Origin of the sequence: Microbacterium sp. USTB-Y (assembly GCF_023703415.1) — a bacterium.
Lineage (GTDB): Bacteria > Actinomycetota > Actinomycetes > Actinomycetales > Microbacteriaceae > Microbacterium.
Map to the genome: position 1 here is coordinate 227,425 of NZ_JAGMTU010000002.1, position 110,079 is coordinate 337,503.

The following is a 110,079-nucleotide window of genomic DNA, read 5'->3' on the forward strand; positions in this document are numbered from 1 at the left end:
GCGTCTTCGGGGTCGAGCCCGACGAGGTCACGCCCGCGATGCGCACCAAGGTGAAGGCGATGTCCTATGGCCTGGTCTACGGCTTGAGCGCCTTCGGCCTGTCCAAGCAGCTGCGCATCGAGCAGTCCGAGGCGAAGCAGCTCATGATGGAGTACTTCGCCCGCTTCGGCGCCGTGCGCGACTATCTGCGCGCCTCGGTGATCGCGGCGAAGGAGGTCGGCTACACGGAGACCATCTTCGGCCGTCGCCGCCCGTTCCCGGACCTGGTGAGCCCGAACCGCGTCCTCCGCGAGAACGCCGAGCGCGCGGCGCTCAACGCCCCGATCCAGGGGAGCGCGGCCGACATCATGAAGATCGCGCTGTTCCGCATCCACGCCGACCTGCACGATCAGGGTCTCGCATCCCGCGTCCTGCTGCAGATCCACGACGAGCTCGTGGTCGAGGTCGCGCCGGGCGAGTGGGACCCGACCGAGCGCATCGTGCGCGATCGCATGGCCGGCGCGGCGGATCTGTCGGTGCCGCTGGACGTGCAGGTCGGTCGCGGCGCCGATTGGAACGAAGCGGCGCACTGAGCCGCGCAGCCTGACTCCGGGGAATGACGCGGCCGCCCTGACGCGTCGTTCCCTGGGGCAGGGCGCCTTCCGCGGATAGGCTCGGGGGATGACCGCAGAGCAGCCCACGACGCGCACGCCCTCCGCCATCGATCAGATCGCCGAGGGCTGGGTCGACACCCTCACCGACCTCTCTCCGATCCTCGGCACCTACATCGGGCGCAACGAGGTCAACCACCGACTCGACGACTACAGCCCGTCCGGTCATGAGCGATCGGTCGCAGAGACGCGGCGGGTGCTCGCCGAGCTCGACGCGCAGGAGCCCGTCGATGAGATCGACCGTGTCACCAAGACCGACCTCTCCGCCGAACTGCGGCTGTCGCTGGAGCAGAGCGAGGCGCAGTGGCATCTCCGCGACCTGAACGTGATCGCCTCGGCGGCGCAGGACATCCGTCAGTCCTTCGACCTCATGCCGACCGGCACCGCCGAGGACTGGCGCGTGATCTCCGAGCGGCTCGGCGCGGTCCCGGCCGCCCTCGAGGGCTATGTCGCGACGCTGCGCGAGGGCATCGACAAGGGGGTCGTGCCCGCCCGCCGTCAGGTGGTGGAGGTCGCGACCCAGATCGCCCGCTACACGGCCGACGACGGCTTCTTCGCCTCGTTCGTCGCCGACGCCGCCACGGAGGAGGGGCAGCTCCCGGCGAGCCTGGCCCGCGACCTCGCCGACCGCTCCGCCGCGGCCAGGGTGGCCTATGACGAGCTGCGCACCTTCCTCAGCGCGGAGCTCGCGCCCGCCGCCGGTCAGCAGGATGCGGTCGGACGAGACCTGTACGCTCTCGCATCGCGGCGCTTCCTGGGCGCCACCATCGATCTCGACGAGACCTACGAATGGGGCCGTGAGGAGCTCGCCAGGATGGTCGCCGAGCAGACGGCCATCGCGAACGAGATCCTGCCCGGTGCCACCGTCGAAGAGGCCGTGGCGCATCTCGAAGCGGATCCCGCCCGCAAGCTCCACGGGACAGACGCGCTGCAGCGCTGGATGCAGGAGACCAGCGACCGTGCGATCGCCGAGCTGGGCGCGACGCACTTCGACATCCCCGAGCAGATCCGCGAGCTCGAGTGCATGATCGCGCCGACCCAGGAGGGCGGGATCTACTACACCGGCCCGACCGACGACTTCTCCCGTCCCGGCCGGATGTGGTGGTCGGTGCCCGAGGGCGTGACGGAGTTCGACACCTGGCGCGAGCTCACGACCGTCTACCACGAGGGCGTGCCGGGGCATCACCTGCAGATCGCGCAGGCCACCTACAACCGCGCCGAATTGAACACCTGGCGGCGCGTGCTCGCCGGCACCTCGGGCCACGCCGAGGGATGGGCCCTCTACGCCGAGCGCCTCATGGAACAGCTCGGCTATCTCGACGACCCCGCGGACCGGCTCGGCATGCTGGACGGCCAGCGCATGCGCGCGCTGCGCGTGGTGCTCGACATCGGCGTTCACCTCGGGAAGCCCCGCCTCGACGGCGACGGCGTCTGGGATCACGACTACGCGCTCGACATGATGCGCCGCAACGTCAACATGTCGGATGAGTTCCGTCAGTTCGAGGTCAACCGCTATCTCGGCTGGCCGGGGCAGGCGCCGTCGTACAAGGTCGGACAGCGCATCTGGGAGCAGGTGCGTGACGCCGTCAAGGAGCGCGAGGGCGACGCCTTCGACATCAAGACGTTCCACAAGCGCGCCCTCGACATGGGCGGTGTCGGTCTGGACACGCTGCGCAGCGTGTTCCAGGTCGGCTGAGCGCCTTCTCGTTCTGGGAAGGGGTCGCGGGAATGTCCGCGACCCCTTTCGCCTTTATTCAGGTGAATAGAAAGGGACTCAGCATGGAGATCGAGTTCGGACTGGACACGTTCGGCGACATCACCGTCGACGCGGACGGCAACACTCTCAGCGCAGCGCAGACCATCCGCAACATCGTGGAGCAGGCGGCCCTGGCCGATCGGGTCGGCGTCGACTTCTTCGGGGTGGGGGAGCACCACCGGCGCGACTTCGCCGTGTCGAGCCCGGAGATGGTGCTGGCGGCGATCGCCTCGCGCACGGAGCGTCTCCGCCTGGGTACCGCCGTGACGGTGCTGAGCTCGGACGACCCCGTGCGCGTCTTCGAGCGCTTCGCAACCCTCGACGCGCTGTCCGGCGGTCGCGCCGAGGTCGTGCTGGGTCGCGGATCCTTCACGGAGTCCTTCCCGCTGTTCGGCTTCGATCTGCGCGACTACGACCGGCTCTTCGAGGAGAAACTGGAGCTGTTCGTCGAGCTGCTCAAGGAAGAGCCAGTGAACTGGCAGGGGACGGTCCGCCCGCCGCTCGAGAACGCCGATGTCTTCCCGAAGACAGAGAAGGGCATGCGGACTTGGGTGGGCGTCGGCGGGTCTCCCGAATCGGTCGTGCGCGTCGCACGGCACGGGCTCGGGCTCATGCTCGCCATCATCGGCGGACCGGCGGCGCGCTTCCGCCCGTTCGTCGACCTGTACCACCGGTCCGTCGACGCCTTCGGGAACCCGGCGCTCCCCGTCGCGGTGCACTCGCCGGGACATATCGCCGACACCGACGACGAGGCGTGGTCCACCGCCTACCCGGGCTTCGAGACGATGCGCAACACGATCGGCGCCGAGCGCGGCTGGGGCACGGGCTACAGCCGCGCCCAGTTCCAGAACGAGGTGGGACCCGAGGGGGCCGTCTACGCCGGCTCCCCGGAGCGCGTCGCCGCCAAGATCGCCGACACCGTGCGCACGCTCGGCATCGGCCGCTTCGACCTCAAGTACGCCACCGGCACGACGTCGCACGAGGCTCTCATGCGCAGCATCGAGCTCTACGGCACCGAAGTCATCCCGCGGGTGCGGAAGCTGCTCGCCGCCGACTGATCTCGGCTCGACGGGGCCGCACGGACGCACGTCCGCGCGGCCCCGTCGTCGTAGGCTGAGAGGATGAGCGCTGTTCGATTCGTCGCCATCGGAGACTCCTTCAGCGAGGGGGTCGGCGACGAGCTTCCCGACGGCACCGTGCGCGGCTGGGCCGACCTCGCGGCGCTGGGCTGGGCGGAGGCGCTCGGCGAACCGATCTCCTACGCCAACCTCGCGATCCGCGGACGCCTTGCATGGCCCGTGGTCGAGGAGCAGCTGGAGCCCGCGCTGGCGCTGAACCCGACGCACCTGTCCTTCAACGCCGGGGGCAACGACATGCTGCGCCCGAAAGCCGACATCGAGCACATCGCCGACGCGTTCACGCGCGTGCTCCGGCGGTGCGACGAGGCCGGCGCCACGCTCATCGTCCTCTCCGGAGCGAACCCGTCCGCCCAGCTCCCGCTGACCTCGCTCATCCAGCGCCGAGGCGACGAGCTCTCCGCCGCCGTGCTGCGCCGGATCCAGGACCGCCCCGATGTGGTGCAGGCCCTGAACTGGCCGGACCGCGAGCTCAGCAGGCCCGAGTACTGGGCGGAGGACCGGCTGCACATGAACGCGAACGGGCACCACCGCGTCGCCGCGCGGGTGCTCGACGCCGTCGGCGCCGGAGCGCCCGAGGAGTGGTGGCATGCCCATGAGGTGCCGGAGGAGGAGCCGCTCAGCACGGCCGCCTACTACCGCCGACACGTCGGCCCGTGGATCAAACGCCGCGTGACGCGGCGTTCCTCGGGTGACGGCCGTCGACCCAAGTTCGCCGACTGGACCGAGATCCGCCCGTCGTCTGCGGGCTGAGCGCGATCGGAACCGCCGCAGCCCGCGGCGCGGGTCAGCGCGTCACGCGGGAGAGGAACTCCGCCGTGGCGGGGTGCTGAGGAGCGTCGAAGATCTGCGCGGGCGGCCCCTGCTCGACGAGCACTCCGTCCTTGAGGAACACGACGCGATCGGCGACCTCGCGCGCGAAGGACATCTCGTGCGTCGCCATGAGGATCGTCGTGCCGCGCCCCTTGAGCTCCCGGACGAGATCGAGCACCTCGCCCACGAGCTGCGGGTCGAGTGCGCTCGTGATCTCGTCGAGGAGCAGCAGCTCCGGATCCGTGAGGATCGCGCGCACGATCGCCACACGCTGCTGCTGCCCGCCGGAAAGACGGTCGGGGTAGGCATCGGCCTTGTCGCCCAGCCCCAGTGTCGTCAGCAGCTCGCGGCCGCGCCGGGCGGCCTCCGCCTTCGGCAGGCGGTGCACGCGGCGCGCTGCGAGCGTGACGTTGTCGAGCACGGTGAGATGCGGGAACAGGTTGAAGTGCTGGAAGACGACCCCGATCCGTGCGCGGATCGCGTCCGCGTCGATCCGCGGATCCGTGATGTCGGTTCCCGACAGCAGGATCTGCCCGTCGTCGACGCGCTCGATGAGGTTCATCGTGCGCAGCAGCGTGGACTTCCCGGATCCGGACGCCCCGATCAGCACGACGACCTCGTGCGCGTCGACGGCGAGGTCGATGCCGCGGAGCACGTCATGATCGCCGAAGCGCTTGCGGACGCCGACCGCTTCGATCACGGGCGCGGTCATACGATTCCTCCGGCCTGCTCGCGCTTGTTCAGTCGTGCGGTGACGACGTCGGTGAACCGGATCATCGGCCAGCTCAGGATCACGAAGAAGAGCCCGGCGACGATGTACGGCGTGAAGTTGAAGGTCTCGGCCACCTGCAGCTGTGCCGCGCGGACCGCGTCGATCGCACCGAGCACGGAGATGAGACCGACGTCCTTCTGCATCGACACGAAGTCGTTCATGAGCGCAGGGACGACTTTGCGCACGCCCTGGGGGATGACCACGATCCGCAGGGTCTGGCCGTGCGTGAGACCGAGCGATCGGGCGGCCACCCGCTGCGACGGATGCACCGCCTCCATGCCCGCCCGCAGCACCTCAGCCACGTACGCGGAGTAGCTGATCACGAGGGCGATCGTGCCCCAGAACATCGCGGGCATCCGGGGGAAGATCATGAGCGCGGGGATGCCGAAGCCCACCAGGTACAGCACGATGAGCAGCGGCACGCCCCGGAAGAAGTCGGTGTACGCCGCGGCGAGCAGTCGCAGCGGGAAGAACACCGGGCCGCGCAGGGAGCGCAGGACGGCGAGCAGGGTACCGAGCAGCGCCACGCAGACGGCTGCGATCACCAGGACCAGGAGGTTGACGAGCAGGCCCTGGAAGATCGGCCCGACGCTCTCGAGGGCGACCTTCGGGTCGAAGAAGGTCTCGCGGACCACCTTCCACCCCGGGGTGTTGGCGAGGACGACGATGATCACCGCCGCGACCGCGAGGCTGCTCAGCAGCGCGATCAGGACGGAGCGCGTCGTCGCCCGGCGACGGAGATCGCGGCGGGACAGCTCGAGCGCGCTCGGCTGCCACGCCGCATCGACCAGGGGAGAGGTCACTTCAGGACGGGGACGTTCACGGCCTCGCTGAGCCACTTCTTCTGCAGCTCCGCGATCGTTCCGTCCTTCTGCAGCGCGTCGACCGCCTTGGTGACGGCCGGGGTGAGCGGGGAGTTCTTCGGGAGGACGAACGCGAACTGGTCGCCGCCCTTGTCGTCGGCGAACTGCCCGACGACGGTGCCGTTCTCGAACTGCGACGCCGTCACGTAGAACGCACCGGGCAGGTCGGTGATCATCGCATCGATCTGGCCGCCCTTGAGGGCCTGCACCACATCGTCGACCGAGTTGAAGACGCTGAGGTCGCCCGTGCCGAGCTGCGCCTTCGCGACGGTGTAGCTCGTCGTGCCGGTCGCCACGCCGACCTTGGCCTTCTTCAGGTCCGCGACGCTCGTGGCCGACGCGGCAGGGCTGCCCTTCGCCGCTACGACCGCCTGCGTGGTCGTGTAGTACGAGGAGGAGAAGTCGACGGCCTTCTTGCGGTCGTCCGAGATCGAGAACTGCTGGATGTTGAGGTCCCAGTCCTTGGGGCCGGGGGCGATCGCGGCGTCGAAGCCGGTGCGCGTCCAGACGATCTGCTTGTCGGAGAAACCGAGCTCGGCAGCGACGGCGTGGGCGACCGCGCCCTCGAAGCCCTTCCCGTTGGACGGGTCGTTGTCGATGAACCAGGGCTCGTAGTCGGGGTCGCCGGTCGCGATCGTGAGCTTTCCCGCGGTCACGGTCTGCAGCGCCGCGCCGGTGGCGTCGGCTCCGGCCGAGGGCGCGGACGCGGAGGAGCCGCTGCAGGCGGCGAGCGACAGGGCGGCGGCGGCGATCGTCGAGACGAGTGCGACGCGACGCAGAGCGGGTGCGAGGGACACGGGAACTCCTGAGATGCGGGTGCGGGGGCGGACGGGTGGGACTGCGGGCGCAGGTGCCCCGTTCATACCGTAGAGGAATCGGCGAGCCGCCAGTCGGCGAAGTCGAAACCCGGCGACACGAAACAGGAGACCAGCACCTCCTCTGCGTCGAGCGGACGCGCCGCCTGCCACACGCCGGCCGGGACCAGCGCCTGCGCGGCGGCGCCGTGCCCGAGCACGATCGTCTCGGCCGCTCCCGGTGCGGCATCGGATCCGCCGAGGCTGAGCTCGAGGCGGCCGGGACCGTGCCAGAGCCAGAGCTCATCGCTGGAGACGACATGCCAGGCGCTGGATTCGTCCGGCGTCAGCAGGTAGTGGATGCAGGTGGCTGCGGGGCGCGTGCCCCCGGGCGTCTCGATCGGGTTCGGGCTCGTCCAGGTGCGGCGGAACCAGCCCCCCTCGGGGTGCGGCTCGAGACCGAGGCGGATCGCGGTCGAAGGAAGGGGCTCAGTCATGGGTGTCTCCTGGACGGGTCAGGGAGTCTCGAAGGCGGTCGTCGAGTGGCGGAGCTCGCCGGTGATGACGGTGGCGGCCGAACGCCCGGCTCCCGATTCCACGAGCTCCACGACGGCGTCCGCCCCGGGCGCGACGTCGAAGAAGGCGAGGTCCGCGAGCGCACCGACGGCGAGATATCCGGTGCGGTCAGGGCCGACGTCGATGCCCATGGAATGCGCGCCTCCCAGGGTCGCGGCGTTCAGCAGGCGCGCGTGCAGGTCGCGATCGGTGTACCCCTGGGAACGGGCGATGCGGGCCAGCTCGGCGACGTCGGCGAGCAGATCCAGAGAAGGACTGGAGGAGAGCGAGTCGGTTCCCACGGCGATGGCGTTGCCCTCGCGCAGGTACGCGGCGATCGGCGGTTCCTCCAGGCCGATGACCGCGTTCGAGCGCGGGCACAGCGCGACGCTCGTGTGCCGCTCCCGCAGGATCGCGCGATCGCGTGCGCTCATGTACACGCCGTGCGCGATGTGACAGTCGGGTCCCAGGACGCCGAGCTGGTCCACGAACTCGGTCGCGCTCGTGCCGAAGCCCGCGTCGCGCAGCTCCTGGAAGCTCGCGAGCCCTGCGGTATGCCAGGCGTGGGCCTGATCGTGGGCGAACTCGCTCTCGAAAGCCGCCTCGCCGAGATGGATGTGGATCCGCGTTCCACGCTCACGGACGATGTCCGGGATCTCCAGGAGGGGCTCGATCTCGAGCGAGTACGGCGCATGGGGAGACAGCCCGGTGCCGGGGGGAGTGGGAAGAGCGTCCAGGGCGTCCTCGACCTGACGTCGCCCCGTGCGCGCCCAGTCGGCGTTGGTCCAGCTCATCACCTCCCAGTAGGTGATGCCGTGCAGGCGCGCATCGTGCAGCGCAGACGCCGCGGACCGGTCCGTCACGACGTCCGCGGCGGCGGTCGTGCCGGTGCGGATCAGCCGGGCGGCGCCATCGGCGGCATCAGCGGCCCAGTCCTTCCCCTGCTCGTAGACGGGGTCGAAGGCCGTCGCCCAGTCCTCGAAACCCTGGTATCGTCCCCGACCCACCTCGGCCATCCCCGTGTACTGCAGGTGGGTGTGGGCGTTCACGAGACCGGGGATCAGCACGCCCGGCCAGTGCACCTCTGTGGACGCGAGGCCACGGTCGTCGAGAGAGCGACGCACCCAGGCGCGTTCGCCCACGTGCAGGATCCGCCCGTTCTGCACGGCCACCGCGCCGTCGACGATGGGGGGAGCGGTGATGGGGAACACCTGTCCGGCGGAGTACAGGGTGACGTCGCTCACGCCGTCGCCTCCCGGTATCGCGGAGAACGCCAATCGTCCTGGGCGAGCCGCTGGGCATCACTGCGGACGTCGAGCTGTTCGCCTCGCGCCGCGAGGGCCGCACGGGCGACCGCCTGATCGGCCTCGGCGGGGAACGGATGCACGCCGGCCGGAAGCTGCGCCCCGAGCAGCTGCGCCACCGCCGACAGCTGCACCGCGAAGGACAGATCCATGATCTCGATCGGATTGCCCTCCGCGGCGGCGAGGTTGACGCATCCGCCCCGCGCCAGGAGAAGCGCGCCGTCCTCGGTGCGATCGAGATGGGGGAGAGGGGCGCCGGCCCGCTCCTCGGGCCGCAGCACCGCGACATCGACTTCGCCCGGCACACCCCCGGCGACCGCCACGATCCTCGCGACGCGCAGCGTCTCGGCGTCGACCGTATGCGGCGCGCCGGTCGCGGAGACCACGAGGGCGCCCGGAGCGAGGTCTCGGAGTCTTCCCGTCGCGTAGCCGTCGTGCGCCGCGCGGAGCGCGCGCACCGGATCCGTCTCCGTCACACCGACGATCGTCCCGAGCGCGCGCAGGTGCGCGGCGACGCCCTCGCCGACGGGGCCGTAGCCGACGACCACCGCATGCTGGTCGCGCAGTCCGATGCCGGCAGCATCCAGCACATCGGCGATCGCGAAGACGCAGGACTGGCCGGTGCCGTAGCGGTTGTCGAACGCCGTCTTCATGGGCGCGTCGTTGACGGCGATCACCGGGATGCGCAGCGCGCCCTGCGCGGCCATCCGCCGGAGAGGCGTCAGGCCGCTGGTCGTCTCCTCGGCGGCGCCCCGCAGCGTGCCCAGCTCATCCTGCTCGTGGGCGAGCCGGATGAGATGCGACCCGTCGTCCAGCAGCAGGTCGAGACCTCGACGAAGGAAGGCGACTGCGGCATCGCGCTCGGCGCTCCCCGACAGCGCAGGATCCCCGTCGACCGGGATGCCGCGCCCGCGCAGCGCGGCGGCGACCGCAGGATCGATCTCATCGGGGTGCGCGTACACGGCGACTTCGGCGCCGGCGCTGCGGAGCAGGAGCGCGAGCTGCGCGGTCTTCGGCTCGAGCACCATGGCGATGCCGATCCGGACGCCGCGCACGACGCCGTTCTCGCGCAGCGCGTCGGCGATCCCGCGGGACACGGGCATGTGCGTGCCGGCGAAGTCGATGCGCTCGTCGGCGGTCGCCCGGGGCGGCAGCGCGGCTCCGTCCAGCAGGATCTCCGGCGTTGCTCCCGGTTCGAAGAGGACCGAGCCCTCGCCGAGACGTGCACCCAGCCGCACGAGGAGAGCACGCAGTTCATCGGCCGTCTCTCCGTCTCCGACGACATCGAAGGTGCGGCCTGCCACGAGCAGGTTGGTCGAGCGGGCGAACCGGCGCACGAGTCGTTCGGCGGTCAGGAGGGCGTCGGGCACGTGCTTCAGCGTAGACGTTCCGTCCGCTTCGCCGGCGCCGTAAGGCGACGAACCGCTAGACGCCGCGGGCGGCTCGCGGCAGCCGGTAGGTGAGCTCCGCAAAGGGGCCTGCCCGGCGGGCGCCCACGAGCTCGAGCTGTGTGTGATCGAGGTCGCGGGGGAGCAGCGGCTTGCCCGCGGCGAGGGTCGCCGGAGCGAAGGTGATGACGATCTCATCGAGCAGGTTCGCATCGACGAACTGGCCCACGAGCTCTCCGCCGCCGACGATCCACACGTCCTTGCCCGCGGCCGCCGCCACGATGTCCGGCCAGTGCTCGATCACGGATCCCTGCACGAACCGGATATCCGCCCCGGGCACGGGCTCCGGCTCGCGTCGCGTGAAGACGAACGTCGGACGATCGCCGTAGAACTGCTGCCAGCGCTCGGGATGCGCCATCAGATCCTCATGGTTCCGCACCCACTCGTACGTCGCGGAGCCCTCGACCAGGACCCCGATGCCTTCGCTGAACGCGGCGATATCGGCCGTCGCCTCGTCCTGCGGGATGGTCAGGAGCCAGTCGAGGGAATCCTGCGGATCTGCGAGGAACCCGTTCAGAGTGGAGGCGGTGTAGAAGATCGCGCGCGTCATGGGGGAGAGGTTACGAGGGGCCGCCGACATCCGTTGCGGCCCGGCAGCGGTCGCGTGATCGATGCGAGCGACGGTCTCCTAGACTTCCGTGGGATGAGCGAGATCGAGATGCGGGCATTGCCCGGGGGCACCGTCGGATTGCACGACGCGCGCTCGAAGCGTCGCTGGCAGGTGTCCTTGCAGCCCTTCGAGATCGGCGTCTACGCGGTCACGGAGGAGCAGGTCGCCGAACTGCTCGGCATCGCGGCCGAACATCCCGATCGCCCCGCGGTGGACGTGTCCTGGCAGCGCGCCGTACGCTTCTGCAACGCCGCATCCGAGTGGGAGGGACTGGATCCGGTATATCGGTTCGACGGTACGGACGTGCACTGGGACGTCTCCGCCGACGGGTTCCGGCTTCCGACCGAGGCGGAGTGGGAGTACGCCTGCCGCGCAGGCTCCACGACCCCGCACTACGGCCCCCTTCCGGACATCGCGTGGACGTCCGCCGACGGCGTGCGGCACCCGCAGCGCGTGGGGGAGCGGATGCCGAATCTGAACGGACTGTTCGACACTCTCGGCAACGTGTGGGAGTGGTGCTGGGACCTCCTGGATCCGGCCCGCTACGGCGAGTACCGGGTGTTCCGCGGCGGTGGTTTCGCCGACGACGCCTGGAACGTGCGCGCCTCGGTACGCCGGGGAGGGGATCCGCGGACGGCCCAGGACGACCTCGGGTTCCGCGTGGCGCGCGGCGGCTTCGACGGCCACGACGCCGCTCAGGGCTGGTCGCTCGCCGCGGACGAGGAACGAGCGCTGCTCTCCGGCCCGCTGCCCACGGGGTGGACCCCACGACGCTGACGGACACGCGTCGGGTCAGCGATCAGCCGCCCGGGCAATCGCAGGGCTCGCCGCTCGAGCATTGGCACGGCGCAGCCGGATAGTCGCTCTCATCGACGTGATGCCGGACGCCCAGGTCATCGAACGGCATGATCTTCGCCTCGGCCAGCCCTTCGGGGAATCGGCCCGCGGCGAGGCGCTCGGCGCAGTCTGCGGAGGCGGTGTCCACCCGCGAGCCCTCCGGCGCCACCAGCAGCGTCCAGCACGTGCGCAGCGTGGCCTGCTGGAAGAACAGGCCACCGCCGGCCTCTCCGCTGGCTGATGCTGTCAGCGTCAAGGCTGTGCCGGAAGCGTCCTGGCGGAGGTCGGTCAGCAACCAGGTGCCCTCCGCGCTCCCGCGGCGGACGTCCGCCAGCCCGGGGATGGTCGCCACTGCTGCTTCGGGATCCTGAGTCAGTGCCACTCGGGATTCCCAGATCCGGTCCTGGGACTCCTCGACCAAGGAGGCGAGTCCTTGCCGGGCGCCGTGCTCGGCGTCTGCCTCCGGCGACCAGGCGATGCAACCCGACAGGGGCACGACGCTTGCACCCAGCATCAGCGCACCGAAGATCCGGGTCGTCCTCGACCTGTCCATGTCGCCATCGTGGCACGAGACGCATGCCTCTGCGGGGATGGGCCCGGTCCGTCGCTGGGGGAGCGCGTTCCGTTCACCCCCGTCGTGCCGGGACACCGGGACACCGTCGATGGCAGGATGGGCCCATGCCCGACGACCCTCGCACCGCGATGCTCACGACGGATCGTCTGGTGCTGAGGCCGCAACGGGAGGCGGACGCAGAGGTGTTCCGGCAGCTGTGGACCGAGCGCGACGAGCGCGTGCCTTCGCACCGCAGGCTCTCCGCGGACGGACGTCCGACGGTCGCGGAGATCGCGGAGGGGATCCGCCAGGACCGCGCCCCGGAACAGCCCGGTCTGCTTACCGTCGTGCTCCGCGATACCGACGAGGTGATCGGATACTGCGGGGTGGTGTTCGACGGAGATGGCGAACGGCCCGAGCTGGCCTTCGAACTGCTGCAGGCGGCGCACAATCGCGGCTACGCGACGGAGGCGGGCCGGATCGTCATCGGCTGGGCTCGAGACCACGGGTATCCGCTGCTATGGGCGACCGTATGGGAATGGAACCTCGCCTCACGCCGCGTCCTGACGAAGCTGGAGTTCGTCGACACCGGCGTCGTGACGAAGGAGAGCCCGCACGGGCGTTCGCTGCTCATGATGCGGGACGTCCCCGCCTGATCGGGATCGCCTCGGAGACCGCGTTCGCGTACGCAGCCTGGACGTTCTCACTGACGCGTCGAGTCATTCCCTACGTTCGAATCGGACGTCTCGTCAGGGAGCGCGGAGAGTACGAAGCGAAGGGCTGCGGGGAGCCGGGGGAGAGGGGCGACAACCCGTCCAGTGCAAGAGGAGGCACCGCAGGAGAACCGGACAAGCCCGGCGACGAGATTCGCAGTGAAGACCGGCGAGCGTGGCCCAACCACTAGACCTCTCGGCTAGGCGCAACTCAGAGAAGCGGGGGATCACCGTGATTCGCCGCTTCTTCACCGCCTCCTGCACCTCATTGCAGAGAGCCTCTCCTTCGGCGATCCAGGCTTGCCCCATCTCAGTAGACGGCCAGCGGATCTCGATACAGGGTCAAGTGCTTCCTGCCACACCCGAACCCACTCGGCAAGTCGCCGCTCTAGATCTGTGGACAGCCCAAGGTGCTCGGGGCGTAGAGCAACCGGTCCCCAGAGTGGCCACTTGTGTCCCCAGTCGGGGAAGAAGGCGATCTGGTTCGAAGGCTCCATCGGTTTCATAGCTTCCCATGTTTCGAACGTGTTCAATACTTAGTAGTCTGAAGGCATGTCAGATCTTGACGAGATTCCGGTTGGTGCGAGCGCTCGTTGCCCCGCGTGGTGGCCGAGTCTCAGAGTGGGGATCTGGGTCGTCGTCATCGTCTTGGCCGCGCCGGTGATCTTCATCGACGGCATAGTCGTGACCCTCGTCACCTTGCGCAACGCGACGTACACGACGAACGTCACGATCTCGCTGAGCTATCTCAACGATGCCGGGCGAACGTATTCCTGCACGTACGACTACAGCACTCCGAATGATGCGCCGATGCCTCCCGCGATCGCAAGGCAGATGAACAACCAGGACTGGTCCGCGACTGGTCAGCAGATGTACGAGTGGTCCAAAACACATCGCGCCGCGGAGGGCTCAACCTGGGGCCTGGCGATGGAGGAGTTCGTCAAGTTCCCGGGCTGGCAGGTCGACACGCCCACAGGGTCCACGCACGAGCTCTGGTGGGAGGAGCGCCCCGGGAGCAACTGCGAAGACGGCCTACGATGAGGCAGCATCCGCGCGCCCATCGCGCCCGGCAGGCTTTGATCGCCATCGCCGCCTCACGCCGGCGGGTGCCGACCAGCCGGACCCCGCCGCCGGCGGCCTCGGCGGGGGAGATCTCGAACATGCCGACAATCCTCCGACTAGTGGTGTAGGTGCGTATTCCTGAGCGGCGTATTCAATGACGATCGATGCTCCTGGAGCGGGCGGCCGCGCAGGAGGGATCCTTGTGCGCGTGGTCGGCTCGCCAGTTGTCTGATTCGACGCACGACGAGTCGATCAGCGTGCGGATCCTTTCTGTCTTGCGAGTGATTCGCTCGAAGTGCTGTTGTCGCTGGGCGGTCGGTCGTCGCGGGCAAGCGTTCCGGGCATTTGCGGATCGAGCAAGGCGCGCAGTTGTTGGCGAGCGTGTTGGTAGCGACCGCGATCGGTGGAGGCGGGAATGCCTAGCAGGGTGGTGCATTCGACCAGGGTGAGGCGTCCCCGGTGCACCAACCGGACAATCTCCGCAAGCTCAGGCGGAAGACGCTCGATGGCGTCCCGAACATCCACACCAGCAGAAGGCACCCGAAGGGCCAGGTTTGGGGTGAGTCACGAACTCGGTAGAAACGGCCAACGCCAACCCTGCCAGCCAATCCCAGATCAGCCGACCCGAGTCTCACAGTGTTGGTGGGTGTTCTGACGGGGTGGCTCGCGCGATCTCCTGGAGTTCGAGGATCATCGTAAGTTGTTCGCGATTGATCTCGAGCAGGAGTTCGATGTCCTTCCTTGCTGCGATGTTGGTGTCGAAGTCGTGTTTGGCGAGTGCAGCTGCGATTGCGTCTTGCCGCTTCGCGGCGATGAGAAGGATCGCACCTTGCATGCCGGCGAGCATGCTGAGGAAGAGGTTGAGCAGAATGAATGGGTACGGGTCCCAGATCATGCCGCGTACCGAGTTGATGATCCACCATGCGGTCATGAATGCGATGAAGGAGCCAACGAACGTCCAACTACCCATCACGTTACGCAATCGGTCCGCTGAACGCTCGCCGACGCTGAGTCTCGCGTATGCCTGCTGGTGCCAGGTGCGAGTTGGTGCAGGACGGGCGCTCCGAGCCGGGAAGCTCGCGAGAATCGCGTCGTGGTCATCGATTTTCATCGGTTCTCCTGGTTGGCCAAGGCATGTCCCGGAGCTGTCGTAGGTGCTTTGAGCTTGTGGTGTTGGCGTCCGATTTGTCCCGGCTCCGCCTGACAGCTCCTGGAGAAACCTCTTGACCGGTGTCGCGATTCGCTGGAGTAGCGAGAGGGTGGGCGGGAAGTCGCTGAGCGGGTCGTCAGGGTCTCTGTTTGCGGTTGATCACTTGCCGGGTGATGCCGATGGTCAGTGTGCCCACGAGGAGGACGATGCCGACGATGGCCAGCCACAGGAGGCCCTTGAACGCGAATCCGACGATCGTGAGGACTGCCCAGATCACGACGAGGAGGATGATGAGGATCATATGCTTTGTCTCATTTCCAAGAGTGGGCAGGCGAATGGGTCGCGTTCGCCCAGACCTACCCGGTTGATGTAGCGCAGGACGATCCCGTACGACGCCCAGAGGCCTGTCTGCGTGTACGGCACGTTGTGATCGGCGCAGTAGGCGGCGATCATCGGTGCGGCATGCTTCAGGTACGGCCGTGCCATCGAGGGGAACAGGTGGTGCTCGATCTGGTAATTGAGCCCGCCCATTGCGGTATCGAGGAACCAGCTGCCACGGATGTCGCGGCTCATCATGACTTGACGACGCAGGAAGTCGAGACGCATGTCGTGTGGCACGAGCGGCATGCCCTTGTGGTTCGGGGCGAACGACACGCCCATGTAGAACCCGAAGACGCCGAGTTGCACGGCGAGGAACACAGCGGCTTTGTCCGGCGAGAGAACGAGGAATACGAGTGCGAGGTATCCGAGGAAGCGCGTCAGCAGAAAGCCGATCTCGATTGGGCGGTGTGCGAGCGGGTCGCGATGGAACACGCGGTAGAGGCTCGACGCATGCAACGAGATTCCTTGCAGCAACAGAATGGGATAGAAGAAGACGCCCTGGTGAGCGAGGAACCACCGCGCCAGCGGCGGCCGGTCCCTCGCCGCTTGCTCAGGGGTGAATGCGATCACTGGCAGGTCAATGTCGGGGTCGGAACCGATCATGTTCGGATGAGCGTGATGCCGCGTGTGCTTGTGCTGCCACCACCCATAGCTCATCCCGACGAACAGATCGCCGAGGATGAGGCTGACCCAGTCGTTCCAGCGTCCCGACCGGAAGATCTGGCGGTGCGCGGCATCATGACCGAGGAACGCGATCTGCGTGAAGACGACGGCGAAAAGCACACCAGTGAACATCTGCCACCAGGTGTCCCCGATCACGATAAAGAAGATGGTCGCGGCTGCGACGACAACGGGTACGCAGATGAGCTTCGTCCAGTAGTACCCGTATCGGCGGTGCATCAGCCCGGCGGACTTCACCATCTGCGCCAGATCGGTGTAGTCGCTGTTGCCGGCTTGCCGCACCGGTCCCAGGCTGGATACCCCCGGACGGGTTTTCTTGACAGTCATGATCCCGCTCCTCTCGGCGTTCTCGCGCCGGGGTCTCGAGCGGATCTAACTCCAGGTTACGCCCGTTTGCGCCTGGGCGATATGGTCAGCTCCGAGACCGGGAGGGAGCGGTTCGTGATCGCCTCCGCGAGGGCATGGAGCGTGAGGTTGCGGTCTCGGGCGTAGCGCCGCAACAGTGCGAACGACTCGTCCATGGATGTGCCGCTGGCCTGCGCGACCGCTCCCTTGGCCTGCTCGATGAGGACCCGGCTGTCAAGGGCTCTCTGCAGTTGTTCTGCGACGACCTGCGCGTGCGCCGAGACACGCTGTTGCAGGATGCTGATGGTCGCGACATCGGCGAGTGCCTGGGCTGCGCTCGCGTCACGGTCGCTCAAGGCACCGATCGATGTGCCGAAGAGGTTCATCGTCCCGATCGTGTCTCCCCGCAACCGCAGGGGGATCGCATGCGTGGAATGGAAGCCGCGCCGCAAAGCCTCTTCCCGGAACGCCGGCCATCGGGTGGTGGCTGAGACGTCGGGCACCGAGACCTGCTCGCCCATTGCGAAGCAGTCCAGACACGGGCCGACCCCGGCCGCGAGCTGCAGGACTTCGACGAGTTCGGCGCTCTCGGTGGTCGAAGCGACCACCTGGAGATTCCCGTCCGCATCGAGGAGCATGAGCCCGCCCGCCTGCACCTTCACGATCTCCGTGCATTCGCTCACGAGCGTGTGGAGCAGCTCGACGACGTCATAGTCATCCGTGAGCGTATCGGCGACCATCACGAACGCGGCGTTGAGACGGTCCTCTCTGGATGTGCTGGCCATGTGCACCCTTCCTGTCTGACATGTTATGCCGGGATCAACCGGGCAGATCACGGAAGTCGAGAGTCCGCTCGACGACATCGAGCGCAACATCCTCGAGCGGACGCCCCGTCGAGAATGCGTAGGCCCGCAGGAGATCGAGCGCTTCCGCCGTGGTCACGTTGAGCTGCACGAAGACCATCCCGACCGCCTGGTGCACTTCGCGGCGGAGGCCGTGCCGCGTCGCCTCCGGGATCTCTCCCTCGGATGCGGCGTACATCGCCGCCCGCACCGCCGGGGCCGCGACCTTCCTTGCGAGGGAGAACGCGCGAGCCGTTGCCTCACGATCGAACGGACCCGGCGTCCGCCGATACAAGTCGACCACTCCCAGCAGCACTGGTCCGGCGAGAATCGGGAAGGCGAACAACGCTCCGATGCCGAGCGTCGTGAGGTCCGCGCCGAAGACCGGCCAATCCGGGTGGCCGTCCTGAGCGACGTCCGCGCTGATCGACGCCTTGCCGGTGCGCGCCACGACCCAGCGCGGTCCCTCGCCGAGGGCGAACTGCATCGCGTCGAGACGTCGCGCAAGAGGATCGCTCGCGCACACGGTCGTCGCGTCGCCGTCACGGCGGAACACGGAGATCGAAGCGCCCGACACAGGCAGCAGCTCGACGAAGGGCGCGCAGAGGTCGGCGCCCCACTCCCAACCGGGGACGCCCGCCAGGGGAGCACCGCTCCCCACTTGGGACGCTTCTGCCATGAACCAGTCGCCGCCGCTCTCGACGGGGGCCGGCGCGCAGACCGCATGCCGACAGGACGCGCAGCGTCCGCTACGCATGTCCTCACCCTACTCGGCGCCACTCACATGGCGTGAGCTGCTCTTGACAGAAATCTCAGCACGGGCATACTTTGACGGTGTTGCTCCAGTCCCTGGCAGCGGTCAATCAACCCTGCACTCGGAGAACCCGATGGACGTTTCCCAACTCCCTCAACCTGGCGTGATCTATGCCGCCACCATCCGCCCCGCGGATCTAGCGCTCCCCGCGAGCCACCCCGTCGACATCAGCCACCTCCTCCGCCCTTCAGCGCGTGGCCCGGCTTATGTCTTGACCTCAGAGGTCTGAATATCCGCGATTCCTTACCGCACCTCCGAGGGCGCAAGCACCGGGTCGTGAGGCGCTTCGAGGTCAGCGGGCGCGGGTCTGGCGGGCAGTACGGAAGCGGCAAGCCAAGAGTGTTCGTCGCGGGCTGCCGTCAGAGTTCCGAACCAGTTTCCGGCAATCTGTGCGTCGGGTGTGGCGCTGCGCCTGCCTCGATCCGCCCGACTCTCCTCGATGTTCGAGCCGCTGACGTCCTCGACGATGCAGAACGTCACGCCCGGACCCAGGCCCAGGCGCCCTGCAGCATCCGGGCAACGAAAGGGACGCGCGTCGATTGCGTTCCTGACACGACGGATCCATCACTCTTCTCCCATGGGTGAGTGCGAACGGCTGGTGTTCTTGCGGTTCTCTCTGACGAGATCAATACGCTCGACGACTCCCGCGGCGCGCCGAGCAGGCGTACCCTGAGGACAACAGCGGCGAACGAGGCACACCACGTGGGCCGCTGACCGGGTCGCGGATCGCGATTCCACGGGAGGTGCCATTCGGCAGACGTCTCGCCAGTGGCTGGTGCTGCGACGCCAGCCAGAGCGGAAGGCGTCCCGGATGACGCGATACGGATTCGTCAGTACTTTCCCGCCAACCCGATGCGGGCTGGCGACCTTTACCGCCGCGTTGGCCGGGGTTCTCGCCGCCCGTCCCGGAGACGAGTCGGTGATCGTCCGCGTCGACGACGGCGTCCCAGCCGGCCCTTCCCTGCCCCGCTCGCGACTGCGGATCGCGGGCATCCTGCACCCGGGGGATCTGCCCAGCAGGATTCGAGCCGCCGTGGCACTGAACCGCTGCGACGTCGTGGTCGTCCAGCACGAGTACGGCATCTACGGCGGAACCGATGGTGAGGAAGTCATCGATCTGCTGGATCGCATCCGCCGCCCGGTCGTCACCGTCATGCACACCGTACTTGCCACGCCCCGACCGCATCAGCGGACCGTCACCGTGGCAGTCGCCGACCGGAGCGACGCGGTCGTCGCCATGACTGCCACGGGATCGCAACTGCTCGTCGACGAGTTCGGCATCCCCTCTTCGCGATTGCGCCTCATCCCGCACGGCGTGGACCAGTGGAGCCTGTCCATGCCGGCCGGCGCGCCGCACCCGCCGACGGTCCTGACCTGGGGGCTACTCGGACCGGGCAAGGGCATCGAATGGGGCATCAGGGCGGTCGCCTTGATGAAGGCGACCGGATCCGCTCCGGTGTACCGGGTGCTCGGGCAGACGCACCCGAAGGTCATCCTGGAGAGCGGTCAGCGGTACCGCAGGGCGCTGTGGGCGCTTGCTGATGAGTTGGGAGTGGGAGAGCTCGTCGAGATCGATGGACGATATCGTGAGCCTGAAGAGCTCGCCCTTGACGTCGCGGCGACCGATGTGATCCTGCTTCCTTACGATTCCCGGGAACAGACCACTTCCGGGGTGCTCGTCGAGGCGGTGGCTGCCGGCCGGCCGGTGATCGCGACGAGGTTCCCGCATGCCGTGGAACTGCTGTCCGAAGGCGCGGGGCTGCTGGTCGACCAGAAGAATCCGGCACAGATCGCGGAAGCCATCACATCGACCTTGCGCAAGGTCGCCACGGCGCCGGCCGCGAGGCGACAGATCGTGCATGAGCCGCTTGTCAACGGATGGTCGTCTGTGGGTGCTCAGTACCGGGCACTCGCCGCCGATCTGATGCATGCCCTGCAGGTCGCCGGATGAACGTCGACGCCGTCGCGGTGGACCGGTCGCACTCGACCGGAGTGCTGCCGCTGGGTCATCTGATTGCTCTCACCGGACCGTATGGCGTGTACGAGCATGCCCGAGGCGAAACGCCCCGCATCGAGCATGGATACTGTACGGACGATGCGGCCCGGGTGCTCGCGGTGATCGCCCGGGAAAGGGTGCCGCGCGGGTTCGCGGCCAGCGCCCGGTTGCGATACCTGACCAACCTGGCGCTGTCGTTCCTGGAGCAGGCTGTCGCGCCCGACGGCGCCGTCCGCAACAGAATGTCTGCGGACGGTGCGTGGACCGACGCCCCGAGCATCGGCGATTGGTGGGGACGCGCCGTCTGCGGACTCGGATCCGCCGTTCGCCACTCGCCCGACCCAGGTATCCGCGCGCGGGCTCTTCGCGTCTTCCTGCGCGCGGCTCGGCGCAGCTCGCCCGACGTGCGCGCCTCCGCGTTCGCAGCCATCGGCGCGGCCGACATCCTCGAGGCCCTCCCCGGGACGGTGGCCGCTCGTGCGCTGCTCACCGACAGCCTGCGTAGGATCCCGCGTCCGCACGGCATGGATCAGAGCTGGCCAGAGCAGCGATTGCGCTACGCGAACGGCGCGCTCTGCGAAGCGCTCATCGCGGGTGGTCAGGCGTTGCAGCAGCCAGGCATGATCGACACCGGACTCATGATGCTGCAGACGCTCCTGCGCCTCGAGACGAGGCCCTCCGGGGTCATGTCTTTCGTGGGCGCCGGGGGGCGTGATCGTTCGGATTCGGAGCGATCGGGCGACCAGCAGCCGATCGAGCCCGCCACGATCGCCGAGGCGTGCATGCGAGCGGCGGCGATCACCCGGGACGAGAAGTGGTCTCGCGCGGCGTTGCGGACATGGGCCTGGTTCACCGGGGAGAACGACGCCGGCATCGCTATGTTCGACCCCGAAACAGGTGCAGGATACGACGGGCTCGAACCTGGAGGGCGCAACGAGAACCGGGGTGCGGAGTCAACCCTTGCTGCGCTCAGCGCCTACCAATGCGCGCGCTACGCGCGAGGCGCGCGAACATGACGTTCCTGACCGTGGACGCCGGGGTCGAGCTGAGCGCGCGCGCCGACAGGGTCGTCGCGCGGTTCTTCCTCCCCGGAGAGGGCACACCGGGCGGCAGCTCCCGCACGCAGGCGGTCCTCGACCGGGTGCTGGCCCTCCCGCCCGAAGCGCTGGCTGCCGCCGCCCGACGAATCCGCGATCGCCTCGTGGACCCGTCGCCTATGGCCGATGTGCTTCAGAACGCCGCAATGGTCCGCCTCCCCGATGCGCCGCACCTCGGCGCGGACGCGACGGTGGTGATCGGAGCCGCCTTCACCGCGGAGTACTCGATCGAGGGGGTGTCGCTGTGCAACCCGAGCACGGTTGAGCATCCGGATCAGACCGGGCTAATGCCGGGGCAGCTGCGGGTGTTGCTCTCGCTGCGCTCGATCGGCGAAGGGCACCTCTCCTCGATCCAGTTCTGCACTGCGGTGATCGGGCCGGGACTCACCTGGGAGTTCCTGCGGCGACAGGCGCCCCCTTGCCTTCCTGCCGTGCGCCACGGTGAGTGGACGAGGGATCACTTCCTCCGCGCTCTCGAACACAACGGTGGCACCGACGAGCTCGTTGACGCCATCGGACAGACGCTGCCGAATAGGTTCCGAGGTCAGGTGATCGAGCAGGCCATTCAGGCGCTCCGCGCGCCGTTGCTGCAGCGACGTGGTGCTCGGGCTCAGCTTGACGCGATGCGGATAGTCGCCGATTCCGCCTACGACGTGATCTTCCCCAAAGAGAGCGAACTCAGTACGCGTGTGCTTCTCCCGGTCGCCGACGAAGAACGGCAGGGGATCGAGGATCTCCGCCTCGTCCAAGGCCTGCAGGCCGACGGAGCACGCTACGGCGGTACGTTCACGGCGTACGACGGTCACGCCATCTCCTCACGCCTGCTGACGACGACTGACTTCCGGGAATTCGCGGTGCACCGGCTCACGGGACCGCCGGCCCAGACGAAGGGAATGGCGTTGTTCCCCCGGCAGATCGGAGGGGAGCATCTGGCCCTGAGCAGAGGCGACGGGGAATCGCTCGCACTGACTCGTTCCTTGGACGGTCTGGTGTGGGGTGCCGAGACGATCCTGCGGACTCCCACCGCCGCCTGGGAGATCGTTCAGATCGGAAACTGCGGTTCCCCGATCGAGACGCCTCAGGGCTGGATCGTCCTCACCCACGGCGTCGGGCCGTTGCGCGTCTACAGCATCGGAGCGCTGCTCCTGGATCTGGAGGACCCCTCGCGAGTGATCGGCGTTCTCCCCGAGCCGCTGATCGAGCCTCCCCAAGACTCCGGCGGCTATGTTCCGAACGTCGTCTACAGCTGCGGAGGGCTACTTCACGACGGAATCCTGTGGATCCCGTACGGCGTGGACGACCAGCGCATACGGGTCGCGCACGTCAATGTCCAGCGCCTGCTGTCCGCGATGACTGCACCAGAGGATGCCGGAGCCCGCCGAACGTGACCCGTGAGGCGCCCAGCCGACGGCGATGACCACAGCTCGCAAACGCGCGAACACCCCGCGCCGACGAAGGAATCGTCCTGCGGCGACAGACATCGGTGCTCACGGCGCACCGGTCGGTGCCCATCCGTTCAGGTTGATCCAGGTGCCGCACCGGCCGACACCTGCTGGGGCCGGAATAGTCCTGATCTAAGCAGTATCCGAGCGCTCGACGCCTCTGGTCGGGGGAGGGCGGACCTGCAAACCTTGCGGAACCATCAGTAACTAGTGGTGTGGGTGCGTATTCCTGGAGCGGCGCATCGCTAGGCAGTTGGCGGGTGGCGTCCGTGGAAGCCACCCGCCAGGTCATGCTCAGCCGTTGAACGCCGGGCTTGACGTCGGAGTGATGTCATATCTTGCGGTCAGGATTGGGGCGATACCGGCGCAGATCGAGTTGTGGGCGCCCCGCTCGACGGCTATGGCGTGTCCGGCAAGATTGCCGCCTCCAAGCGGTGACGGAATGGATTGTCAGATACGCCCTGGGTCAGTCGTGGTCGTCGCTCCCGGCGACGTGACGGATCTTCTCGCCTGCAGCCTGTGCAGCTCCTTCGACGGCCTCGGTGACATCGTCAACCTTGTTCTCCACCGCGTCTACGACGCGTTTGGTGAGGTTCGATGCGTTCTCGGATGCGGACTTGATGTGATCTCCGACAGACATGTGTTGCTCCCTTCAGCTTTTCGCCCTCCGACGATCGGACGGCGACACGCGCGTACCGGGGTTACGCCTTGCGACGACCCCGCACAATCCCGAAGACGATGGTGCCCACGAACAGGATGATGCCGATGATGGCCAGCCAGAGCAGTCCTTTGATCGCGAAGCCGACGACGGCGAGCACTGCCCAGACGACAAGGAGGACGATCAGAGTGAGCCACATGTTCCTCACCGTACGCGCGTCGACACCCAATAGATACGGCCCTTCAGATCTATTGGGTGTCGCGACGGCTCCGCGATCAGACTTGCCGTCTCGGGGATGTTCGCCTCGCGCGCTAGCGTGTCGTCCACTTCGATCTCGGTCACGCCGTCTCGACGAGCGATCGTGTCCTCGGCCGTCATAGGCGACGGATACACTGACCTCGGATGACTGAGCGGCCTGCCGATGCTGTGCACGGTGCCGATGCCTTGCCTGAGCGCGAGGGCGGTGCCCCCGTGGCGAGGCCGCAAAGGCGAGTGGGGCGCCTGCTGAAGATTCTGGGGCCCGGGCTCGTGACAGGGGCCGCAGACGATGATCCCTCGGGCATCGCGACGTATTCGCAAGCTGGAGCACAGTTCGGATTCGCGACCCTGTGGACGATGCTGCTCACGTTCCCGCTCATGGTTGCCGTGCAGGACGCGTGCATGCGGATCGGCGCGGTCACGGGAAAAGGGCTCGCCGCCGTCGTGCGCGATCAGTACCCGAAACGGGTGCTGTATCCGGTCGTCGCGCTCCTCGTCTCGGCGAACACGTTCAACATCGGGTCCGATATCGGAGCGATGGCCGCGAGCACCCAACTCCTCATGCCCGGGATCCCGATCGCAGCGATCGCCATCGCCTTCGTTGTCCTGATCATCGGCCTCGAGGTCTTCATCTCCTACAAGGTGTACATCCGTATCCTCAAATGGCTCGCGCTCGCACTGTTCGCCTACGTGGTCACCGCCTTTCTCATCACCGTGCCATGGAACAAAGCGCTGCTTGTGACGGTGATCCCGCACGTTCAGTTGGACCGGAGCTTCCTGTACATCGTCGTCGGCATCTTCGGCACCACCATCTCTCCCTACCTGTTCTTCTGGCAGACGAGCAACACGGTCGAAGACGAGATCGCGGAACGTCGGGAGGACGTGGGCGGCAGCGTTCCCCGGATCAGCAAGAACTATGTACGCAGGCTTCGCATCGACACGACGATCGGCATGTTCTTCTCCAACCTGATCGCCTGGTTCATCATCCTCGTCGGCGCCGTCGTGCTGAACACGGCAGGCGTCACCAACATCACCACCGCAGCGGATGCAGCGAAGGCACTCCAGCCGCTGGTCAACAGCTTCCCGAACTCCGGCTACATCGCACAGCTCATCTTCGCCATCGGTGTCATCGGCATCGGACTGATGAGCATCCCCGTCCTCGCAGGCTCCAGCGCCTACGCCGTCGCCGAAGCCTTCCGATGGCACGAGGGACTCTCGCGCCGTTTCACGCAAGCGCGGGGCTTCTACGCCGTCATCATCGCCGGCACACTCATCGGCCTCCTCCTGAACTTCGTCGGTCTCGACCCCCTGCAAGCGCTGGTGCTCACCGCCGTCATCAACGGCATCGTCGCCGTGCCACTGATCTTCCTGATCATCCGCCTGTCCAGCCGCCATGGCCTCATGGGCGAGCACAGAAGCGGACCCTGGTCACGCGTCGGGCTCTGGACCGCTTTCGCTGTCATGGCAGCCGCGGCGATCGCCCTTCTCCTCACCACAATCTAACGCCCGCACGGCGCGCGACCAGCCACGGTGCGCCTCCCATACGTTCGCTGCTCAGCGCTGACGTAACGGTGCTGCTGCGCTGTCCATTGGCGCGCACGCGACGATACCTTCCGAGTTCGTCTCGACCCGATAGGACCAACGGCCTTTGTGAGCCTCGCCGGTTGATGCATGCTGTGAGCGTCCCCGCGTCGATGGAGCATGACCATGAGCATCGACATCCATGTGATCGAGCATCAGGGGGCGGACACCGCGGTGGTTCGTGAGACTGTTGGGCTCGAGGAGATGTCTGCGTTCTTCTTACGAGCGTTCGGCGCAACCATGCAGGTGCTCACTGCGCAGGGCGTTCATCCCATCGGCCCGCCGTTCGGTAAGTACTACGGTATGCCCGGAGCCGTCGTTGACGTAGAGGCCGGGTTCCCGATCCAGCGACCTGTTCAGGCCTCTGGAGATGTCTCCCCAGGATCGCTGCCGGCAGGCTTGATCGTCGAGGCTATGCACGTGGGGCCTTACACGAGCATCGGCCAGACGTATGCCGAGATTGAGCGGTTCATCGCGGGCCATGACCTGATCCCAGGGGCGGTTATGTGGGAGAGCTATTCGAGTGACCTTCCGTCGGTCTCGATTCCTCGCAATGGCGCACGCTTGTACAGTGGCCGGTCGCTGATCGCGGTAGGGCGGATGTCGGGCCGGCAGCGGACGGATCCGATAACTGACTCGTGCAGAAGTAGGAGTCCGTCAAGGCATACAGCACCCGACCATATGAGAACCCCAAGATCAACCTCTAGATCCAACAGGGTGGGAACCGTCACCAGATTCTTCACGATTGCGAGAAGCGCGGGTAGTGTCGATTTTGGTGGTGTGGGTGCGTAGTCCTGAGCGGCGAATTCGTCAGGCAGCTGGCGAGTGGACGTCGGGGCAGTCTGCGAGGCAGCAGCCGCAGATCGGGTGCTCTGGGGTGCCCATGTCGGCTTCGTTGACGCAGGAGCAGGTCGAGCATGCGCATGCGCTGCCGGGTGCGGGGTGGCCCAATCGCTCACGGTCCTGATCGGAGAGATCAGCACTGAAGAGGACACGATGGTGCTGGCCATCGACGGTGAGGAAGACGTCTTCTGATTTAGGCATAACAGAGCAGAATAGCGCCTCTGGCTGGGCCTAGCGGCTGCTGACGTGTGCGGTGCAGGGCTCGAGCGGCGACCGCGGTTCTCATCCGTCCAGCCACGCATGAACGATAGGTTGTCCGGCGATCGCAGCACCGCTCGCGCGGGCCAAGATCTGCCTGGAGTGAATCAGCATCCGCGCTCCCATCGAGCACGGACGCGCGACGCGTGCGGCTAAAATGCCAGGAGCCGCCACCGTGCCTTCACGTTATCCACCAAGATGGGCTACATGCAGCCCGATGACGACAACGTGGTTCTGTCCCCCGATAGTTGGCTGGAGGACGACTCTCCGCAAGAAGTTGACGCACAGATCGACGAGTATGACCTGACCTCGAGTCCGAACGACTTCAACGTGGCTACGATTGTCGACTTCATCGGCTCCGGCGCGGTGGTTATCCCGGGGTTCCAGCGGCACTTCGTGTGGGACATCAAACGCGCGAGCAAACTGATCGAGAGCCTGATCATCGGTCTACCTGTCCCGCAGGTCTTCCTGTACGAGGAGGCAAGGAACAAGTTCCTCGTCATCGATGGCCAGCAACGGTTGATGTCGATCTACTACTTCGTTAACGGTAGGTTTCCTCGTAAAGATCGCCGCGTCGAACTGCGTCGCATCGTAGATGAGCTCGGCACGATCCCGGAGAGTGTGTTGGGCGACGACGAGTTCTTCGACAACTTCAACCTTCAGCTTCCAAAAATAAGCCCTCATCAGGCGAATCGGTTCCACGGGCTCAACTTCAACACTCTTGGGGACTACCAGACGTCGTTCAAACTGCGCACGATCCGAAACGTAATTGTGAAGCAGGTGAAGCCGACGGACGATGACTCATCCATCTATGAGATGTTTAATCGACTCAACACGGGCGGAGTTCTCCTCACACCACAAGAGATTCGGGCGAGTCTCTATCACTCGCACTTCTACGAAGCACTTCACCGCTTGAATCTTTCGGCGGGGTGGCGTGCACTCTTGGGCCGGCCGGAACCAGAGTTGCACATGCGCGACACGGAGGTTCTGTTGCGAGCGATCGCTCTTTGGCGGTCGTCCGACACATACGCACCCTCAATGGTTCGCTTCCTCAACGAGTTTTCCAAGCATGCTCGCGACATGGACTCCTCCGAGGTCGCGTACATCGGGGGGATGGTCGATAAATTCCTCGCGGCCGTTCAAGACGTTCCGCGAACACCCTTCCTGAGCAGGCAGAAGAGGTTCAGCGTTCCTCTCTTTGAGTCGGTCTTCGTTGCCGCGATGGAGAAGCTCGAGGCCAATGCGTCGTGGGCGCTCACCGAAAAGGACGTGTCCGACATCGCAAACGACCCGGACTTCTCGAAGCACTCGCAGGAACAGACCACGGACACGGCGAACGTGCGAGGGAGGATTCAAGCCGCACGAAAGGTCCTCGCATGATGGCCACCGCTGAGTCCGAACTCAAGCAAGACCTCGATGAGGTTCTCGACTTCCTGCTCACCAATGAACCGTCTCTCGCAACCCGTGCAAGTGCCGCGCTTGTGAAGGCTCTGGTTCTAGCTGGGGCCAGCGAGATCGAGGTCGACTTCCAGCAGCACATCATAGACTATTACGTCGAGCTCAGTGGCGATGCCGTGCACGCTGCTGCCTTCGTCGAAAAGAAGGCCGTCAAACGTCAATACCATACCTATTTTTCCTGGGATAGAAAGAACGCCAATCAGTTCTTCGGATTGTTTGGTGCGACCTTTGCGGCAGCGATAGCGAAGAAGGTGAGTGACGATCCCACTCTTGATGATGCAATCAAGGCATTCCTAGAGCTCGGGAACCTTCGAAACGAGTTGGTGCATGAAAACTTTGCCGCATACTCACTTACCAAAACAGCTCAGGAGGTGCACGAACTGTGCGTGCGCGCGCGCGGCTTTGTTGACATGTTGCCAACGCTTCTTCGGACGAGCTACTGAGGAACGCGACTACAGAATTTCGTCGACGAGCGCGCATACGCGGGCGCGGATCTCATCGCGGATGGATCGGACGGCCTCGAGGCCTTGCCCGGCGGTGTCTTCGAGTTCCGAGTCCTCGTAGCGCTTTTCAGGGAAGGGTCTGCCGAGTGGCATCAGGGGTCGATGCGTTTGGTGAGGTAGTCGATGAACTGGCCGCCCGCGTTGCGGCGGTGTTGGTCGGTGACCTTGTAACTGTAGTCGAACGAGTCCGCGACGATCGGTGCGGGCATCTGGAGCACGAGTTCGCGGAGTGAAGCGTTTTTGGCGCCTCGGAGGTCGATGCCGGCGTCGCGGAGCAGAACCATCAGCGTGTTCTGATGGATGGGTTGGCCGGGGCTCCCGCCGGGGAAGAGCCAGTCGTTGTCGCGGTGCGCTGAGGTGTTCAGGTTGGGCAGGTCGTTGAGGTGAGCGCGGACAACGCTCGCGAAAGGCTTGGGGACGCGGAGGCCCTCGTTGGTGAACCGTACGGTGACTTCGTCGTCAACGACGAGGACCTGATTGAGTCGCATGCGAGCGATCCGCGCCAGTGGTTGCCCATAGAGCAGGAGCAGGAGCGCCGCGGTTCGTTCGAGGGGCCGCAAAGTCGACCCCGAGGCAACCAGCTGCTGGATGTGCGCGAGGCGTTGCCGCTGGGTAATCACGGGCGTGGTCTTGGCGACCCGGTAAGGGATCTCGATCGGGGCGAGGTGGCCGTGCTTCATGGCCCAGCGGATGAATCCGCGGGCGAGACTGCGTGTCGTGGGGCCGCCGCTGAGCCAGTCATCGATGTCGGCTTGCCTGCATTCTCCTGGCGCAGTGTGCCGGCCACGGAGGAAGGTGAGGAACTCGAGCGCGACGGTCGTGGACTGTTTCGCCGAGAGGAACGTGCCTTTCTTCAGCTGGCCGATCTCTGCGAGGTGGTGCATGCGGTTGAGATGGACCCAGCGCCCGTATTGGATGATCATCCGGGCATCGTCCGGGTGCGCGAGTGCCGCCTTTGCAGCGAGCCAGGTCTGGAAGCGTTCGATGTCGAGATGGACGGGGGAGAGGAGCCCATGCTCGATGCAGAGCTCGCGCAGGAACGTGACGTGGCGCGGGCTCGGATGCTCGATGAACGTGGCGTGCTCGAGCGCCGCTTCGCCGCGGGCAAGAGCTTGGATCAGGGTAGTGGCTTCGGAGTTGATGATGAGCCAGATCTTCGCGCTGCGGGCGTGCTTCTGAGTCGTCAAAGCCTGGAACAACGGACGTAGATGCGGAGCGATCTCGCCGCTGCCGTTATCGAAGAGAACAGTGAGGTCATCGACAAGGCAACAGTGGGCGCAGAGCCCGGTTCGGACGGGTTCGTCCTCTCGGCCGCAGCGGGTGCAGTGGAAGTCTTTCGGGATTCCCGCGCAATCGGTGCAGGCGGGAGCGTCGTCCAGCAGCCCGGGCAGGAGACGGTGGGTGCCGCAACCCGGACACGTGCCGTGGAGGCGTGTGGCCCGTTGGTAGCAGCGCCGACAGATGCGGCCCTCCGGCCAGGTGGTCGCGAATCGAACCCCGGTCCGGCCGCAGCGTGTGCAACCGGCCTCCGCGTGGCGGGCGTTCAACTGGGTCGATGGATCCGTGCCCGGGCGGGCCGGATCGCGTCGGTGCGGGGGAGAGCCGCGGCGTCGGTGGTTCCTGTCGCGCGAGTGCGAGACGCCGTCGCGGTGACCGTCACCGGGACGAGATCCTCGAACGTGCAGTCGAGCGCGTCCAGGATCGCGCCGAGCAGGGTGAGGTTGATCCGCTCAGGCGTGCCAGAAAGGAGCCGGTAGAGCTGCGAGTCGGAGAGCGTGATGCCGCGGTCGGCGAGGTGGGGGATCAGGTCGGAGATGGTCGTCATTCCGCGGGCTGCCATGAGCTCCCGCAGCCGCCAGCCGTGGTCAACGCGTCGAATCATGAGGGATCACTCCTTTGTCGTGAGGGCTTGCGCGGCCATGCGGGCGATCGCGTCGTCGACGACGCGGGCCCGGTAGTCGGGGGAGAGGCCGGTGTAGATGGACGTGGTCGACGCGTGCTCGTGGCCAACCTGCTGCTGAATGAAGAACGCGTCATAGCCTTCCTCGACCAAGTGCGTGACGTAGGAGCGGCGCAGCGAGTGGAAATCGAGCTCGTCGGTCAGACCAGCCTCGCGTTTGACCTCGGCGAACATCCGACTGATCTGCCCGGCGGTGATGATCTGATTGCCGCGTTCGCTCGGCCAAAGGCTCGTAGACCCGGGCAGGGCGTAGAGCGGGCGGATCTCGTCACGCCATTGCTGTAGGCACTCGACCGCCCAGGAGAACTCCGGCAAAGTCAGCACCGTGCGCCGTTTCGGGGGAGAGCCCTTCATCGCCTTCCCGAAACGGACGTAGATGATCCCCGCGTCGCCGAACTGCCGCGCCCGAGGATTGGACGCGAGGTCAACCAAATCCAGTTGGCGGACCTCGTTGCGGCGAAGACCCCACGCGTAGGCGACCTTCATCAGCGTTGCGATCCGGAACGCCGGCACCCACCCCTTCACCCCAGCACGACGGATCCGCAGCACACGCTCATCCGCGCAATCGAAGAGATCCTCCAGCTCGTCCCGCGTGTAGGGGCGCTTTCCTGGCTCCGCAATCGACTCCGCCGCGTGCCGCGCCGTATTCCACTCGTGGAACACCTGAGCCGGATGATCGCCAAACCGCTCCCAACACTGCTCGCTCCACCCGTATGCCGGATCAGTGAGGTACTCCAGGAACATCCGCAGCGCGTTCTGATAGCCCAGCACCGTCGAACGCGACGCACCACGAACCCCGCGCAGCTCCATGAAGAACTCGTCCACCAGTCCCACCGTCCAAGACCACGGATACGACTCCGCAAACCCACGAAACCGCAGCACGATCGAACGACGAGCATCCACCGTCGAGGGAGCCAGATTCCGAGCGAACTGCTGCGCACGCCATCCATCCAGCATCGCCAGCCAGACGTTCTCGGCCTCGTTCAGGACCGCGGAACCGGACAGCAAATAGGCGGGAACCGCGCCTGGAACAGGCCCTTCAGATGCTCGCATAATACGCGAAAGTCTCGCACTAACTGCGAATAGTCCGCAAGCATGACTGCGAAATCCCAGGTCAGGGACGATTCGTAACGCCCGCACGAAGATCCCAACCTCCAGCCAGAAGGTTCCACGCGCCGCTACGCAACCTCGTTGTTCCGGACCGGACCAGGGAAGTCGTACCAGGTGTCGTATTCGCATCTAGCGAGAACAGGCCATCTTCGAATTGACATAATGTGCATTATCAGCGATATCACATGCGGTCCGGGGCGAAGCGAAACCACCTCGTTTCCGCTCCACAGTCCACAACGGGCGCCGCATGATCCACTCTTTGCATGGTCACGGCACCTCGAGTCGCCCGAGCGCGACGCCACATCGTCACAGCGCGCATGATCGACCTACGACGCAGCGCGTCGGCTCGTCGGGATGCTCACGCTCCCGTTCGATCCTTGACGGAGCGCTGCCCCATTGACCTGGGGCGCCCGCTCCGAAGCTGACATAACAATCGCGTGCGGGCGTGCCCTCATGAGAGCCCGCCGCGCCGGTCGACGGGGCGCGCCGCGCGCTGCCTCGCCGCCTCGTACAGCATGAGCGTCGCGGCGTTCGACGCGTTGAGCGAACTCGCCGCACCGACCATAGGCACCCGCACCATCACATCCGCGGCCTCGCGCCAGCCCCGCGCCAGACCGCCCGTCTCGTTCCCGATCAGCACCAGCGACGGCTGGGTGAAGTCGTAGTCCCAGACGTCGACGTCGCCGTGCTCGTCCGTCGCGACCAGCGTCAGCGGGATGCCCCTCGCGCGGATGTCGCGCACCCAGTCGAACACCGGTCCACCCGAAGCCGTGCGGACGACGGGCGTCGCGAACAGGGATCCCGTCGAGGCGCGGACCGACTTCGGGTCGTACGGGTCCGCCGCATGACCCGACACGATCAGCCCTTGGCCGCCGAGGGCGTCCATCGAGCGGAGGATCGCTCCGATGTTTCCCGGCTGCGTTGGGCGGTCGAAGACCATCCCGAGGAAGTCAGCGGGCACCGGGATCCTCGAGAGTTCGTCCTCCGGCATCGCGACCACGGCAAGGATCTCCGTGGCGCCCTCGTCCTTCTCGGCGAGCTCCGCGAGCAGGGCCGAGCTCATCGAGATGGTCTCCGGCGCCTGCTTCAGCACGTCGCGCGCCCAAGAGGACAGCGACCGCTCCGCATCGTGGATCACCGTGAGGAGGGTCCATCCGTGCTCGATCGCCTGCGAGATCGGGCGAACCCCCTGTACGACGAACCGATGCTCTCGCAGGCGATGGTTGCGATTGCGCGTCAGCGCCTCGAGCAGCTGGAATCGTGAGTTGCGCGTGCTGATCTTGAGATCCGCCATGGAAGCCGTCACGCCCCCACGTAGGCCGCGAGGTGCTCCCCCGTGACCGTCGACTTCGCCGCGACGAGGTCCGCAGGCGTGCCCTCGTAGACGACTCTGCCGCCGTCGTGGCCCGCTCCGGGGCCGACGTCGATGATCCAGTCCGCATGCGCCATGACCGCCTGGTGATGCTCGATCACGATCACCGACTTGCCGGAATCGACGAGCCGATCCAGCAGACCGAGGAGATTCTGCACGTCGGCGAGGTGCAGTCCCGTCGTCGGCTCATCCAGCACATACGTCTCGGCGCCGTCCGCCATCTGGGTCGCGAGCTTGATCCGCTGCCGTTCCCCTCCGGAGAGCGTCGACAAGGGCTGACCGAGCGACAGGTACCCGAGCCCCACGTCCTCGAGCCTGCTCAGGATCGCGACGGCGGCGGGGATCTTCGCCTCTCCCCCGCGGAAGAACTCATGAGCTTCGGCGACGGGCATGTCGAGCACCTCGGTGATGTCCTTGCCCGCGAGTTTGTACTCCAGGACCGCCGCCTGAAAGCGCTTTCCGCCGCAGTCCTCGCAGGGGCTCTCCACCGTGTCCATGAACCCGAGCTCGGTCACGATCACGCCGGCGCCCTTGCACGTGGGGCAGGCGCCCTCGGAGTTCGCACTGAAGAGCGCGGGCTTCACCCCGTTCACTTTGGCGAACGCCTTCCGGATCGGATCCAGCAGGCCGGTGTAGGTGGCGGGATTGCTGCGGCGCGAGCCCTTGATCGCCGTCTGGTCGATCGACACCACCCCCTCGCCCTTCGCCACGGAGCCGTGGATCAGCGAGCTCTTGCCCGAGCCGGCGACCCCCGTGACCACGGTGAGCACCCCGAGCGGGACATCGACGTCCACGTCGCGGAGGTTGTTCGCGCTCGCACCCCGGACGGCGATCGCGCCACTGCGCGCACGCACCGAGGCCTTGAGCTCCGCTCGGTCGTCGAGGTGGCGACCCGTCAAGGTGCCGCTGGCGCGCAGTCCTTCGACGGTTCCCTCGAAGCAGATCTCGCCGCCGGCGCTTCCCGCGCCCGGCCCGAGGTCGACCACGTGGTCGGCGATGGCGATCGTCTCGGGCTTGTGCTCGACCACGAGCACGGTGTTGCCCTTGTCGCGCAGCCGCTCGAGGAGTCCGTTCATCCGCTGGATGTCATGCGGATGCAGCCCGATCGTGGGTTCGTCGAACACGTAGGTCACATCGGTGAGCGAGGAGCCGAGATGCCGGAGCATCTTGATCCGCTGCGCCTCTCCCCCGCTCAGCGTGCCGCTCGGCCGCTCGAGGGAGAGGTAGCCGAGTCCGAGCGTCACGAAGGCGTCGAGGTTCGCCCGGAGCGCCTCGAGGAGCGGACCGGCGCCCGGCAGATCCAGACCGCGCACCCACGCGGCGAGATCCGTCACCTGCATCCGGCAGGCGTCGGCGATGCTGATCCCGTCGATCTTCGACGAGCGCGCCCCCTCCGTCAGGCGCGTGCCATCGCACTCCGGGCACACCGCGAACGTGGCGACCCGCTCCACGAACGCACGGATGTGCGGCTGAAGCGCATCGATGTCCTTCGACAGCATCGACTTCGTGATCTTGGGGATGAGCCCCTCGTAGGTGATGTTGATCCCGTTGATCTTGACCTTGGTCACCTCGCCGTAGAGGAAGAGGTGCCGCTGCTTCTCCGTGAATCCCGCGACCGGTTTGTCCGCGGGATAGAAGCCGGACTCCGCGAACTGTCGCACCATCCACCCGTCGGCGGTGTAGCCGGGCACCATGATCGCGCCGTCGTTCAGCGACTTCGTCTCGTCGACGATCTGGGTCAGGTCGAGATCGGACACCGCTCCCCTGCCTTCGCAGCGCGGGCACATGCCGCCGAGATAGATCGCGTCCTTCACGATCTTCTTCTCGCCGCCAGGCCCGGTCATCACGCCGCTGGCCTTCTGCGTGGGGATGTTGAAGGAGAACACCGTCGGGCCGCCGATGTAGGGGCTACCGAGCTTCGAGAACAGGATGCGCAGCATCGCGTTCGCATCGGTGACCGTCCCCACGGTGGATCGGGGGTTGGCGCCGAGCCGCTCCTGGTCCACGAGGATCGCGGTCGTCAGCCCCTCCAGGACGTCGACGTCGGGGCGCGGCACCGACGGCATGAAGCCCTGGACGAACGCGCTGTAGGTCTCGTCGATCATGCGGCGGGACTCCGCCGCGATCGTGTCGAACACCAGAGAGCTCTTCCCGGATCCGGAGACCCCGGTGAAGACGGTCAGGCGCCGCTTCGGGAGGTCGATGGAGACGTCTTTGAGGTTGTTCTCCCTGGCTCCCTGCACCCTGATCATGTCGTGGGTGTCGGCGACGTGGGCCTCGGTCATCGGCGGGATCCTCCTCATCGGCGGACGGAAAGGGGCGGGTCACACACTAGCGGTGCCCGCCGACGCTCCGGCGGGCACCGCGGCGGTCACGCGACCTGCTGGAGGCGGATCATGTTGCCGGCGGGGTCGCGGAACGCGCAGTCCCGGATCCCGTACGGCTGGTCGATGGGCTCCTGCACGACGTCTCCCCCGCGCGACTCGATCTCCGCGAACGCCGCGTCCACGTTCTGGGTGGCGAGCACGACACCCCCGAAGCTGCCCTTCGCCATGAGTTCCAGGATGGTGCGCCGCTCATCCTCGCTGATACCGGGGTCCACCGCCGGAGGCGTGAGCACGATGGAGGTGTCGGGCTGATTCGCCGGTCCGACCGTGAGCCAGCGCATCTGCTGGTAGCCGACGTCCTTGCGCAGCTCCCAGCCGAGCACGTCTCTGTAGAAGCGGAGGGACTCCTCGGCATCGGTGTGCGGGAGGAAGCTGGCGTTGATCGTGATGTCCATGCCGCTCACGCTACGCGGGCGGATCGGCGGACGCTTCTCGATTCCTGATCGGTCGCGTCGCCTGCTTCTCGATCCAGGAGGGGATCCCCGGTCCCAGTCCCGGGTCGGCGCGATAGCGGCTCGGCGAGACCCCGACGAGCTCGCTGAACCGGGTGCTGAACGTGCCGAGGGACTGGAATCCGACGGCGAAGCACGCCTCGGTGACCGTGACGTCTCCGCGCCGCAGCAGCGCCATCGCCCGCTCAATCCGCCGGGTCATGAGATAGGAATACGGGGGCTCTCCGTAGACCAGCTTGAACTGACGGCTCAGGTGGCCTGCCGACATGTGCACCCCGGCAGCGAGGGCCTCCACGTCGAGAGGACGCGCGTACTCGCGGTCGATGCGGTCCCGGACCGAGCGGAGCGCGGCGAGGTCGCGCAGGCGATCCTCGTCGGCGGTCGGGCTCATCCCCCGATCCTCGCACGACGGCGCGGGTTCACCGACCGCTCCCCCGGGCCACGGTACAGTGAGGCCATCCCCGATTCCCAGGGATTACTCAGAAAGGGTCCCCTCATGTCCGAAGCAGTTGCCGAAGCGAAGAGCCTGGTGAAGTCACTTCGCGTCTTCCTCGCCGTGTCCGGTGTGATCGCGCTGATCGCGGGCATCGTCATGCTGGTGTGGCCGGTCAAGACCGCCTTCGTCCTCACCGGAATCATCGCCGCCTACCTGATCGTCGCCGGTGTCGTGTACATCGGGCTCGGCATCTTCAGTGCCGGCAAGTCCGGATGGGCGCGCGTCGGTCACATCGTGCTCGGCCTCCTCTACATCGTCGCCGGCGTCATCGCGTTCACGAACATCCAGACGGCAGCGATCGCGTTCGCGCTCGTGACCGTGATCTTCATCGGAGTCAGCTGGATCTTCGATGGCGTCGTCTCCCTGACCCTCATGGGTCAGGACGGCTCCAAGACCTGGACGCTCATCTACTCCCTGCTCAGCATCGTCGCCGGCATCGCGGTGATCAGCCTCGGGCTCGCCGCCGTCCCGTTCTTCTGGCTGTTCCTCGCCATCTCGCTCGTCGTGCTCGGCATCGCGCAGATCGTGCGTGCGATCACGATCGCCAAGGACGCGAAGGCCGTCGCGGAGGCCGCCGGCCTCTGACCGGATACGAGAAGGGGCCCGGCGCGCAAGCGTCCGGGCCCCTTCTGCGTCTGCGGGCTACTCCGCTCCGAAGCCGCTGACGTCGCCGATGAGGCGGGTGTGGTCCGCCGGGACCGGGTCGATCGCCGCCTGCGCCACCTCGGCGGCGAACTCCGACACGTTGTAGAGACGCCCCGCCGACTCGCGGCGCTGCGAGATCGCGCCGGGGTTCGCACGCTCGAGAAGGGTCGCCGTGATGGTGCCCTCGATCATGTCGCCCGACACGACCACGAACTCGAGGCCCTTCGCCTCGATCGCGGGGATCAGCTCGCGCAGGGCGTCCTCTCCGGCGCGCTTCGACAGAGCGACCGGCTCGTACTCCGGCATCGTCGGCGTGGTCCGGATGAAATGCGCCTGGTGGCTCGTGACGAAGACGATGCGTCCGCCCTCGCGGAGCACCGGGAGCGCCGTCTCCAGCACGTTGACCTGCGCATCGCGGTTCAGGCGCAGGGCGTAGTCCTCGCCCATGTTGGCCTCCATGCCGCCGGACGCGTTGAGGACGAGGACGTCCAGACCGCCGAACTCCGCCTGCACCGCCGCGAACATCTCCGCGACCGAGTCGGGATCGGTCAGATCGGCGCCGACGACGAGGGCGCGACGGCCGAGGGCGCGGACCTCCGCCGCGAGCTTCTCGGCGCGGGGGGCCTTGTTGCGGAAGTTGATGACGACGTCGGCCCCGGCCTCGGCGAAGTAGCGGATCGTGTCGGCGCCGATGCCGCGCGAGGATCCGGTGACGAGGGCGACCTTGCCGGTCAGCGAATCGGCGGGAAGGGTCTGAGACACGGGAACTCCTCGGAGGGCGTGCGCCGGGGCGCGCGGATGGGACGGAATCACCCTACCAATCCGCATGATTCCGCGGCGCGGGACACGGATGCGCCCTTCGGGCTCCGTGATAGGTTGGCAAAAAGAAGGGGCGGTATGGACACGATCCTGCAGATGTTCCAGGACTGGGCGTGGATCGGCTGGCTGGTCCTCATGGTCCTGTTCTTCGTCATCGAGATCTTCACGCTCGACATGACCTTCCTCATGCTCGGACTGGGCTCGGCCGTCGGCCTGCTCTCGACCCTCACGGGCTGGCCCGTGTGGGTGCAGGTGATCATCGCGGCCCTCGCCGCGGTGCTGCTCATCTTCCTGCTCCGCCCGCCGCTGCTGCGCCGCCTGCATCGCGGTGAGGATCAGACCCGTTCCAATGTGGATGCGCTGATCGGCCTGCACGGCACGGTGCTGCTGGAGGTGACCTCCCTCATGGGGCAGGTCAAGCTCAGCAACGGCGACACGTGGACCGCGCGACTCGCGTCCGACTCGCCCGTGCTCGCTCCCCTCTCCCCCGGCGCACCGGTGCGGGTCGAGCGGATCGAGGGCGCCACCGCATACGTCCGTTCCGCCCACGACTAGGAGAAACAGGAGCAGCCCTTCATGGACAGCGCATCCTTCATCCCCACCGCCATCGGCTGGATCCTGGCGATCGCCGTCATCATCTTCGTGCTGGTGACCATCGCGCGATCGGTCAGGATCATCCCGCAGGCCACGGCCGGCGTCGTCGAACGCCTCGGCAGGTACCACAAGACCCTCATGCCGGGTCTGAACCTGCTGGTGCCGTTCATCGACCGCCTGCGCCCGCTCATCGACATGCGCGAGCAGGTCGTCTCCTTCCCGCCGCAGCCGGTGATCACCGAGGACAACCTCGTGGTCTCCATCGACACCGTCGTCTACTTCCAGGTGACCGATGCGCGGGCCGCGACCTACGAGATCGCGAACTACCTCGGCGCCGTCGAGCAGCTCACCACCACCACGCTGCGCAACGTCGTCGGCGGTCTGAACCTCGAGGAGGCGCTGACCAGCCGCGACAACATCAACGGCCAGCTGCGCATCGTGCTCGACGAGGCCACCGGGAAGTGGGGAATCCGCGTCGGCCGGGTCGAGCTCAAGGCCATCGACCCGCCCGTCTCGATCCAGGACTCGATGGAGAAGCAGATGCGCGCCGAGCGCGATCGTCGCGCCGCGATCCTCACCGCGGAGGGCACGAAGCAGTCTCAGATCCTCGAGGCCGAGGGTCAGCGGCAGGCGGACATCCTGCGCGCCGAGGGCGAGAAGCAGGCCGCGGTGCTGCGCGCCGAGGGTGAGGCCGAGGCGATCCAGAACGTCTTCAACGCCATCCACCAGGGGCAGCCCGACGACAAGCTGCTCGCCTACCAGTACCTGCAGATGCTCCCGAAGATCAGCGAGAGCGCGTCGAGCAAGCTGTGGATCATCCCCAGCGAGTTCACGGAGGCTCTGAAGAACTTCGGCGGGGCGTTCACGCCGGGATCGGGCGGATCCACGCCGTTCACCCCGGCCTCTCCCGCCGTCCCGACGACGCGGGCCGCCGCGTCCGCCGCCGTGCCCCCGGCCTCCGACGGCGTCGCGTGACACACCCCTATTTCCAGGGCGCACCCGTGCCCCGAGTCCTCGCTCACCGCGGTCTGGTGGGCGAGGACTCGTCTGTGTTCGACAACTCCGCCCTGGCGCTCGCCGCCGCGGATGCGGCCGGAGCCGTGTACGTGGAGACCGACTGCCGGGCGACGGCCGACGGCGATGCGGTGCTGTTCCACGACGAGACACTGCAGAGACTGCTCGGGGATCCGCGCCCGGTCGCCGAGGTCACCACGAAGGAGCTCGCCGCGCTCTTCGCCGCGCACGGCGGCCTGCTCACCCTCCGCGAGGCGCTCGAGGCCTTTCCGGGCCTGCGCTTCAACGTGGACGTGAAGGCGCGGGCCGCGGCCGCGGATGTCGGACGCGCTGTGGCCGCCGACGCGCACCGCGTGCTGCTGACCAGCTTCGACGATCGCAACCGTCTCGCGGCACTGGACGCGGTCCGTGCGACGGGTGCCGAGCTGCTCCCGGCCTCCTCGGGAGGTCGCGCCGCGATCACCCGGTTGCGCCTCGCTTCGACGGCAGGGGCGACCCGGTGGTCCCGGCGGATCCTGCGCGGCCTCGACGCGGTGCAGATCCCCGAGAGGTTCGGCGCGCTGCGGGTCTTCACCCCGGGCCTCGTCCGCGCCGTGCACGATGCGGGGGCTGAAGTGCACATCTGGACGATCAACGACCCGGAGCGGATGCGGTCCCTGATCGCCGCCGGCGCCGACGGCATCGTGACGGATCGCGCCGATCTCGCGATCAGGACGCTACGTCCGAGCTGACACGCGGTCCCGCATTCTTGCGTACCCGGTGCCAGGCAGCACGCCCTCCGGGCGCGGGGCTGGGTATCGACTGTGAAAGCGTTCATGGTTTGCTCCCTTCGCATCTTCTGCACAGCCCGGGCCGCTATACCTGAGGGCGACGAGAGGACCACACAATGGCAGATCGCAGCCTTCGAGGAATCCGACTCGGCGCCCAGAGCCTTCAGAGCGAAGAGGGCGTCGTCTTCATGGAACGCCAGCAGACCGCATACACCTGCGACTCCTGCGGCCACGTGACGACCCTGATGTTCGCGGCCGACGCCGAGCCGCCCACGACGTGGGAGTGCCGTGCGTGCGGCGCAGAGGCACGCCTGCAGGTCGACGGCAAGTCCGTCGAGGTCGAGGACAACGGCGACAAGGGCGGCCGCACCCACTGGGACATGCTGCTGGAGCGCCGCACCCGTGCCGAGCTCGAGGAGCTCCTGGAGGAGCGCCTCGCCTTCATCCGCGCCCGCCGCGGCGCGGGTGAGGATCCCACCCGCGAGCGGATCGGCGCCTAAGTCCTGTCCCGCCGCCGGCTCCCGATGCCGGCGACCACGACGACGAGCAGTCCGCCCCAGAGCAGGACCTGTTCGATCCAGGGCCCGAGCACGACACCCGCCGTCGCCCCGGTGCGCAGTTCGACGTCTTCGAGCAGCGCACCGGGGCGATCCTCGTTCAGCGATGCCTGCGTGGATCCGTCGGCGCGGATGACCTGGCTGGTTCCCACCGTCGAGATGTTCACGACCGAGCGACCCGTCTCGACCGCCCGCATGCGGGCGATGGCGAGCTGTTGCAGGTTCTCGACCGTGCCGCGGAAGTCCGCGTTGTTCGTCTGGAACACCAGTACCTGCGCGCCCCCCTGGATGCCCTCGGCGATCAGCTCGTCGTAGATGACGTCGAAGCAGATCGCGAGGCCCACCGGCGTGCTCCCGACGCGCACGACGGGTGCATCGCTGCCCGGCGTGTACTCCCGGCCGATGAGACCGATCAGATCGGGCACGATCGCATTGAAGAACTCGCGGTCGGGCACGTACTCGCCGAACGGCACCGGGTGCCGTTTCGCATGCGTCTGGACATCGTCGCGCGCGAGCGGGGGGTGGGATCCCTGAGGCCACAGGAACGAGGTGTTGTAGAACAGCTCGCCCTTCTGCGTGGCTGCGTTCGCCAGGACGGGGGCGCCCACGCGGGCGGCGACCTCGTCGAGTCCGGCCGCGAGCTCGGGGTACTGGAACGGGTCTCCGTCCAGCCCGCCCTCGGGCCACACCAGCAGGTCCATGCCCTTGCCGTAGAGCGGTGCCGTCGCCTCGGTCTGGGCGTTCAGCACCGACAGCGGCTCACGCTGGTCGAAGTACCCGGTCGGGCCGTTCCCCTGCACGGCGCCGATGCGCATCGAGCCGTTCGCCGTGGTGGGGAACGCCGGCAGCGCCACGAGGACGATCCCGAGGATGACCGGCGCGACGAAGCCGAGCGCACGCGGCCGAGAGCCCGCACGCGCGAGCTCCACGACGAGAGCGACCAGCAGCACCATGAGGAACCCCAGTCCGCTGATGCCGATCCAGCTGCTCACACGAGCAGCGGCCGTGTCGGCGAGGGTGTACGCGATCCGCGCCCAGGGGAAACCGCCGTACGGCCAGTTCCCGACGAAGAGCTCCCGTCCGATCCAGAGCGCGGCCACGGTCACCGCGAGAAGCGCCGTGCGGGCGTACGACGGCAGCGGCAGCCTCGGGATCCAGCGATAGGCCAGCGTGATCGGCACCAGCGCCGCAGCGGTCAGAGCGGCCTCCAGCAGGGCGAGGGCGAGCCATGGGATCGGCCCCAGATACCTCGCGGTCCACGACACCAGGATGAGGAAGAACACCGCACCGTAGACGAGGCCCACCAGCAGCGCCGACCACGCGCGGCGGCCGATGAGCGAGACCAGCAGCAGACCGACGGCGGGGAACGCGGCGAACCAGAGCGAGATCGCGGGGAATGCCAGGGTCAGCAGTCCGCCCGCCGCGGCGGCCGAGATCAGTGCGGCCCAGAGCGGCAGGACAGGCGCGGTGCGGACGGCGCGCAGCGGAACGGAGCGATCGGTCATGCGGGTGCGGTCGCCGGTCACATCGAGGAGTAGGCGACGATGCCGCGGCGCACGCTGTCGAGAGCGGTCCGTGCGGTGCGGGCCGTCTCGGCGTTCGGCGCGACGATGGACAGCTGATCCAGCAGATCGATGGTCTGCTTCGCCCAGCGCACGAAGTCGCCGGCGGCCATGTCGGCGTCCTCCAGCACCGCGTCGAGCGAGCTTCCCCGGGCCCAGGAGTGCATCGCCCCGGCGAGGCCTGCGGAGGGGCGGTCGGATCCGGGCAGCCGGTGCTCATGCTCGAGATCGTCGAGCTCGGCCCACAGCTCCTGCGTGCGCTCCCACGCGATGCGGAATCGTCCGCGCGGCAGATCGCGCGGATCGACGGAGCCGTCGTCGCGCCGCGGCTCGTAGACGAGGGCGCAGGCCATCGCCGCGAGCGACGGCGCGTCCAGGCCGTCCCAGAGGCCTCGCCGCAGCGACTCCGCCACGAGGAGGTCGCGTTCGCCGTAGATCCGCTGCATCGTGCGCCCGGCGTCCGTGAGGGTCAGGGCGTCGCCGCGCCCCTCCACGTATCCCACCTCGGCGAGCACGTCGAGGACACGATCGAACACGCGCGCGACCGTGCCGGTGCGATTCTCGATCTGCCTGCGGATGCGGTCGGTCTCGCGCTTGAGCTTCCAGTAGCGCTCCGCCCAGCGCGCGTGCATCTCGCGGTCCGGGCAGCGGTGGCACGCGTGCCGCTGCATCGCGCGGCGGAGGCCCTCGATCTGCCGCAGACGCTTCTCGCGCACGGCACGCGGCGCCTGCTGGTCGGCGCGGTTCTTCTTCTCCAGATCGCTGAGCTCGCGACGGATGCCGGAGTACTCCGCGAAGTCGCCGCGATCGCAGGTCATGGAAGAGAGGTAACCCGCGAGCGATGTCTCGGCCTCGCGCACGTTGCGGGCGAGCCCCACGACTGCGCGGTCCGCCTGGAACTGGGCGAAGGACGATTCCAGCACCTCGCGGGACCTGTCCCGCCCGAACCGGTCGAGCAGGTTGACCGCCATGTTGTAGGTGGGGCGGAAGCTCGAGTTCAGCGGGTAGGTGCGCCGGGAGGCGAGGGCGGCGACCGCCTGCGGATCCATCCCCTCCGTCCACTGCACGACCGCGTGTCCCTCGACGTCGATCCCCCGCCGGCCCGCGCGACCGGTCAGCTGGGTGTACTCGCCGGAGGTGATCGCGACCCGCGCCTCGCCGTTGAACTTCTCCATGCGCTCCAGCACGACGGTGCGCGCCGGCATGTTGATCCCGAGCGCCAGGGTCTCCGTGGCGAACACGACCTTGAGCAGACGCTGCTGGAAGAGCTCCTCGACGATCTCCTTGAACGCCGGAAGCAGCCCGGCGTGGTGCGCCGCCACTCCCCGCTCGAGGTTGTCGAGCCATTCCCAGTACCCGAGCACCGCGAGGTCCTCGTCGCGCAGCGTGCGCACGCGGTCCTCGACGATGGCACGGATCTCATGCCGCTCCTCCGCGGTCGTCAGCCGCAGGCCGGAACGGCGCACCTGCGTGACGGCGGAGTCGCAGCCCACGCGGCTGAAGATGAAGAAGATGGCGGGGAGGAGGTTGGCGCGATCGAGCAGATCCACGACCTGCGGCCGGTCGAGCCGCTCGATGCGGCGCACGTTCGCCGAGCGCACGGGACGTCTGCCGCCCCGCTGCGGCCGCCGGCCCTGCGCGCCCGCATGGCGCGCGCTCCGGTACTGCTGGGCGTCGCGGTTGCGCTCGTAGTTGGCGCCGCCGAAGGAGCGGATCCGCAGCAGCTCCTGATTGACCTGGGCCGTGGCGATGCCCGCGCGATCGTCGAACAGCGGCAGCAGGTCGTCGCGCACGAGCACGTGCTGCTCCAACGGCACCGGCCGGGTCTCGGAGACGATGACCTCGGTGCCGCCGCGGACCGTGTCGAGCCAGTCTCCGAACTCCTCGGCGTTGGAGACCGTGGCGCTCAGGGCCACGAGTCGCACGCTCCGCGGGAGGTGGATGATGACCTCTTCCCAGACCGCGCCCCGGAACCGGTCGGCGAGGTAGTGCACCTCGTCCATGATCACGTAGCGGAGGTCGTCGAGAGCGCGCGAGTCCGCGTAGATCATGTTGCGCAGCACCTCGGTGGTCATCACCACGATGCGCGCGGAACCGTTGATGTTGACGTCGCCGGTGAGCAGCCCCACCTGATCCGCGCCGTACACGTCGACGAGCTCGCGGAACTTCTGGTTCGACAGCGCCTTCATGGGGGTCGTGTAGAACGCCTTGTCGGACGGCGTCGACATCGCCAGATGGATCGCGAACTCCCCGACGATCGTCTTGCCCGCCCCCGTGGGCGCGGCGACGAGCACGCTGCTGCCGCGCTCCAGCGCATGACAGCCCTCGATCTGGAAGGGATCCAGCTGGAAGCGCTGCATGGCCGCGAAGGCAGCGGTCGCGGGATGGTCCTGAGCGGCGCGGGCGGAGGCGTATCGGTCCGCCGGCGACGTCATACCGTGGACTCCTCGAGGAACTCCTGCTGGCGCTTGTGCTTGCGCCGGTCGAAGAGCAGCGAGAGGCAGGCCGCGGCGAAGTAGAGCACGATCAGGATTCCGGCCAGCATGAGCATGCTGACCACATCCGCCGCCGGGGTCGCGAGCGCCGCGAACAGGCACGCGATGAGGATCGCGATCCGCCAGGCCTTCAGGATCGCCCGTCCCGACATGATCCCGGCGAAGTTCAGCGCCACGAGGAAGACGGGGATGATGAACGAGACGCCGATGACGATCATCAGCTTGAACACGAAGTCGTAGTAGTCCTGCGCGTTGTAGAGGTTCTGGGCGCCCTCGGGCGTGAACCCCGCCATCAGCTCGATGATGTGCGGCATCACGAGCACGCCGACGTAGCACCCGGCGAAGAAGAGCGGCACCGCGGACGCGACGAAACCGATCGTGTAGCGGATCTCCTTCTTCGTCAGACCCGGCATGATGAAGGCCCAGATCTGCCACAGCCAGACCGGCGCGGAGAGGAAGATGCCGATCGAGAACGCCATCCGCATGCGGAGGTCGAACGGCGCCGTCACCGAGGAGAACGTGAACCCGACGAGGTCCTTGCCGCGCTCCTCTGCGACCTGCCGGATGGGGCCGGTCACGAAGTGCAGGATCGGATCCGTGATGAAGAACGCGATCACCATGCCGAGCACGAGTGCGCCGGCGGCGATGACGAGCCGTCGGCGCAACTCGATCAGATGCCCCGCGAGGGGCATGGTGCTATCGCGACGCGGCTTGCGGCCCTTCGTCGCGGGTGACACGTCGGTCACGCCTGTCAGCGCTGAGTACCGGCGTCGTGCGGCGGGGTGACGGCGGTGGTGTCAGCAGAGGCGTTCTGAACGGGCGTCGGCAGCGCGGTGGTCGCCGCCGCCTGCGGCGCGGCGGCTGCGGCGTCGCTGGCCGCGTCCTCGTCCTTCATGGCCTTCATCTCGCCCTTGAAGACACGGGCGGACTGGCCCATGCTCTTCGCGAGCGCAGGAAGCTTCGCCGCGCCGAACAACAGCAGGATGACGGCGAGGATGATGACCAGATGCCATCCGTTGAGTCCGGCGAACATGATGATCTCCCTTGATGGTTCGGGTGTTCCGCACAGTCTACCGTGACTGCGGGGTGGTTTGTTCGGGGTACAGCGCAAGAGCCGCCGTGGCCCATTCCCTGGCCGCGCAGCGTGCGCCGGACGGCTCGAGGATCTCGACCGCGCCGCCGAAGCGGGCCGCCAGTCTCTTGAGGCTGAGGGGGTCGCCGACATGCAGGGTCGCCGTCATCGTATCGCCTTCGACCACCGCGTCGGCGCGACGCAGGTAATCGCGCAGCAGCGGCGCCAGGCGCGCCGGGAAGCGGATCACCGCCTTGTCGCTGTCCCCGTCACCGGCGAACAGCTCGGGAACGGGTTCGTCGCCGTGGGTGATCGGGATGTCGGTGAGACGCGGCTCGCTCACGCGATCGAGATGGAAGGTGCGCATCGCGCGCCGCAGGTGGCACCAGCCCTGCAGATACCACTGCCCGTTCGTGATGAGCACCGTGACCGGGTCGACGGTTCTGGTCGTGGGCGCGGAGTCCGGGGCTCGATAGGTGAACGCGACGGCGACGTGCTCCTTGAGCGCGGTGGCGACGACGGTGCGGACCGCGTCGACCGGTCCCGGCGCGACGATGACCTCGGCCGGAAGACCCGCCGCACCGCGCGAGAGCTTGGCGATGAGTCCCTGCACGACCGCCGAGGAGGCGACACCCGGCACGGCCGATGCCAGCTGGAGCCCCGCGACGAGGGCCGCCGCCTCGCGGGCGGTGAACTTGGGCACCCGGCGCAGCCCCACGTCGTTGGTGATCTCGATGATCCCCTGCTCGTCGAGCAGGTCCCAGTTGATGTCGAAGAGCTCCTGCGGCGCCTGCCAGTAGCCCTCGTCGCCGGGAAGGCCGATGACCGTGAGCTTCTCGACCATCGCCCGCATCTGCGCCTCGGACATGTCGAACTCCGCCGCGGCCTCGGCGAGGGAGACCTCGCCGCGCTCGAGCAGATACGGCACGAGCGTCAGATACGCGCGCACCCGGTCGGAGCTCAGCAACGGCTTGCGCTGTGCCATCACGCGCCGCCCTTCGTGTCGATGTGCGTCGCCGCGGCGGCACGCAGACGAGCGACGACCGCGTCGCGGAGCTCCTCGGGTTCGACCACGCGCACCTCCGGACCGTAGGAGGCGAGCTCGTCCGCCAGGATGTGCAGGTCGACGTAGGGCACCCGGATCCCCTGCACGGCGGGTTCGGCGCGCCGTCCGAGGCGCAGAGCCGCCTCGGTGCCCGGAGTGAGCTCAAGCAGCGCCGAATGCGCCGCGGCGACGGCGCCCAGGCTCGACAGCGCCCGCTCGCCCGCCCCCTCCCGCAGCTCCGCGGGGAACGCGTCCGCGCTGACCGTCACGTCGCCCACGATGCGGGTCAGCAGGAACATCCGATCGCCGTCGGCGTCGATGTCGCGTCCGAACACGTGCCAGCGCGCCTCGTACTCGACGAGGGCGAGCGGCTGCACGCGGCGCCGGCGAGGCGACTCCTCCCCCGGCTTCAGATAGTCGAAGGAGACGGCGACACTGCGCTCGATCGCGCCCTGCAGCGGCGCGAAAGCGGCATCGCGCGCTGTGATGCGCGGCGCGAATCCGATGATGGGCTCATCCACGTCGATGCCCAGCGCGCGGATCTTCCGCACGCCGGCCTGCGCATCGGCGGACAGCGACTCCTCGCTCCAGACGCTCCCGGCCAGACGCAGCACCGCGAGCTCCGCAGGGGTGAACTCGATGTCGACCGGAAGGTCGTATTCCGCCTTCGGAATGCGATAACGGGCCTCGCGGAGATCGTTCGGGTCCGCGTGGTCGCCGAGCGTCTCGATAGGGATGCCGAGGGCGCGCAGCTCGTCCTTGTCGCGCTCGAACATCTTGTCCAGCGCGTCGGCCCTGCCCTCCGAGCGCTGCCGGTAGCCGGAGACCGACGCCAGGATCTGTTGCTTCGTCAGGCCGATCTCCGTCGCCATGAGCGCCACGACGAGGTTCGTCAGGCGCTCCTCCGCGGGGATCCGTGCCGCCATCTACTGCCCCGAGGACAAGGATGCGGAGGTGTCGACGCCGAGGATGTCCACGACGATCGCCTGGGTGCCGTTGCCGTCCGCGCCGGTGCTCTGGTTCGCGTCAGCGGGCGGGATCACCAGGAGCACCTGGGATCCGACGGTCTGGCCCTCCAGCCCGGTCGCCGAGATGGCCACGGACTGCGCGTCCCACGTCGACTTGAGCACCTTCCGGGTGTCCCAGTCGACGCTCGTCAACTGCACCCGCAGGACGTCGTCCTTGGTCACCTTCGCACCGGTGCCGCGGATGAGGGTCTGCGTGACCTGCTTGGCGGGCTTCTTCGCGTCGGGGATGATGATGCCGGGGCGCCCGTCGGGCGCGCGAACGACCGTCGGAAGCCCGAGCGCGTCATTGTACACCAGCGATCCCTCGGCGTGCGGGAGGAACACCTTCTGCACATCGACCACCGCGACCGCTCCGCCCTCGGCGACCGTGCCCGCGGGGAAGCCGACCAGCAGGCGGGAGCCTGCGGTCGCGCAGCCCAGCGCATCGCCGATCGTCTTGAGCTGACCGTCCCACGTGTTGACGTCGGCGACCTGGGTCGAGCCGTCGAAGCTGGTGCTGCCGAGAGACTGCCCCGTCTTCGCGTCGTACAGGGCGACGTCGATGACGATCGGCTGGTTCTTCTCCGTGATCGCGGATCCGGTTCCGGTGATCAGATCGTCGACGCTCGACTTCTGCACCTTCGTCGGCGTCGCGAAGCTCGCCTCGGGGGCCTTTCCGAACTCCCCCTTCACCGTCACGGAGTTGGTGAGCACGGACGAGGTCGCCTTCGACGAGCAGGCCTGCCCCGCGAACGAGGGTCCGGCGGAGCAGCCGGCCAGCGCGAGGGCGGCGAGGCCGAGGGTGATCAGAGCAGCGACAGTCTTACGCACGCGCTCCAGTCTATGCGGACGGATCCCCGTCCTCGGCCTCTTCCGCACCCGCGTCGCCCGCGGCGGCGAGACGGGCGCCTCCGGCGGCCCGCTGGGCCTCGCGGACGCGCTTGCGGAGGTTCTTGTCGGTGATCTCGCGGTCACCCACGGCACCCGGGGTCCACAGCTCCACGTCCTCGTCGCCGTAGCTGGGCTTCTTCGCCGCGCGGCGCTTCACATCGGGCGGGATCGCCCCCGGAGCGAGCCGTCGCGCGGTGATCAGGAAACCCGTGTGCGCCACCATCCGATGGTCCGGACGCACGGCGAGTCCCTCGACGTGCCAGCCCCGCACCATGGTCTCCGACGCCTCGGGCTCGGTGAACAGGCCCGTCCCGCGGACGTACTCCGCGACCCGGGAGAGCTGCGTGGCCGTCGCGACGTAGCAGAGCACGACGCCGCCGGGCGCCAGAGCCTCGGCGACGGCGTCGATGCACTCCCACGGCGCGAGCATGTCCAGCACCACCCGATCGACCGTGCCGGACGCGAACTCGCCGGGAAGCTGCTCCTGCAGGTCGCCCACGACGATCCGCCAGGACTCGGGGAGCTCACCGAGGAACGTCTCCACGTTGGCGCTCGCGACCTCGGCGAAGTCGTCCCTCCGCTCGAAGGAGACCAGGCGGCCGCTCGGGCCGATGGCACGCAGCAGCGACAGGGACAGCGCGCCGGATCCGACGCCCGCCTCGACCACCGTCGCACCGGGGAAGACATCGGCCTGGGTCACGATCTGCGCCGCATCCTTCGGATACACGATGGCGGCACCGCGCGGCATCGACATGACGAAGTCGCGCAGCAGCGGACGCAGGGCCAGATACTCGTTGCCCGAGCTGTTCTCCACCACGGACCCGTCGGGCAGCCCGATGAGATCACGGTGACGCAGCACCCCGTGGTGCGTGTGCAGCTCGCCGTCCTCGCGCAGGGTGATGGTGTGCATCCGCCCCTTGGGACCCGTCAGCTGAACCCGGTCGCCCTCGCGGAACGGGCCGCTCGGCCGCTGCGCGGTCACAGCGATGCCTCCGTTCGGATGGAGCGCGCTCGCGCGAACTCCGCGGCGACGTCGTCGACGCCGCGACCCGAGAGCGTCTTCCAGAGGGCATCGGCGCCGAGACCGTCCAGCTCCACGATGTGCGGGACGCCGATCGCCACGGCGCGCGCGGAGAGGGCCGACTGCAGTCCGGTGGGCGAGTCCTCCAGCGCGACGGCATCCGCGATGTCGATGCCGAGCGCATCCGCCGCCTGCAGATACGGATCCGGGAAGGGCTTGGGCCGCTCGACGTCGTCGCCGCCCACGATCACGTCGAAGGCGTCGAAGCCGATGAGCGAGACGATGTCCTCGGCCATCCGGCGCAGGGACATGGTGACGAGCGCCGTGGGGACGCCCGCCGCACGGAGCTCGCGCAGCAGCTCCCTCGCGCCGGGCCGGAACGGCACGCCGTCCTGCTGCAGACGCACGCGCACGCGCTCGGTGAGCTCGTCCACGATCTCCTGGGCGCCCATCTTCACCCCGGCGCCCTGGAGGATGATCGCGCTGTCGATCAGACCGTTGCCGACGAGCTGGAGCGCCTGCTCGTGGGACCAGGTGCCGCCGAACGACTCGATGAGGTCGGTCTCCGCGTCCATCCAGTACGGCTCGGTGTCGACAAGGGTTCCGTCCATGTCCCAGAGGACCGCGCGAGGATGCTGATTCACTCCCCCATCGTACCGGCGTGCCGCCTCGCGCCCGGCTGCGGGACTAGCCTGGACGGAACACGCGGCACCGGCCGCCGCAGGAAGGAGCACCGTGCAGGTACTCGGATCCCGGATCCTCGTCGCCGCCTTCGACGGCTGGAACGACGCGGGCGAGGCCGCGTCGGCAGCGGCCGAGCAGATCGACGACGGCACGTTCGATCTCGTGCACGCCGTGGACCCCGAGCTGTACTTCGACTACCAGTGGGCTCGCCCGACGCTCGAGCGCGACCAGGACGGCAATCGCAGCCTGCGCTGGCCGTCGGCCCGGATGCAGCGTCCGACCGGCACCGCCGGCGATGGCGAGCCGCGCCTCTGGCTGCTCACCGGAACCGAGCCCGCCCGCGCCTGGCAGGCGTTCAGCGCCGAGTTCATCGACGCGGCGCTGAGCGAGGACATCACGGGCTTCGTCACCCTCGGCGCGATGCTCTCCGACGTGCCGCACACGCGCCCGATCTCGATCTTCGCCTCGAGCGAGAACGCCGAGGTGCGTGACGCGCTCGGCATCGAGCGCTCGACCTACGAGGGCCCGATCGGCATCCTCTCCGCGCTCGACCATGCGGCGGAACAGGCCGGCATTCCTGCGCTCTCGCTGTGGGCCAACGTCCCGCACTACGTGCAGACCGGCAGCGCCTCGCCCAAGGCCACGCTCGCGCTGCTGGACCGGCTGCACGAGGTGACCGGAGTGGACGTGCCCCGGGGCACGCTCGCCACCGAGGCGGCCATGTGGGAGGCCACGATCGACGCGGCCGCAGCCGAGGACGAGGAGATGGCCGCCTACATCGCGCAGCTCGAGGCCAAGCGCGACACCTGGGATTCACCGGATGCGTCCGGCGAGGCCATCGCGCAGGCCTTCGAGCGATTCTTCCGCCGCAACGGCGAGGGCCCGGGCGAGCACAAGCGCTGAGCCCGTTCTCCGAGAGTCGTCGGCCGCCGGGCCCCGTCGAAGCGCCTGCGCCCCCTCACGGCCGAGGCGCGCTCAGGGCTTGATCACGCCCATCGCGAGCAGGATGATGAGCACGATGCCGAGCAGGATCCGGTACACGACGAACGGCAGGAAGCTGCGCTGCGAGATCCAGCGCATGAAGAACGCGATGACGCCGAGTCCCACGACGAACGCGATCCCCGTCGCCGCGAGCGTCTCCCCCGCCGAGAACACGCTCGGCTCGCCGATGCTCTTCACCGCCTGGTAGATCCCGGATCCGAACACCGCGGGGATCGCGAGCAGGAACGCGTAACGGGCGGCCGCCTCGCGCTCGTATCCGAGCAGGAGTCCGGCGGTGATCGTGCCGCCGGAACGGGAGACGCCCGGGATCAGGGCCAACGACTGCGCGAGCCCGTAGATGACGCCGTGCCCCAGCGTCAGATCTTTGAGGGTGCGCCGGCGGGCGCCGATCGCGTCCGCGACGCCGAGCAGCACGCCGAACACGATGAGCATGATCGCGACGATCCACAGCGAGCGGAACACCGTCTCGATCTGGTCCTTGAACGCGAGCCCGAGGACGACGATCGGGATGCTGCCGATGATGATCAGCCAGCCCATCCGCGCGTCCGGGTCGTTGCGCGGGATGCGACCGAGCAGCGCCGCCCACCAGCGGCTCACGATGCGGACGATGTCGCGCCAGAAGAACACGACGACGGCCGCCTCCGTGCCGATCTGCGTGATGGCCGTGAAGGCCGCCCCGGGGTCCTGCGCGCTCGGCAGGAACGCGCCCACGATGCGCAGGTGGGCGCTGGACGAGATCGGCAGGAACTCGGTGAGTCCCTGCACGATCCCCAGGAAGATGGCTTCGAGAAGATGCATGGGTCGCTTTCGCGTCGTCCGCGGGGTTCGCGCGGTGCGGTCAGTAGGTGCGCAGAAGGTCGGTCAGCACGCGCTGCCCGAAGACCAGCGCGTCGATCGGGACCCGCTCGTCGACCCCGTGGAACATCCCGGTGAAGTCGAGGTCGGCGGGCAGCCTCAGCGGCGCGAAGCCGTAGCCCGTGATGCCGAGGAAGGCGAGCGCCTTGTTGTCGGTGCCCGCACCGAGCAGGTACGGGATCACGGGCACGCCAGGATCGTGCCGCTCCAGGGCCGCCACCATCGCGTCGACGAGGTCGCCGGCGAACGGCGTCTCCATCCCGATGTCCTGCACGACCATCTCGAGCTCGATGTCCTCGCCGACGAGGGCGCGGAGCTGATCGAGCACCTCGTCCTCCATCCCCGGGATCACGCGCACGTCGATGAGCGCCTCCGCGCGCTCCGGGATGACGTTGTGCTTGTAGCCGGCCTGCAGCACGGTCGGATTCGTCGTGGTGCGCAGAGTCGAGCGCAGGAACGCCTCGGCAGGACCCGCCGTCGCGGCCAGGGCATCCGGGTCATCGACCGGAAGACCGGAGAGCGCGCTCATCCGATCGAGGAAGTCGCGGGTCGTGGCGGTCAGATGGATGGGCCACGGGGTGCGTCCGATGGCCGCGACCGCCTCGGCGAGCTTGGTCACGGCGTTGTCCGGGTGGAAGCGGCTGCCGTGCCCGGCCCGCCCCTTCGCGACCAGGCGGATCCACAGCAGCGCCTTCTCCCCCACCTGCAGCAGGTAGGCGCGCCGATCGCCGACGGGGATCGAGTACCCGCCGACCTCGCTGATCGCCTCGGTCGCCCCGGCGAACCACTCCGGACGGTTCTGCACGACCAGGGCCGACCCCTCCACGCCCCCGTTCTCCTCGTCCGCGAAGAACACCAGGATCAGGTCGCGTTCCGGCTGTTCCCCCGCTCGCAGGATCTCGGCGATCGACGTGAGGATCATCGCGTTCATGTTCTTCATGTCCACGGCACCGCGGCCCCAGAGCATGCCGTCCTGGATGAGCCCGGCGAACGGATCCACGCTCCAGTCGCCCGCCATCGCGGGCACCACATCCAGATGACCGTGCACGACGAGCGCGGGCTTGCTCGCATCGCGGCCCGGCACCCGCGCCATGACGTTCGTGCGACGCGGGATCGGCTCGTAGTACTCCGGCTCCAGTCCGAGCGACTCCAGATAGGCGCCGACGTACTCGGCCGCCTCGCGTTCGCCCTTCGCGTCGCCGCCGCCGAAGTTGGAGGTGTCGAAGCGGATGAGGTCGGCGGCGATCCGCGCGACCTCAGGGATCTCGGCATCCGGCTGGGGCATGGGACAAGGCTATCGAACCCGCTCGACGCGCCCGACGTGCATCCTGGTTCGAGGGCGCCTGCGGAACGTGATAGTGTCATTCCTCGGTTGGGAACAGCCGAAAACACCAGCGCGGGTGGCGGAATAGGTAGACGCGCTAGCTTGAGGTGCTAGTGCCCGAATAGGGCGTGGGGGTTCAAGTCCCCCCTCGCGCACGCTGGCATGAAGGCCCCGGATCGGAAGATCCGGGGCCTTCATCGTGTCCGCGTCGGCACCGCTCCGAGTCCCTGCGCGGGGGTCAGACCGGCGCCTCATCGGCGTCGGGCCCGTCCGGAGCGATGACCCCGATGCCCTCGGCCCGATGGCTCGGCTCCGGCTCGCCGTCATCGCCGCTGTGCGGAGCCTTCGGCTCCTCCCCGGGATCCTTCTCCGTGCTCGGCTCCCGCAGCTCCTCCGTCGTCGGCTCGTCCGGCCGTTCCGTCGGCTCGTCCCGCTCCTCGCCGTTCTCCCTGTCGCTCATCACCGCACCTCCTGTCGTGGTCCGGCCAGCCTGGACCCCCTGCCACGGAGGAGCTAGGGGGTTGACAGCGGCCCGTCGCAGGCGGCTCAGCCGGCGCTGACGCCGAACAGCAGTCCGAGGACGTAGGTGACCGCGGCGGCCCCGAAGCCGATGGCCAGCTGCCGCAGGCCCCGGCGCAGCGGAGGACCACCGGAGAGCACTCCGACCGTGGCTCCGGTGCTCAGCAGAGCGATGCCGACGAGGGCGAGCGCCACGAGCACGGCCGGCGTGCCCTGCATGCCGAAGATCCACGGGAGCACCGGCACGATCGCGCCGGAGGCGAACAGCAGGAAGCTCGAGATCGCCGCCGGCCACGCGTTGCCGATGATCTCGTGCTCGTCCCCGCCGTCGTCGACCACCCGGAGCGGACCCGTCGCGCGCTGCGCCATGCCGGCCTTCGCCGCGCTCACGACCCGGCGGGCGCGCTCCAGCGACTCCTCCGTGTCCATGCCGCGGGCTCGGTAGACCAGGGCCAGCTCGTTCTCGTCCAGGTCCAGGTCGCTCGCGGTCGCCGCCCCGTGCCCGTTCTCCTCGGTGGCCTCCAGCAGCTCGCGCTGGGAGCGCACCGAGACGAACTCCCCCGCGCCCATCGACAGCGCGCCGGCGAGCAGTCCCGCGAATCCGCTGAACAGGACGAAGCCGCTGCTCGCCCCGGTGGCGCCGATGCCGAGCACGAGCGCGAGGTTGCTCACGAGTCCGTCGTTCGCGCCGAACACGGCGGCGCGGAACGATCCGGACAGCTGGCGGCGACCCCGCGCCGCGAGGCCGCGGACCACTTCGAAGTGCACCTTCTCGTCGGCGCGCATGGCGGGCGTCGCGTAGGCCTCGGAGTCGTACGGCGATCGCGCTTCCGCACTCTGCGCGAGCGCCAGCACGAAGATGGATCCGAACCGGCCCGCCATCCAGCCCAGCACCCTCGTGCGCAGACCCGGCCGAGGCAGCCGTGCCGGCTCTCCGCCGAGCAACTGGAGCCAGTGCGCCTCGTGGCGTCCCTCCGCGGCCGCGAGCTCGAGCAGGATCTCCCGCTCCTCCCCGTCGCGCCGTGCGGCGAGCTGCTGGTAGACGTGCGCCTCGGCGCGCTCGTCGACGAGGTACCGCGCCCAGCGGCGGCGGTCGGCCGCGGTGGGTTCGGCGGGCACGGGAGCGGGGGTGTTCATCAGCGTCCTTCGTGTTCGGAGCAACCGTTCCACGCTATCCATCCGTGGTGCTCCGCCCCCTGCTGAGACGCGGATTGACAGCATTTCGGGGATCCGAACCGGCCGGTCCCGGGCGCGTCACGCGGACCGGATCCGGGCGCTGCCGCGCGCGGTGCTCAGGAGCGGACGCGACGCCGGAGCAGGTCGATGCGCGACTGCAGCTGGGTGACGGTCGCCTGCGCGACCGCTGGTCCTCCGCACAGCCGGCGCAGCTCGGCATGGACGGATCCGTGCGGCTCCCCGGTCTGCCGCGCGTAGACGCCGACGAGGCTGTTCAGCAGCTGCCGCTGCTCGCGCAGGGTGCGGTGCAGGGGCTCGGGCAGCGTCGTCGTCGCTGTCGGAGCCTGCGCCTCCCGCGCCTCGCGCAGCCGTGACTGGCGCGACTGCCGCTGCATGAGCAGCTCGTGCACGTGCTCCGGCTCGAGCAGACCCGGGATCCCGATGAACTCCTCCTCCTCGGGAGTGCCAGGCTCGGCGAGCTGGCCGAACTCCTTGCCGTCGAAGACGACCCGGTCGAAGTGCGCGAGCGAGGAGATCGCCTGATAGCTGAACTCCTGGGTGAGCGCGTCCGACGCATCATCCTCGCGGTTCGCACTCTCCAGCAGCGAGTCATCGAGGCCGTCCTCGTCCTTCGACTGCCGGTCGAGCGCGTGGTCGCGCTGCTTCTCGAGCTCGTTGGCGAGCTTCATCAGCACCGGGACGTTCGGCACGAAAACGCTCGCGGCCTCGCCCCGGCGACGCGCGCGCACGAACCGGCCGATGGCCTGCGCGAAGAACAGCGGGGTCGACGACGACGTGGCGTAGACCCCGACCGCGAGCCGCGGCACGTCGACGCCCTCGGACACCATGCGCACGGCGACCATCCAGCGATCATCGGACGCGCTGAACTTCTCGATGCGCTCGGATGCGGTGGCGTCGTCGGAGAGCACGACCGTGGGCCGCTGGCCCGTGAGCGAGTGCAGGATCTTCGCGTAGGCCCGAGCCACCGTCTGATCGGTCGCGAGCACGAGCCCGCCGGCATCGGGCACGTGGTGGCGGATCTCGGTGAGGCGGCGGTCGGCGGCCGACAGCACCGCGGGCATCCACTCCCCCTCGGGGTCGAGCGCGGTGCGCCACGCCTGCGAGGTGACGTCCTTCGTGTTGTCCTGCCCCAGGTGCGCCTCGAGCTCGTCTCCGGCGCTCGTCCGCCAGCGCATCTTGCCCGCGTACATGTGGAAGAGCACCGGGCGGACCACGCCGTCCTGGAGGGCCCGGCCGTAGCCGTAGGCGTAGTCGGTGCTCGAGATCCGAGCCCCCGATTCGTCGGGCAGATACTCCACGAACGGGATCGGCGCGGTGTCGCTGCGGAACGGGGTTCCGCTGAGGAGCAGCCGCCGTCTCGCCGACCCGTAGGCGTCGCGGATCGCGTCGCCCCAGCTGAGCGCATCGCCGCCGTGGTGCACCTCGTCCAGGATGACGAGTGTGCGCGCCCCCTCCGTGAGGTGCTTGTGCACCGAGGACTTCGCCGCCACCTGCGCGTAGGTCACGACGACGCCGTGGTACTGCCGGGACGGCGCCCAGTGGCTGTTGCGGAACCGGGGATCCAGACGGATGTGCACGCGGGCCGCCGCATCCGCCCACTGGGTCTTCAGATGCTCGGTCGGGGCGACCACGATCACCCGGTCGACCTCGTTCGTGCGCAGCAGCTCGACCGCGAGGGTCAGCGCGAAAGTCGTCTTCCCGGCGCCCGGGGTGGCGGCGACCAGGAAGTCGCGGCGGTCGGGGATCCGGAAGTACTCCTCCAGGGCCTCCCGCTGCCACGCCCGCAGCCGATCGGCGGTTCCCCAAGGGGCGCGCTGAGGGAAGGACGGGGAGAGCATGGGATTCCACGATAGACGAGGCCGTCGACATTCCCGTCCACGCCCCTCGGTGCGGTCACAGCGTCCGCACTGGATCGGCACAGCCGATCCAGTGCGCGTCGCAGTAGCGTCCCCTGCGGCCCTCCCGCCCGGAGCGCCCTCCCGGAGGACACCCATGAGACGACCCATCGCCGCGCGCCCGGTCGCGCAGCACGGCCGCGCGACCGGTCCGCGCATCTGGACCCGGATCCTGCGCGCGATCGGGATCGGCGTCGCCGTCGTCGTGGTCAGCACGGCCGGCGTCGCGGCCTACATCGTCTCGGATCTCACGGCCGCAGTCGCGCACAACAGCGTGCAGCTGGAGGGCGGCCCGACGGCCGCGCCCGACATCGGCGCATACAAGAGCGGCTTCAACCTGCTCGTCGTCGGCATCGACGCCTGCGAGGCGAAGTACGCGGACCTGTTCCCCGGACGCTGCGACGGCCCCGACGCGTCGAGCGTCAACAACGACGTCACGGTGCTCATGCACGTGTCTGACTCCCCCCGGCGCATCACGGTGATCAGCTTCCCGCGCGACCTGGTGATGCCGATCCCCTCGTGCACGGCGAAGGACGGCACCGCCGTGTCGGCGCAGAGCGGCGCGCAGATCAACACGACCTACGACGAGGGCGGCCTGTCCTGCGTCGCCAAGACGGTGACGCAGCTCTCCGGCCTGAACGTCGACTTCGCCGCCGCCGTGAACTTCGGCACCGTGATCGACATCACCAACGCCATCGGCGGCGTGCCGGTCTGCCTCGCCACGCCGATGAACGACGCGTACACGGGACTGAACCTCAGCGCCGGCGAGCACACCATCCAGGGGCTCCAGGCACTGCAGTTCCTGCGCACCCGGCACGGCCTGGTCTCGGGCAGCGATCTCGCGCGCATCGGCAACCAGCAGCAGTATCTGGCCAGCCTCGCCCGCACGCTGTCCAGCGGCAAGGTGCTCTCGAACGTGCCGGAGGTGCTGAACATCGCGAACATCGCGCTGAGCAACATCGAGGCCAGCACGACGCTCACCAATCCGATGACGATCGTCCAGCTCGCGCTCGCCGTCAAGGATGTGCCGCCCTCGGACATCACGTTCATCCAGTACCCGACGCTCACGGATCCCGACAACCCGAACCGTGTCATCGAGGACGACGCCTCGGCCCAGACGCTCTGGGCCGCGATCGCCGCGAACCAGCCGGTGCAGATCACCCACCAGAACACCGTGAACGACGGCGTCACCGTGGAGCCGGCCGCGCCGAGTGCGACCCCCGCCCCCAGCGGGGCCGCCTCCCCCGCCCCGTCCGCCACCCCGGCGCCCAGCGCGGTTCCGCTGTCCGGCAACGTGCGCGGCAGCACGGCGGCGCAGCAGACGTGCTCGAACGGCGACACCAGCCAGTGACGCCGCGACGCGGGTAGTCTCTGATCCGGTGCCGCGCCGAACGCACGGCTCCCAGGAGGAGGATCATGTCCGGCCACGAACCGCGCACCCCGTACATCCCGAACGACACGCCGCACCCGTGGCACCGCTACGTGGCCCTCGGCGACTCGTTCACCGAGGGCATCGGGGACCCAGAGCCGAGCGCTCCCGGCGGACACCGGGGATGGGCGGACCGCGTCGCCGAGGTGCTCGACGCGCAGAGCGACGACTTCGCCTACGCGAACCTCGCGGTCCGGGGCAAGCTCATCGCGCAGATCTCCGACGAGCAGGTCGCTCCCGCGATCGCGCTGAACCCGGATCTGATCACGCTGTGCGCGGGCGGCAACGACGTCATCCGCCCCGGCACCGATCCCGATGAGATCGCGGCGCAGCTCGACGACATGGTCACCCGCCTCGCCCGCACCGGCGCCGCGATCGTGCTCTTCACCGGCATCGACACGAACTTCACCCCCGTGTTCCGGCCGTTCCGCGGCAAGGTCGCGATCTACAACGAGAACGTGCGCGCCGTGGCGGATCGGCACGACTGCATCGTCGCCGACCAGTGGGGGCTGAAGACGATCCAGGATCCGCGCTTCTTCGCCGACGACCGCCTGCACATGAATCCCCTCGGCCACCACGAGGTCGCCCGGATGGTGCTGCGCGCGCTGAACGTGCCGAATGACCTGCAGGACATGGTCGCCGATCCATTCCCGAACCGCACCTGGCGCGAAGCCCGCAACGAGGACCTGGTGTGGGCGCGCACGCACCTGGTGCCGTGGGTGCTGCGCAGACTGCGGCACCAGTCGTCCGGCGATTCGATCGAGGCCAAGCGCCCCGAACCGGCGCCGGTGCTGCTGCCGCACGAGGACTGAGCGCTCGCCGCGGGCGGTCAGTCCTCCGACGCCGGCGGGTGCCGCAGCGCCCAGAGCGCGACGGCGGCGGTCGAGGCGACGTTGAGCGAGTCCACTCCGCCCGACATCGGGATCGTCACGATCGCATCGGCCGCCGCGAGTGCCGCGTCGGTCAGCCCCGGCCCCTCCGACCCGAAGGCGAGGGCGACCCGCTCCGGCCGCGCGGCCGCATAGGCCTCCAACGACACCGCGTCGTCGCTCAGCGCGAGTGCGGCGAGCTGGATGCGTTCGGCACGGAGCAGCGGGGCGAGCTCGCCCCAGCCGCGGAATCGCGTCCACGGCACCTGGAAGACCGCCCCGGTGCTGACCTTGACACTGCGGCGGTACAGCGGGTCCGCGCACCGTGCGGAGACGAGCACCGCATCGGCGTCGAGGGCCGCCGCGGCGCGGAACGCGGATCCGACGTTCGCATGCTCCACGAGGTCCTCCAGCACGACCACCGTGCGCGCCCCGCGCAGGACCGTCGCGGCTTCCGGCAGCGCCGGGCGGTGCATCGCCGCGAGAGCACCGCGATGCACGGGGAACCCGGCGACCGCCTCGACCACATCGTCCGGGCAGACGTACACCGGGGTGTCGGCGCCGCCGACGACGTCGCGGATGCCGCCCAGCCAGCGCTCCTGGGTGAGGACCGACCTCGGGCGGTGCCCGGCCCGGACCGCCCGCTCGATCACCTTGAGCGACTCGGCGATGTACAGGCCGCCCTCGGCGTCGCTGCGCAGCCGCAGCGCGGTGTCGGTCAGTCCGCGGTAGTCGTCGAGGCGGGGATCGGCGGGGTCGTCCAGGCGGATCTCGTGCACGGATCCACTCTCCCAGGTCGGGAGCCGACGTGCGTCGACGAGCCCCACGGTCCCCGGCCGACTCCCTGCGGAGCGCCCGTAGACTCGGGCGGGGAGGTTCCGTGAACAGCAGCATGCCGTCGTTGCACGCGCAGCTCGAGCCTGTCGCCGACCTGCTCGCCGACCGCCGCATCGCGTTCCTCACGGGCGCGGGCCTGTCCACCGATTCGGGGATCCCCGCCTATCGAGGCGCGGGATCCGCCCCCCGACGCGCACCGATGACCGTGCAGACGTTCCTCGGTTCGGAGCAGGCCCAGCGCCGCTACTGGCTGGGCGGGCACCTCGGCTGGCGCTCCTTCGGCACCGCCGAGGCGAACCCCGGCCATCGTGCGATCGCGGCGCTCGAGCGCGCCGGGCGCTCGGCAGGGGTGATCACGCAGAACGTGGACGGGCTGCACCTCGCCGCGGGATCCGCGCGCGTCGTCGAGCTCCACGGCACCATGCGCACCGTGCTCTGCCTGCAGTGCGGTCAGAGCTTCTCCCGGGACGCCGTCGCCGCGCAGATCGAACGGCGAAACCCCTGGCTCGATGTTCCCGATGAGGTGCTCCTCGGCCCGGACGGCGACGTGCGCCCCGAGAGCACCGACGGCTTCGCGCTGCCGGTGTGCACCGTGTGCGACGGAGCGCTCAAGCCCGACGTGGTGTTCTTCGGCGAGTTCATCCCCGGAGAGCGGTTCGCGACCGCCGAGGCGCTGCTGCGCTCCGGAGATGCGCTGGTCGTGGCCGGCTCCTCCCTCGTGGTGAACTCCGGCATCCGCATCATCGAGCGGGCGCGACGCCGCGCGCTCCCCATCGTCATCGTCAACCTCGAGCCCACCCGCGCCGACGCCTGGGCCTCCGCCACCATCGCGGCGTCCACCACCGTCGTCCTCCCCGCCCTCCAGGAGCTGCTCACGTGACCCTCATCACCCTCATCCGCCACGGCCAGACCGACTGGAACCTCGAAGGCCGGATCCAGGGAGCAACCGACATCCCGTTGAACGACACCGGTCGCGCCCAGGCACGGGCGGCCGCCGTGCGACTCGCAGGGACCCGCTTCGACCACGTGTACACCAGCCCGCTCGTGCGGGCGCGGGAGACGGCCGAGATCATCGCGGGCGAACTCGGCCTGCCCGCACCGCTGATCGCCGTCGGGATGCGCGAGCACGAGTTCGGGGCCGCCGAGGGTCTGCTCTGGGACCAGTACCGGGACCGGTTCCGAGCGGACAGCGGGAACGTGCCCGGCGCGGAGACCACGGCGGAGCTCACAGACCGCGCGCTGGCATCGCTCGAGCGGATCGCGCTCGCCGCCCGTCGCCGCTCCGCGCCGCGCACCGAATCCGTGCTCGTGGCGACGCACGGCGGGGTGATCCGCGCCCTCCTCGAGCACGCATCGGGCGGGACCCTCCCCGCTCCCGGGGAACGTCTCGGCAACGGGTCGCTGCACCGCTTCGCGATCGACGGCGGCGGCATCCGCCTGATCGACGCCGTCGCGGTCTGAGCGGCGCCCGCGCACCGCCGGGCGCCGGCCAGGACCGGAACGCATCCGGGCGTAGGATCGAAGAGCCGCCGATCCCGAGGAGAGCCGTGAATTCCGCCGCTGCACCCACCTGGCGGACCTGGCTCATCTGGATCGTCGGCGTCGCGGCCTACGTGCTGTCGATCACGAACCGCACCTCGCTGTCCGCCGTCGGAGTGGATGCCGCACACCTGTTCCAGGCGGACGCCTCCACGCTCTCCCTCTTCGCGGTCCTCCAGCTCGCGGTGTACGGCCTCATGCAGATCCCGGTCGGGCTGCTGCTGGACCGCTTCGGATCCCGGCCGATCATGGTCGCGGGGATGCTGCTGATGTCCGTCGGCCAGCTCGTCATGGCGTTCGCCCCCAACGTGGGCGTCGCGATCGTCGCGCGCATGATCCTCGGCGCCGGCGACGCCGCGATCTTCCCTGGCGTTCTCCGCCTCGTCGCGATCTGGTTCCCCGCCCAGCGCGGACCGCTGATGGCGCAGTTGACGGGGATCGTCGGCCAGCTCGGTCAGCTCGTCGCCCTCATCCCGCTGCCCCTGCTGCTGCACTCGACCACCTGGTCGGTCGCCTTCGGCAGCCTGGCGGGTCTCGGCGTGCTGTTCACCGTGCTCGTGTTCGCGCTGATCCGCAACCGTCCGCCCGAGTTCACCGAGGACGTCTCGGTCAACACGGACACCGGGGCGATCCGCGTCGTGACGTCCCAGGCCGATCTTCGGGTCTCCCTGCGCGAGGCCCTCGCCCACCCCGGCACCCGCCTCGGCTTCTGGACGCACTTCACGACGCCCTTCGCCGGCACCGCCTTCATGATGCTGTGGGGCATCCCGTTCCTCACCAGCGGCGAGGGCCTCTCGATCGGGACCGCGTCCCTGGTGACGACGGTCTACGTCCTGTTCGGGATCCTGTTCGGGCCCGTCCTGGGCACGCTGTCGGCGCGCCACCCGACGAGTCGCTCCCTCATGCTCGTGCTGCCGACCATCGGGATCCAGGTGATCGTCTGGCTCGCCGTGATCCTCTGGCCGGGACCGGCCCCGCTCTGGCTGCTGATCGTGCTCGCGATCGCCCTCGCCTCGGGAGGGCCCGCGTCCATGGTCGCGTTCGACCACGCCCGCACCCACAATCCCCAGCATCGGCTGAGCACCGCCACCGGCGTCGTGAACGGCGGCGGCTTCCTCGCAGCGCTCGTGGCGATCTTCCTCATCGGCCTGGCACTCGATCTGCAGGGCGCGGGAACGCCCGCCACCTACACGCTCGACGCGTTCCGCTGGGCCTTCCTCACCCAGGTGCCGCTGTGGCTCATCGGCACGGCATTCATCGTACGGGAACGACGGCTGACCCGGCGCGTGCTGGGCCTGGGCCGCCGCCCCCGTCAGGACTGAACGCCGAGGGTCCGCTCAGCCGAGCAGCATCGCCCGCCCCGGCTCCTGCAGCACGTCGGCCACGGCCTTCAGGAACTGCGCGCCCTCCGCTCCGTCGACGATGCGGTGGTCGAACGACAGGCTGAGCGTCATCACGTCGCGCAGCGCGATCTCGCCGCGATGCTCCCACGGCAGGCGGCGCACCGCTCCGAGGGCGAGGATCCCGGTCTGGCCCGGGGGCAGGATCGGGGTGCCCGCGTCGATGCCGAAGACGCCGATGTTGGTCAGCGAGAACGTGCCGCCGAGGAGGTCCGCCGGCGGGGTCTTCCCGCTGCGTGCCGTGCGCGTCAGCTCGGCGATCGCCCCTGCGAGCTCTCCCAGCGCCATGCTCTCGGCATCGCGGATGATCGGCACGATCAGTCCCCGCTCGGTGGCCGCGGCGATGCCGAGGTCGACGAAGTGCTGCTGCACGATCTCGCCCGCCTCGCCGTCCCAGCGCGAGTTCAGCCCCGGGTGGCGGCCGAGCGCCAGGCAGACGGCCTTCGCGACTACGGTGAGGACGCCGATGCGCGGGGCGTCCGGGGCCGCGGACGCCCGCAACGAGGCGATGAGCTCGCTCGTGGCGGTGACGTCGACGGTGTGGAACGTCGTCACGTGCGGCGCCGTGAACGCGCTCTGCACCATCGCCTCGGCCGTGTGCTTGCGGACGCCGCGGATCGGGATGCGCGTGGTGGCGCGCTGCCCCGCCGCACGGCGGTCCGGTGCACGCTCCGTCGTCGCGGCCGGGGCAGCCCCCGCCTCGGCAATGGTCCCGTCGACGCGGCGGCCGAGCCGCTCCCGGTAGGCGTCGACGTCGTGGCGCGTGATGACCCGATCGCCGAGCTCGGCGGCGACGAGCACCAGATCCACGCCCAGTCCCTTGGCATACGCGCGCACCGGGGGCGTCGACCGGGGTCGCTCGCCGCGCACCGGCGGCGCCGGGAGCACGTCGATCGCATCGTGCGGGGCCGCGACGCGCACCTCGGCGTCGGTCGCGACGACCGTCCCTGCGCCGGCGACGGCACGGCGCGCCCTGCGCTGCGGACGCCCGCTCGACGGCGCGGCGCCGTAGCCGACCAGGTTCGGCCCCGAGCCTTCCTCGACCGCCGACGGTGACGTCGGCGCCGGTTCGTCGGCACCCTCGATCTCGAAGCCCACCAGGGGCGCGCCCACGGCGACGACGTCGCCGGCTCCCGCGTGGAGCGCCGTGATCACGCCCGCGTGCGGCGACGGCAGCTCGACGATCGCCTTGGCGGTCTCGACCTCCGCGAGCGTCTGGTTCAGCGTCACCGTGTCGCCCTCGGCGACGAGCCACTGCACGATCTCGGCCTCGGTGAGGCCCTCGCCGAGATCCGGGAGGAGGAACTCCTGCTTCATCGCTCCGCCCCCTCCAGCAGCTGCTCGTCGTCGCAGACGCGGTCGACCGCATCCAGGATCCTGTCGAGGTCGGGGAGGTGGAACTTCTCCAGCTTCGCGGGCGGATAGGGGATGTCGTGGCCGGTGACGCGCAGCGGCGCCGCCTCCAGCCAGGTGAAGCACTTCTCGGTGATGCTCGCGATGACCTCCGCCGCCACGCCCGCCTCACGGGCGGCCTCGTGCACGACGACGACACGCCCCGTGCGGCGCACCGAGGCGCACACGGTGCCGTAGTCCACCGGGGAGAGCGAGCGCAGGTCGATGACCTCCAGCGACCTGCCCTCCGCCTCGGCCGCCTCGGCGGCGTCGAGCGCGGTGCGCACCATCGCCCCGTACGTCACGACCGTGACATCCGTGCCCTCGCGCACCACCCGGGCCAGCCCCATCGGCGCGGCGTCGGCGAGCGGGGTGTCCAGATCGACCTCGCCCTTGGCGTGGTAGAGCCGCTTCGGCTCGAAGAAGATCACGGGGTCGTCGCTCGCGATGGCCTGACGCAGGCAGGTGTACGCGTCCTGCGGATCGGAGACCGCCACCACGCGCAGCCCGGCGGTGTGCACGAAGTAGGCCTCCGGCGACTCCGAGTGATGCTCGGCGGCTCCGATGCCCCCGCCCCACGGGATCCGGATCGTGATCGGCATCGGCACCGTTCCCTGGGTGCGGTAGTGCAGCTTGGCCACCTGCGAGACGATCTGATCGAACGCGGGGTAGACGAAGCCGTCGAACTGGATCTCCACGACCGGGCGGTAGCCGCGCATCGCGAGGCCCACCGCCGTGCCGACGATGCCTGACTCCGCGAGCGGGGTGTCGATGACCCGCTCCGGCCCGAAGCGGTCGAGCAGTCCGTCGGTGATGCGGAACACGCCGCCGAGCTTGCCGATGTCCTCGCCGAGCAGCACGACCTTCGGGTCGTCGGCCAGGGACTGCGCCAGGGCGGCGCCGAGCGCCTTGCCCATGGTCATCTGCGTCATGTCACGCCTCCGCGAGGGTGTCGAGGTAGCGGGCGTAGTCCGCGCGCTCCTCGGCGAGTCCGGTGTGCGGCTCCGCGTAGACGCCGTCGAAGACCGCGAGCGGCTCGCGCGTCGTCATGCTCAGGCACGCGCTGCGCATCCGCATCGCGGTCTCGTCCGCCTCGGCGGCGAAGCCCGCCGCGATCTCGTCGGTGAGCACGCCCTCCGCACGCAGCAGGGTCTCGAGCCGAGCCAGCGGATCCTTGCCGCGCCAGTACTCCAGCTCCGCGGGGTCGCGGTAGCGGGTGGGGTCGTCTGCGGTCGTGTGCGGCCCCATCCGGTAGGTGACCAGCTCCAGGAACGCCGGGGATCCGCCGCGGGCCTGATCGAGCGCCCAGCGCGTGGCGGCGAACACGGCGAGCACGTCGTTCCCGTCCACCCTCATGCTGGGGATGCCGAAGCCCGGGGCGCGTCCGGCGATCGGGTGCTGCGACTGCACCGCGACCGGCTCGGAGATCGCCCAGTGGTTGTTCTGGCAGATGAAGACGACCGGTGCGCGGTAGGAGGAGGCGAACACCATCGCCTCGTTCACATCGCCCTGACTCGTCCCACCGTCGCCGAAGTAGGTCACGGCGGCCTGGTCCGAGCCGTCGTGCAGGATGCCGAGGGCGTAGCCGACCGCGTGCAGCGTCTGCGCGCCGATGATGATCTGCAGCGGGGCCATGTGCATCACGGCGGGGTCGTAGGCCGCGCCCTCCTCGCCGCGCCACATGCGCACGTAGTCGCCCGGCTGCGCGCCGCGCGCGAGCATCACGCCGGTCTCGCGGTAGCTGGGGAACACGACGTCGTCGTCGCGGAGCGCGCGGGCGGAGCCGATCTGCGCGGCCTCCTGCCCCTGACACGGGGCCCAGAGCCCCAGCTGGCCCTGGCGCTGCAGCGCGACTCCCTCGGCGTCCAGACGGCGCAGCACCACCATGTCGCGGAGCAGCGAGAGCAGCTGGTCGGAGGTGACGTCGGCGGCGAACGGGGCGAGACGCGCATCCGCACGGCGGCGGCCCTGGGCGTCGATGAGTGCGGCGGGCTCGTCGAGCCCGATTCCGGTGACGGTGATGGGATCAAGGTGGGTAGACATCTTCGTCCTCCTCAGTGGATCCGCCCTCGTGAGCCGGATCCGATGCGTCTTCGCTGTGGCTTGAGCGTACGTCTGGTTCACACGTCGCTCAAGCAATGACGCTCTGCTTGAGCATGTTGCCAAGTCAGGCGCCATCGTCGACTGCTAGCCTTTGGCAACATGGCAACCCTCGATCGCACCGATCTCGACATTCTCGAGATGCTCTCCGCCGACCCCCGCACGACGGTGGTCGCGATGGCCGAGAAGCTCCGGCTCTCCCGCAACACGATCCAGGCGCGCATGGCCCGCTTGGAGCAGACCGGGGTGTTCCTGCCGTACGAACGCGCCTTCTCCCCCGCGGTGCTGGGCTACCCGCTGCAGGCGTTCGTCAGCATCGGCGTGCGGCAGACCGAGCTGCCTCGGATCATCGCCGAGCTCGCGCGCGTGCCCGAGGTCGTGCAGGCGCACGGGCTCAGCGGGTCCATCGATCTGCTCGCCCTCGTCGCCTGCCGGGATGCCCGCCATCTCTTCGACACCGATGCGCGCATCCTGTCCATCGACGGCGTCGAGAGGACCGAGACGTCTCTCGCGATGGGCGAGGTCATCCCGTTCCGCGTCGGCGGTCTCATGGGGCTGGCACGGCGAGAGGCCGGAGGAACCGCTTGATCGCCCCGGCGGCCTCGGCGGGCGTTTCATAGTGGATGAGATGCCCGACGTGCGCGATCTCGGTCAGCTCGGCATCGGGGAACAGGGTCGCCAGGTGACGTTCCGCCTCGATCGGCGTGATGTCGTCGCGCTGAGCCGCCACGAGGAGCGTGGGAACCTCGATGCGCGGAGCGAACTCGCGCACGTCGTGGGAGACGCTGGTGCGGAACGCCTGGCTGAGCACCTCGCGGTCGGAGAACCGTGAGAAGTAGGTGTCGTGCTGATCGTGCACGAAGCGGCGCAGCTCCGGATCCGCGGTCTTCGCCATCGCGACGCTCATGACGCGCACGATGACGCGGTTGCGCAGCAGCTCGGTCCCGATGCCCTCGGGCAGCCGCGCACCCAGCGCGTAGTAGAGGATCGCCAGCCGGGTGAGCACGGCCTTCGGGCCCTCGAGCGCCGGCGCGCCGATCGGGTTGACCAGGATCAGGCGCGGTGTCCGCAGCCCGCCCGCGACAGCCGCAGACGCGACGATGGATCCGAACGAGTGTCCGAGGACGACCGCCCCCGGAGTCACCGTGCCGGCGAACTCCGTGAGCCAGGCGGCATAGGCGTCGATGTCGTGCACGCGTCCCGGCAACGGCGCGGTCTCGCCGAACCCCGGCAGATCCGGCATGATCACCCGCACCCCGGGCAGGTGCGCCACGACGGGCTCGAGTCCGTGGTGCTCGCCGCGGAAGCCATGCACGGCGAGAACGGTGGCCTCGGCGTCCTCCGGGCCGTAGACCCAGTAGGCGGTGCGCCCGCCGAGCACCTCGGCCTCGTGGCGCTGCACCGGGATGCGGTCCAGGCGGGCGGCATACGGCGAGGGAACGGGCATGCGTCGAGTCTACGGTCGGCGTCGCGCCCCGCCCGTGCGTCGCCTGGACGCCGCGCGCCGCCGCCGGGATGTCGGGAGCCCGTCCTACGGTGGGCGTCATGACCCCGTCGACGCCTCTGCCTCCGTGGCTGACGCGTGTCGGCGTGTTCGATCTCGAGACCACCGGTATCGACGTCACCCGCGATCGGATCGTCACCGCGCATGTGGGCGTGCTCGACCAGCACGGATCAGAGATCGCCGCGCGCACCTGGCTCGCCGATCCCGGCGTGCCCATCCCGGCCGGCGCGACCGCGATCCACGGGATCACGTCCGAGCGCGCCCGGCGCGACGGCGCTCCCGCCGCGCAGGTCATCGCCGGTGTCGTCGCGGCGCTGCGGTCGCTGCTCGAGCGCGGCATCCCCGTCGTGGCGTACAACGCCGCGTTCGACTTCTCCCTGCTCGCGCATGAGGCGCGCCGCCACCGGATCGCACCGCTGGAGGATCCGGCGCCGGTGATCGACCCGCTCGTCATCGACAAGGCCTACGACCGCTACCGGCCCGGCAAGCGCACGCTGGAGATCGTCGCCGCCCACTACCGCGTCGATCTCGTCGGGGCGCATGACGCCTCTGCCGACGCCGTCGCAGCCGGACGGGTCGCACAGGCGCTCGCGCAGCGCTTCCCGCTCCCCGCCAGCGCAGGCGAGCTGCACACGCGGCAGATCAGCTGGGCCCGTGCCCAGGCCGCGAGTCTCACCGACTACTTCGTGCGGATCGGCCGCATCGATCCGACGGAGCGCGTCGACGGCCGGTGGCCGGTGCGCGAAGGGGATCAGCGCCGCAGAGACCCCTCCGAGATGTCCCTCTGAGGACGGATCCCCCGCTCAGCGGTTGGGCGTACGCTGCAGGCATGGACGGCGTCCTGAAGACGGTGCTGGGCTGGAGCGCAGCGGTGCTGCCGATCGCCTTCGGCCTCTACCTTCTCGGATTCGCAGCCTGGACGCTCCTCCGTCCCGGACCGTTCGAGAAGCGCTACCCCACGCGCGGCGGGGGCCTCGGCGGCGCGTTCGACAGTGTCTTCTCCCCCAGTTCGGCGGAGGCGGGATCGGAGCGCGACCGGCAGACGCGGCGGACGGCACCCGCCCCCGCTCCGGGCGATCCCCCCTGGGGCATCGACGGTGACCGGATCCGCATCGACCTCTGAGACGGGCACGCCCCGGAAAACGACGAAGGCCCCGCCGGAGCGGGGCCTTCGCAGGGGCAATTACTTGCCGGAACCGCCGAAGTTAGTGCATGGCTACTTTGACTGAACTCCCGCGCACCATCACCAGCCGAGGCGCTCTCCTCAACGTGACCAATTCTGCACGCCCTCGCGCCGTCCTCTACATCCGCCTCTCCAAGGAGTCCGCGGCTTCCACCTCCATCGCCGGACAGAATGACGACCTCCGAGTCATCGCCGAGCGCAACGGCTGGGACGTCGTCGCCGTCTTCGAGGACAGCGGCAAGAGCGGCGGCAAGGAGCGCGCCAACGCGAACGCCGCCTACGAGCTCTGGCGCGACGGCGAGGCCGACATCCTGGCCGTCTACGCCTATGACCGATGGAGCCGGATGGGCATCAAAACCCTCGCGGCGCTCATCGAGGTCGTCGACGCCCGAGCGAAGCACGACCGCCCGGCTACCTTCATCGCCGTCCGCGAGGGCATCGAGTCGACACAGCCCGACTGGCAACTCCGGGCCGCGTTCGCCGCCGACATGGCGAAGCGCGAGCGCGACCTCGTGGCCGCTCGCCAGGTGGCGGCCCGCGACCGCATGCGCCGTCAGGGGCGCAACGCGGGCCACGGGGTGCCGCCCTTCGGCTACCGCACGGGCCCACACCCGACGCTCCCGGTTGGGCGAGGGCTTCATGTCCGTGAGGCGGAGCGGGCCGTCGTGCTCGAGGTCGCCAACAGGATTCGCCAAGGTGAGTCCTTCGTGCGCATCGCTGAGAACCTTACTGCCCGTCGTGTCCCGACAGCACGGAGCGCCGCCCGTATCGCGGAGTTGGCCCACTCGGCGCACGAACGCGGGGAGTCGGTAGATCCACAACTCCTCAAGGCCGATCCCGACGCGCTCGATCACGGACGGTGGACTCCCAGCCGCATTCGGACGACGTGGTCGTCTGACCACCTACTCGGGCGCTTGTCACACAACGGCGAGCCGGTCTACGACGCCGAAGGGCAACCGCTGACACCGTTCGAGGCGATTCTTACTCTCGATGAGATCCAAGCGATTCGCGAGCGATGCGCCAGAACGCCGCAGGGCCGTCCCTCGCGGCGCCCAGGGGCGGCCCTGCTCAGTAGAATCGCGTTTTGCTCGGGGTGCGGAAAGCCGCTCTACCGGCGGATGTCCGGGGCGAACGGTGGATATCCCAATTATTCATGCTCATCCTCGGCGTATGGGGTCGAGTGTCCCCACCGCGTCTCCATCTCTGGCCGCAAACTCGAGGCAGAGCTCACCAGACGCTTCCTCCAGGTCGCGGGCTCATGGCCTGAGCTTCGTCAGTCCGAGATTGTCGTCGGCGCCCACCTTCGCGCCGAGCTCGCCGAGGTCGATGCCCGACTGAAGGAGCTAGGCGACCGGCTCGTCCTCGCCGACGACGACAGCGAAGACGAGCGTATTCAAGCACTCATGGCGCCGCTCAAGGTGCGTCGGCGGATGCTTCGCGAGACGACCCCGTCGCGAACGGAAACCCTCACCCCCACGGGCCGAACCATGGCCGACGTCTGGGAAGGTACTGACGATGCCGAGGCTCGACGGATGCTCATCGTTCGTGCCCTCGATCACATCGAGATCCTTCCCAGTAGGGACGAGAACGGCGCGCTCATCCGCGAGCGCTTCGTCTTCTATTGGAAGCCCTCTCCCGAGGACGCGCCGGAGTACTTCGGGCTCTAGGCTCGGTCACCCCGCCGCGCACAGCGCGGAGCAGACAGCGTTTACACGCGGCGCCGGGGAGAGAGGTTCCGGGGGCAACGCTTCGAGAGTGTCGAAGTGTCGGTTCAAATCGACACTCCTTATTCCCCGCTTGAGTGAGTGAGTGACTAGAAGGGGAATAGGGAGTGTCGATTTACTTCGACACTTCGACACCCTGGCGACGCCTCCGACCCGTCGCACGGCGCCCGCACCGCCCCGCGCCTGTGAGTCCCCTGAGGATTTCAGCCCTCGACACGCCGAAGGCCTCGAAACCCGCGTAATTCCGGGCCTTGCCGTGGGCACTCAGGCGCTCTCCTCAACAAAGGGAGATTTCTCTACTTTCCGCCCTGTCCTCGTCGACAGGGCATTTCTTTTGCCCCTACTGCCGTAACAACACACTCGAGGAGGCCGACCGGTGGCCGACGCCTTCAACTTCATCTGTGCCGAGTGCGGATCCGCATTCACCGCGGCGCATTCTGGCGCCCGTACTTGCTCCAACGCTTGCCGAGTACGCCTCTACCGCGCCCGCCTCCTGGAACAACGCGCGCGCCTCGGCGCTGAGGCGGATGCCGCCCTCCGCTCCGGCGATGTCGCCGCCCTCGAGGCTGTCGCCCGGCGAGCCGCCGCCATGCTTCACCCCTGACACGGGCAGAGCGCCAGGGACTCTCCCGGGCTTCCGAACGCTGGGGCTCCGCCGCCGTCGTCCGCCGCGCGGCGTAGCCCCTCACCCGCTTCCCTCGGCGCTCCGGCGCCTCCACCCCAAACAAAGGCACCCACATGCTCGACTACACCGACGAAATCCCCGACTTCATCCTCAAGGCCATCCCAGGAACAGACCCGCTCACCGCGGCAATCGACGACGCCGACCGCGCCTCGCGGCGCGCAGATGACAAGGTCATCCCGCTCAGAGAAGCCGCGCGAGCGCTGGCGCTCCGCGACGACACCAACGCAGGTCCGAGGCCCGACGTCAAGCGTGCCGACTTCGACAAGGCCGTCGACGCCTACCGTAACGCGGCACTGACCTCGGAGCAGACGCACGCGGCGTACCGCGATGCGCTCATCGCACGCTTCGAGCACGTGCAACGCGGTATGCGGGATCCTGCCTTCATCGCGACGCACGAGAAGCTCTATGCCGAGGCGGCCCAGACCGCCCGCGACGCACTCGCGGCGCTCCGTGAGGCCATCGAGACGCGCGACATGCTGGCCCGCGATGTCATCGGTCGCCCGATCCGGAAGCCTTCGCCCTGGTACGGCTTGGACGCCGCCCTCCGCGACGTCGAGGGCTACGTTGACGCCGCGATGGAGGACGCAGACGCCGAGGCCTGGCAGATCGTCGAGAACGCCTTCCGCGACACGATCCGCGTAGCCGGGCATGCGCACCACGACTCCGCCCTCCTCGCAAGGCTCCAGGCCATCCGCGATGACGATTCGATCCCGGCGAGCGACAAGGCAGACCAGTACCGCATCATCCTCCGCCGCAAAGGCTTCTTCGGAGAGGTCCGCTGAACATGACGAACGACATGACCAACCCAGCCACCCCGGACGACGACTACCGCAAGCGTCTCCCGGAGGAGCTCCGCGAGGACTACGACCGCCTCCGTCGCCGCATGACCGCCCAGGCGGCCTTCTCCCTCACTCGAGAGCGCGCCCGCCGTCGCGCGGCGCAGGCGTTCATCCCGGAGGCCGAGGCCATCGTCGCGGAGGTCCGCCGATGGTGAACCTCCCAAAAGCGGGACTCATCGACCGCGCATAGTGAGACCGCCTCTCTCCGGCGCCCCTCTCGACCGGCACCTCCGCCGCGTCATCACTGGTCGCCGGAAGTTCCGCAGTCACGCCTTCGGCAGGTTCCTCGGCGCCGCGCTGATCATCTCGGCCACGCTCTCAGGCCTGGTCTGGATCACCGTCGCGAGCATCGCGGGCATCGTCCGCATCCTGCTCGGCGTGTAAACGCCACTGACCCCGCGAGGTGCCCCGCCTTCGCCTCGCGGCCAGCCCGCCGCCTCCTCCGTCTGGTGTCCTTGCGCCCGGCGTCGAGTCGAGGCGGCGGGCCTCCTACCGACTACTCGACAGGGGCACGGAGCACGAGGCGACGCTTGCCCCTATGAAACGGCGCCTGCCGCCACTCGATTAGGAGCCTTGGCCTGTAGGGCTTCCCGCCTCCGTCAGCAATCGAGTACGAGGTTCCCATGCCGCCGCGGGCGCGCACTACCCCTGTAGCCAGCGGCACCATGACCGTCCAAGTCTCACCCGGCTCTAGCTCAGCGCGCTTGTCCCATCTGCCCGATCTCCTGACCGATGATCCGATCGCAATCGTCAGATCACGCGCCGACGCATCGCCATGGTTGGTAAGCGCAACCTGCCGAAGCGGCACGCCACCGAACAGCTTCGTCGGCTGCGACCAGTCCTCAACGAGCTTCGGCTGTGGGTGGTATCTGGCCCGCTGACGGAACGCCAGCCAACTGAGCACGAATGACATGACGGACACGACCAACGCGCCGATCGCGACCAACGTCCGCCAATCCAGTGAGCCCATTTTGCGATGCTATCGAGCCCATCGGACACACAGCTCTACGTCGCGGGCCGTTCACGATCCCATTTCAACCCGGCACCCCCTGACGCCAGCCCGGTACGGCATCGCTTCAGCCTGCCTCTACGTAGCGCCCAATCCATGCGTGGGTATGGGAATTCCGCGGAAGAGCCCCCGATTCGACCCTCACTAGGAGCCTCATGTCCACCGACCCCCTCGCCGACGGCCTCCCCACCTCCTGGTCCGCATCCGTCCGGGCGACCTACGACGCCATCGAGGACGACCTCGGCGACGCCATCACGCCCGAACAGGCATCGATCCTGTACGAGGCTTGCGCAATGCTGGCCGAGGCCGAGGCGCTCGACGACCAAGTCACCACCGACGGTCGCATGATCTTCGGATACCGCGGTGCCCAGGTTCTCCATCCCGCGATCGACGCCGCCCTCCGGCACCGCCGAGCCGCGGTCGTCGCGCTCGCCACGATCCGCCGTGCCGCGCCCCCAAAGCGCGACCCGCAGGCGGCATCACGCGCCGCTACAGCCCTCGTCGGCGCCCGCTGGGGCCGCGCCGCATGAGGCCCGGCGCCGTCACTCGCCCCGGAGCCTCCGACGTCGTGCTCCGGCCTCGCCTCGATTACCGTGCCCGGCGAGAAGACTCACCGCTCCCACAGTGGGCACCGACCCCACCACCTGGTGGCTGGACGTACGAGCAAGCGCGCATCGCCGCGGAGCTCTACGCCCGCGAGGCCCTAGGCGAGGATACGTCGATCCCCGCGACCCTCGACAGGGTCGCCAGCGCGGCGTACAACGAGCTCCGCGGCGAGGAGTTCCGTCGAGCCGAGGGCGACAGCCCGATCCTCCGCGGTGACCTCGCGGCCCGTCGAGCGGCCTCGCGTCTCCGCCGCCCGTCCGCGGCGGAGGTCATCGCTGACCTCGCCGAGGACGCGCCTCCATCACTGGGCCGAGTCACTCCCCCAAGCATCGACGACCCCGCACCGTTCTAAGGCCGCCACATGACCACCACCGCCGTCATCCACTCCCAGGGCAACGACGCGCTCATCGAGGCAAAGCAATAGTTCGCCGCCCGCCCCGAGAACGCTCTCCTCGGCGCGCGAATTCTCGTCATCAACGGTCATCTCGTCGACGACGCGGCGTAGTCACTCCCCGCTTGCCCCAAACCGAGCCCTTCTAGGAAGACCACCCTGACATGCAGAACGACCCCGACATGAGCTTGATCCGATACGTCGAGGCCCGTCCCGGCGAGCCCCTGACCATCCCCGCGACTCACGTCCAGTACGACACGGACGGCTACCAGATTCGTCTCGGCATCGGTCGCCAGGCCCAGGAGACGCCCCGCCCATGATCGCCGCAGACCACGCCCTCCGCGTCGCCGCGACCGAGCATGCCGCCGCGGTCCTCCGCATCGTCGACGCCCTCAAGGTCGGCCGCGCGTATCAATGGGAGCTCCTGCCCGGCGCCCGCCTCGTGACGCCGCAGGCGACGACCGACCCGACGGGCGAGACCGCCACCTCCGGCACTCGCCTCGCACTCCGCGCGGCGACGGAAGACGCCCTCGTCCGCCTCGAGCTCGCAACCGCCGAGCTCAGGACCGCCGCATCCGCGCTCGAGGCCGCGCTCGAGTGCCACCTCGTACCCGCACCGTACCGACAGGAGTCCCTCGAGTGATTATCACAGTCCCGGTTGGCGCGAAGCGCCTCCGCCTTCACTACGACCACGATGCCCACCCCGGCAAGGGCGATCCGGACGCCTGGGCCTTCCATGCGCTCCAGGCCGCCTATGCCGAGCATGGCGTTACCCCGACGGTCGGACAGGGCGTGAACGCCGTGCACAGCGTCGCTGATCGGATCCGCGAGCTCACCGCCGCCAACGAGCGCGCGGCTATCAAGGCCCCGCGAGGCCTATCCAAGAAGCGCCGCCGCGTCCTTGCCCGCGCCGAACGTCTCGCGTCGATTCGCCTCTAACCCTCAAGACACGAACGCCCCCGCTCTCCTGCGCCCGCGCCGCGGTGAGAGACGGGGGCGTTCGTCATGTCCACGAAAGGCCCTCATGGCCCAGAACATCGGGTTCGCAACCCTCAGCATTATCCCCAGCGCGAAGGGCTTCGGAAAGGCCCTCAGCGGGCAAGTCGACGGCCAGATGCTCGCCGCGGGCAAGTCGGGCGGGACCGCGCTCATGTCCGGCATGGCGGCCCCGCTCGGCAAGCTCGCCGCGGGCATCGGCGGCGCGATCGTCGGCTACGCCGGACTCAAGGCCGTCATCGGCGGCGGCATCGCGCGCCAGATGCAGATTGAGAACGCGACCGCCAAGCTCGCGGGCCTCGGCCACAGCACCGACGCCATCTCGGGCATCATGCAGAACGCTCTCGCGAGCGTCAAGGGAACCGCCTTCGGCCTCGGCGACGCGGCCTCGGTGGCCGCCGCCATGGTCGCCTCGGGTATCCAGCCCGGCGTGGCCCTCACGGGCGTCCTCAAGACGGTCGCCGACACCGCGACCATCGCCGGAACCGACTTCCAGAGCATGGGCGCGATCTTCGGGTCCGTCGCCGCTCGAGGGAAGCTCCAGGGCGACGACCTCCTCCAACTGACGTCGCGCGGCGTGCCGGTCCTGCAGTTCCTCGGGAAGCAACTCGGCAAGACCTCGGCGGAGATCTCCGACATGGTCTCCAAGGGGCAAATCGACTTCGAGACCTTCAACGCCGCCATGTCCGCCAACATCGGCGGCGCGGCGCTGGCATCCGGCAACACGACCGCCGGAGCCATCGCCAACATGCGGGCGGCGTTCTCCCGCCTCGGGGCCACCCTGACCGGCGGCGTCTTCCCCCTCTTCAAGGAGTTCTTCAACGTCGTCACGGCGGTCACGGACTCGATCCAGACCCGACTTGAGGCAACGCTCGGCCCGCTGGGCGCGAAGATCCAAGCCGCGATCTCCCCGCCGCTCCAAGCGCTCCGCGAGCAGATCCCAGCCGTACTGGACATCCTCACCTCGGGCGACTTCAACGGGAAGATCCGGGCCGCCCTGAACGTGCAGGAAGACGACACGCTCGTCGTCGTTCTCCTTCGCATCCGCGAGGCCATCATCGGCATGGGCCAGGTCATCGGAGACACGCTCGCCCCAATCGGGCAGGGTCTCCGAGACGTCTTCGCGGCCCTGGGCGACAGCGCTTCGACGGCCCTGCCGCTCCTGTCGCCCGTCGGAGCGCTCCTGTCGATCCTCGGCTCGGCTCTGCCGTCGCTGGGGTCGGCGCTCGGATCCGTCCTCACGGCCATCGCGCCGAGCCTGCCGTCGCTGGCCGCTTCCATGGCGTCGCTCGTGTCCGCGGCCTCGCAACTCGTCGCGGCGCTCGCCCCGCTGGCCGCCGGAATTCTCACCGCGATCGCCCAGGCTGTCGCCACCATCGCCCCGCCGATCATCAACGCCGTCTCGGCAATCCTCGGCTGGATCTCGGCAAACTCGTCTTGGCTCTCGGGCCTGGGAGTCGTCGCGGGTGTGATCGGCGGCGTCGTCGTCGCGGTCAACCTCTTCAAGGCCGCGCAACTCGCTCTCGCCGCCGCCACCTACGGCGTTGAGGGGGCAATGGTGGTCGCCGGAACGAGCGCCAAGCTCTACGGCGTCATCATGGGCGTCGCGACGAAGGCAACCAACATCGCGAAGGCTGCTCAGGCCGCCTTCAATCTCGTGATGGATGCCAACCCCATCGGGATCATCATCACGGCCATCGCGGCCCTTGTGGCCGGGCTCATCTGGTTCTTCAACGAGACCGAGCTCGGCAAGAAGGTCTGGGGCGAGTTCACCCGCTTCCTCGGCGAGGCGTGGACGAACATCGTCAACTTCGCCACGGCGGTCTGGAACGGCCTCGCGTCGTTCTTCACCGACCTCTGGACGAACATCTCCAACTTCGTCGTCTCCGTGTGGACGGGAATCTCGTCGTTCTTCACCGGCCTCTGGACCGGCATCGTCGACGGATTCACGAACGCCTGGAATGCGGTCGTCGCCTTCCTGACGCCCATCTTCGAGGTCATCGCCGGGATCATCCGGTTCTACGTCGAGGCGTGGATCAACATCTTCCTCGTCATCGCCGCCGTGCTCGTGACCATCTGGAACGGGATCGTCGAGTTCGTCACGCCCATTGTGCAATTCCTCGTCCAGGTCATCACCGACTACATCAACGGACTCGTCGCTTTTTGGAGCGCCGTGTGGGCCGCCATCGCGCAGTTCTTCACGGATGTCTGGAACGGGATCGTCGCGTTCATCACGCCGATCGTGGCGGCCATCGCATCCTTCATCGTCGACACGGTCAACAACGTCTCGGCGGCCTGGAATGCCGTGTGGTCGGCGGTCTCGTCCTTCTTCTCCGGAATCTGGAACGGGATCGTCAGCTTCCTGACGCCGGTCCTCGCCCGGATCGGCTCCTTCGTGATCGACACGGCCCGGAACGTGTCCAACACCTGGAATGGCATTTGGTCCGCTGTCTCGTCGTTCTTCTCCGGAATCTGGAACGGCATCGTCAGCGCGGTTTCCTCCGGCGTCAACTCCGTCATCAGCACCATCAGCGGCATCTACGGCCAGGTCATGGGCGTCCTCTCGGGCGTCGGCGAGTGGCTCGTGTCCGCCGGTCGGAACCTGATCGAGGGCTTCTGGAACGGCATCTCCGGCGCGATCGGCTGGCTCAAAGGCCTCATCGAGGGCGCCTTCAACGGCGTCATCGACTGGGCCAAGGGCGTCCTCGGGATCCACTCCCCGAGCCGCGTCTTCAAGGGCCTCGGCGCGTTCGTCGGCGAGGGCTTCGCGCAGGGCATCGAGTCGATGACGGGCCGTGTCCAGTCGGCCACCGAAGGCATGGCCTCCGACGCCATCGACGCGGCCAACGGCGCGCACCTCGCGCTCAACGCCGACGTCTCCGGCTCCATCCCCGACGGCGGTATCTCGGGCGCAACCGCGCGGCAACTCGCCGAGCTCGGCGCAGGCGGTAACTCCGCCTCGCTCGAGTACCACCAGCACGGCGGCCAGGGCCTCACCTCCGAGCAAGAGCTCCGCAAGGCCGCTCGGAAGCTCAAGACCCTCACCGACACCCGCTAGGAGACCTCCATGCATCCCACCTTCGCCATCGTCTCGCCGACAGGGGACGTCCTCGAGCTCGGCACGTCTGCCGACTCGACGTCGCCGTTCATCCTGGATGGGGCAACGACGGGCATGGGCTTCGTGGCGCGGGAAGTACAGGTCACCCCCTCGACCGGGGACGGGGGGCGATTCCGGGCTAGCCGGGTCGCCCGCCCCGCGACGCTCGTTGTAGCTGTCTGGGGCGCGACTGCCTCCGCGTCCAGAGCCGGGACGCTGGACGCTAGCATCGTCGAAAGACTGGACTAAACGGAACCGACGATTGGGGTCGCCGATGCTCCCTCGCCTTACCAAAACGGGACACCTGCCGCCCGGCCGTCATCCGGCGACTCTTCCGGCTATTCACGAGCAGTTCGTCGAAGCGTTCCCAACTTCTACGACCAGAGCCGAAATCTGGGACGGCTTCATCGAGTATCTCCGGTCTTGGGATGAAGCAGAACAGAGCGCGGGCGTCGAGGTACTGCGAGGCATCTGGATCGCCGGGGGCTTCACCACGGATGCTGAAGACCCGAGCGACATCGACGTCTCCCCGATCTACGACAAGGGCATGCTCGATGGGCTGAACGGCAAGCCCGGCTCTGGCCGTCTCAAGCGTCTGTTCTCGCATCGGGAGAGCATCGCACGTGACTACCGAGTCGAGCCTTTTGCGCTCCCCTGGGCACCAATTGCATCTACTCTGTTTGCGACGAACCTCCCACCGGCAGAGCGAGATATGCTCGCTGTCCGTGGTGGCTTGGATAGTTGGTGGGGACGGACCCGACCGCCAGGCGAGCGGGTAGCACCCCAGCCACCCACGACCCTCGCCGAACGAGGCTATCTGGAGGTGATCTTGCGATGAGAGAAGACATCCGCGAGTATCTCCGTCAAGCCTCGACGGGCAACGCCAGGCGGGAGGCACTCTTCGCTGACGTCCCGGAGATTGAGGACGATCTTGGAGAGGCGATCCTGGATGCGCAAATCGCCGCCGCCGAGCGCCTTGACCCGTCTCAAGCCGCTTCGTCATTGTTCCTAGTCCGGCTGTCCGGACCCGGCGTGGTCGACGGCTGGATAGAGCAAGGCATGCAAGATGAGATTCTCGGCCCGCTAACCAAGGAAGTCGAGTACGCGGCGCCAAGCGCCGCCCGCTCAGATGTGCGCCTTGGCCTGGTTGGGGTAAGCAGCGGTAGCGTGCTCCTGCACTATCGGCCCCTGTCTCCGGCGCTCCCGCCGTCCCCGAAACAACTCCACTACTCCACCCACCCGGCAGATTCCGCTGTGCTCCGGGTCTTGGAGCTCCATGACTTTCTAGAGCGAGAGACCGACGTGCACACGATCGGCAGTGCGTTCAAGGAGGACCAAGACGTGCTCCGTCAAGCACGCAAGCTAGTGGAAGCCCTCGAGAAGCACTCCGTCAACCTCACCACCAGATGGTGGGGATCCACGTCGGTCCGCCGCATGTCGAAGATCACACAGCGTGGCCGAAGGCACGCCCTCCGCATATTCACCGCCCAAGAGCAGGACACACCTCAGCAAGTCCAAGGAATGGTCACTGGACTCGACATCAGTGGCATCGTCACTGTCGCTGGCGCTTCTGGTAACAAGAAGTACAAGGTCGATGTCGGAAGTGAGCGCATTTCAGATCCGGAGTTCACCCTCGGGCGACGCGTCTTCATGCTTGTGCGGAAGATCCAGGACGTCGACCAAGTGGGCGTAAGCCAGACCCATGCACGCTTTAGGTTCGTTCGTCACCTCGATCAGACACCCCTAGATTTCTGACCGGCATAGCTGCGTTCGCATGGCGTGCGTCACCAGGCCCCCGTACCGTTCCCCCGGCGCGGGGGCCTTTTGGTCGTTGGCGCTCCGCAAGCTCGACAGGCAGCGACACACCGGCCTCTGCCTCCGGTAATGCTCTCCAACCCTCGCCGCGCCCCGCACGAATCACCCCTAGACTCCGCGCCCATGCCAGCCTCAGGAGACTTCCGCCGCGACACCTCAACTGGATCCGTCGCCCGTCATCATGACCGGCGACGCCATCCGAGGAGTCGCACCATGCACGCATGCAAACGCCCGCCACACGCCGAGTTTCACCGCAACGGGCCACAAGCCGGGACCTCAGAATTAAGCCTCTCAGACGCGCCTAGCGTTTTTTGTATGGCACCGAATCAAGCCACAACGCAGAGCCTCGCCTCTTTGTTGGCTAACCCCGCCCTCGAGCTTCACGTCCCCTTAGACTCCGCGCCCATGAGTTCAAGCGCCGAGCCCGAATCGCCTCTCCCCTGCCCCACCTGTGAGAACCACGGGCCGATGGGCCAGCGATGCGGAAACTGCGGTACGTGGATCTAGGCAGACGGCCAAGCGCAACCGGCGCGACGGCTAGCCGAGAGGGGCCCCGGGATAGAGTTAGTATCCCGGGGCCACCTCCCAGCATCGTAGAGCGGGCGACTTGAAATCGCCGCCCCCACGTTGCCACCAGTCCCTTGCGCGCGTCACCGCGGTACCCTTTGCCGTAGGGCATGTCCAGGCCGCCCACCTTATGCCGCGAGGGCTACCGCGCCAAGCTCAGCCTCGACGAACGCCACCAGCGCATCGACCTCGGCGCCGTCGAGCCCGCCAAGCTCGGGGCCAGCAAACGCAAGATCTTCGATCCCCTCGACGCCGCGACCGGCGAGCGCCATCTCAACCGCGTGTGCCTTGTCGGCGTCGCTCAACGTCGCGGCCCAGGTCCAAGCGACATCCTCCACGTCGCGCCAGCTGTGCTCCGCCACAAGCGACCAGAAGTTCTCCATGGTGACCATCCCGTCCTCGGCACCCCTGTGGCGCCGTCGACGCCAAGCATGGCACATGAAAACACCAGTTCAAGCCATGTTTACTGGCAAGCGCGTACACGCTTCGCGCGAGCTGTCCAACGCGCAAAACCGATACTCGGGTGCTTGCCCCAAAGCAGAAGACCCCCGGCTCCTCAGAACGCGGGGGTCTTCATCTTGACTTGTGGCTTACTTGGCCCCAAAGTTCTTGAAGCGCTGGTTGAACTTCTCGACGCGACCGGCCGAGTCCATGATGCGCTGCTTGCCCGTGTAGAACGGGTGCGAGGCCGAGGAGATCTCGACGTCGATGACGGGGTACTCCACGCCGTCGAGCTCGATCGTCTTGTCGCTGGTGACCGTCGAACGGGTCAGGAAGGTGTCTCCGGAACCGAGGTCGCGGAAAACGACGGCCTGGTACTCGGGGTGGATGTCAGTCTTCATGGGATTCCTTACGTGGTGCCCTGGATTGTGCCAGGGGCGAGGGAAGTCTGCGGTGCAGAGTGCACCAAGGATCGATTCTACCAGTCCTCCGACGGACTCAGGAACCAGCGGCGCGCGCCGCGTAGCGTCCCGCGCTCCGGTCCAGGGCGATCGGCATCGCGAAGGCCTCGCTCAGCGCCTCCGCGGTGAGCGTCTGCTCGATGGGACCCGCGGCGACGATCGCACCGTCGCGCAGCAGCAGGACATGCGTGAACCCGACGGGGATCTCCTCGACGTGGTGCGTCACCATCACCATCGCCGGGGTCGTCGGGGACTGGGCGAACCCGCTGAGCAGGGCCAGCAGCTCCTCGCGGGCGCCGAGGTCGAGGCTCGCGCTCGGCTCGTCCAGCAGCAGGAGCTCCGGATCCGTCATCACGGCGCGCGCGATCTGAACCCGCTTCTGCTCGCCGTCGCTGAGGGTCCCGAAATGACGCGCGGCGAGGTGCTCCAGATGCCACTGCTCGAGCACCCGGAGAGCGCGGCGCTCGTCGAGCGACTCGTAGGACTCGTTCCAGCGGCCCATCACGGAGTAGGCCGCCGTCATCACCGTGTTGAGCACGGTCTCGTCCGCCGGGATCCGGCGGGCCATCGCCGAGGAGGCGAAGCCGATCCGCGGGCGGATCTCGAACACGTCGGTGCGCCCGAGCGTCTCGCCCAGGATGTCGACGCGCCCCTGCGTCGGATGCATCAGCGTGTCCGCCAGCTGCAGGAGCGTGGTCTTGCCCGCGCCGTTGGGCCCGAGCACGACCCAGCGCTGGTCGTCCTCGACGGTCCAGGAGAGGTGATCGACGATGTTGCGACCGTCGCGGCGCACCACGACGTCCGAGAATTCGAGGACGGCAGACATGCCCTCAGCCTATCGTCGGGCCGTGAGCTCCTCGTAGAGCGCCCGGGTCGTGTCGGCGATCGCGGCCCAGCTGAAGTCGGCCGCCGCCCGCTGCCGGCCGGCCTCCCCGTATGCCTTCGCTCGCGCGGGGTCGGAGACGACCTCGGTGAGCGTGGCGGCGAGGTCCGACACGAAGCGCTCGGGGTCGACCGGGGTCCCCGTGCCGTCCTGCACCTGCTCGATCGGCACCAGCCGCCCGGTCACGCCGTCGACCACCACTTCCGGGATGCCCCCGGTCGCGGTGCCGACGACCGCGGCGCCGCACGCCATGGCCTCCAGGTTCACGATCCCGAGGGGCTCGTAGACCGAAGGGCAGACGAAGGTCGTGGCAGCCGTCAGGATCGCGGACAGCTCGTGGCGCGGCAGGAACTCCTCGATCCAGACCACCCCGGTGCGCGTGGCGGTGAGGTCGGACACGAGGCCGCGCACCTCGTCCATGATCTCCGGCGTGTCGGGCGCGCCGGCGCAGAGCACCAGTTGCACCTCCGGGGGCAGCTTCTCGGCGGCCCGCAGGAAGTACGGGAGCCCCTTCTGCCGGGTGATCCGTCCGACGAACACCACCGAGGGGCGCGACGGGTCGATCCCGTGCTTCGCCAGCACATCGGCGTCGTCGACCGGATGCCAGGCGTCGACATCGATGCCGTTGTAGATCACGTGAACTCTGGCAGGATCCACCTGCGGGTAGGCGCGCAGGATGTCGTTGCGCATCCCCCCGCTCACCGCGATGATCGCGGCGGCGTTCTCGTAGGCCAGGCGCTCGATGCCGCTGGAGACCGCGTAGCCGCCGCCGAGCTGCTCGGCCTTCCAGGGGCGCAGGGGCTCAAGACTGTGCGCCGTGAGGACATGCGGGATGCCGTGCAGCTGCGCGGCGATGTGCCCCGCGAAGTTCGCGTACCAGGTGTGGCTGTGCACGACATCGGCGCCGGCGACGTCCGGCACCATGTCGAGATCCGTGCCGAGCGTCTGCAGAGCGGCGTTCGCATCGGCGAGTTCGACAGGTGTCCGATAGGCCGTCACATCCTGTTCATCCCGGTCCGCCCCGAAGGCGCGCACGCGGACGTCGGCGCCGGAACGCAGGGCTTTCACCAGTTCTGCGACGTGCACACCGGCCCCTCCGTAGATCTCCGGCGGGTACTCCTTGGTGATGATGTCGACGCGCATGTCCTGAAGGTAGTACATCGCGTCGACGTGGCTCTATGGTGGACGCATGTCGGCACCAAAGAAGGTTTTCGGGATCATCCTCGCCGGCGGCGAGGGCAAGCGGCTCATGCCCCTGACGGCGGATCGGGCCAAGCCCGCAGTGCCGTTCGGCGGGCAGTACCGATTGATCGATTTCGCGATCTCCAACCTCATCAATTCGGGTCTGCGCCAGATCGTCGTGCTCACGCAGTACAAATCCCACAGTCTCGACCGCCACATCTCGCAGACCTGGCGGATGTCGGCCCTGCTCGACTCCTACGTGGCCTCCGTGCCCGCTCAGCAGCGTCTGGGCAAGCGCTGGTTCTCGGGCTCGGCGGACGCGATCCTGCAGAGCATGAACCTGATCCTCGATGAGAAGCCCGACATCGTCGTGGTCATCGGCGCCGACCACGTCTACCGGATGGACTTCCAGCAGATGATCGACGCGCACATCGCCTCCGGGGCGCGGGCGACCGTCGCGGGGATCCGGCAGCCCCTCGCCCTCGCCTCCCAGTTCGGTGTGATCGACATCGCGGACGGAGACTCCGGGCGCATCAGCCAGTTCCTGGAGAAGCCGTCCGACCCGACCGGGCTGCCCGACTCTCCGCACGAGGTGCTCGCCTCGATGGGCAACTACGTCTTCGACGCCGATGCGCTCATCGAGGCGGTCGAGGCCGACGGAGAGCTCGCCGGCTCGAACCACGACATGGGCGGCGACATCGTGCCGTACTTCGTGAACCGCGGCGAAGCGGGCTTCTACGACATGAAGCAGAACGAGGTCCCGGGTTCCTCCCCCCGCGACCGCTCCTACTGGCGGGACGTGGGCACCATCGAGTCGTTCTTCGACGCGCACATGGATCTCATCTCGACGCTGCCGATCTTCAACCTCTACAACATGGAGTGGCCGATCCACTCGCAGGCGGTCAACTCGCCGCCGGCAAAGTTCGTGCGCGACTCGGTCGGACGGATCGGCAACGCGATCGACTCCATCGTGTCGCTCGGCTCGGTGCTCTCCGGCACCCATCTCGAACGCAGCGTCGTCGGCCCGTGGACGCTCGCGGCAGGGGGATCGACGATCACCGACTCCGTGCTCTTCGACGGGGTGCGCGTCGGACAGGGCGCACGCGTTCATCGCGCCATCCTCGACAAGAACGTGGTGCTGCTGGACGGGGCGACCGTCGGCGTGGACCGCGAACGCGACCTCGATCGCGGCTTCACCATCACGGAGACGGGGCTCACGGTCGTCGGCAAGGGCATGCGGATCGAGCGCTGACGTCGCCGCGCGCGACACACGGTTCGATGACGCCCGGTGCGGCGGATACCCTCGACGGGTGACCTCCGCGCGCTTCCTCGTCGTCCTCGATGCCGATTCCACGCTCATCCGCAACGAGGTGATCGAACTCCTCGCCGACGAGGCCGGACGTCGCGCCGAGGTCCAGGCGGCGACCGAGGCGGCGATGCGCGGCGAGGTCGACTTCGCCACGAGTCTCCGTTCCCGCGTCTCGGCTCTCGCCGGGGTGCCGACGACCGCGTTCGACCGGGTGCGGGAGCGGATCGAGCCGACCCCCGGCGTGCGCACTCTGATCGACGAGGTCCACGCCCGTCACGGCGTCGTCGGCGTGGTGTCCGGAGGCTTCCACGAGATCCTGGACGCGGTGGCGCCCGCGCTCGGCGTCGACCGCTGGCGCGCGAACCGGCTCGAAGTGCACGACGATGCGCTGACGGGACGCGTGCAGGGCGAGATCGTGGATGCGGCGGCCAAGGCGGCCTCGCTCCGCGAGTGGGCGGCGGAACTCGGCGTCGCGCCGCACGCCACCATCGCGATCGGCGACGGCGCGAACGACCTGCAGATGATGGCGGCCGCCGGGCTCGGCCTCGCGTTCAACGCGAAGCCGGCGGTGCGTGCGGCCGCGTCGCTCGTGATCGGCCCCGTCGACCTCGCCCAGGTCGTACCGCTGCTCCCCTGACGAGCGTCCTCCGCGCCGGTGGCACTGGCGCGATGTCGGCCGCTCCCCCTAGCGTCGAGGCATGGACATCATCCTCGTTCCGGGTCTCTGGCTCGACGCCGACTCCTGGGAGCCCGTGCTCCCCGCTCTCCGCGCCGCCGGGCACGAACCGCACGCGCTCACGATGCCGGGTGTCGGATCGCCCGCCGCCGGCTCCTCCGACATCCGGCTCACGGATTGGATCGCTGCGGTCGTCGCCGCCATCGACGCCGCTCCGGGCGACGTGGTCCTCGTCGGGCACTCCGGCGGCGGCAACGTCATCTGGGGTGCGGCGGACGCCCGCGCCGACCGCGTCCGGCGCGCGGTGTTCGTCGACACCGTCCCGCCTCCGCCCGGCAGCGGGATCAGCGAGTTCCCCGTCGTCGACGGCGTCATCCCGTTCCCCGGATGGGGGTTCTTCGACGCCGACGACGTCGCCGACCTCGATGAGCCGACCAGGGCGGCCAAGGCCCTCACGGCGAAGAGCGTGCCCCGGCACGTGCCGACGGACCCGATCCCCCTCGCGGACGGGCGCCGCTACGACGTCCCCGTCACCCTGCTCATGGGCTCGCCCACTCAGGATGAGCTGGAGTCCTTCCTCGGCCAGTGGGAGTCCTACTGGGAGGAGTACCGCAGCATCAAGGACGCGGAGGTCGTGCGCATCGGATCCGGTCACTGGCCGCAGTTCTCGGCTCCCGAGCGGCTCGCCGAGCTGCTCGTGGCGGCCACGCGCTGACCGGCCGCGGTCGCGTCGACCGGAGCGTCAGTGCCCCATGCCGAGGCCGCCGTCGACCGGGATCACCGCGCCCGAGATGTAGCCGGAGTCGTCCGAGGCGAGCCAGGTGACGACGCCGGCGACCTCGTCGGCCGATGCGAAGCGGCCCGCCGGGATGCTCGCCTTGTACTGCTTCTGCGTCTCCTCGGGGAGCTCCGCCGTCATGTCCGTCTCGATGAAGCCGGGGGCCACGACGTTCGCGGTGATGCCGCGCCCCCCCAACTCCCGGGTGAGGGACCGCGCGAAGCCGACGAGGGCGCTCTTGGACGCGGCGTAGTTGATCTGCCCGGCGGAGCCGTACAGGCCGACCACGCTGGAGATGAGGATCACGCGACCGAAACGGGCTTTGAGCATTCCCTTCGACGCACGCTTGACGACGCGGAAGGACCCGCCGAGGTTGGTGGAGACGACGCTGTCGAAGTCGTCCTCCGACATGCGCAGCAGCAGGGTGTCCTTGGTGATGCCCGCGTTCGCGACGACGATCTCGACAGGGCCGAGCCTCTGCTCGACCTCGGTGAAGGCCGCATCCACGGCCGCGGAGTCCGTCACGTCCGCGCGGACGGTGAGCGTTCCCTCCGGGCCCTCGCCGCTGCGCGCGGTGACAGCGACCCGATAGCCGTCCCGCACGAAGCGCTCGGCGATCGCGCGGCCGATGCCGCGGTTTCCGCCGGTGACCAGGACGACGCGATCAGTGCTCATGCGGGGCTCCCAAGAATCGAGGTGTACGGCAGGCAAGCCTAGCGAGCCGACTCGGCGTCAGGAATTGACACGGCCCTGACGGCACGGAAATCTTTGTGGTGAACACGATCTTTACGAACGACGGCGAGGAAGCGCATGAGCAACGACAACGGCGGGTACCCGCCCCCGGGGCAGCAGCCCCCCGCATATCCGGGCGCCCCGGTGCCGCCCCAGCAGCCCGCGTACCCCGGCGCAGCTCCCCAGCAGCAGCAGCCGACCCCCGGCTATCCGGGAGCCGCGCCCCAGCAGCCGGCGCCGGTCTATCCCGGCGCCACCCCGCCGGCACAGGCCTACCCGGGCGCCGCACCCACGACGCAGGGATACCCCGGCGCGTCGTACGCGCCGCCCTACGGTCAGCCCTATCCGGCGCCGCTGAAGTCCAACGGGCTGGCGATCACCGCGCTCATCTGCGGCATCGCCGGTGTGGTGCTGTTCTGGCTCGCGTACATCGTGCTGCCGTTCCTGGCGGCCGTGACCGCGATCATCACGGGACACATGGCGCTCGGGAGGGTCAAGCGGGATCCGGCTCTCGGCGGGAAGGGCATCGCCCTGACCGGTGTGATCCTCGGCTACGTCGGTGCGGGTCTCAACCTCATCATCGGCATCGGCTTCCTCATGCTGATCGTCTACGGCATCTCCCAGGGCGCCAACAGCGGCTACTGAGTGCGTCGCGGAGACGACTCTGCGGGTCACGGCGGCGTAGGCTGGAGTCATCGTGAGAAGGACTCCAGACGCCGCCGTGACTTCGCTCCCGCGCGCCCCGCGCGACGAGGCGCGCGACCGCGTGCGCCACTATGCGATCACCATGGGGATCCGCACGGTGTGCTTCATCCTCGTCTTCACCGTGCAGCCGATGGGCTGGTGGACCTGGGTCTTCGCGATCGCCGCCGCCGTACTCCCCTACATCGCGGTCGTCTTCGCGAACGCGGGGGACGACTCGGTCCCGACCGAGGTCGAGTCGCCGCTCATCGAGCTCGAGCGGCCGGCTGAGCGCAGCGATGCTCCCTCCCCCGACCGTCAGGTGATCACCCTCGCCGAGACGCCCGCGCGGTCTGCCGAGCCGAACGCATGAACGCGCCGGATCCGGAGCTGAAATGCTCCCGGGCGGGGTGCCGCGCCGCGGCGACGCACCGCATCGTCTGGCGCAACCCGCGCATCCACGGGCCTGAGCGCGAGAAGGTCTGGCTCGCATGCGACGAGCACCTTCGATTCCTATACGACTATCTGCGGGCCCGTGACTTCCCGGCGCGCATCGACGCCGCCGTCGGAGAGGGCGAGCACGAATGATGCGCCAGCGCCTGCTCCGCTGGAGCGCCTACCTCGCCGTGGCGATCGTGTTCGCGATCGTCTGCGCGTACCTGTCGAACTGGCAGTTCTCACGCAACGAAGGCCGTCAGACCCAGCTCGAGCTCGTACAGCGCAACTACGACGCGAAGCCCGTCCCGCTCGGTCAGCTGCTCTCCCCCGGCGAAGCTCTCCCGGAGAAGTCGCAGTGGCACCCCGTGCAGGTGCACGGGCAGTACGAGCCTGCAGGACAGCTCCTGGTGCGCAATCGCCCGCACGGCGGCACCAGCGCCTTCGAGGTCCTCGTGCCGTTCCGCACCGACGACGGGCGGGTCTTCATCGTGAACCGGGGCTGGGTCATCGCGGGCGACGGATCCGACGTGCCGACGTCGATCCCGGCGCCGCCGTCGGGCGAGACCACGGTCATCGCCCGGCTGCGCCCGGCCGAGCCGCTGCCTCCCTCGGGACGCGGCGCGCCAGAGGGCCAGGTTCCCAGCATCAACCTCGCCCTCGTGGCGGACAAGATCGGCGACGGCGCGGCCGTCGACACCGGGGCCTACGGCGAGCTCGTCAGCGAGTCCCCTGCGCCGGCCACACGTCCGCACGCGTTCGAGGCGCCGTCCGATGATCCGGGCCCGTTCCTGTCCTACGCGATCCAGTGGATCCTCTTCGCGATCATGGGCTTCATCTTCATCGGATACGTGATCCGCACGGAGGTGCACAAGCATCGGGACGAGGCCGCCGGTCGGCCGCCGCGAGGTCCCCGACGCCGGCGCGACCGCGACATGGACGACGAGGACGCGCTCCTCGACGCCGTCGAGACGCGCTGACCCCGGGACTCCGCGCGAACGAGGGCCCGGGGATCTCGATCAAGCCAGCTCGATGAGCTCCTGATACTCCTTGCTCCAGATGTCCTCGACACCGTCGGGCAGGATGAGCACGCGCTCCGGGTTGAGCGACTCCACGGCACCGGGGTCGTGCGAGACGAGCACGACCGCACCCTCGTAGTGCGCCAGCGCGCCGAGGATCTCCTCGCGAGAGGCCGGATCGAGGTTGTTCGTGGGCTCGTCGAGCAGCAGCATGTTGGCCGCGGAGACGACGAGCGTCGCGAGCGAGAGACGGGTCTTCTCGCCTCCCGAGAGCACGCCTGCGGGCTTGTGCACGTCCTCGCCGGTGAACAGGAACGAGCCCAGCACCTTGCGCGCCTCGGTCTCGTTGAGATCGGGGGCGGAGGACATCATGTTCTCCAGGACGGAGCGGGACACGTCGAGGTTCTCGTGCTCCTGCGCGTAGTACCCGACCTTGAGGCCGTGGCCCGGCTCGAGCTGCCCGGTGTCGGGCTGATCGACTCCCGCGAGGATCCGCAGCAGCGTCGTCTTGCCTGCGCCGTTGAGGCCCAGCACGACGACCTTGGAGCCGCGGTCGATCGCGAGGTCCACATCGGTGAAGATCTCCAGCGAGCCGTAGGACTTCGACAGTCCCGATGCCATGAGCGGCGTCTTGCCGCACGGGGCGGGCTTCGGGAAGCGCAGCTTGGCGACCCGGTCGACCTGGCGCACCTCCTCGAGCCCCGAGAGCAGCTTCTCCGCGCGGGCCACCATCTGGTGGGCGGCAGCGGCCTTGCTGGCCTTGGCGCCGAAGCGGGCCGCCTGCTGCTGCAGCGAGGTCGCCTTCTTCTCGGCGTTGGCACGCTCCTTCTTGCGGCGCTCCTCATCGGCGACGCGCTGGCGGAGGTAGTTCTTCCAGTTCATGTTGTAGATGTCGATCATCTGACGGTTCGCATCCAGGTAGAACACCCGGTTCACGGTCTCGCCGACGAGCTCGACGTCGTGGCTGATCACGATCAGCCCGCCCTTGTACCCCTTGAGGAACTCGCGCAGCCACACGACGCTGTCCGCGTCGAGGTGGTTCGTGGGCTCGTCGAGGATCATCGTCTCCGCGTCGGAGAACAGGATCCGCGCGAGCTCGATGCGCCGGCGCTGACCGCCGGACAGGGTCTTCAGAGGCTGGTCGAGGATCCGGTCCGGCAGCGAGAGGTTGTGCGCGATCGAGGCGGCCTCCGCCTCGGCTGCGTAGCCGCCGAGCGCCTCGAAGCGCTCGGTGAGGTTGCCGAACTGCCGCATGGCCTTCTCCGCCACCGCCGCGTCCTCGGATCCCATGGCCTCGGAGGCCTCGCGGATCCGCAGCGTGAGGGATCCCAGGCCGCGCGCATCGAGGATGCGGGTGCGCGCGAGCATCTCCGGATCCCCGGATCGCGGGTCCTGCGGCAGGTATCCGAGCTCGCCGCTGCGCTCCACCTTCCCGTCGGCGGGGATGAGGTCCCCCGCGAGCACCTTCGTCAGCGTGGTCTTGCCCGCGCCGTTGCGGCCGACGAGACCGATCTTGTCGCCGTCGGCGACGCGGAAGGACACGTTCTCCATGAGGAGTCGCGCTCCCACGCGGATCTCGAGGTCGTGCACGGCGAGCACAGCAGACGTCCGTTCTTCAGCAGGGGGTGGGCGGCCGGATGGCCAGCCTCCCAGTATAGGCCGCGCGTCCGGGAGGACGCCGACCGACCGCCGACGCGCCCGCCGGCTCAGGGCGCCAGACCGCGTGCAGCCAGTGCCTCCCCCACGGCATCGGCGTGGCGCATCGTCCGCACCAGGATCGGGAGTGCCGAACGCAGACCGAGCCGCACCCCCCTGGCGTCTTGCGCTTCACGCACGGCGTGGACGAAGCCGCCGACCACCGGCACCATCGTCAGGGTGAGCGAAAGCACGAGCGCCACGGCCTCGACGTCGACTCCCAGGGCCCGGAGAGGGCGCAGCAGCCGGACGATCGTCGCCATGAGCGCGCTCGTCCGGGTGGTGCGGGTGAGCAGCTCCGCCAGCAGCAGGAGGATCACGAGCCGGCCCGTGTTCACGATGGCCGCCGGAGCTCCGACGAACACGCCCAGCGCGGCGCCGAGGATGAGGATCAGCCAGCGCAGCCGCCACCACACCGCGCCGAGCTCGCGCATCCCGAGACCGGCGAGCGGGAAGAGCAGGCTCGCGCCGGCGACGCCGACGAGGATCGGCACGATCATCGCAGGTGCCGCCGGGAGGAAGGAGATGCCGAAGGCGACGACCGCGAGAACCGCGAGCTTGACCCCGGCCGGGGTGCGATGCAGCAGTCCGGATCCGGGGCGATACAGCGAGATCATGACGACGCTCTCAGCCGCACAACTGCAGGTAGTCCGCGATCACGTCGTCCGGCGCACCCTGTGCGTGAACGCGACCGCCCTCGATGAGGACGGCTTCGTCGCAGCGGCGCACCAGATCGAGGTCGTGGGTGACGAGCACGAGCGGCACCGGCAGGTCTTCGATCAGGGCGTCGCCGATGCGCCGGCTGTTGCGCAGATCGAGGCGCGTGGTCGGCTCATCCGCGACGACCAGTCCCGGCCGGCCGATCAGCACCGAGGCCAGCGCGAGCAGCTGCTTCTGCCCTCCGGACAGGTCGGACACGGGCGCGTCGCGCAGCGTCGCGAGCCCGCACAGATCGAGCGCCTCGTCGACCCGCGCCGTCCGCTCCTGCGCTGGGACGCCGCGCAGCGACAGCGCGAGGTCCTCGGCCGGGGTCGGCATCAGGATCTGCGCCTCGGGATCCGCGAACACGAACCCCACATGGCGCCGCACCGCCTGCACGTCGCGTGCCGGGTCGAGCCCCGCCACGCGCACCGTTCCCGAGGTCGCGACCTGCAGGCCGTTGAGCAGACGGACGAGACTGGACTTGCCGGATCCGTTCGCGCCGATCACCGCGGTCCGGCGTGCGGTCAGCCGCACCGAGACGTCGTCGAGGATCGTGCGCCCCTCCACCCCCAGCGTGACCGAGCGCAGCTCGATGTCAGGCGACACGAAGCGCCGTCCGCGCGAAGGCACGCGGATAGGCCCGCTGCAGCGCGACGCAGAGCACGGTGGCCGCGACGGCCTTGATGAGGTCTCCGGGGAGGAACACGAGGCTGGACAGCGCCGTGGGCGCCAGGGGCACGCCCGTCACGAGCGCCTGCACCGGGATCCCGAACAGATACACGACGCCGATTCCGCCCACCACGGCGGCGACTCCCGCCCGCCACCAGGTGATGCGCCGCGTGCCCAGGATGAGGCCGATCACGACCACTCCCGCGAGCCACCCCAGGAGGTAGCCGGCGCTGGGGCCGACGAACACGCCCAGGCCGCCTCGGCCGCCGGCGAGCACGGGCAGGCCGGCCGCAGCGAGGGCGAGCACGGCGAGGACGGCGAGCGGGGCGAGGCGCGGACCGAGGATGAGCCCGGCGAGCATCACCCCGAGGGTCTGGCCGGTGATGGGCACTCCCCCGGGCAACGGGACGATCACGAGCCCCAGAGCGATGATCAGCGCCGCGAACACGGCGATACGGGCGGCGTCGGCACCCCACGGGCGGGCGTTCGTCGTCATGGCGGTCCCTTTCGGATCTGAAGTCGTGTGCTCGGCCCCTGCGGGCCAGTCCTGAACACTGTTCACCTGAACGGTGTTCACTATACTCGGAGCATGACTCCTCCGCGCACCGGTCGACACGACCGCGAGCACATCATCGGCGTCGCGCTCGAGCTGCTGGACCGTTACGGGCTGCCCGATCTGACCATGCGCCGCCTCGCGACCGAGCTCGACGTGCAGGCGAGCGCCTTGTACTGGCACTTCGACAGCAAGCAGGACCTGCTCGCCGCCGTCTCCGATCGCATCCTCGCGCGCATCCCCGAACCCGCCGAGGGCGAGCCGCTGATCGACGCGGCGCGGGCGGTGCGCGATGCGCTCCTCGCCCATCGCGACGGCGCAGAGATCGTGATCAGCTCGGCGGCGCTGCGCCCCGGTCGTTCGCGGGCGCAGGACGTGCTGCTGCGTGCGCTGCCGTCGCATCTCGACGACCCCGACCTCGCGGCCACCGCGGTGCTGCAGTTCGTGCTGGGGCACACGACGCTCGTCCAGCAGCGCATGCACGGCGAGAGCTACGGGGCAGCCCGCACGACGGAGGTGCTCGACGACGACGCGCGGGACGCCGCCGTCTTCGCGACCGGGATCGCCCTGTTCAGCCTCGGGGCGGCTCCGGCGCTGCACTGACGGTCGCTGGACGGGGACCGTCTCCGATCCGGGAGCCCGGGATCGCCGCGAGCAGCAGCACGACGGACGCGAGAGCGAACACGGCGGGGAAGCCGGAGCCGGTGATCGGCAGAGCGAAGAACAGCAGCCCTGCGACCGCGATGGTCACGGCCGACCCCGTGGAGTCGGAGATCGACAATGCTGAGGAGTTGAACCCTTCGTCCGAGGGCGTCGAGTACGCCAGCATCAGCACGTTGAGGCGCGGGTAGACCAGTCCCATCGCGCCGCCGGCGATCCCCCACAGCACGACGACGGCCCAGGGCATCGTCGCCGTCGCCGCGACCAGGACCAGGCCGATGAGGGCGACGAGCAATCCTGCCGTGGAGATGAGCACCGTGCGGCGGCTGCCGAGGCGGTCGCCGTACTTCCCCTGCACGGCCGACGCGGAGGACCACGCGAGGGCCGCCGCAGTGAGCGAGAGGCCGGCGATGGTCGGCGTGAAGTCGAAGCGCTCCATGAGCATCTTCGGGACGTAGGTCTCCGCCGCGAAGAACGCCCCTGCGATCAGGCCGCGCATCAGGATCACGCTCGGCAGGCGCGGTGCCGCGCGCAGTGTCCCCCTCGGGAGCAGCGGCCGGATCGAGAGCACGATGACGAGCACGGATCCGAGGGCGAGCGGCCATCCGAACGGCGCCGGCGCCTCGGCCGCGAACCCGACCGCGACGGCGGCGATCGCGACCACGACGGCGAGCAGGATGCGGCGCGCGATCCCGCCGGTCGTGGTGCCGGACCGGGCGTCGCCCTCCACCGCGGCCGGTTCAGTGCCCGCACCGTTCTGCGGATGGGCGTCGAGGTCGACCGCGCGGAGCTTCACCGCGACGAGCGCGAAGGCGACCGCGGTCAGCACGGCGACGCCGAGGAAGGTCCAGCGCCAGTGCAGGAACTGCGCGACCGCGCCGGCAAGGAAGGGCCCGATCATCGACGGGACCACCCAGGCGGCGGCGAAGGCGGCGAAGATCCCTCCGTGGAGGTGGGGCGGGTACACGCGCGCGACGACCACATACAGGGCGACGACCTGGCCGCCGGCCCCGAGCCCCTGGATGAGGCGTCCGAGGATCAGCACGTACATGTCCGTCGCGATCCCGGCGATGAGCAGGCCGACGATGAACAGCACGACCGCGGTGTACAGCGGCGCCCGGGGTCCCGATCGGTCGCTCCACGCTCCCGCGGAGACCATGCCGATCACGCCGGTCGCCAGCGTCCCGGCGAAGGCGACCGCGTAGAGCGCCTCGCCGTGCAGGTCGGCGGCGACCAGTGGCATGACCGTGGTCACCGCCAGCGCCTCGATCGCTCCGAGGAAGATCAGCACGACGGAGCCGACGGTGATCCCCAGGCGATCCCGGTCCCAGATCGTCGCCGCAGCCGCGGCCGCCGTCACCGACGCACCAGGGCAGCGATGCGGAGCACGGCCTCGGTGAGCACCTCCGGGGAGCATCCCAGATTGATGCGCACGTGGCCTCGTCCCTCTTCGCCGAACGTCGGTCCGCGGTTGAGCGCCACACGGGCCTCCCGGAGGATCCGCCCGGCGGGATCATCGCCCCAGCCGAGGTCCCTGAGGTCGACCCAGGCGAGATAGCCGGCATCGGGAAGACGGTACCCCGCCTCCGGCAGGTGCTCGGCGAGCAGCCGCCCGAGGAGTCGCCGGTTGTCATCGAGCGCCACCAGCAGCGCATCCAGCCACGCGTCGCTCTCCGGCGCCCAGGCGGCCACCGCCGCCAACGCGCCGAACAGGCCCGTGCGCCACTCGACCTCGGGCGGGAGCCCGCGGACGACCGCCGCCGTCTTCTCGCTCGCCGTCACCATGACCGCGCACTTGAGACCCGCGAGGTTGTACGCCTTGCTCGCGCTCGTGACCGTGTAGCCGATCTCCGCCGCGACCGGCGAGGCGGCCAGGAAGGGCGTGTAGTCGATGCCCGGCTGCACGAGCGGGGCATGGATCTCATCGCTCACGACGACCGCTCCGTGCGCGGCGGCGAGCTCGGCGAGGCGTGCCAGTACCGCTCTGCTGTGCACGGTGCCGGTCGGGTTGTGCGGGTTGCAGAGCAGCACGGCGCGCGCGCCGCGGGCCAGGGCCCGCTCGATCGCCGCCAGATCCAAGACCCAGGATCCGTCGACATCGACGAGGGGAACGCGCTCGGCGACGCCGCCGGCCTCTTCCACGCAGTCGAAGAAGGGCGGGTAGACGGGCGGCGCGACGATCACGCGGTCGCCCGGGGCGAGCACGGCCCGCAGGATCTCGACGACGCCCATCATCACGTCGCAGGTGGAGCGGATCCGCTCGGGCTGCACGGTCCAGCCGAAACGGCGCTCCGCGTAGGCCGCGAAGGCGGAGCGGATCCCGGGGTCCGGCGGCGTGTAGCCCGTGTCCCCCAGTTCCACCGCGGTGCGCAGCCGTGCCGTGATCGCGTCCGCGAGGGGGAAGTCCGTCTCGGCGACGAACAACGGGAGCACGTCCTCCGGGTAGGTGCGCCACTTGGTGCTGGTGCGGCGGCGGAGCTGATCGAGCGGCAGGGCGCGCAGTGCGGTACGGGCGGCGGTGGTCACCCTCCGAGCCTATCGACGCCGCAACGGCGAGCGGGCAGCCCGCGTCACACGGCGTCAGACCTCGGATGCAGGCAGTCCTCGTGCGGCGTGGCGGCCCGACACGACGACGGCCCGGCGCCGTGTTGCAGCGTCGAGCCGTCGTCGTGTGCGTCTACAGGTCAGATCGCGAAGCCGAGGGCGCGCATCTGGTCGCGCCCGTCGTCGGTGATCCGCTCGGGGCCCCACGGCGGCATCCACACCCAGTTGATGCGGAAGCGGTCGACGACGTCGTCCAGCGCCTGACCGGTCTGCTCCTCGAGCACGTCGGTCAGCGGGCACCCGGCGCTCGTGAGCGTCATGTGGATGACGAGGGCGTCGTTCTCCTCGTCCCAGGAGAGGTCGTAGATGAGGCCGAGGTCGACGACGTTGATCCCGAGCTCGGGATCAACGACGTCCTTGAGCGCCTCGGTGACCTCGTCGTACTTCTCTCCGGTCAGCGTTGCCGTCATGGCTTCCAGCCTACGCTTCGATGGGAGCGCTGGGGTCGAGGAACCGGTCGTACCCCTCGTCCTCGAGACGGTCGGCGAGCTCCGCGCCGCCCTCCTCGACGATCTTGCCCGCGACGACCACGTGCACGTAGTCGGGGCGGATGTAGCGCAGGATCCGGGTGTAGTGCGTGATGAGCAGCACTCCGAGGTTCGTGTGCTCCTTGGCGCGGTTGACGCCCTCCGAAACGATCTTCAGCGCGTCGACGTCGAGGCCGGAGTCGGTCTCGTCCAGCACGGCGATCTTCGGCTTGAGCACCTCGAGCTGGAGGATCTCGTGACGCTTCTTCTCTCCGCCGGAGAAGCCCTCGTTGACGTTGCGCTGCGCGAACTTCGGGTCCATGCGCAGCTTCGCCATGGACTCCTTGACGTCCTTGGTCCACTGACGGATCGAGGGCGCCTCGCCGTCCAGCGCGGTCTTGGCCGTGCGCAGGAAGTTCGTGACGGTGACGCCGGGGATCTCCACCGGGTACTGCATCGCGAGGAAGAGACCGGCGCGGGCGCGCTCGTCGACGCTCATCGCGAGGACGTCCTCGCCGTCGAGCGTGATGGTGCCGCCCGTGACGGTGTACTTCGGGTGGCCCGCGATCGTGTAGGCGAGGGTCGACTTGCCGGAGCCGTTCGGGCCCATGATCGCGTGGGTCTCGCCCGTGCGCATGGTGAGGGTGATGCCGTTGAGGATCGGCGTGGTTCCCGCCTCGGTCTCGACGGTGACGTGCAGATCGGTGATCTCCAGGACAGACATGGATGATTCCTTCGTGGTTTTCGTGAAGCTTCGTGTGGATGCCGCGCGCGGCCTCGTGCTCGGGCACGGGCTCAGAGAGCGCTGACGTCCTTCGTGACGGCGGGGTCGATCATGAGGTCGTCTCCGACGATCTCCGTGACATAGACCGGGACGGGCTCGTAGGCCGGCAGGTTCAGCGGCTTGCCGGAGCACAGCGAGAAGGCCGATCCATGGGCCCAGCACTCGAGCGTCTTGCCCTCGACGAACCCTTCCGACAGCGAGATGTCGCCGTGCGTGCAGGTGTCGCCGATCGCGTGGATCTCGCCCTCGGAGTCGAGCACGACCGCGATCGGCACGCCGTCGAGCTCGACGCGCAGCGGAGTGTCCTCCTGCAGCTCGCTCACCGCGCATGCCCGCTGCGCGGTCACGCGTTCACCGCCTGCAGCTCGAGCTCGATCGCGGCGAGGAGCTCCTCCTCCAGGGAGGGAAGGCCCAGTCGCTGCACGATGTCGCTGAGGAAGCCGAGCACGACGAGACGGCGCGCTTCCTCCTCCGTGATGCCTCGAGCCTGGAGGTAGAACAGCTGCTCGTCGTCGAAGCGCCCGGTGGCGCTGGCGTGACCGGCCCCGAGGATGTCGCCGGTCTCGATCTCCAGGTTCGGGATCGAGTCGGCGCGCGCGCCCTCGGTGAGCACCAGGTTGCGGTTGGCCTCGTAGGAGTCGGTTCCGGTGGCATCCGGACCGATCAGGACGTCGCCGATCCACACGCTGTGTGCGCTCTCGCCCTGGAGCGCGCCCTTGTACAGCACGTCGCCGACCGTGTGCGCGCCCTTGTGGTGCAGGTAGACCTGGCTCTCCAGGTGCTGACCGGCGTCGGCGTAGGACAGTCCGTAGAGCCGGGCCTCGGAGCCGGATCCGGAGAGCTCCACATTCGGGTTCACGCGCACGATGCCGCCGCCGAAGCTCACCACGAAGTGCGTGAGCGACGCGTCGCGATCGACGCGGGCCTGGTGGGCGGCCGCGTGGATCGCCTCATCGGCCCAGCGCTGCACGCTGACGACCGTGAGCTGCGACCCGTCCCGGGCGATGATCTCCACGTTCTGCGCGTACTGCGCCGCGCCGTGGTGGTCGAGGACCACCGTGGCGCGGGAGTTCGGCATCGCCTCGATGAGGATCTGACCGAACGCGCGCTTGCCCGCGTCCGTGCCGTCGACGCGGAGGACGATCGGCGCGTCGATCTCGCCGTCCTGCGGGATGCGCACGTGCAGGCCGCGGCGGGCGTGCTTCCAGGCCAGGGCGCTCGGCAGATCCTCCGGACGGAAGAACTCGCCGTAGGCGTCGGTCTCATCCGGCACGAGGAAGGCCTCGACGTCGTCGAGATCGATCGACAGCGCCGAGTCGTCACCGGCCTCGTCGGTCAGCAGCCCGGCGAGCTGAGCCACCGGCGTGTGCTTCCAGTTGACCTCGCGCCCCGTGGGGGTGCCGAAGTCGGCCGGGTCGAACGAAGACGGCCGTTCCGAACGGGTCTGCACCGGGACGGTCTTGTCCGCGGCGAAGACCTGGGCGGCCGGGTCGATGTGGGCGTGCGTGTCCTGCGCCTCGACGGGCGCGGCAGTGGGGGCCGTCATCTCAGCCGACCGATCCTTCCATGCCCATCTCGATGAGCTTGTTCAGTTCCATCGCGTACTCCATGGGCAGCTCGCGCGCGATCGGCTCGATGAAGCCGCGCACGATCATCGCCATCGCCTCGTCCTCGGGCATGCCGCGGGACTGCAGGTAGAAGAGCTGCTCCTCGCTGACCTTCGAGACCGTCGCCTCGTGGCCGAGCTGCACGTCGTCGACGCGGATGTCGATCGCGGGGTAGGTGTCGCTGCGGGACTTGGTGTCCACGAGCAGGGCATCGCAGCGCACGGTGTTCGCGGAGTGGTGGGCGTTCGCGTCCACGCGAACCTCGCCGCGATAGCCGGCGCGACCGCCGCCGCGGGCGATCGACTTCGAGACGATCGACGACTGCGTGTACGGCGCCATGTGGATCATCTTCGCGCCGGCGTCCTGGTGCTGACCGGGGCCGGCGAAGGCGACGGAGAGCGTCTCGCCCTTCGCGTGCTCGCCCATGAGGTAGATCGACGGGTACTTCATCGTCACCTTGGAGCCGATGTTGCCGTCGACCCACTCCATGGTCGCGCCCTCGTGCGCCACGGCGCGCTTGGTGACCAGGTTGTAGACGTTGTTCGACCAGTTCTGGATCGTCGTGTAGCGCACGCGGGCGTTCTTCTTCACGATGATCTCGACCACGGCCGAGTGCAGGGAGTCGCTCTTGTAGATCGGGGCGGTGCAGCCCTCGATGTAATGCACGTAGCTGTCCTCGTCGGCGATGATCAGCGTCCGCTCGAACTGGCCCATGTTCTCGGTGTTGATCCGGAAGTAGGCCTGCAGCGGGATCTCCACGTGCACGCCCTTGGGGACGTAGACGAAGGATCCGCCGGACCACACGGCCGTGTTCAGCGCGGCGAACTTGTTGTCGCCGGCCGGGATGACCGTGCCGAAGTACTCCTGGAAGAACTCGGGGTGCTCGCGCAGCGCGGTGTCGGTGTCCATGAAGATGACGCCCTGCTGCTCCAGGTCCTCGCGGATCTGGTGGTAGACGACCTCGGACTCGTACTGCGCGGCGACGCCCGCGACCAGACGCTGGCGCTCCGCCTCCGGGATGCCGAGGCGCTCGTAGGTCTCCCGGATGTCCTCCGGGAGGTCCTCCCAGCTCTGCGCCTGCTTCTCGGTCGAGCGCACGAAGTACTTGATGTTGTCGAAGTCGATCTCGCTGAGGTCGGCGCCCCAGGTCGGCATCGGCTTGCGACCGAACAGCTGCAGACCCTTCAGACGGGTCTTCAGCATCCACTCGGGCTCGTTCTTGAGCGCCGAGATGTCACGCACGACGGCCTCGCTCAGGCCGCGCCGCGCGCTGGCGCCGGCGGCATCGGGGTCGTGCCAGCCGAACTCGTACACCCCCAGCCCATCCAGCTCCGGGCGGTCGATCAGCACATCCGACATCACACTCTCCTCTTGGGCCGTAACGGTTCATCCGCCCCGGCACACCGCCGATCCCGCCGAGTCTGCGGAGAGCGGGTGCCGCTTGGGGCCCTCATCATGGACGCAAAGCAATCGCGCCTAAACTTGTGCAGGATGCTGTCCGCGAGTTCCGCGGTCATCGCCACACACCCCCGATTCTACAGGTTCCCTCCGACATCCGGGCCCTCTCGGCCTCGCGCGGAGGGATCCGGAGGACCCATGCCCGAGATCGCGACACCGCCCGCGCCCCGCACCCGCCCCGGATTCCTGGGCCGAGTCCACGATTGGCTCCCCGACCGCGTGGATCTCCGCGTGAAGATCGCCGCCTGGGTGTCGTTCGTGCTCGAGGTCGCGATCGTCGGCACCGGCGGAGCGGTCCGGCTCACCGACTCCGGCCTGGGGTGCGAGTGGCCGCTGTGCACGCCGGACTCGCTGTTCCCCACCGCGGAGCAGAGCTATCACTCCCTCATCGAGTTCGGGAACCGCGGACTGAGCTTCTTCGTCGGTCTCGCCGCGATCGTCGTCATCGTCTTCGTCTCGCGCTTCAGGGCCGCGCGGAGGGACCTCTGGGTCATGGCCTGGATCGTGTTCGCCGGAGTGCTCCTGCAGGCCGCGGTCGGCGGGATCCTCGTGATCTTCGCCCTGCACCCGAACATGGTCGCCTTCCACTACCTCGTCTCGCTCGCGCTCGTCGCCGTGTCCGCGGCCTTCCTGGTGCGGATGGGCCAGCCGCGCGGAGCACGTGAGCGGACCGTGCCGAAGGGTGTCGCGATCCTCGTGCACCTCACGTCGTTCGTCCTGGCGCTCACCGTGCTCGTCGGAGTGCTCACCACCGGCGCCGGCCCGCACTCGGGCGATCCGGAGGTCACGCTGCGCAACGGCTTCGACGCGACGCTCCTCGAGCACGTCCACTCCTGGCCCGCCTACGCGCTCTTCGCGCTCACCCTCACGCTGCTCGTGATCAGCCTGGCGACCGGCCTCACGGAGATCCGGAGCGCGGTGATCGCCCTGCTCGCCATCGAGCTGGTGCAGATCGCCGTGGGTCTGTATCAGGCCCGCAACGCCCTGCCCCCGCTGGCGGTGGGCGTGCACATGGTGCTCGCGGCCGTGCTCGTCGCGGCGTGCACCGTGCTCGTGCTGCGGCTGAAGCGACCGGTCGAGTCGGCGGCGGCCGATGCTGCAGTCCGCACCGCATCCTGAACCCGCCGGCGTCCCTCAGTCCTGCGGCCGCTCCACCCCGGGGCTCCCGTCCTGCGCCCAGGCGGCGCCGAGCGCGAACAGCGTCGCGACGCCGTAGCGCTCCATCGCCGCGGCGATCCGGCGGCGGCCCGTCCGCGGCGTGATGCCGAGGGAACGCGATGCCGCGTCCAGGGTCATCCCCCGACGCATGCGATGCAGCAGCTGTCCGTATCCGCCGGGATCCCTCTCGACCGGTCGCGCCTGCTGCCACAGCCCCTCGAAGTAGGCCCGCGCGAGGCCGGCGATCACCGGACTCGACACCGCGAGCACGCTCTGCGGCGCCAGGTCGCCCCAGAGCAGCGGCAGCCCCGTCACCTCCTCGTCGTCCACCCAGAACCAGCTCGGCGGATCCGGGAGGATGCGGAACTCGACCCCCGCGGCCTGGAAACGCTGCACCATCGCGAGCAGCTTGTCGTCGAGGGCGACCGCGGGCAGGATCGCCTGGACCGCCGAGTAGGACGACATCGCCTTCGCGAAGGCCGCACTGCGCTCGGGACCGCTGGCCTGGTAACGGTCCAGGTCGGTGAGCACGGCCCGCACCCGCCCTCCGGCGCCCACCCGCGAGGCCTGGACCGCGAACCACAGATCCTCCGCGGCATGCGGTCCCTGGGCGCTCTGCAGCACGAGCCGGTCCTGGGCGACGGCCTCGCCGAAGTTCCACGACGATGTACGGCGCGCGACGCCCTCCATGATCGCCGCCAGACTCTCGCTGCGCGCCTGGGCCTCGGCGCGCTCGGCCAGCAGCAGCCGCTCGATCGCGATCGCGGCCGCGTGCAGTGGAGGGTTCAGCAGCACGACGTCGTCGTCGCGCAGGGAGAGGTTGCCCGCCTCCGCCAGTCGCTGCAGTGCCGCGCGGGCTCCGTCGTGGCCGAGCCCCGTCCTGGCGGCCACGTCGGCGACACCGCGCAGTCGTTCCCGCAGCAGAAGGTCGAGCAGGTCGTCGTCGCTCATCATGTGTCCTCTTGCGGACAACGCAGGAACCGGTCCTTGCGTCGTCCTGATCAGGTCCGTTGGATGAGACTGGACGCTAGCAGGAGGATCCCGTTGGGGACGGATCCGTGGATCGCAGGCTGCTGGGGACGCCGGTCCCGGGTGACCGAACACCCGGGACCTCTCCCCCGGGACAGGGCCATCGCGCGACGCATATGCGGCGCATAGCCGGTTCAGAAGACACGCACGACTTCACCCCGGAGGGTGGGTCCCATGACACGCGCAATGAACCGCAGCATCTCGTTCTGGATCCTCCTGGCCGCCTCGGTCGCCCTCACCACCACCGGCGCCGTGGTGGCGCTCGATCATCTCGGCACGATGACGGCCACCCTCAAGAACGGCAGCGCCACAGGGCTCGAGGTCTACGCCGGGCAGTCCTGGATCGTCATCGGCGCAGCCCTCCTCGGCGCGGGGGTGCTCGGGCTCCTCATCTCGCTGGCGCTGGCCGTCGTGTCGAGCATCGTCGGCGCCGCGTCCACGCCGCTCGCAGCGCTCGCGCCGCGGCCCGCCGAGGAGACGGATGATGCCGGCGATCCCGAGGGAGCGCTCGATGCCCCCGCCGCCGCGGACGAGCTCGCCCCCGCCGAGTCGGACGAGAACGCGCGCGCGGCGGACGAAGCCGGTGACGCCGACGAAGAGGAGACTCAGAACGGCAGCAGCGGGTCGACCGCCACGGCGACGAAGATCAGCGTCAGATAGGTGATGGAGGCGTGGAAGACGCGCATCGGCCGCGCCAATGCGCCCTTCACCGCCTGCGCGTACAGCCGGTGCGACTCGTACACGAACCATCCGCCGAAGACGAGCGCGGACACCGTGTAGACCAGGCCCATGCCGGCGACCGGGATGAGCAGCAGCGAGCAGGCCAGCGTCGCCCAGGCGTACAGGATGACCTGCAGTCCCACCTGCGAGGCGGAGCGGGTGACTCCGAGCATCGGGACGTCGACGTCCTCGTAGTCGTCCTTGTACTTCATGGACAGCGGCCAGTAGTGCGCCGGGGTCCACAGGAACACCAGGACGAACAGCACGAAGGCGGGCCAGTCGAGGGATCCGGTGACCGCGGCCCAGCCGATCAGCACCGGGAAGCACCCCGCGATGCCGCCCCAGATGATGTTCTGCTCCGTGCGGCGCTTCAGGATCAGGGTGTACACGACGACGTAGAAGAAGATCGCCGCCGCGGACAGCGCGGCAGCGACCCAATTGGTCGTCACCCAGAGCCAGACGGTGGACAGCACAGCGAGCACCCAGGAGAACACCAGCGCGCCGCGCGGGGAGACCTCCCCGGTCACCAGCGGGCGCTTCTCGGTGCGGTGCATGTGCGCGTCGATGTCGCGGTCGATGTACATGTTGAACGCGGCAGCGGATCCGGCGCTCATCGATCCGCCGATGACGGTCGCCGCGACGAGCCACAGGTTCGGCAGGCCCTGCTGGGCCAGGAACATGACCGGGACGGTGGAGACGAGCAGCAGCTCGAGGACCCGCGGCTTGGTCAGCTCGATGTAGCCCTTGATGGTCCGCTTCAGAGAGCGCTCGGCGGCGACGGACTCGATGGTGGTCGCGATGCTGACCGCCTCCTTCATGCGTAGGGCAACGCCACCCATTCTATGCCACCGGGGAGAACACGACCAGGCACCGCGACCGCGCCCCCGATCGCGAGCGGGCGACAGGTGGAATGCGCTTTCTGCCCCTCGAAACACTTCGTCCCGACCGGCCCGGGCGCGACACGACGCCACTATGCTGAAACTGCTCGCGCGCCCGTCAACGTGCCTCGCCCCTCCGTGAAGTAGCGGTCGGCGCGCAGACGATCGGGCGCTCTCACTGTCTTGAAAGGGCTCTGGAGTGTCGGAACTGCTGTGGGATGAGATCGATCGGCGCGCGGTGGACACCGCCCGGATCCTGGCGGCGGATGCCGTGCAGAAGGTCGGCAACGGCCATCCGGGAACCGCGATGAGCCTGGCCCCCGTGGCCTACCTGCTCTACCAGCGGGTGCTGCGGCACGATCCGGCCGACACCCACTGGATCGGCCGCGACCGGTTCATCCTCTCGGTGGGCCACTCGTCGCTCACCCAGTACGTCCAGCTCTACCTCGGCGGGTTCGGCCTCGAGCTCGGCGACCTCGAGGCGCTGCGCACCTGGGGCTCGCTGACCCCCGGGCACCCGGAGTACGGGCACACCAAGGGCGTCGAGATCACGACGGGCCCGCTCGGACAGGGTCTCGCCTCGGCCGTCGGCTTCGCCTACGCCTCCCGTTACGAGCGCGGTCTGTTCGACCCGGAGGCCGCTGCGGGGACGAGCCCGTTCGACCACCACGTCTACGTGATCGCGGGCGACGGCGACCTGCAGGAGGGCGTCACCAGCGAGGCCTCCTCGCTCGCCGGCCACCAGCAGCTCGGCAACCTCATCGCGATCTACGACTCCAACCGCATCTCCATCGAGGGCGACACCAACGTCGCGTTCACCGAGGACGTCCGCGCTCGTTACGAGTCCTACGGCTGGCAGGTGCTGCACGTGGACTGGGTGCGCACCGGCACCTACGTCGAAGACGTGCAGGAGCTCTTCGATGCGATCGAGCAGGCCAAGGCCGAGACCTCGAAGCCGTCGCTGATCATCCTGAACACGATCATCGGATGGCCCGCGCCGAACAAGAAGGGCACCGAGTCGGTGCACGGCAATGCGCTCGGGGCCGACGAGGTCGCCGCGACCAAGGTCGTGCTCGGCTTCGATCCCGACAAGAGCTTCGTGGTCGAGGACGCGGTCATCGCGCACACCCGCGAGCTCGGCGCCCGCTCCGCCGCGGAGCGCGCCGAATGGCAGCAGGGCTTCGACGCCTGGGCCGACGCGAACCCGGAGCGCAAGGCGCTCCTGGACCGTCTCGAGGCGCACGAGCTGCCCGAGGGCATCGAGGACGCCCTGCCGGTCTTCGAGGCCGGCACCGAACTCGCCACCCGCGCGGCCTCGGGCAAGGTCATCAACGCCCTGGCGCCCGAGCTGCCCGAGCTGTGGGGCGGATCCGCCGACCTCGCCGGCTCGAACAACACCACCATCGCCGGGGCGAAGTCGTTCATCCCCGCGTCCTGGTCCACGCACGACTGGGACGGCAGCCCCTACGGTCGCGTGATGCACTTCGGGATCCGCGAGCACGCCATGGGCTCGATCCTCAACGGCATCGTGCTGCACGGCCCCACCCGCCCGTTCGGCGGCACGTTCCTCATCTTCAGCGACTACATGCGCCCGCCGGTGCGCCTCGCCGCCCTGATGAACGTTCCCAGTGTGTTCGTCTGGACGCACGACTCCGTGGCGCTCGGCGAGGACGGCCCGACGCACCAGCCGATCGAGCAGCTCGCGTCGCTCCGCGCCATCCCGAACCTCGCGGTGGTGCGCCCCGCCGACGGCAACGAGACGGCCGCGGCATGGCTGGAGATCCTGCGCCGGCACGGCGGCCCGACGGGCATCGCGCTCACCCGCCAGAACGTGCCGAACTTCGCGCGCGGCACCGGCGAGGCGTCCGGCGAGACGTTCGCGGCGGCCTCGAACACGGCCAAGGGCGCCTACGTCCTCGCCGAGGCGCCGAACGGAACGCCCGACGTCCTCCTCATCGCCACCGGTTCCGAGGTGCAGCTGGCCGTCGCCGCCCGCGAGGCCCTCGCCGGCGAGGGCGTGAACGCCCGCGTGGTGTCGGCGCCGTCGCTGGAGTGGTTCGCCGAGCAGGACGAGGCCTACCGCGAGGCGGTGCTCCCGTCCGCGATCAAGGCGCGCGTCTCCGTCGAGGCGGGATCCACCCTGAGCTGGCACGGGATCGTCGGCTCGACCGGCCGGTCCGTCGGGATCGACCACTTCGGCGCCTCCGCCGACTACAAGACCCTGTTCCAGAAGTTCGGCATCACCACCGAGGCCGTCATCGCGGCCGCCCACGAGACCATCGCCGCCACCGCGGCCGCTTGAGCACCACGTACGAGGAGATCCGCATGACCACCCCCACCGCCGCCCTCTCCGCCGCCGGCGTCAGCATCTGGCTCGACGACCTGTCCCGCACCCGCATCCACTCCGGCAACCTCGCCGAGCTCATCGCGTCCCGTGACGTCGTCGGCGTGACGACGAACCCGACGATCTTCGCCAACTCGATCACCAACCCCGACGACACGTCCTATGACGCGCAGGTCGCCGAGCTCGCCGCGCGCGGCGCGACGGCCGAAGAGGCGATCACCGAGGCCACGACGCAGGACGTCCGCGACGCCCTCGACGTCTTCCGCCCGGTGTGGGAGCGGACCGGTCACGTCGACGGCCGCGTGTCGATCGAGGTCTCCCCCGACCTCGCCCACGACACCGACGGCACCATCGCCCAGGCCAAGGAGCTGTGGGCCAAGGTCGACCGTCCCAACCTCCTCGTGAAGATCCCGGCGACCAAGGCGGGGCTGCCGGCGATCACCGCGGCGATCGCCGCGGGCATCAGCGTCAACGTCACGCTCATCTTCAGCCTGGAGCGCTACGCCGAGGTCATCGACGCGTACCTTGCGGGCCTGGAGCAGGCGAAGGCCGCCGGCATCGACCTCTCGACGATCCACTCGGTCGCGTCGTTCTTCGTGTCGCGCGTCGACACCGAGACCGACAAGCGCCTCGCCGCGATCGGCACCGACGAGGCCACCGCCCTCAAGAGCAAGGCGGGGCTCGCGAACGCCCGCCTCGCCTACGAGCTGTACGAGAAGACGTTCGCCGGTGAGCGCGCTGCCGCGCTGCTGGCCGCGGGCGCGAACCGGCAGCGCCCGCTCTGGGCGTCCACGGGTGTCAAGGACCCGGCGCTCCCGGACACCCTGTACGTCACCGAACTCGTCGCCGCCGACGTCGTCAACACGATGCCGGAGAAGACGCTCGAGGCGACCTTCGACCACGGAGTCGTGACCGGCGACACGATCACCGGCACCTACGACGCGTCCCGGGAGGTCTTCGCGGGACTCGCCGCGGTCGGCATCGACTTCGCCGATGTGACCCAGGTGCTCGAGGACGAGGGCGTCGCGAAGTTCATCGACTCCTGGCACGATCTGCTCCGCCAGGTCCGCGAAGGACTGGAAGCGCAGCGGTGAGCTTCGAGATCCACACCTCCGGGGCGCCGAAGGCGGCCATCGACGAGGTCGTCCCGCGACTGGTCGGCGAGCTGATCGCCTCCCGGATCACCAACGCCGACCCGACGGTGTGGGGCGAGAGCGCCGAGGCCGAGGCGGGCGTCCGGCTCGGCTGGGTGGACGCGGTATCCGTGTCGCGCCCCCTGGTCCCGGAGATCATCGCCCTGCGCGACGAGCTCGCCGCCCAGGGCGTGAACCGGGTCGTGCTGGCCGGGATGGGCGGATCCTCGCTCGCCCCCGAGGTGATCTCGCAGACGGCCGGCATCGAGGTCACGATCCTCGACTCCACGGCTCCTGGACAGGTGCTCGCCGCCATCGACGCCGGACTCTCGGACGTCGTGCTCGTGGTCTCCTCGAAGTCCGGATCGACCGTCGAGACCGACTCGCAGCGCCGCACCTTCGAAGCCGCGTTCCGCGACGTCGGAATCGATCCGGTGCAGCGCATCGTCGTGGTCACCGACCCCGGCTCGCCGCTCGACACCTCGGCCCGCGAGGCCGGCTATCGGGTGTTCAACGCCGACCCGAACGTCGGCGGCCGGTACTCCGCCCTCACCGCCTTCGGCCTGGTGCCCTCCGGGCTGGCCGGCGTCGACATCGACGAACTGCTCGATGAGGCCGAGGCCACGCTGCTGCAGGTCGCGATCGACTCCCCGGAGAACCCCGCGCTGCTGCTCGGCGCGGCGATCGCCGCCTCGCGGCAGACACCGGACGGACCACGTCGCGACAAGCTCGGCCTGATCACCGACGGAACGCACATCGTGGGCCTGCCCGACTGGATCGAGCAGCTGGTCGCGGAGTCGACCGGCAAGGAGGGCACGGGGATCCTTCCCGTCGTGCTGCTCCCGGTCTCCCCCGAGGTCGAGGCGGCGCCCGCCGACCTGCAGCTGGTGCGTCTCGTCGACGAGGCCGATGAGTTCCACCTGCGCGAGCGCCACCCGGGCGAGATCCTCGTCAGCGGCACGCTCGGCGCGCAGTTCCTGGTGTGGGAGTACGCCACCGCCGTCGCCGGGTACCTGCTCGGCATCAACCCGTTCGACCAGCCCGACGTCGAGTCGGCGAAGGTCGCCGCCCGGGGCCTGCTCGACGCGCGCCCCGAGGCGTCCCCGGCCGCCTTCGAACAGGACGGCGTCGAGGTGCGCGCCTCGGACCCGGCGCTGCTCGCCTCCGGCACCATCGCGGGCGTGCTCGACGCGCTGTGGGCGCAGCTGCCGGAAGACGGCTACGTCAGCATCCAGGCCTACGTCGACCGGCTCGAGATGCCGCAGCTGCAGGGACTGCGCGAGCTCGTCGCCGCCGACTCCGGTCGTCCCACCACGTTCGGCTGGGGCCCGCGCTTCCTCCACTCGACCGGCCAGTATCACAAGGGCGGACCCGCACAGGGCGTGTTCCTGCAGATCCTGGAGCGGACCGATGTGGATCTGGAGATCCCCGATCGCCCGTTCACGTTCGGTCAGCTGATCGAGGCGCAAGCCGCCGGCGACGCCGACGTGCTGACCGCGCACGGCCGACCGGTCGTGACGCTCACGATCACCGAGCCCCAGGACGACGTGCTCGACCTGTTCGAGGCCGCCCAGTAGTCCCCGCGAACCTCAGGAGAATCCCCCACTGATGTCTGTCCCCGTCTCCCGCGGCCACAACCCGCTGCGCGATCCCGACGACCGCCGGCTGAATCGGATCGCGGGCCCCAGCGCCCTGGTGATCTTCGGCGTCACCGGCGACCTGTCGCGCAAGAAGCTCATGCCTGCCGTCTACGACCTCGCCAACCGCGGTCTGCTGCCCCCCGGCTTCGCGCTGGTGGGCTTCGCCCGCCGCGACTGGGAGGACCAGGACTTCGCGCAAGTGGTGTACGACGCCGTCAAGGAGCATGCGCGCACCCCGTTCCGCGAGGAGACCTGGGCCCAGCTCCTGCAGGGCATCCGGTTCGTCTCCGGCGAGTTCGGCGACCCGGACGCCTTCCGCCGGCTGCGGGAGACGGTCGAGAAGCTCGACGTCGAACGCGGAACCATGGGCAACCACGCGTACTACCTCTCCATCCCGCCGAACCAGTTCCCGCTGGTCGCGCAGCAGCTGCGCGACTCCGGGCTGGTCGAGGGGCATGAGGACGCCGACCATTGGCGTCGC

Annotated in this window: 115 protein-coding genes and 1 tRNA gene (2 of these 116 cut by a window edge); 54 read left to right on the forward strand and 62 right to left on the reverse strand. The window is 68.8% G+C overall.

Going from position 1 to position 110,079, the window contains the following annotated elements:
* The 4 genes from polA to J8G10_RS04730 all read left to right on the forward strand — a co-directional run.
* On the forward strand, positions 1 to 572 hold the 3' portion of the coding sequence (polA, locus tag J8G10_RS04715; RefSeq protein WP_251439774.1) for a DNA polymerase I. 2,059 nt of this gene lie to the left of the window's left edge; the window shows 572 of its 2,631 coding nt (coding positions 2,060–2,631); the start codon falls outside the window, past its left edge; the stop codon is at positions 570 to 572.
* Positions 573 to 660: 88 nt separating this feature from the next.
* Complete coding sequence (locus tag J8G10_RS04720; RefSeq protein ID WP_251439776.1) at positions 661 to 2,346, forward strand: DUF885 domain-containing protein; 1,686 nt, start codon at positions 661 to 663, stop codon at positions 2,344 to 2,346.
* An 83-nt stretch (positions 2,347 to 2,429) separates the two neighbouring features.
* Complete coding sequence (locus J8G10_RS04725; protein WP_251439779.1) at positions 2,430 to 3,464, forward strand: LLM class flavin-dependent oxidoreductase; 1,035 nt, start codon at positions 2,430 to 2,432, stop codon at positions 3,462 to 3,464.
* A gap of 63 nt (positions 3,465 to 3,527) precedes the next feature.
* Positions 3,528 to 4,295, forward strand: a complete 768-nt coding sequence (locus tag J8G10_RS04730; protein WP_251439782.1) for an SGNH/GDSL hydrolase family protein — start codon at positions 3,528 to 3,530, stop codon at positions 4,293 to 4,295.
* A gap of 34 nt (positions 4,296 to 4,329) precedes the next feature.
* Here J8G10_RS04730 and J8G10_RS04735 read toward each other — a convergent pair whose 3' ends face one another.
* The 7 genes from J8G10_RS04735 to J8G10_RS04765 all read right to left on the reverse strand — a co-directional run bounded on the left by J8G10_RS04735 (position 4,330) and on the right by J8G10_RS04765 (position 10,641).
* Positions 4,330 to 5,067 carry an amino acid ABC transporter ATP-binding protein gene (locus J8G10_RS04735; RefSeq protein ID WP_251439785.1) on the reverse strand — a complete coding sequence of 246 codons (738 nt, stop codon included), beginning with the start codon at positions 5,065 to 5,067 and terminating at the stop codon, positions 4,330 to 4,332.
* Positions 5,064 to 5,930 carry an amino acid ABC transporter permease gene (locus J8G10_RS04740; protein ID WP_251439788.1) on the reverse strand — a complete coding sequence of 289 codons (867 nt, stop codon included), beginning with the start codon at positions 5,928 to 5,930 and terminating at the stop codon, positions 5,064 to 5,066. The genes J8G10_RS04735 and J8G10_RS04740 overlap by 4 nt, the downstream gene beginning before the upstream one ends.
* The gene (locus J8G10_RS04745; RefSeq protein ID WP_251439791.1) at positions 5,927 to 6,787 is read right to left on the reverse strand and encodes an ABC transporter substrate-binding protein; all 861 of its coding nucleotides are present in this window, start codon (positions 6,785 to 6,787) and stop codon (positions 5,927 to 5,929) included. Before J8G10_RS04745 ends, J8G10_RS04740 begins: the two co-directional genes overlap by 4 nt.
* 62 nt (positions 6,788 to 6,849) lie before the next feature.
* A complete protein-coding gene (locus J8G10_RS04750; protein WP_251439794.1) occupies positions 6,850 to 7,281 on the reverse strand; it encodes a cupin domain-containing protein in 432 nt (143 codons plus the stop codon).
* 18 nt (positions 7,282 to 7,299) lie between these two features.
* Positions 7,300 to 8,583: an amidohydrolase family protein gene (locus J8G10_RS04755; RefSeq protein ID WP_251439796.1), complete on the reverse strand. Its 1,284-nt coding sequence runs from the start codon at positions 8,581 to 8,583 to the stop codon at positions 7,300 to 7,302.
* Positions 8,580 to 10,013: an adenosylhomocysteinase gene (locus J8G10_RS04760; RefSeq protein ID WP_251439799.1), complete on the reverse strand. Its 1,434-nt coding sequence runs from the start codon at positions 10,011 to 10,013 to the stop codon at positions 8,580 to 8,582. Before J8G10_RS04760 ends, J8G10_RS04755 begins: the two co-directional genes overlap by 4 nt.
* Before the next feature lie 55 nt (positions 10,014 to 10,068).
* On the reverse strand, positions 10,069 to 10,641 hold the full coding sequence (locus J8G10_RS04765; protein ID WP_251439803.1) for a dihydrofolate reductase family protein: 573 nt from the start codon (positions 10,639 to 10,641) through the stop codon (positions 10,069 to 10,071).
* A 93-nt stretch (positions 10,642 to 10,734) separates the two neighbouring features.
* Here J8G10_RS04765 and J8G10_RS04770 point away from each other — a divergent pair, with 93 nt between their 5' ends.
* A complete protein-coding gene (locus J8G10_RS04770) occupies positions 10,735 to 11,478 on the forward strand; it encodes an SUMF1/EgtB/PvdO family nonheme iron enzyme (RefSeq protein WP_251439807.1) in 744 nt (247 codons plus the stop codon).
* Between the two features lie 22 nt (positions 11,479 to 11,500).
* Here J8G10_RS04770 and J8G10_RS04775 read toward each other — a convergent pair whose 3' ends face one another.
* Entirely contained in the window at positions 11,501 to 12,091 is a 591-nt protein-coding gene (locus tag J8G10_RS04775) for a hypothetical protein (RefSeq protein ID WP_251439809.1), read from the reverse strand.
* Between the two features lie 125 nt (positions 12,092 to 12,216).
* Between J8G10_RS04775 and J8G10_RS04780 the strand changes: the two genes are divergently transcribed.
* Together J8G10_RS04780 and J8G10_RS04785 are read left to right on the forward strand one after the other, a co-directional pair.
* Complete coding sequence (locus J8G10_RS04780) at positions 12,217 to 12,747, forward strand: GNAT family N-acetyltransferase (RefSeq protein WP_251439812.1); 531 nt, start codon at positions 12,217 to 12,219, stop codon at positions 12,745 to 12,747.
* Positions 12,748 to 13,356: 609 nt separating this feature from the next.
* Positions 13,357 to 13,845 (forward strand): hypothetical protein, encoded by a 489-nt coding sequence (locus tag J8G10_RS04785; RefSeq protein ID WP_251439815.1) that lies wholly within the window; start codon positions 13,357 to 13,359, stop codon positions 13,843 to 13,845.
* Positions 13,846 to 14,497: 652 nt separating this feature from the next.
* Here the strand turns inward: J8G10_RS04785 and J8G10_RS04790 are convergent.
* The 5 genes from J8G10_RS04790 to J8G10_RS04810 form a co-directional block, all read right to left on the reverse strand.
* A complete protein-coding gene (locus J8G10_RS04790; protein WP_308220671.1) occupies positions 14,498 to 14,977 on the reverse strand; it encodes a DUF1003 domain-containing protein in 480 nt (159 codons plus the stop codon).
* A gap of 175 nt (positions 14,978 to 15,152) precedes the next feature.
* Positions 15,153 to 15,317 (reverse strand): hypothetical protein, encoded by a 165-nt coding sequence (locus tag J8G10_RS04795; RefSeq protein ID WP_251439818.1) that lies wholly within the window; start codon positions 15,315 to 15,317, stop codon positions 15,153 to 15,155.
* Positions 15,314 to 16,405, reverse strand: a complete 1,092-nt coding sequence (locus J8G10_RS04800; protein ID WP_251439821.1) for an acyl-CoA desaturase — start codon at positions 16,403 to 16,405, stop codon at positions 15,314 to 15,316. The genes J8G10_RS04795 and J8G10_RS04800 overlap by 4 nt, the downstream gene beginning before the upstream one ends.
* Positions 16,406 to 16,461: 56 nt before the next feature.
* Entirely contained in the window at positions 16,462 to 17,208 is a 747-nt protein-coding gene (locus J8G10_RS04805; protein WP_251439824.1) for a GAF and ANTAR domain-containing protein, read from the reverse strand.
* Between the two features lie 34 nt (positions 17,209 to 17,242).
* Positions 17,243 to 18,022 (reverse strand): GAF and ANTAR domain-containing protein, encoded by a 780-nt coding sequence (locus tag J8G10_RS04810; protein ID WP_251439839.1) that lies wholly within the window; start codon positions 18,020 to 18,022, stop codon positions 17,243 to 17,245.
* An 868-nt stretch (positions 18,023 to 18,890) separates the two neighbouring features.
* On the opposite strand from J8G10_RS04810, the gene J8G10_RS04815 reads away from it, so the two are divergent.
* The 3 genes from J8G10_RS04815 to J8G10_RS04825 are packed head-to-tail and all read left to right on the forward strand — an operon-like array spanning position 18,891 to position 22,560.
* On the forward strand, positions 18,891 to 20,030 hold the full coding sequence (locus tag J8G10_RS04815; protein WP_251439842.1) for a glycosyltransferase: 1,140 nt from the start codon (positions 18,891 to 18,893) through the stop codon (positions 20,028 to 20,030).
* Positions 20,027 to 21,091: a glycosyltransferase gene (locus J8G10_RS04820; RefSeq protein WP_251439845.1), complete on the forward strand. Its 1,065-nt coding sequence runs from the start codon at positions 20,027 to 20,029 to the stop codon at positions 21,089 to 21,091. Before J8G10_RS04815 ends, J8G10_RS04820 begins: the two co-directional genes overlap by 4 nt.
* On the forward strand, positions 21,088 to 22,560 hold the full coding sequence (locus J8G10_RS04825; protein ID WP_251439847.1) for a glycosylase: 1,473 nt from the start codon (positions 21,088 to 21,090) through the stop codon (positions 22,558 to 22,560). Before J8G10_RS04820 ends, J8G10_RS04825 begins: the two co-directional genes overlap by 4 nt.
* Before the next feature lie 520 nt (positions 22,561 to 23,080).
* Here the strand turns inward: J8G10_RS04825 and J8G10_RS04830 are convergent.
* The 3 genes from J8G10_RS04830 to J8G10_RS04840 form a co-directional block, all read right to left on the reverse strand.
* Positions 23,081 to 23,254 (reverse strand): hypothetical protein, encoded by a 174-nt coding sequence (locus J8G10_RS04830; protein ID WP_251439850.1) that lies wholly within the window; start codon positions 23,252 to 23,254, stop codon positions 23,081 to 23,083.
* A gap of 61 nt (positions 23,255 to 23,315) precedes the next feature.
* Positions 23,316 to 23,471: a hypothetical protein gene (locus tag J8G10_RS04835; protein WP_251439852.1), complete on the reverse strand. Its 156-nt coding sequence runs from the start codon at positions 23,469 to 23,471 to the stop codon at positions 23,316 to 23,318.
* 5 nt (positions 23,472 to 23,476) lie between these two features.
* Positions 23,477 to 23,650, reverse strand: a complete 174-nt coding sequence (locus J8G10_RS04840) for a hypothetical protein (protein ID WP_251439855.1) — start codon at positions 23,648 to 23,650, stop codon at positions 23,477 to 23,479.
* Positions 23,651 to 23,674: 24 nt separating this feature from the next.
* Here J8G10_RS04840 and J8G10_RS04845 point away from each other — a divergent pair, with 24 nt between their 5' ends.
* From J8G10_RS04845 to J8G10_RS04860, 4 genes are all read left to right on the forward strand, one after another.
* Positions 23,675 to 25,033, forward strand: a complete 1,359-nt coding sequence (locus J8G10_RS04845) for an NRAMP family divalent metal transporter (protein WP_251439858.1) — start codon at positions 23,675 to 23,677, stop codon at positions 25,031 to 25,033.
* Positions 25,034 to 25,237: 204 nt separating this feature from the next.
* Positions 25,238 to 25,903 (forward strand): GyrI-like domain-containing protein, encoded by a 666-nt coding sequence (locus tag J8G10_RS04850; protein ID WP_251439861.1) that lies wholly within the window; start codon positions 25,238 to 25,240, stop codon positions 25,901 to 25,903.
* Between the two features lie 507 nt (positions 25,904 to 26,410).
* On the forward strand, positions 26,411 to 27,592 hold the full coding sequence (locus tag J8G10_RS04855) for a DUF262 domain-containing protein (protein WP_251439864.1): 1,182 nt from the start codon (positions 26,411 to 26,413) through the stop codon (positions 27,590 to 27,592).
* Complete coding sequence (locus J8G10_RS04860; RefSeq protein ID WP_251439866.1) at positions 27,589 to 28,113, forward strand: HEPN domain-containing protein; 525 nt, start codon at positions 27,589 to 27,591, stop codon at positions 28,111 to 28,113. The genes J8G10_RS04855 and J8G10_RS04860 overlap by 4 nt, the downstream gene beginning before the upstream one ends.
* A gap of 152 nt (positions 28,114 to 28,265) precedes the next feature.
* Here the strand turns inward: J8G10_RS04860 and J8G10_RS04865 are convergent, their stop codons facing one another.
* From J8G10_RS04865 to J8G10_RS04895, 7 genes are all read right to left on the reverse strand, one after another.
* On the reverse strand, positions 28,266 to 29,360 hold the full coding sequence (locus J8G10_RS04865; RefSeq protein WP_251439870.1) for a hypothetical protein: 1,095 nt from the start codon (positions 29,358 to 29,360) through the stop codon (positions 28,266 to 28,268).
* 356 nt (positions 29,361 to 29,716) lie between these two features.
* Entirely contained in the window at positions 29,717 to 30,055 is a 339-nt protein-coding gene (locus J8G10_RS04870) for a helix-turn-helix transcriptional regulator (RefSeq protein ID WP_251439884.1), read from the reverse strand.
* 6 nt (positions 30,056 to 30,061) lie between these two features.
* Positions 30,062 to 31,186 (reverse strand): tyrosine-type recombinase/integrase, encoded by a 1,125-nt coding sequence (locus J8G10_RS04875; protein WP_251439903.1) that lies wholly within the window; start codon positions 31,184 to 31,186, stop codon positions 30,062 to 30,064.
* 508 nt (positions 31,187 to 31,694) lie between these two features.
* Complete coding sequence (locus J8G10_RS04880) at positions 31,695 to 32,537, reverse strand: TrmH family RNA methyltransferase (RefSeq protein ID WP_251439906.1); 843 nt, start codon at positions 32,535 to 32,537, stop codon at positions 31,695 to 31,697.
* 8 nt (positions 32,538 to 32,545) lie between these two features.
* Complete coding sequence (locus tag J8G10_RS04885; RefSeq protein WP_251439909.1) at positions 32,546 to 34,900, reverse strand: excinuclease ABC subunit UvrA; 2,355 nt, start codon at positions 34,898 to 34,900, stop codon at positions 32,546 to 32,548.
* An 86-nt stretch (positions 34,901 to 34,986) separates the two neighbouring features.
* On the reverse strand, positions 34,987 to 35,397 hold the full coding sequence (locus tag J8G10_RS04890) for a VOC family protein (RefSeq protein WP_251439912.1): 411 nt from the start codon (positions 35,395 to 35,397) through the stop codon (positions 34,987 to 34,989).
* 10 nt (positions 35,398 to 35,407) lie between these two features.
* Complete coding sequence (locus tag J8G10_RS04895) at positions 35,408 to 35,845, reverse strand: helix-turn-helix transcriptional regulator (RefSeq protein ID WP_251439926.1); 438 nt, start codon at positions 35,843 to 35,845, stop codon at positions 35,408 to 35,410.
* Positions 35,846 to 35,950: 105 nt separating this feature from the next.
* Between J8G10_RS04895 and J8G10_RS04900 the strand changes: the two genes are divergently transcribed.
* Entirely contained in the window at positions 35,951 to 36,535 is a 585-nt protein-coding gene (locus J8G10_RS04900) for an HdeD family acid-resistance protein (protein ID WP_251439929.1), read from the forward strand.
* 57 nt (positions 36,536 to 36,592) lie between these two features.
* Here J8G10_RS04900 and J8G10_RS04905 read toward each other — a convergent pair whose 3' ends face one another.
* Complete coding sequence (locus J8G10_RS04905) at positions 36,593 to 37,357, reverse strand: SDR family oxidoreductase (RefSeq protein WP_251439932.1); 765 nt, start codon at positions 37,355 to 37,357, stop codon at positions 36,593 to 36,595.
* 135 nt (positions 37,358 to 37,492) lie between these two features.
* On the opposite strand from J8G10_RS04905, the gene J8G10_RS04910 reads away from it, so the two are divergent.
* From J8G10_RS04910 to J8G10_RS04925, 4 genes are all read left to right on the forward strand, one after another.
* Positions 37,493 to 37,969 carry an NfeD family protein gene (locus J8G10_RS04910; RefSeq protein ID WP_251439935.1) on the forward strand — a complete coding sequence of 159 codons (477 nt, stop codon included), beginning with the start codon at positions 37,493 to 37,495 and terminating at the stop codon, positions 37,967 to 37,969.
* Between the two features lie 21 nt (positions 37,970 to 37,990).
* Positions 37,991 to 38,983 carry an SPFH domain-containing protein gene (locus J8G10_RS04915; protein WP_251439938.1) on the forward strand — a complete coding sequence of 331 codons (993 nt, stop codon included), beginning with the start codon at positions 37,991 to 37,993 and terminating at the stop codon, positions 38,981 to 38,983.
* A gap of 56 nt (positions 38,984 to 39,039) precedes the next feature.
* On the forward strand, positions 39,040 to 39,753 hold the full coding sequence (locus tag J8G10_RS04920; protein ID WP_308220681.1) for a glycerophosphodiester phosphodiesterase family protein: 714 nt from the start codon (positions 39,040 to 39,042) through the stop codon (positions 39,751 to 39,753).
* Positions 39,754 to 39,908: 155 nt separating this feature from the next.
* Positions 39,909 to 40,292: an RNA polymerase-binding protein RbpA gene (locus J8G10_RS04925; protein WP_251439945.1), complete on the forward strand. Its 384-nt coding sequence runs from the start codon at positions 39,909 to 39,911 to the stop codon at positions 40,290 to 40,292.
* Here the strand turns inward: J8G10_RS04925 and lnt are convergent.
* Genes lnt through J8G10_RS04970 form a run of 9 tightly spaced genes read right to left on the reverse strand, consistent with a single transcriptional unit; the run spans position 40,289 to position 50,086 of the window.
* Positions 40,289 to 41,854: an apolipoprotein N-acyltransferase gene (gene lnt, locus J8G10_RS04930; protein ID WP_251439950.1), complete on the reverse strand. Its 1,566-nt coding sequence runs from the start codon at positions 41,852 to 41,854 to the stop codon at positions 40,289 to 40,291. The genes J8G10_RS04925 and lnt overlap by 4 nt on opposite strands.
* A 17-nt stretch (positions 41,855 to 41,871) precedes the next feature.
* Complete coding sequence (locus tag J8G10_RS04935; protein WP_251439966.1) at positions 41,872 to 44,346, reverse strand: RNA helicase; 2,475 nt, start codon at positions 44,344 to 44,346, stop codon at positions 41,872 to 41,874.
* On the reverse strand, positions 44,343 to 45,098 hold the full coding sequence (tatC, locus tag J8G10_RS04940; RefSeq protein ID WP_251442352.1) for a twin-arginine translocase subunit TatC: 756 nt from the start codon (positions 45,096 to 45,098) through the stop codon (positions 44,343 to 44,345). Before tatC ends, J8G10_RS04935 begins: the two co-directional genes overlap by 4 nt.
* Before the next feature lie 59 nt (positions 45,099 to 45,157).
* The gene (gene tatA, locus J8G10_RS04945; RefSeq protein WP_251439969.1) at positions 45,158 to 45,439 is read right to left on the reverse strand and encodes a Sec-independent protein translocase subunit TatA; all 282 of its coding nucleotides are present in this window, start codon (positions 45,437 to 45,439) and stop codon (positions 45,158 to 45,160) included.
* Positions 45,440 to 45,476: 37 nt separating this feature from the next.
* Entirely contained in the window at positions 45,477 to 46,463 is a 987-nt protein-coding gene (locus J8G10_RS04950) for a YafY family protein (RefSeq protein ID WP_251439972.1), read from the reverse strand.
* Entirely contained in the window at positions 46,463 to 47,449 is a 987-nt protein-coding gene (locus J8G10_RS04955; protein ID WP_251439989.1) for a YafY family protein, read from the reverse strand. The genes J8G10_RS04950 and J8G10_RS04955 overlap by 1 nt, the downstream gene beginning before the upstream one ends.
* Complete coding sequence (locus J8G10_RS04960) at positions 47,450 to 48,361, reverse strand: FKBP-type peptidyl-prolyl cis-trans isomerase (RefSeq protein WP_251439992.1); 912 nt, start codon at positions 48,359 to 48,361, stop codon at positions 47,450 to 47,452.
* A gap of 10 nt (positions 48,362 to 48,371) precedes the next feature.
* Positions 48,372 to 49,409 (reverse strand): tRNA (adenine-N1)-methyltransferase, encoded by a 1,038-nt coding sequence (locus J8G10_RS04965; protein ID WP_374208764.1) that lies wholly within the window; start codon positions 49,407 to 49,409, stop codon positions 48,372 to 48,374.
* Positions 49,400 to 50,086: an HAD family phosphatase gene (locus J8G10_RS04970; protein ID WP_308220672.1), complete on the reverse strand. Its 687-nt coding sequence runs from the start codon at positions 50,084 to 50,086 to the stop codon at positions 49,400 to 49,402. Before J8G10_RS04970 ends, J8G10_RS04965 begins: the two co-directional genes overlap by 10 nt.
* Before the next feature lie 91 nt (positions 50,087 to 50,177).
* Between J8G10_RS04970 and J8G10_RS04975 the strand changes: the two genes are divergently transcribed.
* Complete coding sequence (locus J8G10_RS04975) at positions 50,178 to 51,029, forward strand: PAC2 family protein (RefSeq protein ID WP_251439997.1); 852 nt, start codon at positions 50,178 to 50,180, stop codon at positions 51,027 to 51,029.
* Positions 51,030 to 51,101: 72 nt separating this feature from the next.
* Here the strand turns inward: J8G10_RS04975 and J8G10_RS04980 are convergent, their stop codons facing one another.
* Positions 51,102 to 51,926 carry an undecaprenyl-diphosphate phosphatase gene (locus J8G10_RS04980; protein WP_251439999.1) on the reverse strand — a complete coding sequence of 275 codons (825 nt, stop codon included), beginning with the start codon at positions 51,924 to 51,926 and terminating at the stop codon, positions 51,102 to 51,104.
* Between the two features lie 40 nt (positions 51,927 to 51,966).
* Positions 51,967 to 53,268 (reverse strand): M20/M25/M40 family metallo-hydrolase, encoded by a 1,302-nt coding sequence (locus tag J8G10_RS04985; RefSeq protein WP_251440006.1) that lies wholly within the window; start codon positions 53,266 to 53,268, stop codon positions 51,967 to 51,969.
* Positions 53,269 to 53,377: 109 nt separating this feature from the next.
* Between J8G10_RS04985 and J8G10_RS04990 the strand changes: the two genes are divergently transcribed.
* Positions 53,378 to 53,462, forward strand: a tRNA-Leu gene (locus J8G10_RS04990).
* Between the two features lie 83 nt (positions 53,463 to 53,545).
* Here J8G10_RS04990 and J8G10_RS04995 read toward each other — a convergent pair.
* The 3 genes from J8G10_RS04995 to J8G10_RS05005 all read right to left on the reverse strand — a co-directional run bounded on the left by J8G10_RS04995 (position 53,546) and on the right by J8G10_RS05005 (position 56,861).
* Positions 53,546 to 53,767 carry a hypothetical protein gene (locus J8G10_RS04995; protein WP_251440019.1) on the reverse strand — a complete coding sequence of 74 codons (222 nt, stop codon included), beginning with the start codon at positions 53,765 to 53,767 and terminating at the stop codon, positions 53,546 to 53,548.
* Between the two features lie 86 nt (positions 53,768 to 53,853).
* A complete protein-coding gene (locus J8G10_RS05000; RefSeq protein ID WP_251440024.1) occupies positions 53,854 to 54,963 on the reverse strand; it encodes a VIT1/CCC1 transporter family protein in 1,110 nt (369 codons plus the stop codon).
* Positions 54,964 to 55,118: 155 nt separating this feature from the next.
* Positions 55,119 to 56,861 carry a DEAD/DEAH box helicase gene (locus J8G10_RS05005; protein WP_251440026.1) on the reverse strand — a complete coding sequence of 581 codons (1,743 nt, stop codon included), beginning with the start codon at positions 56,859 to 56,861 and terminating at the stop codon, positions 55,119 to 55,121.
* 154 nt (positions 56,862 to 57,015) lie between these two features.
* On the opposite strand from J8G10_RS05005, the gene J8G10_RS05010 reads away from it, so the two are divergent.
* Both J8G10_RS05010 and J8G10_RS05015 read left to right on the forward strand, forming a co-directional pair.
* On the forward strand, positions 57,016 to 58,269 hold the full coding sequence (locus tag J8G10_RS05010; RefSeq protein WP_251440029.1) for an LCP family protein: 1,254 nt from the start codon (positions 57,016 to 57,018) through the stop codon (positions 58,267 to 58,269).
* Positions 58,270 to 58,334: 65 nt separating this feature from the next.
* Complete coding sequence (locus J8G10_RS05015; RefSeq protein ID WP_251440032.1) at positions 58,335 to 59,159, forward strand: SGNH/GDSL hydrolase family protein; 825 nt, start codon at positions 58,335 to 58,337, stop codon at positions 59,157 to 59,159.
* 17 nt (positions 59,160 to 59,176) lie between these two features.
* On the opposite strand, the gene J8G10_RS05020 is transcribed toward J8G10_RS05015, so the two are convergent.
* Positions 59,177 to 59,995, reverse strand: coding sequence for an RNA methyltransferase (locus J8G10_RS05020; protein ID WP_251440047.1), 819 nt, complete (start codon positions 59,993 to 59,995; stop codon positions 59,177 to 59,179).
* 113 nt (positions 59,996 to 60,108) lie between these two features.
* Here J8G10_RS05020 and J8G10_RS05025 point away from each other — a divergent pair, with 113 nt between their 5' ends.
* From J8G10_RS05025 to J8G10_RS05035, 3 genes are all read left to right on the forward strand, one after another.
* A complete protein-coding gene (locus J8G10_RS05025; protein WP_251442356.1) occupies positions 60,109 to 60,933 on the forward strand; it encodes a Sir2 family NAD-dependent protein deacetylase in 825 nt (274 codons plus the stop codon).
* Entirely contained in the window at positions 60,930 to 61,514 is a 585-nt protein-coding gene (locus J8G10_RS05030; protein ID WP_251440051.1) for a histidine phosphatase family protein, read from the forward strand. Before J8G10_RS05025 ends, J8G10_RS05030 begins: the two co-directional genes overlap by 4 nt.
* Positions 61,515 to 61,600: 86 nt before the next feature.
* Complete coding sequence (locus tag J8G10_RS05035; RefSeq protein ID WP_251440053.1) at positions 61,601 to 62,914, forward strand: nitrate/nitrite transporter; 1,314 nt, start codon at positions 61,601 to 61,603, stop codon at positions 62,912 to 62,914.
* Positions 62,915 to 62,929: 15 nt separating this feature from the next.
* Here J8G10_RS05035 and J8G10_RS05040 read toward each other — a convergent pair whose 3' ends face one another.
* Genes J8G10_RS05040 through J8G10_RS05050 form a run of 3 tightly spaced genes read right to left on the reverse strand, consistent with a single transcriptional unit; the run spans position 62,930 to position 66,427 of the window.
* Positions 62,930 to 64,309 (reverse strand): dihydrolipoamide acetyltransferase family protein, encoded by a 1,380-nt coding sequence (locus J8G10_RS05040; RefSeq protein WP_251440056.1) that lies wholly within the window; start codon positions 64,307 to 64,309, stop codon positions 62,930 to 62,932.
* Positions 64,306 to 65,316, reverse strand: coding sequence for an alpha-ketoacid dehydrogenase subunit beta (locus tag J8G10_RS05045; protein ID WP_251440059.1), 1,011 nt, complete (start codon positions 65,314 to 65,316; stop codon positions 64,306 to 64,308). Before J8G10_RS05045 ends, J8G10_RS05040 begins: the two co-directional genes overlap by 4 nt.
* Before the next feature lies 1 nt (position 65,317).
* A complete protein-coding gene (locus tag J8G10_RS05050) occupies positions 65,318 to 66,427 on the reverse strand; it encodes a thiamine pyrophosphate-dependent enzyme (RefSeq protein WP_251440062.1) in 1,110 nt (369 codons plus the stop codon).
* 159 nt (positions 66,428 to 66,586) lie between these two features.
* On the opposite strand from J8G10_RS05050, the gene J8G10_RS05055 reads away from it, so the two are divergent.
* Entirely contained in the window at positions 66,587 to 67,072 is a 486-nt protein-coding gene (locus tag J8G10_RS05055) for an Lrp/AsnC family transcriptional regulator (protein ID WP_251440065.1), read from the forward strand.
* Here J8G10_RS05055 and J8G10_RS05060 read toward each other — a convergent pair.
* Positions 67,032 to 67,931: an alpha/beta fold hydrolase gene (locus J8G10_RS05060; protein ID WP_251440068.1), complete on the reverse strand. Its 900-nt coding sequence runs from the start codon at positions 67,929 to 67,931 to the stop codon at positions 67,032 to 67,034. The genes J8G10_RS05055 and J8G10_RS05060 overlap by 41 nt on opposite strands.
* 98 nt (positions 67,932 to 68,029) lie before the next feature.
* On the opposite strand from J8G10_RS05060, the gene J8G10_RS05065 reads away from it, so the two are divergent.
* The 6 genes from J8G10_RS05065 (at position 68,030) to J8G10_RS05090 (ending at position 72,803) form a co-directional block, all read left to right on the forward strand.
* Positions 68,030 to 68,776: a 3'-5' exonuclease gene (locus J8G10_RS05065; protein ID WP_251440082.1), complete on the forward strand. Its 747-nt coding sequence runs from the start codon at positions 68,030 to 68,032 to the stop codon at positions 68,774 to 68,776.
* Positions 68,777 to 68,817: 41 nt separating this feature from the next.
* Entirely contained in the window at positions 68,818 to 69,111 is a 294-nt protein-coding gene (locus J8G10_RS05070) for a hypothetical protein (RefSeq protein WP_251440085.1), read from the forward strand.
* Between the two features lie 89 nt (positions 69,112 to 69,200).
* Positions 69,201 to 70,838: a recombinase family protein gene (locus J8G10_RS05075; RefSeq protein WP_251440088.1), complete on the forward strand. Its 1,638-nt coding sequence runs from the start codon at positions 69,201 to 69,203 to the stop codon at positions 70,836 to 70,838.
* A 795-nt stretch (positions 70,839 to 71,633) separates the two neighbouring features.
* The gene (locus J8G10_RS05080; RefSeq protein ID WP_251440103.1) at positions 71,634 to 72,362 is read left to right on the forward strand and encodes a hypothetical protein; all 729 of its coding nucleotides are present in this window, start codon (positions 71,634 to 71,636) and stop codon (positions 72,360 to 72,362) included.
* A gap of 2 nt (positions 72,363 to 72,364) precedes the next feature.
* The gene (locus J8G10_RS05085; RefSeq protein WP_251440106.1) at positions 72,365 to 72,574 is read left to right on the forward strand and encodes a hypothetical protein; all 210 of its coding nucleotides are present in this window, start codon (positions 72,365 to 72,367) and stop codon (positions 72,572 to 72,574) included.
* A gap of 34 nt (positions 72,575 to 72,608) precedes the next feature.
* Positions 72,609 to 72,803, forward strand: a complete 195-nt coding sequence (locus J8G10_RS05090) for a hypothetical protein (protein ID WP_251440109.1) — start codon at positions 72,609 to 72,611, stop codon at positions 72,801 to 72,803.
* A gap of 112 nt (positions 72,804 to 72,915) precedes the next feature.
* Here J8G10_RS05090 and J8G10_RS05095 read toward each other — a convergent pair whose 3' ends face one another.
* Complete coding sequence (locus J8G10_RS05095; protein ID WP_251440124.1) at positions 72,916 to 73,389, reverse strand: hypothetical protein; 474 nt, start codon at positions 73,387 to 73,389, stop codon at positions 72,916 to 72,918.
* A 194-nt stretch (positions 73,390 to 73,583) separates the two neighbouring features.
* Between J8G10_RS05095 and J8G10_RS05100 the strand changes: the two genes are divergently transcribed.
* The 7 genes from J8G10_RS05100 (at position 73,584) to J8G10_RS05130 (ending at position 80,273) form a co-directional block, all read left to right on the forward strand.
* Positions 73,584 to 73,958 (forward strand): hypothetical protein, encoded by a 375-nt coding sequence (locus J8G10_RS05100; RefSeq protein WP_251440125.1) that lies wholly within the window; start codon positions 73,584 to 73,586, stop codon positions 73,956 to 73,958.
* A gap of 649 nt (positions 73,959 to 74,607) precedes the next feature.
* Complete coding sequence (locus tag J8G10_RS05105) at positions 74,608 to 74,745, forward strand: hypothetical protein (protein WP_251440128.1); 138 nt, start codon at positions 74,608 to 74,610, stop codon at positions 74,743 to 74,745.
* A complete protein-coding gene (locus tag J8G10_RS05110) occupies positions 74,742 to 75,068 on the forward strand; it encodes a hypothetical protein (protein ID WP_251440131.1) in 327 nt (108 codons plus the stop codon). Before J8G10_RS05105 ends, J8G10_RS05110 begins: the two co-directional genes overlap by 4 nt.
* Entirely contained in the window at positions 75,065 to 75,364 is a 300-nt protein-coding gene (locus J8G10_RS05115) for a hypothetical protein (protein ID WP_251440134.1), read from the forward strand. The genes J8G10_RS05110 and J8G10_RS05115 overlap by 4 nt, the downstream gene beginning before the upstream one ends.
* Positions 75,365 to 75,449: 85 nt before the next feature.
* Positions 75,450 to 78,479: a tape measure protein gene (locus J8G10_RS05120; RefSeq protein ID WP_251440147.1), complete on the forward strand. Its 3,030-nt coding sequence runs from the start codon at positions 75,450 to 75,452 to the stop codon at positions 78,477 to 78,479.
* A gap of 313 nt (positions 78,480 to 78,792) precedes the next feature.
* Positions 78,793 to 79,356, forward strand: coding sequence for a hypothetical protein (locus tag J8G10_RS05125; protein ID WP_251440150.1), 564 nt, complete (start codon positions 78,793 to 78,795; stop codon positions 79,354 to 79,356).
* A complete protein-coding gene (locus J8G10_RS05130) occupies positions 79,353 to 80,273 on the forward strand; it encodes a hypothetical protein (RefSeq protein ID WP_251440153.1) in 921 nt (306 codons plus the stop codon). Before J8G10_RS05125 ends, J8G10_RS05130 begins: the two co-directional genes overlap by 4 nt.
* Positions 80,274 to 81,028: 755 nt before the next feature.
* On the opposite strand, the gene J8G10_RS05135 is transcribed toward J8G10_RS05130, so the two are convergent.
* From J8G10_RS05135 to glgA, 4 genes are all read right to left on the reverse strand, one after another.
* Positions 81,029 to 81,292, reverse strand: a complete 264-nt coding sequence (locus tag J8G10_RS05135; protein WP_251440156.1) for a hypothetical protein — start codon at positions 81,290 to 81,292, stop codon at positions 81,029 to 81,031.
* Between the two features lie 198 nt (positions 81,293 to 81,490).
* Positions 81,491 to 81,742: a type B 50S ribosomal protein L31 gene (locus J8G10_RS05140; protein ID WP_251440159.1), complete on the reverse strand. Its 252-nt coding sequence runs from the start codon at positions 81,740 to 81,742 to the stop codon at positions 81,491 to 81,493.
* Positions 81,743 to 81,839: 97 nt separating this feature from the next.
* A complete protein-coding gene (locus J8G10_RS05145; RefSeq protein ID WP_251440162.1) occupies positions 81,840 to 82,628 on the reverse strand; it encodes an ABC transporter ATP-binding protein in 789 nt (262 codons plus the stop codon).
* A 9-nt stretch (positions 82,629 to 82,637) separates the two neighbouring features.
* Complete coding sequence (glgA, locus tag J8G10_RS05150; protein ID WP_251440164.1) at positions 82,638 to 83,828, reverse strand: glycogen synthase; 1,191 nt, start codon at positions 83,826 to 83,828, stop codon at positions 82,638 to 82,640.
* Positions 83,829 to 83,874: 46 nt separating this feature from the next.
* On the opposite strand from glgA, the gene J8G10_RS05155 reads away from it, so the two are divergent.
* The 3 genes from J8G10_RS05155 to J8G10_RS05165 all read left to right on the forward strand — a co-directional run bounded on the left by J8G10_RS05155 (position 83,875) and on the right by J8G10_RS05165 (position 86,567).
* Positions 83,875 to 85,119 carry a glucose-1-phosphate adenylyltransferase gene (locus tag J8G10_RS05155; RefSeq protein ID WP_251440167.1) on the forward strand — a complete coding sequence of 415 codons (1,245 nt, stop codon included), beginning with the start codon at positions 83,875 to 83,877 and terminating at the stop codon, positions 85,117 to 85,119.
* Positions 85,120 to 85,177: 58 nt separating this feature from the next.
* Positions 85,178 to 85,813, forward strand: coding sequence for a phosphoserine phosphatase SerB (gene serB, locus J8G10_RS05160; RefSeq protein ID WP_251440170.1), 636 nt, complete (start codon positions 85,178 to 85,180; stop codon positions 85,811 to 85,813).
* A 61-nt stretch (positions 85,814 to 85,874) separates the two neighbouring features.
* On the forward strand, positions 85,875 to 86,567 hold the full coding sequence (locus tag J8G10_RS05165) for an alpha/beta fold hydrolase (RefSeq protein WP_251440172.1): 693 nt from the start codon (positions 85,875 to 85,877) through the stop codon (positions 86,565 to 86,567).
* Positions 86,568 to 86,594: 27 nt separating this feature from the next.
* Here the strand turns inward: J8G10_RS05165 and J8G10_RS05170 are convergent, their stop codons facing one another.
* Positions 86,595 to 87,305, reverse strand: coding sequence for a beta-ketoacyl-ACP reductase (locus J8G10_RS05170; protein WP_251440175.1), 711 nt, complete (start codon positions 87,303 to 87,305; stop codon positions 86,595 to 86,597).
* 135 nt (positions 87,306 to 87,440) lie between these two features.
* Between J8G10_RS05170 and J8G10_RS05175 the strand changes: the two genes are divergently transcribed.
* The 4 genes from J8G10_RS05175 (at position 87,441) to J8G10_RS05190 (ending at position 89,458) form a co-directional block, all read left to right on the forward strand.
* Positions 87,441 to 88,007 (forward strand): DUF4190 domain-containing protein, encoded by a 567-nt coding sequence (locus tag J8G10_RS05175; protein ID WP_251440178.1) that lies wholly within the window; start codon positions 87,441 to 87,443, stop codon positions 88,005 to 88,007.
* Positions 88,008 to 88,083: 76 nt separating this feature from the next.
* Positions 88,084 to 88,416, forward strand: coding sequence for a DUF3099 domain-containing protein (locus tag J8G10_RS05180; RefSeq protein ID WP_251440181.1), 333 nt, complete (start codon positions 88,084 to 88,086; stop codon positions 88,414 to 88,416).
* Complete coding sequence (locus J8G10_RS05185) at positions 88,413 to 88,631, forward strand: hypothetical protein (RefSeq protein ID WP_251440184.1); 219 nt, start codon at positions 88,413 to 88,415, stop codon at positions 88,629 to 88,631. Before J8G10_RS05180 ends, J8G10_RS05185 begins: the two co-directional genes overlap by 4 nt.
* Positions 88,628 to 89,458: an SURF1 family protein gene (locus J8G10_RS05190; RefSeq protein WP_251440187.1), complete on the forward strand. Its 831-nt coding sequence runs from the start codon at positions 88,628 to 88,630 to the stop codon at positions 89,456 to 89,458. Before J8G10_RS05185 ends, J8G10_RS05190 begins: the two co-directional genes overlap by 4 nt.
* 39 nt (positions 89,459 to 89,497) lie before the next feature.
* On the opposite strand, the gene J8G10_RS05195 is transcribed toward J8G10_RS05190, so the two are convergent.
* The 4 genes from J8G10_RS05195 to J8G10_RS05210 form a co-directional block, all read right to left on the reverse strand.
* Positions 89,498 to 91,096 (reverse strand): ABC-F family ATP-binding cassette domain-containing protein, encoded by a 1,599-nt coding sequence (locus tag J8G10_RS05195; protein WP_292886949.1) that lies wholly within the window; start codon positions 91,094 to 91,096, stop codon positions 89,498 to 89,500.
* Between the two features lie 107 nt (positions 91,097 to 91,203).
* Positions 91,204 to 91,809 (reverse strand): CbiQ family ECF transporter T component, encoded by a 606-nt coding sequence (locus J8G10_RS05200; RefSeq protein ID WP_251440189.1) that lies wholly within the window; start codon positions 91,807 to 91,809, stop codon positions 91,204 to 91,206.
* A gap of 10 nt (positions 91,810 to 91,819) precedes the next feature.
* Positions 91,820 to 92,500, reverse strand: a complete 681-nt coding sequence (locus J8G10_RS05205) for an ABC transporter ATP-binding protein (RefSeq protein ID WP_251440192.1) — start codon at positions 92,498 to 92,500, stop codon at positions 91,820 to 91,822.
* Entirely contained in the window at positions 92,490 to 93,059 is a 570-nt protein-coding gene (locus J8G10_RS05210; protein WP_251440195.1) for a biotin transporter BioY, read from the reverse strand. The genes J8G10_RS05205 and J8G10_RS05210 overlap by 11 nt, the downstream gene beginning before the upstream one ends.
* Positions 93,060 to 93,152: 93 nt before the next feature.
* Here J8G10_RS05210 and J8G10_RS05215 point away from each other — a divergent pair, with 93 nt between their 5' ends.
* The gene (locus J8G10_RS05215) at positions 93,153 to 93,719 is read left to right on the forward strand and encodes a TetR family transcriptional regulator (protein ID WP_251440198.1); all 567 of its coding nucleotides are present in this window, start codon (positions 93,153 to 93,155) and stop codon (positions 93,717 to 93,719) included.
* Here J8G10_RS05215 and J8G10_RS05220 read toward each other — a convergent pair.
* The 7 genes from J8G10_RS05220 to sufB all read right to left on the reverse strand — a co-directional run bounded on the left by J8G10_RS05220 (position 93,688) and on the right by sufB (position 100,597).
* Positions 93,688 to 95,136 (reverse strand): MFS transporter, encoded by a 1,449-nt coding sequence (locus tag J8G10_RS05220; RefSeq protein WP_251440219.1) that lies wholly within the window; start codon positions 95,134 to 95,136, stop codon positions 93,688 to 93,690. The two genes, J8G10_RS05215 and J8G10_RS05220, sit on opposite strands and share 32 nt — an antisense overlap.
* Positions 95,133 to 96,302, reverse strand: coding sequence for a MalY/PatB family protein (locus tag J8G10_RS05225; RefSeq protein WP_251440240.1), 1,170 nt, complete (start codon positions 96,300 to 96,302; stop codon positions 95,133 to 95,135). Before J8G10_RS05225 ends, J8G10_RS05220 begins: the two co-directional genes overlap by 4 nt.
* A gap of 158 nt (positions 96,303 to 96,460) precedes the next feature.
* Complete coding sequence (locus J8G10_RS05230; protein ID WP_045252088.1) at positions 96,461 to 96,790, reverse strand: metal-sulfur cluster assembly factor; 330 nt, start codon at positions 96,788 to 96,790, stop codon at positions 96,461 to 96,463.
* A gap of 10 nt (positions 96,791 to 96,800) precedes the next feature.
* Positions 96,801 to 97,571, reverse strand: coding sequence for a Fe-S cluster assembly ATPase SufC (gene sufC / locus J8G10_RS05235; RefSeq protein ID WP_251440243.1), 771 nt, complete (start codon positions 97,569 to 97,571; stop codon positions 96,801 to 96,803).
* A gap of 71 nt (positions 97,572 to 97,642) precedes the next feature.
* Positions 97,643 to 97,978: a non-heme iron oxygenase ferredoxin subunit gene (locus tag J8G10_RS05240; protein ID WP_251440247.1), complete on the reverse strand. Its 336-nt coding sequence runs from the start codon at positions 97,976 to 97,978 to the stop codon at positions 97,643 to 97,645.
* Positions 97,975 to 99,177 carry a Fe-S cluster assembly protein SufD gene (sufD, locus tag J8G10_RS05245; protein WP_251440250.1) on the reverse strand — a complete coding sequence of 401 codons (1,203 nt, stop codon included), beginning with the start codon at positions 99,175 to 99,177 and terminating at the stop codon, positions 97,975 to 97,977. The genes J8G10_RS05240 and sufD overlap by 4 nt, the downstream gene beginning before the upstream one ends.
* A 1-nt stretch (position 99,178) precedes the next feature.
* Complete coding sequence (sufB, locus tag J8G10_RS05250; RefSeq protein WP_251440253.1) at positions 99,179 to 100,597, reverse strand: Fe-S cluster assembly protein SufB; 1,419 nt, start codon at positions 100,595 to 100,597, stop codon at positions 99,179 to 99,181.
* 237 nt (positions 100,598 to 100,834) lie between these two features.
* Between sufB and J8G10_RS05255 the strand changes: the two genes are divergently transcribed.
* On the forward strand, positions 100,835 to 101,815 hold the full coding sequence (locus J8G10_RS05255; protein ID WP_251440255.1) for a heme A synthase: 981 nt from the start codon (positions 100,835 to 100,837) through the stop codon (positions 101,813 to 101,815).
* Between the two features lie 15 nt (positions 101,816 to 101,830).
* Here the strand turns inward: J8G10_RS05255 and J8G10_RS05260 are convergent, their stop codons facing one another.
* Positions 101,831 to 102,805 (reverse strand): hypothetical protein, encoded by a 975-nt coding sequence (locus tag J8G10_RS05260; RefSeq protein ID WP_251440258.1) that lies wholly within the window; start codon positions 102,803 to 102,805, stop codon positions 101,831 to 101,833.
* 252 nt (positions 102,806 to 103,057) lie between these two features.
* On the opposite strand from J8G10_RS05260, the gene J8G10_RS05265 reads away from it, so the two are divergent.
* The gene (locus tag J8G10_RS05265) at positions 103,058 to 103,543 is read left to right on the forward strand and encodes a hypothetical protein (RefSeq protein WP_251440261.1); all 486 of its coding nucleotides are present in this window, start codon (positions 103,058 to 103,060) and stop codon (positions 103,541 to 103,543) included.
* Here the strand turns inward: J8G10_RS05265 and J8G10_RS05270 are convergent.
* Positions 103,489 to 104,421, reverse strand: coding sequence for a heme o synthase (locus J8G10_RS05270; protein ID WP_251440264.1), 933 nt, complete (start codon positions 104,419 to 104,421; stop codon positions 103,489 to 103,491). The two genes, J8G10_RS05265 and J8G10_RS05270, sit on opposite strands and share 55 nt — an antisense overlap.
* 259 nt (positions 104,422 to 104,680) lie before the next feature.
* On the opposite strand from J8G10_RS05270, the gene tkt reads away from it, so the two are divergent.
* The 4 genes in view from tkt to zwf are tightly spaced (at most 31 nt apart) and all read left to right on the forward strand, a layout consistent with a single transcriptional unit that may run on beyond the window.
* Positions 104,681 to 106,783, forward strand: coding sequence for a transketolase (gene tkt, locus J8G10_RS05275; protein WP_251440267.1), 2,103 nt, complete (start codon positions 104,681 to 104,683; stop codon positions 106,781 to 106,783).
* A gap of 23 nt (positions 106,784 to 106,806) precedes the next feature.
* Positions 106,807 to 107,919 (forward strand): transaldolase, encoded by a 1,113-nt coding sequence (gene tal, locus J8G10_RS05280; protein ID WP_251440270.1) that lies wholly within the window; start codon positions 106,807 to 106,809, stop codon positions 107,917 to 107,919.
* Positions 107,916 to 109,535 (forward strand): glucose-6-phosphate isomerase, encoded by a 1,620-nt coding sequence (locus J8G10_RS05285; RefSeq protein ID WP_251440287.1) that lies wholly within the window; start codon positions 107,916 to 107,918, stop codon positions 109,533 to 109,535. Before tal ends, J8G10_RS05285 begins: the two co-directional genes overlap by 4 nt.
* A gap of 31 nt (positions 109,536 to 109,566) precedes the next feature.
* Positions 109,567 to 110,079 carry the 5' portion of a glucose-6-phosphate dehydrogenase gene (gene zwf / locus J8G10_RS05290; RefSeq protein ID WP_251440290.1) on the forward strand. It continues 1,035 nt past the right edge of the window, so the window shows 513 of its 1,548 coding nt (coding positions 1–513); it begins with the start codon at positions 109,567 to 109,569; the stop codon falls past the right edge of the window.

Excerpts from the sequence above, each read along its gene's own strand:
- J8G10_RS04895 (WP_251439926.1), bottom strand. The coding sequence starts at position 35,845 with ATGAGCCCGACCGCCGACGAGGATCGCCTGCGCGACCTCGCCGCGCTC.
- J8G10_RS04985 (WP_251440006.1), bottom strand. The coding sequence starts at position 53,268 with ATGCCCCAGCCGGATGCCGAGATCCCTGAGGTCGCGCGGATCGCCGCC.
- J8G10_RS04880 (WP_251439906.1), bottom strand. The coding sequence starts at position 32,537 with ATGGCGGATCTCAAGATCAGCACGCGCAACTCACGATTCCAGCTGCTC.
- J8G10_RS05230 (WP_045252088.1), bottom strand. The coding sequence starts at position 96,790 with ATGACGGCAACGCTGACCGGAGAGAAGTACGACGAGGTCACCGAGGCG.
- J8G10_RS04835 (WP_251439852.1), bottom strand. The coding sequence starts at position 23,471 with ATGTGGCTCACTCTGATCGTCCTCCTTGTCGTCTGGGCAGTGCTCGCC.
- J8G10_RS05175 (WP_251440178.1), top strand. The coding sequence starts at position 87,441 with ATGAGCAACGACAACGGCGGGTACCCGCCCCCGGGGCAGCAGCCCCCC.
- J8G10_RS05145 (WP_251440162.1), bottom strand. The coding sequence starts at position 82,628 with ATGTCTGCCGTCCTCGAATTCTCGGACGTCGTGGTGCGCCGCGACGGT.
- J8G10_RS04800 (WP_251439821.1), bottom strand. The coding sequence starts at position 16,405 with ATGACTGTCAAGAAAACCCGTCCGGGGGTATCCAGCCTGGGACCGGTG.
- J8G10_RS05040 (WP_251440056.1), bottom strand. The coding sequence starts at position 64,309 with ATGAAGCAGGAGTTCCTCCTCCCGGATCTCGGCGAGGGCCTCACCGAG.
- J8G10_RS05015 (WP_251440032.1), top strand. The coding sequence starts at position 58,335 with ATGTCCGGCCACGAACCGCGCACCCCGTACATCCCGAACGACACGCCG.
- J8G10_RS04955 (WP_251439989.1), bottom strand. The coding sequence starts at position 47,449 with ATGGCGGCACGGATCCCCGCGGAGGAGCGCCTGACGAACCTCGTCGTG.
- tal (WP_251440270.1), top strand. The coding sequence starts at position 106,807 with ATGACCACCCCCACCGCCGCCCTCTCCGCCGCCGGCGTCAGCATCTGG.
- J8G10_RS04910 (WP_251439935.1), top strand. The coding sequence starts at position 37,493 with ATGGACACGATCCTGCAGATGTTCCAGGACTGGGCGTGGATCGGCTGG.
- J8G10_RS05010 (WP_251440029.1), top strand. The coding sequence starts at position 57,016 with ATGAGACGACCCATCGCCGCGCGCCCGGTCGCGCAGCACGGCCGCGCG.
- J8G10_RS05110 (WP_251440131.1), top strand. The coding sequence starts at position 74,742 with ATGATCGCCGCAGACCACGCCCTCCGCGTCGCCGCGACCGAGCATGCC.
- glgA (WP_251440164.1), bottom strand. The coding sequence starts at position 83,828 with ATGCGCGTCGACATCATCACCAAGGAGTACCCGCCGGAGATCTACGGA.
- J8G10_RS05120 (WP_251440147.1), top strand. The coding sequence starts at position 75,450 with ATGGCCCAGAACATCGGGTTCGCAACCCTCAGCATTATCCCCAGCGCG.
- J8G10_RS04815 (WP_251439842.1), top strand. The coding sequence starts at position 18,891 with ATGACGCGATACGGATTCGTCAGTACTTTCCCGCCAACCCGATGCGGG.
- J8G10_RS05125 (WP_251440150.1), top strand. The coding sequence starts at position 78,793 with ATGCTCCCTCGCCTTACCAAAACGGGACACCTGCCGCCCGGCCGTCAT.
- sufC (WP_251440243.1), bottom strand. The coding sequence starts at position 97,571 with ATGTCTGTCCTGGAGATCACCGATCTGCACGTCACCGTCGAGACCGAG.
- J8G10_RS04770 (WP_251439807.1), top strand. The coding sequence starts at position 10,735 with ATGAGCGAGATCGAGATGCGGGCATTGCCCGGGGGCACCGTCGGATTG.
- J8G10_RS04765 (WP_251439803.1), bottom strand. The coding sequence starts at position 10,641 with ATGACGCGCGCGATCTTCTACACCGCCTCCACTCTGAACGGGTTCCTC.
- J8G10_RS04935 (WP_251439966.1), bottom strand. The coding sequence starts at position 44,346 with ATGACGTCGCCGGCGGACCGATACGCCTCCGCCCGCGCCGCTCAGGAC.
- J8G10_RS05170 (WP_251440175.1), bottom strand. The coding sequence starts at position 87,305 with ATGAGCACTGATCGCGTCGTCCTGGTCACCGGCGGAAACCGCGGCATC.
- J8G10_RS04980 (WP_251439999.1), bottom strand. The coding sequence starts at position 51,926 with ATGCATCTTCTCGAAGCCATCTTCCTGGGGATCGTGCAGGGACTCACC.
- J8G10_RS04785 (WP_251439815.1), top strand. The coding sequence starts at position 13,357 with ATGTCAGATCTTGACGAGATTCCGGTTGGTGCGAGCGCTCGTTGCCCC.
- J8G10_RS05165 (WP_251440172.1), top strand. The coding sequence starts at position 85,875 with ATGGACATCATCCTCGTTCCGGGTCTCTGGCTCGACGCCGACTCCTGG.
- J8G10_RS04900 (WP_251439929.1), top strand. The coding sequence starts at position 35,951 with ATGTCCGAAGCAGTTGCCGAAGCGAAGAGCCTGGTGAAGTCACTTCGC.
- J8G10_RS05260 (WP_251440258.1), bottom strand. The coding sequence starts at position 102,805 with ATGAGCGACGACGACCTGCTCGACCTTCTGCTGCGGGAACGACTGCGC.
- J8G10_RS05000 (WP_251440024.1), bottom strand. The coding sequence starts at position 54,963 with ATGAACACCCCCGCTCCCGTGCCCGCCGAACCCACCGCGGCCGACCGC.
- J8G10_RS04885 (WP_251439909.1), bottom strand. The coding sequence starts at position 34,900 with ATGACCGAGGCCCACGTCGCCGACACCCACGACATGATCAGGGTGCAG.
- J8G10_RS04875 (WP_251439903.1), bottom strand. The coding sequence starts at position 31,186 with ATGCGAGCATCTGAAGGGCCTGTTCCAGGCGCGGTTCCCGCCTATTTG.
- J8G10_RS05255 (WP_251440255.1), top strand. The coding sequence starts at position 100,835 with ATGCCCGAGATCGCGACACCGCCCGCGCCCCGCACCCGCCCCGGATTC.
- J8G10_RS04725 (WP_251439779.1), top strand. The coding sequence starts at position 2,430 with ATGGAGATCGAGTTCGGACTGGACACGTTCGGCGACATCACCGTCGAC.
- J8G10_RS05100 (WP_251440125.1), top strand. The coding sequence starts at position 73,584 with ATGTCCACCGACCCCCTCGCCGACGGCCTCCCCACCTCCTGGTCCGCA.
- J8G10_RS04805 (WP_251439824.1), bottom strand. The coding sequence starts at position 17,208 with ATGGCCAGCACATCCAGAGAGGACCGTCTCAACGCCGCGTTCGTGATG.
- J8G10_RS05045 (WP_251440059.1), bottom strand. The coding sequence starts at position 65,316 with ATGACGCAGATGACCATGGGCAAGGCGCTCGGCGCCGCCCTGGCGCAG.
- J8G10_RS04915 (WP_251439938.1), top strand. The coding sequence starts at position 37,991 with ATGGACAGCGCATCCTTCATCCCCACCGCCATCGGCTGGATCCTGGCG.
- tatA (WP_251439969.1), bottom strand. The coding sequence starts at position 45,439 with ATGTTCGCCGGACTCAACGGATGGCATCTGGTCATCATCCTCGCCGTC.
- tatC (WP_251442352.1), bottom strand. The coding sequence starts at position 45,098 with ATGCCCCTCGCGGGGCATCTGATCGAGTTGCGCCGACGGCTCGTCATC.
- J8G10_RS05085 (WP_251440106.1), top strand. The coding sequence starts at position 72,365 with ATGACGAACGACATGACCAACCCAGCCACCCCGGACGACGACTACCGC.
- J8G10_RS05070 (WP_251440085.1), top strand. The coding sequence starts at position 68,818 with ATGGACGGCGTCCTGAAGACGGTGCTGGGCTGGAGCGCAGCGGTGCTG.
- J8G10_RS04795 (WP_251439818.1), bottom strand. The coding sequence starts at position 15,317 with ATGATCCTCATCATCCTCCTCGTCGTGATCTGGGCAGTCCTCACGATC.
- J8G10_RS05215 (WP_251440198.1), top strand. The coding sequence starts at position 93,153 with ATGACTCCTCCGCGCACCGGTCGACACGACCGCGAGCACATCATCGGC.
- J8G10_RS05050 (WP_251440062.1), bottom strand. The coding sequence starts at position 66,427 with ATGTCTACCCACCTTGATCCCATCACCGTCACCGGAATCGGGCTCGAC.
- J8G10_RS04850 (WP_251439861.1), top strand. The coding sequence starts at position 25,238 with ATGAGCATCGACATCCATGTGATCGAGCATCAGGGGGCGGACACCGCG.
- J8G10_RS04750 (WP_251439794.1), bottom strand. The coding sequence starts at position 7,281 with ATGACTGAGCCCCTTCCTTCGACCGCGATCCGCCTCGGTCTCGAGCCG.
- J8G10_RS04775 (WP_251439809.1), bottom strand. The coding sequence starts at position 12,091 with ATGGACAGGTCGAGGACGACCCGGATCTTCGGTGCGCTGATGCTGGGT.
- J8G10_RS05095 (WP_251440124.1), bottom strand. The coding sequence starts at position 73,389 with ATGGGCTCACTGGATTGGCGGACGTTGGTCGCGATCGGCGCGTTGGTC.
- J8G10_RS04820 (WP_251439845.1), top strand. The coding sequence starts at position 20,027 with ATGAACGTCGACGCCGTCGCGGTGGACCGGTCGCACTCGACCGGAGTG.
- lnt (WP_251439950.1), bottom strand. The coding sequence starts at position 41,854 with ATGACCGATCGCTCCGTTCCGCTGCGCGCCGTCCGCACCGCGCCTGTC.
- J8G10_RS05055 (WP_251440065.1), top strand. The coding sequence starts at position 66,587 with ATGGCAACCCTCGATCGCACCGATCTCGACATTCTCGAGATGCTCTCC.
- J8G10_RS05080 (WP_251440103.1), top strand. The coding sequence starts at position 71,634 with ATGCTCGACTACACCGACGAAATCCCCGACTTCATCCTCAAGGCCATC.
- J8G10_RS05200 (WP_251440189.1), bottom strand. The coding sequence starts at position 91,809 with ATGATCTCGCTGTATCGCCCCGGATCCGGACTGCTGCATCGCACCCCG.
- J8G10_RS05060 (WP_251440068.1), bottom strand. The coding sequence starts at position 67,931 with ATGCCCGTTCCCTCGCCGTATGCCGCCCGCCTGGACCGCATCCCGGTG.
- J8G10_RS04720 (WP_251439776.1), top strand. The coding sequence starts at position 661 with ATGACCGCAGAGCAGCCCACGACGCGCACGCCCTCCGCCATCGATCAG.
- J8G10_RS04890 (WP_251439912.1), bottom strand. The coding sequence starts at position 35,397 with ATGGACATCACGATCAACGCCAGCTTCCTCCCGCACACCGATGCCGAG.
- J8G10_RS05005 (WP_251440026.1), bottom strand. The coding sequence starts at position 56,861 with ATGCTCTCCCCGTCCTTCCCTCAGCGCGCCCCTTGGGGAACCGCCGAT.
- J8G10_RS05130 (WP_251440153.1), top strand. The coding sequence starts at position 79,353 with ATGAGAGAAGACATCCGCGAGTATCTCCGTCAAGCCTCGACGGGCAAC.
- J8G10_RS04790 (WP_308220671.1), bottom strand. The coding sequence starts at position 14,977 with ATGAAAATCGATGACCACGACGCGATTCTCGCGAGCTTCCCGGCTCGG.
- J8G10_RS05075 (WP_251440088.1), top strand. The coding sequence starts at position 69,201 with ATGGCTACTTTGACTGAACTCCCGCGCACCATCACCAGCCGAGGCGCT.
- J8G10_RS04840 (WP_251439855.1), bottom strand. The coding sequence starts at position 23,650 with ATGACGGCCGAGGACACGATCGCTCGTCGAGACGGCGTGACCGAGATC.
- J8G10_RS05065 (WP_251440082.1), top strand. The coding sequence starts at position 68,030 with ATGACCCCGTCGACGCCTCTGCCTCCGTGGCTGACGCGTGTCGGCGTG.
- sufD (WP_251440250.1), bottom strand. The coding sequence starts at position 99,177 with ATGACGGCCCCCACTGCCGCGCCCGTCGAGGCGCAGGACACGCACGCC.
- J8G10_RS04735 (WP_251439785.1), bottom strand. The coding sequence starts at position 5,067 with ATGACCGCGCCCGTGATCGAAGCGGTCGGCGTCCGCAAGCGCTTCGGC.
- J8G10_RS05025 (WP_251442356.1), top strand. The coding sequence starts at position 60,109 with ATGCCGTCGTTGCACGCGCAGCTCGAGCCTGTCGCCGACCTGCTCGCC.
- J8G10_RS05270 (WP_251440264.1), bottom strand. The coding sequence starts at position 104,421 with ATGAAGGAGGCGGTCAGCATCGCGACCACCATCGAGTCCGTCGCCGCC.
- J8G10_RS04925 (WP_251439945.1), top strand. The coding sequence starts at position 39,909 with ATGGCAGATCGCAGCCTTCGAGGAATCCGACTCGGCGCCCAGAGCCTT.
- J8G10_RS05185 (WP_251440184.1), top strand. The coding sequence starts at position 88,413 with ATGAACGCGCCGGATCCGGAGCTGAAATGCTCCCGGGCGGGGTGCCGC.
- J8G10_RS04830 (WP_251439850.1), bottom strand. The coding sequence starts at position 23,254 with ATGTCTGTCGGAGATCACATCAAGTCCGCATCCGAGAACGCATCGAAC.
- J8G10_RS04780 (WP_251439812.1), top strand. The coding sequence starts at position 12,217 with ATGCCCGACGACCCTCGCACCGCGATGCTCACGACGGATCGTCTGGTG.
- J8G10_RS04845 (WP_251439858.1), top strand. The coding sequence starts at position 23,675 with ATGACTGAGCGGCCTGCCGATGCTGTGCACGGTGCCGATGCCTTGCCT.
- J8G10_RS05265 (WP_251440261.1), top strand. The coding sequence starts at position 103,058 with ATGACACGCGCAATGAACCGCAGCATCTCGTTCTGGATCCTCCTGGCC.
- J8G10_RS05210 (WP_251440195.1), bottom strand. The coding sequence starts at position 93,059 with ATGACGACGAACGCCCGCCCGTGGGGTGCCGACGCCGCCCGTATCGCC.
- J8G10_RS04730 (WP_251439782.1), top strand. The coding sequence starts at position 3,528 with ATGAGCGCTGTTCGATTCGTCGCCATCGGAGACTCCTTCAGCGAGGGG.
- J8G10_RS05105 (WP_251440128.1), top strand. The coding sequence starts at position 74,608 with ATGAGCTTGATCCGATACGTCGAGGCCCGTCCCGGCGAGCCCCTGACC.
- J8G10_RS04950 (WP_251439972.1), bottom strand. The coding sequence starts at position 46,463 with ATGGCACAGCGCAAGCCGTTGCTGAGCTCCGACCGGGTGCGCGCGTAT.
- J8G10_RS05155 (WP_251440167.1), top strand. The coding sequence starts at position 83,875 with ATGTCGGCACCAAAGAAGGTTTTCGGGATCATCCTCGCCGGCGGCGAG.
- J8G10_RS04995 (WP_251440019.1), bottom strand. The coding sequence starts at position 53,767 with ATGAGCGACAGGGAGAACGGCGAGGAGCGGGACGAGCCGACGGAACGG.
- J8G10_RS04860 (WP_251439866.1), top strand. The coding sequence starts at position 27,589 with ATGATGGCCACCGCTGAGTCCGAACTCAAGCAAGACCTCGATGAGGTT.
- J8G10_RS04855 (WP_251439864.1), top strand. The coding sequence starts at position 26,411 with ATGGGCTACATGCAGCCCGATGACGACAACGTGGTTCTGTCCCCCGAT.
- J8G10_RS05135 (WP_251440156.1), bottom strand. The coding sequence starts at position 81,292 with ATGGTCACCATGGAGAACTTCTGGTCGCTTGTGGCGGAGCACAGCTGG.
- J8G10_RS04810 (WP_251439839.1), bottom strand. The coding sequence starts at position 18,022 with ATGCGTAGCGGACGCTGCGCGTCCTGTCGGCATGCGGTCTGCGCGCCG.
- J8G10_RS04825 (WP_251439847.1), top strand. The coding sequence starts at position 21,088 with ATGACGTTCCTGACCGTGGACGCCGGGGTCGAGCTGAGCGCGCGCGCC.
- sufB (WP_251440253.1), bottom strand. The coding sequence starts at position 100,597 with ATGTCGGATGTGCTGATCGACCGCCCGGAGCTGGATGGGCTGGGGGTG.
- J8G10_RS04870 (WP_251439884.1), bottom strand. The coding sequence starts at position 30,055 with ATGATTCGACGCGTTGACCACGGCTGGCGGCTGCGGGAGCTCATGGCA.
- J8G10_RS05190 (WP_251440187.1), top strand. The coding sequence starts at position 88,628 with ATGATGCGCCAGCGCCTGCTCCGCTGGAGCGCCTACCTCGCCGTGGCG.
- J8G10_RS05140 (WP_251440159.1), bottom strand. The coding sequence starts at position 81,742 with ATGAAGACTGACATCCACCCCGAGTACCAGGCCGTCGTTTTCCGCGAC.